Origin of the sequence: Ochrobactrum sp. S1502_03 (genome assembly GCF_044435015.1) — a bacterium.
Classification (GTDB): Bacteria; Pseudomonadota; Alphaproteobacteria; order Rhizobiales; family Rhizobiaceae; genus Brucella; species Brucella chromiisoli.
In genome coordinates, this window is record NZ_JAYEXN010000011.1 from 1 (window position 1) to 99,922 (window position 99,922).

Below are 99,922 nucleotides of genomic sequence, written 5' to 3' on the forward strand. Positions count from 1 at the left end.
TGGGTGCTGGCATCAATGGTTCGATGATGGACCATTCGGCATCCGTTAAATCACTTGCGTAACGTGAATTCCGACGTTCATACTGCCGGCGAGCGGTTTCAGTCCAGGTCATCGTGATCTCCATCGTATGTCAGAAATCCGATTGAATCATAACCCACTGAAATCGCTCAACCCTTTTTGGAACAGGCTCTCAGGCTGCGCTATTGAATCCTGAATTCAATGATGCATTGTCACCCAAACTTGAAACACTGATTGCGCCGTCAGTGACCGGTGAAAGAGAGCCTGTCGCCTCTCAGATAGCCAGAGGCATGAATGATTATTCATGGCGCTACCTGCCAGAAAACCCAACCGCCTATGTCTCGGGACGCGCCAAACCTCGTTTGATTCTATGGGTTTATTTGATCCAGATCCTGATAAAGCGACGCGGAATTGTTGGAGCGGTAAATTTTATCACGCGCCACAGGTGGTTGTTCCGAAAATGGCTTCCTATTCTGGATATAAACGCGTTTTCCGACGACATAATGGTGGCGTCTCGACTTTCGCCATTCCGCTTTGAATGTCTTGAATTTGCAATCGCAGTGCGATGCTATGCACTGGTGCGGTCTATAGCAAATACCCGATTGTATCTTGGCATACAGCGTTTCCCGTTCGTCGCACATGCCTGGGTTGAGCATAACGAAAAACCAATCGGCGACGATCAAAACCTTCGCAATCGCGCCGCTGTCATTTTCCAGATTTAGAGAGACCTTTGTGCGCCCAACACGGTCTCGGCGCTCTCAAGTACGACGCGGAAAGGCGGGTTCCCGCTACGTTTCAAGAACGACATGCGTGAGAACAAGAAGATAGAGCGAGCCTATTGGGCACGATTAAGCGCGGCACGCTCTAAGATGCGCCGAAAGCCGTCTTCAGCAAAACGATTTGATCCGATACGGGATTGCCATGGGGTGCGCTTTGCAATGAAACAACTTCACCGTAAACATTGCGGTCCATGCGGCGCACACGCGCCTGAAGGCGCATTGAGCGTTCGATGAGTTCAATGAAGGCGAACGGCAATTCGTTCCAGCCCGGCGCAATATCACCGGCAGACGGCGTATCAAGACGCACCTTTGCCTTTTCGGCTTCGACCTGTTTGCGGGACATTTCGCCATTGCGCGCGGCACGCTGCAACAAGAGCCACGAAGCCACCTGCATGAGCCGTGTGGTCAGGCGCATCGATTCGGCTGCATAAAGGGTTGCAGCAACGCGCGAAAGACTGCGCGCTTCTTCACGGCCCTCCCCGTCGAGATAGCTCGCGGCTTCCTCAACCATATCCATGCCTTCACTGTAAATCGGCTTAAAGGAATCCGAGAAAACCATGCGCTCGGCGAGGCTGATCATATTACCCGGCATCTGTCCCTGTTCGCTAATCACTGCTCTGCCACCTTACATGAACGCGTTCACGTCCATTTTGTTGCTCGCATACCGCCAAGGTATGCAAATGAATTATTTGAACTGCTGTTCGACCATGGGGAGAGCGAAGACGGAACAGGCAGTTTTCATGAGTCCACGATAAACTGCACCTTCATGCACCGTCGCGCAAGAATATGTTTAACGAAAGGTTAAAAATTTGGGGAGGATTTTCAGGAATGGTAAATGGCTGCGGCTGCAAACTGGCAAAAAGGCATAAAAAAAGAGCCGCAAAGGCGGCTCTCAGGAGTTTAACAGGGAGGCGTCAAACAGAGTGGCTAAACCACTCGGTAAGAATCCAGCCGAACTGGATATGAACTATTTAACGGTATTAAGATTAATGAATGGTTAACATCGTGTGTTTCAGGCCCGACAGACATAAAAGCCGCCCGGAGGCGGCTTTTAAAATCCGTATTTTTAAGCCTGCTGCAATGCGGGCTTGGGGCTTGAAACAACCGGAGCCTTTGCACCCTCGGCAGAAACTGGCTTAAGTGCAGGCTTCTTGCCCCAGCCAATGGTCGGCAGCCATTCAAGATAATAAGCCAAAGCGAACTGCATCACGACACCGGTTGCAATCAGCAACGTGTCATATGGAAAGCCGCCCGGATTAACGAGCTTCATTACCTGTGCAACCATCGCCAAAAGAGTCCCGGCAATAAACACAGGCAGCGAATGCTTGCCCAGAATGGCCAGCGGGTTTTGTGGTGACGTACGCGCAATGCTGTTAAGCGTCGGCACAACCGCGATCAGATAGGCCATCGCCAGCACATGCAAAAGACGGGGCGCCGAAAGGAACGTCTTGTCGAAACCGGTCAGCACCGCAGGCATGCCCATTGAGGCATCAATACCCCAAAGCGGAAGACGAACCCATGCAAGCGACAGCACCAGATAGCCAACAGCAGCTGCAATCAATGCAGGATGTGCCGGAATTTTATCGCCGCGACGCACATACATGACGCCGGCAATACCGATGGCAAACAGAAACTGCCACGATAGTGGATTGAGGAACCAGACACCCGGCGTTGGATAATTCACTGGCGCGACATGATAAAGACCCGACAGCAACCACACCATGCCCGACACACCAAGCATCAGCGACAGGCTGATACGCGCAAGCAGCAGCAGCAGCGGCGTCAGCAGAAGCACGACCGCATACATCGACAAAATGTTGTTATAGCCAAGCTGATGGCCGAGTGTGACAAGGCCAAGAAGCGCCTCGACCGGCTGTTTGACCAGCGGTCCGATATTGATCTGTGTGAGAAGCTCACGATGCTTGAGGAAAATGGCAGCGGAAGCAAAAATACCCACCGTCGCAAGCGTGGTCATAATATGCGCTGTATAAAGAACACAGGCACGGCGCCACATTTTCAGTGTCAGAACCAGACGGTTGCCCGGTGCAAACTTGGAACCATAGGCCAATGCAACGGCCATACCTGAAATCAGAACAAAAGCTTCGGCAGAATCAGAAAAGCCAAGATTCTTATGCGTGAAGTGCTCATAAATCGTACCGGGCACATGATTGATGAAAATGGTAAGCAGAGCCAAAGCACGAAACACATCAATGCGTGTATCGCGGACTTTTGGCACTATTTTCGCCGTTTCATTCGTCATTTCGTCTGCCTGCTGTTTGTTTTCTGTCTGCAATAGCGCAACACTCATTGCCGCCTATATAGCTGTTAATTCGGGCAGAACCCGGTTGGTTCCAATCAACTTTCGTTCCAGTGGATAACATTATGCCAGCACCCGGACAGCGCATGTCGGACAAGGCTGAGTCCGCCTAAAGGGGCTGTTCAACGAACGCCTCTTACTTTATGCCCGAATTCCATCAACATTTTTCGCTAGGTTTGGTTTATGAACGCGCCAACTGCAAAACAAAACAATGAACGCTGCCGCCTTTTGCTGGTTGCACCACCCATGGCCAATGGGGATGCACTGGCGAAACTCCTGACCGCAGCGCTTTCAGGCGGCGATGTGGCAAGTGTGATCCTTGATGGCAGCGATCTTGATGAAGCAACATTTCAGGCATCCGCTGCAAAAGCGGTTCCTGTGATTCAGGCCAAAGCTGCCGCAGCCATCATTCTCAATGATACGCGCATCGCAGGCCGTGTGGGTGCGGACGGCATTCATATTGAAGGCAAGGCGGCGGAACTTGCCGAAGCCATTGAGAAGCACACACCTAAATTCATTATTGGCACTGGCAATCTGCGTGATCGCCATAGCGCCATGGAAATTGGTGAGTTGCAGCCCGATTATGTTTTCTTTGGCAAAATTGGTGCGGATAACAAGCCCGATGCCCATCCCCGCAATCTGTCATTGGCTGAATGGTGGTCGGAGATGGTCGAAATCCCAAGCATCGCCCAGGCAGGCAACACGGTTGAAAGTGTCATCCCCGCATCTAAAACCGGCGCTGATTTTGTTGCCCTTGGCCGTGCTGTCTTTGAGGCGGAAGACCCGGCAGAGGTCGTAGCACATGCCAATCGGCTTCTGGATGAACACGCTCCACGTTTCGATAAATAACGTTCAAGGTTTGCACGCCCCATGAAGAGCAGAATTCTTCTCGCCACGGCTTTGATCTTTGCTGCTTCCACTCCAGCCGTCATGGCTGCAAGCGCTGCAGACAAACCCGCAGGCGCGCAAGCAAAACACGACAGCAAAAGCGACAAACCGGCTGAGAAGCCCAAAATGTTGCCGCAACCGTCAACAACAGCACATTTGCCAGCCATCGATCCACGCCGGTTTGGGGACAAGCCGGTTGATGAAGCATTTGGTGCCTATCAGCGCGGCCTCTATCTGACGGCTTTCAATCTTGCCCTGCCACAAGCTGAGGAAGGCGATCCAGCATCCCAAACCCTGGTTGCCGAAATCTATGCCCGTGGTCTTGGCGTGCCAGCCGATCAGACAAAGGCGGCTGAATGGTATGCGAAAGCCGCCGAAAAAGGCGTCAACGAAGCACAGTTTCGCTATGCAGCCCTGCTTTTACAGGGCAGATATATTCACAAAGATACGGCCAAGGCCACCAAGCTGATGCATGAGGCAGCTGAAGGCGGCAATGCAATGGCACAGTTTAATTACGGCCAGCTTGTCATCATGAAGACGCCCGGACCAAAGGGATTGGATGAAGCTTTCCCGTGGTTTGAAAAAGCTGCAACAGCAAAATTGCCGGATGCTGAGTATGCGCTCAGTCAGATCTACGCCAACGGCACTGACAAAATCGCTCATGACGATAAGAAGGCTCGCGACTATCTGTTGCTTTCGGCGCGCAAAGGCTATGACACAGCGCAATATGATCTTGCGCGCTGGCTTATTGAAGGGCGTGGCGGCGATCGCAATTACGAACAAGGCTTTGGCTGGATGCAGATTGCCGCCCAGCGTGGCACAGTGATGGCGCAGGCATGGCTTGCCCGGCTCTATCGCGATGGTATCGGCACAGATGGCGATCTGGTCAAGGCTGCGGCATGGTACATCGTCGCGCAACGGGCCGGTTATCGCTCACCCGACCTCAACGATATGATGGATGGACTCGCCGACGAACAGCTTAAAGAGGCTGTTCAAACAGCAAACAGTCTGCGCGTGCGGTAAATTCCGGGTAGTTTTTTGGGTGTCTGATCCGCTCATTGACGCCGCAGACTTGCACAAAGCGCCAATTTATGGTCTTGGAGAGCCCGATTATCGTGGTTCGAGTTAAAGATGGACGCAATCCCCGAAAAGATGCGGGAGATTGCCTTTCTGTCGTGATGCGCCGGGCCGCAACAGTTTTCACATTTATTCCCGGATTAAACTCATGAAGATCAATGGTAACGAAATCCGCCCCGGCAACGTCATTGAGCATGATGGCGGCCTGTGGGTTGCGGTCAAGACCAATGCGGTCAAGCCAGGCAAAGGCGGCGCATACAATCAGGTCGAACTGAAAAACCTCATCACCGGCACCAAGCTCAACGAACGTTTCCGTGCAGCAGAAACCGTTGAACGGGTTCGTTTGGAACAGAAGGACTTCTCGTTCCTCTACGAACAGGGCGAAGCGCTGATTTTCATGGATACCGAATCCTACGAGCAGCTCGAACTCCTCAAGGATTTCGTCGGCGACCGCGCAGCCTTCCTTCAGGACGGCATGATGGTTACGGTTGAACTTTACGAAGAAAAGCCAATCGGCATTCGTCTTCCGGAACAGGTAACTTTGGCAATCGTCGAAGCTGACCCGGTCGTCAAAGGCCAGACCGCTGCTTCTTCCTATAAGCCAGCAGTGCTTGAAAACGGTATCCGCATCCTCGTTCCGCCATTCATTGAATCGGGCGAACGCGTGATCGTTGACACCAGCGAACTGACCTATATCAGCCGCGCATAACGTCTTTTTTCAAAATTGAGCGGCGCCGGCACATGCCCGGCGCCGCAGTCCCCCCTTCTCAAGGGGATGTGACAGTTCTTTCTCAGCTTGCTCAGTTTTGAGTGTCAGTGGTCTGATCGCGTCAGATCGACACTCACAGGTTTATTAACGCGCATATGTATCGAAAACCGGCTCACAGGTTTCGTTATGCGCTCTCAAAGGATGATCAGATGGCCCGTTCAGCCCTCCTCAATGTTATGGTTCAAACCGCCATGAAAGCCGGTCGCGGCCTTGCGCGCGATTTCGGTGAAGTGCAAAATCTTCAGGTTTCACTGAAGGGCCCCGGCGACTATGTCAGTCAGGCGGACCGCAAAGCGGAAAAAATCATCTACACCGAACTGAGCCGCGCCCGCCCGGATTTTGGCTTCCTGATGGAAGAATCGGGCGAAGTTCCTTCCAAGGACGGACAGCATCGCTGGCTGGTCGATCCATTGGATGGAACCACCAACTTCCTGCATGGTATTCCGGTTTTTGCAGTCTCTATCGCTCTCGAGCGTCAGGGACAGATTGTTGCTGGCGTCATTTACAACCCAGCGATGGATGAGCTTTATACCGCTGAACGCGGCGGTGGCGCGTTCCTCAATGATCGCCGTCTGCGCGTTGCAGCGCGCACAAAGCTGGTCGATTGCGTGATCGGCACCGGCATCCCGCATCTGGGTCGCCCCGGCCACGGCCATTATCTGGTCGAACTGCGCAACGTCATGGGTGAAACCGCCGGTATCCGCCGTATGGGTGCGGTTGCTCTCGATCTCGCTTATGTCGCCGCAGGCCGTCTCGACGGCTTCTGGGAAGACGGTATGCACCCGTGGGATCTCGGCGCTGGCATGCTGATGATCCGTGAAGCTGGTGGCTTTGTATCCGATAAAAAGGGAGGTCAGGACATTTTCGGCACCAAGACCATCGTTGCAGGCAATGAAAGCATTCAGAAAGCCCTGCTCAAGACGATCAACAAACCAATCTGATCAGACGTTTCTTTCAACAAAGCGCCCCGGCATGATTGCCGGGGTGCTTTGTTTTGCGCATATTTTTTTCACGCCGGACGATTCCGCTTCACCAAATTATGCAGTAGGCTCCCCCACGACAGATTATCCCTGCGGATATCCACGGAGCGAAACGCATGAGCGATTTGAGACTTTCTCGGGAACGACTGGACGACACGCGGGATTATGATCCCTACCGCCTGAGCAGTCCGAGAATTGTCATTCTGTCCATGGTGATCTTTCTGATCATCGTCGCCTTTCTGGCGGCTGTGCTGATACGACAGATACATACATTCTTCATCACCAATCCCGTCCTTAACGGCCTGATTTTCGGCGTTCTGCTCGTTGGCATCCTGCTCGCCTTCGGACAGGTTCTGCGATTGCTGCCTGAAATTCGCTGGGTCAATTCCTTCCGCGACGGGGATCGCGACGGCGCCACGCGCCCACCGGTTCTCCTTGCACCGATGCGCGCATTGATTGGCCGCAGACAATCAATGGCACTCACCACCAACTCCACCCGCTCCATTCTCGAATCGATTGCCACGCGCCTTGATGAAAGCCGCGATATTTCGCGTTATCTCATCGGCCTTCTGGTCTTTCTGGGCCTGCTCGGTACATTCTGGGGGCTGCTTGGGACGGTCGGCTCGATCGGCCAGACTATCCAATCCCTTGATCCAAGCTCAGGCAGCACCACAGATGTTCTTGATTCGCTCAAAGCCGGATTACAGGCACCACTTTCGGGCATGGGAACGGCCTTCTCATCCTCGCTGTTCGGTCTTTCGGGATCACTGATTCTCGGCTTCCTTGATCTTCAGGCTGGCCGCGCCCAGAATCGTTTTTACACCGAGCTTGAAAACTGGCTGTCATCCGTGACCGATCTTGGCTCTGATCTTGGCATCGATGAGCATCTCGGCGGTATTCGCAATCTTGCCGAACGCGTGCAGAATTTGCAGGGTGGCGAGGCTTCCAGCCAGCGCACATCAGCAGCCCTTGCCAATCTTGCCGAAGGTATTCAGGGTCTGGTCAAGAGCATGCGCAGCGAACAGCAGATGATGCGCGACTGGGTTGAAAAACAGGCAGAAGAGCAAAAGGCCATCCGCGAAACGCTTGACCGTCTTAACAAGACGATAAATGCCAAAACCCCAAGCGAACGTTCGGAGTAAGCACCATGGCTCTTGCCCGTAACCGTCGCCCGCAGCGCCATATTGATTACTGGCCCGGTTTTGTTGATGCGCTCACAACATTGCTGCTGGCCATCATGTTCCTGCTGACGGTCTTCGTGCTCGGGCAATTTCTGCTCAGCCGCGATGTTGATAGCAAAGACAGCGCTTTGGCGCGCCTGAACAGCCAGATACAGGAACTCACGCAACTCCTATCGCTTGAAAAAAGCAATTCGCAGGACCTGCAAGACACGATTGCCAATCTGCAAGCCTCGCTCTCGGGGGCGGAAAGCGAACGCTCTCGCCTGCAAGCCCTGCTCAATGAAGGCAGTGGTGCAGGAGCTGCCGCAGAAAAGCGCGCAGGTGAATTAAGCCAGAGTCTCGACGCGGAAAAACAGGTCAGTGCACAGGCACTTTCTCAGGTGGAATTGCTCAACCAGCAGATTTCAGCACTCCGCCGCCAGATCGCAGCGCTTGAAGATGCGTTGAATGCTTCCGAATCGCGTGATCGTGAATCGACAGCCAAGATCGCCGATCTCGGTCGCCGTCTTAATGTGGCGCTTGCGCAGCGCGTACAGGAACTTAACCGCTACCGCTCCGACTTCTTTGGCCGCCTGCGTGCGATCCTGTCCGACAAGGAAAACATCCGCATTGTCGGCGACCGTTTCGTGTTCCAGTCAGAGGTGCTTTTCCCAACAGGCTCGGCTGATCTCAACCCTGCCGGTCTAGAAGAGATGAAAAAGCTTGCGGCCGCCGTCATCACACTCAATCAGGAAATCCCGGATGACATCAACTGGGTTCTGCGCGTGGACGGTCATACCGATAATGTACCCCTGACAGGCACTGGCCGCTTCCGCGACAATTGGGAACTGTCTTCCGCGCGCGCAACGGCAGTGGTCAAATATCTGATCGCCAATGGCGTGCCAGCCAACCGCCTGGTTGCAGCAGGTTTTGGCGAATATCAGCCACTCGACAATTCCGATACCGCCGATGCCCGTGCGAGAAACCGCCGCATCGAGCTTAAGCTTACTGAGAGATAATGAGTTAAAGGGGCTTGAAGCCCCCTTATTCATTTACCGAAGACGCCTGCGCCTGCTTCAAATTGCAGCTTGGCGAGGCGGGCATAAATGCCACCCTTCTCAACCAGCGTCTGATGCGTGCCTTCTTCGACGATCTGGCCCTTGTCAAGCACCAGAATACGGTCAGCTTTGAGAACTGTTGCCAGACGATGCGCCACGACAAGCGTCGTGCGGTTGTCCATGAGACTGTCGAGCGCCTTCTGCACCAGCATTTCGCTTTCTGCATCCAGCGCCGAAGTGGCTTCATCCAGCAACAGAATAGGCGCGGCACGCAGAATCGCACGCGCAATCGCAATGCGCTGACGCTGGCCGCCTGAAAGTGTCACGCCGCGTTCACCGACTTGCGTATCATAACCCTTGTCCAGCGCCATAATGAAGTCATGCGCAAGCGCCGCTTTGGCTGCGGCTTCAATGTCCGCATCGCTCGCACCGGGCTTACCAAAACCAATATTTTCGCGAATGCTGGTGGCAAAGATCGCCACATCCTGTGGCACCACCGCAATGCGTTCGCGCACCTTCGCAGGATCAGCTTGAGGCAAAGCAACACCATCCATCATCACCGAGCCGCTCTGCGGATCGTAATAACGCATCACCAGCGAGAAGATCGTGCTTTTACCAGCCCCGGATGGGCCGACAATCGCAACTGTCTCTCCCGGCTTTACAGCGAAGCTTAAGCCATGAAGCGAAGGCGCATGAGGCCGTGTCGGATAGGAAAAAGACACATTGTCAAAGCTGATTTCGCCACGCGGCGGTTCAGGCAAAGCAACGGGATTTGCAGGAGCAGAAATGCCGGGATTTTCATCAAGAATTTCTGCAAGACGTTCTGTGGCACCTGCGGCCTGCGCAAGCTCGCCCCCCACTTCTGAAAGCGCACCAAAGGCGCTGGCCGCAAACACCGCATAAAGGACGAACTGCCCCAGCGTGCCCGCGCTCATTGTGCCAGACAGCACATCACGCGAACCGAACCAGAGCACAGCAACCACACTGGAGAAAATCAGAAAAATCGCAAAACCTGTGAGAATGGCCCGCGCCTTGATCGAAGAGCGCGCTGCCTGATAGGCCTTCTCGACCGCATTTGCAAAATGCCGAACCACCATATTTTCGTTGGTAAAAGCTTGCAGTGTGCGCATGGCACCGATCTGTTCGCTGGCATAGGCATTGGCATGCGCCAGCATATCCTGCGTCATGCGTGAACGGCGGCGCACCGAACGACCAAAGGCAATCAGTGGAATCACGATCAGCGGAATCGCGGCGATCACAAGTGCGGACAGCTTGGGGCTGGTGACAACCATCATAATCAGCGCACCGACACCCAGAATCACATTGCGCAGCGCCACAGACGCCGTAGCCCCCACAACAGATTTGATCTGTGTGGTATCGACAGAGAGGCGCGAGACGATCTCGCCGGATTGCGAGCGATCAAAGAATTCCGGCGAAAGGCTGGTTACATGAGAGAAGACGGCATTGCGCAAATCCGCAACCACGCGCTCGCCCAGCGATATGACGAAGAAATAGCGCAGACCCGATGCCAGCGCCAGAACCAGCGCCAGCGCGACCAGCATACCGAAGTAATTATTGACGAAGACGGCATTGGCGCCGGTGAAGCCATGATCAATCATGCGACGCACGGCAACGGGAACGGCAAGCGTTGTGGCAGCTGCAAGGACCAGCGAAAAAAGCGCGCCGACCACAAGAGTCTTGTAGCGTGCAAGAAAGGGAATCATCCGCTTTAACGGCTTCAGCGAACGACGTTTACGTTCTCCCCGCGCGTCTAAATCTGGATTCATGCGAATTTGACTGTCTCTGCTGGCCATTCTTGAGATTGCGCCCTTGTTATTGCCGTGCGCCTGATGTATAGGCTCGCCAACCCTTTTGGAAGCCGTTGCTGTTGGTAACGGGTCTTCATATCTGTCATTGGGCGAAAGTGCCGCAGTTTTAAAATTAGAGCTGGGCTTTTGCTCCCAGACTTTCAGGATTGAGAAGATGAAAGCTGATATCCATCCCGACTACCACACCATCAAGGTCGTGATGACCGATGGCACCGAATACATGACCCGTTCTACATGGGGCAAGGAAGGCGATACGATGAACCTCGATATCGATCCATCCACGCATCCAGCATGGACCGGTGGCTCGCAGACCCTGCTTGATCGCGGTGGCCGCGTAACCAAGTTCAAGAATCGTTTCGGCAATCTCGGTATCTAATACCGCCGAATATGAACTGACGAAAAACCTCGCTTAGGCGAGGTTTTTTGTTGTCTGCATTTCAAAGAATGACGCCCGATAAAAAACTCCCGGACAAGCCGGGAGTTTTCATATTCGGAACTGATACCAGAACTTAGGCGCTCAGCTTTTCCATCACTTCGTCGCTGACTTCAAAGTTGCTGTAGACGTTCTGAACGTCATCATCATCTTCGAGCACATTGAGAAGCTTGAGCACCGAGCGTGCCTTTTCCTCATCCAGTTCAGTATTGGTCTGCGGCTTCCAAATCGTTTTGATCGATTCGGCTTCGCCAAGTGCTGCTTCCAGCGCCTTTGACACTTCACCAATGTCTTCAAAAGCGCAGAGGATCACGTGCTCTTCTTCGCCGGACTGAACATCATCGGCACCCGCCTCGATCGCGGCTTCCATAATCGTGTCAGCATCACCAGCTGACGACTTATAGATAATTTCTCCAACGCGATCGAACATGAACGCGGCAGAGCCGGTTTCGCCCAGTGCACCACCCGACTTGGTGAAAGCTGCACGCACATTGGATGCGGTGCGGTTGCGGTTGTCGGTCAGCGCTTCAACGATAACCATGACGCCGCCCGGACCACGGCCCTCGTAGCGCACTTCATCATAGTTTTCGCCGTCATTGCCGGCAGCCTTCTTGATGGCACGCTCGATGTTATCTTTCGGCATCGACTGCGCCTTGGCGTTCTGGATTGCCAGACGCAGGCGCGGGTTCATCAACGGGTCAGGCAGACCCTGCTTGGCCGCAACGGTAATTTCGCGTCCGAGCTTGGAAAACATTTTCGACCGCACGGCATCCTGACGCCCTTTGCGGTGCATGATATTCTTAAACTGTGAATGGCCAGCCATGGCACCCCTGTTCTGTTCATATGATGCGCACGGAGAAAGCGTCACATAAGAATGGGTCTGGCCGTAGGCATATCGGCCACCGCGCTTTCCGTGCTGAATGGCCGCGTTATAAGGAATTGAGCCGCATTCGTCCAGCAAAAGCGCCAAATTACAAAATCCTATGTTGATCGCTCACTTATCGGTCGACGCGCATAATCAAAAAATATTATCTATAAAACCATGAATCAGCACACCAGCGACACGCCCGGCGAAACAATCGCCGCCCGTATCAGCCGCATTCTTGCGGACCGGATTATTGCGGGCGAAATCGAACCCGGCACCAAATTGCGGCAAGACCATATCGCCGAGGAGTTCGAAACAAGCCACGTGCCGGTGCGCGAGGCTTTCAGGCGGCTTGAGGCGCAGGGGCTTGCGGTTTCAGAACCACGCCGGGGCGTGCGCGTTGCATCTTTCAGTATCAGCGAAATCCGCGAAGTTGCAGAAATGCGCGCAGCCCTTGAAGTGCTCGCACTCCACCATGCTGCACCCCACATTACACGCGCCACACTGGATGCGGCCGAACAGGCCACCGTTGAAGGCGACAAATCGCGCGATGTAAAAAGCTGGGAGGCAGCCAATCGACGCTTTCACCGCCTGATTCTTGAACCCTGCAACATGCCGCGGCTGCTCGCCGCCATCGACGATCTTCATGCCGCCAGCGCACGATTTCTGTTCGCCACATGGCGTTCGGAATGGGAAACCCGCACAGATCATGATCACCGTGCGATACTCGACGCGCTGCGTCAAAACGATGTCGATACTGCCGCAGGCATCCTAGCGCGTCATGTTCAATGGATCGGTCATCGCCCGGTAAAAACGGCCTCGGGCAAGACGCGTGATTCCTTTGCAATTGTAGGCTAATCCCCCACAACCAGTTTTCAGTTTTCTGCTTTTCATCCCAAAGTTCGACCAAACTTGGGATTGTTTGGTGTGCGCAAACAGCATTTTATCTATTCAATGAATTTCTTACTTGCCAAGCACGCCACTTATCTGGAATTTAAATAGATCGAATCTCTATTTTATCTATAATTTGAGGACGCCATGACAAGCATCACCCAAACCCGCCCTTCCTTCAGCCCGCTTAACCTTGAATCCCGTTCACCGGCCCTGCGTCTTGCAGCCGTTGTTTTCGGCACGTTTGTACTCGCCATCTCATCGCAGATCGAAGTTCCAATGGTGCCGGTTCCCGTCACACTACAGACACTGGTCGTGCCGTTGATCGGCGCACTCTATGGCTGGCGTCTTGGCCTTGCCACGGTTCTTGCATGGCTCGGCGAAGCCATGATCGGCCTGCCGGTTCTGGCTGGTGGTGCTGGCGGCATCGCACATTTCGCAGGCCCGACAGCTGGCTATCTGGTCTCGTTCCCGATTATGGCAGCCCTGACCGGATATCTTGCGGAACGTGGCTGGAACGGCAAAAACGTCATGCTGGCATTTGTATCATTCGGCACTGCCAACCTGCTTGGCCTTGCACTCGGTGCCATGTGGCTTTCGAGCGTGATAGGCATTGAAAAAGCCGTTGCCTTTGGTGTCACGCCGTTCCTCGTTGGCGCGCTGATCAAGTCGGCACTCGGCGCTGCAATTCTCAAAGCAGTAGCACGATAAACGATCAATGACAGTACGCCTGCGCGGTCATCATCTTCTTTGTATGCTGACCTATATCGGCAAGGGCTACAGCCCGGCTTTCGTGGAAAATTACGATGCGATTGCCGGGCGTTTGTCGAACGGGGAAGACATTGAGATCATCGATGGCCCCGACGACATCTGCCAGCCACTGCTCTGCGAGAGTGATTGCCACTGTTTTCAAGCAAGCGTGGCTGTTCGGGACAGGCTGGCTATAAAAGATATAGCGGAGCTGTTTGGCCGAACGATCTTAGCTGGCGCACAACTCTCACCTGATTCCCTACAGCTTGGCCAGATGCGAGCGGCTTTCGCCGATGGCAGCATTCGCAAAGCCTGTACATCTTGCGAATGGTCAGAGCTTTGCACCCGCATCGCCGTCACCGACGATTATGCGGGCGTTCGGATAAAATTATAAAGACCTACCGCCAGAAGGCAGGGATCGTTTCTTCGAGCCTTGCGCCAATGCGCAAAGGGGCAGCCTTTTCCGCAAGGCCGGTGCGATCAGAAATCTCGATGCCGACCCCGCAAACAGTGGCAGGGCCGCTGGCAGCTTCAAAACGACCCTTGGGCACCTTCGACAAGAAGCGGTTGAGCGGCTCTTCCTTATCCATGCCAAGAGACGAATCATAATCGCCACACATACCGGCATCCGACATATAGGCCGTGCCGTTGCGCAGAATCTGGCAATCGGCAGTCGGCACATGGGTATGCGTTCCCACAACCGCGCTGGCCCGACCATCGACAAAATGGCCAAAGCACTGCTTTTCGCTGGTGGCTTCTGCATGGAAATCAAAAAACACAGCATCCGCCTGCTCGCCAAGCGGGCAAGCTTCGAGGATTTTTTCGGCAGCGATAAACGGATCATCCAGATCCGGGTGCATGAACACGCGACCCATCACATTGGATACCAGCACGCGGGCACCATTTTTGGCGATATAAAGCCCCTCGCCCTTACCAGCCGTTCCTTTCGGAAAATTCGCAGGGCGAAGGAAACGGTCTTCACGCTTGGAGAAATCCAGCGCCTCACGCTGATCCCACACGTGATTGCCGGTCGTCACCACATCCGCGCCCGCGCGGATCGTGTCGTGAAAAATCTCTTCGGTAATACCAAAGCCGCCAGCGGCGTTCTCACCGTTGACGATCACGAAATCCAGCTTCAGATCAGAAATCAAGCCCGGCAGCTTTTCATAAACCGCCGTGCGCCCTGACCGGCCCACCATGTCACCAAGAAAAAGTAATCTCATAAATTCGTCTTTATCAGCCCTGATCGAAGGAGCGCAAGCCAGTCTCTGTCAGTATCTGGTGAAGAGCAATATCATGCGGCTCATTGGGCACATGTGGCACTTGCTGACAATCAAAAGCCATGCCGATCAACAGCGGCTCCAGGCCACGCTCCGCAAAACGCGCCAGCGCGCGGTCATAGTGACCGGCACCATAGCCGAGCCTATGGCCGCGTCTGTCAAAACCGGCAAGCGGCATAAGCATAATGGCAGGATCAACCAGCGGCGCATTTTCATCGGGTCCCATCGTCCCAAAGCCGGTTTGAACCAGCTCTGCATCCGGCAAAAATTCACGAAAAGCGATTGTTTCCTTATCCAGAACCACCGGCAGACACAGGCGAGCCCCCTTATCACGCATGAAAGATAAAAGCGGACGCGGATCGATCTCGGAGCGGATCGGCCAATAGCCGGCAATGATGATGCCCTTGCGTGCGGGAATTGCAGTTTCTGCTTTTTTTGCTGCCGTTAGAGAAGCCTCAAAGCGAAACCGCGGATCAAGCGCATCGCGACGCGAAAGCACCGCTCGCCTCAATTGTTGTTTATCGCCGTATCGCGGCTGTCCGTGATCACTCATCCAATGCCTCCACCAATTGCTGATAGTGGAACCGGAATGCGCTTATCCGTCAAGCCGCTGTTGCTAATCTCTCCGAGCGATCGCGAATGACTTTCAGAACAACCCCATGGAAATCATTCAGAAAGACCTGGCCCCACAGGTCGCAGTAGAAATTAATCGGCGTTGCAATCCGGTAGCGTGTGGTGAGTGTGAGCCGTGTATGACCATTGGGCAGCGCTTCAAGGCGATAATCACCATTGGTAAGCTTGAGATAAGAACTATCCACATTGATATGGGCTTCAACAGCCGCCGGTATCGACTCCAGACCAAAATTGAAATCCCAAGCCAGAAGGCGGTTTTCTTCCCAACGCGTCACAATCTCCTGAAATCGGACGCCACGAGTCCATTCAAGCTGGCGTATAGCACCAACACCCTCCCCCTCCAAACGCGCATCAACAGGCTGCGGAACACCAACAATGCCGTGACTGAATGTCCATGACAGTTCATCCGGGCGGACATGGCGGATTTCAGCTGTCTGCGCCCACACGACATCAGGCGAAGCTGCAATATCGATAATTGTCGTGACCGCTCCCTCATGCGGCTCATAGTGTAGCAATGGTTCAAATGGGTAGAACATCAACGGCAATGCAATCACCAGCATTGTGGAGCGTGGCGTGCGAAAGCGGCGGATGAGCGAAAGCGTCAACCATGATCCAATTGCGGAAAAAACAGCGAAAAATGGGGCCGCCATAATCACGCAAATGCCACCTTCCCGGAAGAAGACCATGCTGATGACGACAAGGCCGCCAATAATCATCCAGCTCATTTTTACATGGCGCCAAAGGGTCTTTTGCGCCCGTGGATCGCTGATACTGGATGCAAGGCTGGCAATCCCCATCGGCAACAGCATGAGTCCGGCGATAAAAGGCATCATGTCAGAAACAGGCGTCAGCCAGATCAGGACATAAAGCAACAGCCCATACACCGCAGCAATCGGAACAGCGATGCTGATACGTTCAGAAAAAGGGGGCAGATCGGGCGAAGAAGAAGTCATCAGAAAACGCACATAACTTTGAAGGATAAGGCGTTTTAAAACATATTTGTCTTCAATAACAAAGCGCTTGGCCCCGAACGGCACAAAAGCGAAAGAAAGTGGCGACCACGACGACCGATGGTAGTGTTTGATCCCGGGAACCTACAACGTAGGTGGGCGCCATATGCGAAAGCCCACGGGCCTTCACAGGGACAGCTCCCTTAGAGATCAATAAGGCCCCGGGGATGCTGTTACACCTGTCGGGAAGCGCAGTACGCCAATGCCATATATAGGCTTAGTCAGGCGGGAGCGCCAGTGGCGTAAGCGCCAGATACAGAAATCTTTTTTAAATCACACCGACCCTGGGCGCGGCGCAATTCGTGATGCCACCTGCTCAAGCCGTGTGGCAACATCTGCGAGCACACCAGTGATGGCAGCATCGTTCTGATCAGCATTGGTCAGAGCCTCGTCGCGCGACCGTCTTAACGCCTCGACCTCGCTTTCAAGGCCCTTGATGCGCTTTTGCGTTTCTGCAAGCTCATCCATGACCATAATGCCAGCCATGACCGTCAAGCGAAGATCGCCAATTTCACCGAACGATGATTTGAGATGCGTGACATATTGGTCAAAACGATCAGCCAGCCCGGAAAGATGCTCTTCCTGACCTTCATCGCAGGCCATGCGATACGCTTTGCCATCGATGGTAACGGTTACAGTCGCCATGCTTGTATCCTTTATCGATCCAGAACGGCGCGAATGGTTTCCATAGCTGTCACAAGACGGCGCGAAACTTCGCGGTTCGCAGCTTCAAGCCGTTCAGCGCGCGCCTCAGACTGATCGAGTTCCTGTGCAAGACGGCTACGGTCAGCGTTCATACGCTGCACCTCTTCCTCAGCTTCGGCGAAATCGCCTTCCTTGTCCAGCCGCAGGTCCACCGCTTGTTCAAGCGTGTTGAGTGCCTTTTCCAGCCTTTCAAGAACCTGCCTGAGGGTCGTATCGGGTGCCATCCATTTCCTTTCCAATGCCAGATCACAGACATCGAATCGCGCCTGCCGGACGGGCATCTTTGGAAAGACTGTAATAATCGACCGCCCGATAAGCAACAAATGAGGGGGCCGAGAGGCCATTCATGCACCGTTATCCGCGCAAAAAAGGCTTTTCAGTGATGAACACCCCATAAATTAGCTGGTATAGCACGATGATCGCAGACTGTTTATTGTCGAAAAGCTATCGTTTTGTTGACTCCACAAATGCAGCTGCTATGTGTCCCAAAGCCTTCTGCAGCGCGAGCATCTCAAGCATTTAATCGGTTTAAAGAGATTAAATCGTTTAGTATAAGGAGTTCGTGCTTCAGTTCCGAGGCATCGCCGCAACCCCGTTAAAACCACTATGGAAAGACGGCCGAGACCATGACGAATTCCGATAAACAAAACCAGTTGGCCAACGCAATCCGCTTCCTGTCGATTGATGCGGTTGAAAAAGCCAATTCCGGCCATCCCGGACTCCCGATGGGTGCAGCCGACATCGCGACGACGCTTTATACGCGTTTCCTGTCACACGACCCGCAGAACCCGCATTGGCCAGATCGCGACCGTTTCGTGCTCTCAGCCGGTCACGGCTCGATGCTTCTTTATTCGCTGCTCTATCTTTCGGGCTACGAAGACATCACCATCGATGAAATCAAGAATTTCCGCCAGCTCGGCGCGCGCACCGCAGGCCACCCTGAATATGGCCATGCCGCTGGTATCGAAACCACGACCGGTCCGCTCGGTCAGGGCATCGCCAATGCTGTTGGCATGGCGCTCTCCGAACGCATTCTCAATGCACAGTTTGGCGACAGCCTTGTTGACCACTACACCTATGTGATTGCTGGCGACGGCTGCCTCATGGAAGGCATCAGCCAGGAAGCCATTGCCCTTGCTGGCCATCTGCAGCTCAACAAGCTCATCGTCTTCTGGGATGACAACAACATCTCCATCGACGGCCCGATCTCGCTTTCTGACAACACTGACCAGCCTGCACGCTTCGCCGCTTCCGGCTGGAACACGCTCGCTGTTGACGGCCACGATCAGGACGCGATTGCCAAAGCCATCGAAATGGCCAAGGTTTCGGAAAAGCCAACCTTCATCGCCTGCAAGACCACCATTGGTTTTGGCTCGCCAAACAAGGCTGGCACCAACAAGGTCCACGGCTCGCCACTCGGCGCAGAAGAAATCGCTGCGACCCGCAAGGCACTCGGCTGGACAGCAGAGCCATTCGTCGTACCTGCAGAAGTTCTCGACGCATGGCGCGTTGCCGGTCTGAACGCTGCCAAGAAGCGTCAGGAATGGGAAAAGCGTCTGGCAAATGTCGATGCTGAAACCCGCGCAGAATTCGAACGTCGTATGCGCGGCGACCTGCCGGCAAACTTCGATGACGCGATCAACGAATACAAAAAGAAGCTTTCCGCTGAAAAGCCGAAGGTTGCGACTCGCAAATCTTCGGAAATGGCTCTTGAAGTCATCAACGGCGTTGTGCCTGAAACGCTGGGCGGCTCTGCCGACCTCACCGGTTCCAACAACACCAAGACCAGTCAGACCAAGGCTGTGACGCCGGAAAACTACGGTGGCCGCTACATCCATTACGGCATTCGTGAACACGGCATGGCTGCTGCCATGAACGGCATCACACTGCATGGCGGTCTGATCCCTTATTCGGGCACCTTCATGTGCTTCTCGGATTATTGCCGTCCGGCAATGCGTCTGTCATCGCTGATGGGCATCCGCGTTGTTTACGTCATGACCCATGATTCGATCGGTCTTGGCGAAGACGGCCCGACGCATCAGCCCGTCGAGCATCTCGCAGCTCTGCGCGCCATTCCAAACCACAATGTCTTCCGTCCGGCAGATGCTGTGGAAGTGGCCGAATGCTGGCAGATTGCACTGCATTCGAAGGGTACACCGTCAACACTGGCTCTGACCCGTCAGAACCTGCCGGTCGTGCGCACTGAACATCGCGAAGAAAACCTCTCCGCATTCGGCGCCTACGAACTCGCTGCTGCAAACGGCGATGCAAAGGTTTCGATCTTCGCAACCGGTTCGGAAGTGGAAATCGCCCTCAAAGCCCGCGACCTTCTCGAAGGCAAAGGCATTGCAACCCGCGTTGTTTCCGTTCCTTGCTTTGAACTGTTCGAAGAACAGAGCGATGCCTACAAGCAGGCCACACTCGGCAATGCGCAGGTCAAGGTCGCAATCGAAGCAGGTCTGGCGCTCGGCTGGGAACGCTTCATCGGCGAAAACGGCGTGTTTATCGGCATGAAGGGCTTCGGCGCTTCGGGCGAAATCAACGATCTCTACAAGCATTTCGGCATCACAGCAGAAGCTGCTGCCGAAGCTGCGGAAAAGAAACTCAACGCCGCCGCATAATTATCAAACGCCGGCGTTAGACACGCCGGCGTTTACATTTCCAGCTGAAGCATTTGCAAAAACCTTCAACTGTTTTATCAAGCCACTGCATAGGCAGAACCCTTTTGGGAGATATAGAGAAAATGGCAGTTCGCGTCGCAATCAACGGTTTTGGCCGCATCGGCCGCAATGTCCTTCGCGCTATCGTCGAGTCGGGCCGCACCGACATTCAGGTCGTTGCAATCAATGACCTCGGCCCAGTAGAAACAAATGCACATCTTTTGCGCTATGACAGCGTTCATGGTCGTTTTCCAAAGGACGTGAAAGTCGCTGGCGACACCATCGACGTCGGCTACGGCCCGATCAAAGTTCACGCTGTCCGCAACCCAGCTGAACTTCCGTGGAAGGAAGAAGGCGTCGATATCGCACTGGAATGCACCGGTATCTTCACCGCACGCGACAAGGCAGCCCTTCACCTTGAAGCTGGCGCAAAGCGCGTCATCGTTTCGGCTCCTGCCGACGGCGCTGACCTGACTGTCGTTTACGGTGTCAACCATGACAAGCTGACGAAGGACCATCAGGTCATTTCCAACGCTTCGTGCACCACCAACTGCCTTGCACCTGTGGCTCAGGTTCTCAACGATGTCATCGGCATCGAAAAGGGCTTCATGACCACGATCCACTCCTATACGGGCGACCAGCCGACGCTGGACACCATGCACAAGGATCTCTACCGCGCTCGCGCAGCGGCCCTTTCCATGATCCCGACTTCAACGGGTGCTGCGAAGGCTGTTGGTCTGGTTCTGCCGGAACTTAAAGGCAAGCTCGATGGCGTTGCAATCCGCGTTCCAACGCCCAACGTTTCGGTTGTCGATCTCACCTTCATCGCCAAGCGCGAAACAACCGTTGAAGAAGTCAACAATGCGATCCGTGAAGCCGCCAATGGCCGTCTCAAGGGCATTCTCGGCTACACCGATGAGAAGCTTGTTTCGCACGACTTCAACCATGATTCGCATTCGTCGGTTTTCCACACCGACCAGACCAAGGTCATGGACGGCACCATGGTGCGCATCCTGTCATGGTATGACAATGAATGGGGCTTCTCAAGCCGCATGAGCGACACCGCAGTCGCCTTCGGCAAGCTGATCTAATGACTGAAAACGCCCCTTCAATCATGAAGGGGCGTTTTCACTTACATTTTCAAAACCGAGAGAAGAAAAATGTCCTTTCGCACCCTCGATGATGCCGACGTCAAATCCAAACGCGTTCTGGTCCGTGTAGATCTTAATGTTCCGATGGCGGACGGCGAGGTCACTGACCTCACCCGTATTGAACGTATTGTTCCAACCATTACGGAACTGTCAAAGAAAGGTGCGAAGGTTATCCTGCTCGCCCATTTCGGCCGCCCCAAAGGCGTTGCTTCTGACGAGAACTCGCTCAACCACGTCGTCAAGCCACTCTCAAAAGTGCTGGGGCACGCCGTGCATTTTGCTGAAGACTGCATTGGTGACAAGGCCAAGGCTGCGGTTGACGCGCTGAAAGACGGCGATGTCCTGCTTCTCGAAAATACCCGCTTCCATAAGGGCGAAGAAAAGAACGACCCGGAATTTGTGAGCGCACTCGCAGCCAATGGCGACATCTATGTCAACGATGCCTTCTCGGCTGCACACCGCGCCCACGCTTCGACCGAAGGTCTTGCACATGTGCTGCCGGCCTATGCTGGACGCGCCATGCAGGCAGAGCTCGAAGCACTTGAAAAAGGCCTCGGCCAGCCAGCGCGCCCAGTTGTGGCAATCGTGGGCGGTGCCAAGGTTTCGACCAAGCTCGACCTGCTTTCAAACCTGATTGAAAAGGTCGATGCCTTGGTGATCGGCGGCGGCATGGCCAACACCTTCCTCGCAGCACAGGGCCACGATGTCGGCAAATCGCTTTGCGAACATGATCTTGCCCACACTGCGCGCGAAATTATGGCCAAGGCTGAAAAGACCAAATGCGCCATCATCCTGCCGGTTGATGCGGTTGTGGGCTGGCACTTTACTGCCAACACGCCAAATCAAACCTATGGTGTGGAAGCGATCCCAAGCGACGGCATGATTCTCGACGCGGGCGCGCTTTCGACGGATCTGATTGCCTCAGCCATTGACGATGCGGCAACGCTCGTCTGGAACGGTCCGCTGGGTGCCTTTGAACTGCATCCGTTCGATGCGGCAACCGTCAAGACCGCCAAGCATGTTGCGGAGCGTACCAAAGCTGGCAAGCTGGTATCGGTCGGCGGCGGTGGCGACACAGTTGCAGCCCTTAATCAAGCAGGCGTTGCCGATGACTTCACCTATATCTCAACCGCTGGCGGCGCTTTCCTTGAATGGATGGAAGGCAAGCCGCTTCCCGGCGTTGATGTTCTCAAGAAGTAAAAATCAGGCCCCGGAAATCCGGGGCCTGATTTTTATGGTTTGGGCGTCAGTTTCAACAACCGACCCGGATGAGCATCTTCGATTACCCAGATCGCGCCGTCAGGCCCAACCGCCACATCACGGATTCGATTTTCCATAGCGAACCGATCGACTTCATGCGGCTGACCATCACTGTCGATAGTCACGCGAATAAGTGCCTGGGACGACAGGCCCGCAATCAGCGCAGAGCCGTTCCAGTCACCAAACATCTTGCCCTTGTAAAACGCCAGTCCACCCGGCGAAATCACCGGCGTCCAGTACAACATCGGCGCCTCAAATTCCGGGCGCGTGCTGTGGCGCGGAATCGGCCTGCCGCTGTAATTGTCGCCATTGGAAACAATCGGCCAACCATAGTTCCGACCCGGTTTAATCAGGTTGAATTCATCACCGCCGCGTGGTCCCATCTCGTGTTCCCACAGCTTGCCATCGGGTGCGAAAGCAAGGCCATAGGGATTGCGATGACCGGTCGTCCAGGTCAGCGCCTTGATGCCATCATCTGATGCATTGGGATTATCCTTTGGCGTTGAACCATCCAGATTCATCCGCAAAATCTTGCCCATTGGCGCATTCTCATCCTGCGCAGTAGCAGGGATCATACGATCCCCAACCGACAGAAACAGATGCTTTTTATCGGGTGAAAAGGCGATTTTACCGCCGGGCTGTCCACCCTTTGCCACCGTCGATTGCTTCCAGATCGTCTTAAGATCTTTGAGTTCCGCTTTGCCTTTGCTCTCGGATAAAACAGCGCGATCAAGCACAAGGCTTCCGCCACCATTTTCCGGCATAACATAGGTAAAATAGATCGCGTTGCTTTTCGTAAAGTCAGGCGCAGGAACCACATCCAGCAAACCATTCTGGCCACTGAAAAGCACCTCGGGAACACCTGAGACTTCTGTCTTCTCACCCTTTTGGGTCACGACAAAAATCTTGCCGCCCTTCTCGGTAAGGATCAGTTTGCCGCCCGGCAGAAATGCAAGCGCCCATGGTGTGTCGAATTCCGCCACGGCTGCACCGTTAAACGGCAGCTCAGTGGTGGCTTCCCTGTCTCCCGCATTGATGCTTTCTGCAAACGCGGTGTGAACTGGAAGGCCTATCATCGATGCGGCCAGAATAAATGGCAGGCTTAGTAGGGCACGTCGCATCTCTCCTCCTTGTACTTCATATCCTTTAGATGGGATTATAGGGAGCTATGTCAAAACCCAATTATGGCTAAAATCACCATGGCGGCGGCATTTTGCCAATAAAAAGTCGTTTCAGATCAAAATTTTAGTTTTCAGTAAAATGAAAACCGACCACCAGTGCCATAACGAACAGGGCAAAGGCTGCAATCTTCCAGAAATCGCTGCGCTTTTTCAGACCCGGCAAGCCAAGTGGCTTGATGATGTGCAGTCCCATCAGGACAAGAAGCAGTACAGGCAGGACCTTGCTCACAAAAACACCTTTCATTCCTTTTCGTGGCAAGCGATCAGCATCCTGCAAGCCGCGTCAATTTATGCCTATTCGTGATACACTTATTCGTCTTAAGTTTCATGGACGAAGCTTTAATCCTCGGCGTAAACTAATAGCCGAAGGAGATGAAAAGCGTTTGGAGGAGACAAAGCCAGATGGCATCGAACCAGAGTGGTCTGTCTAACGCTTTCATCCCGCATGGTATCGCGATGCTTTGATGGATCATCTGGTCCGATAAAGCATGTGCTTCTGGGAGGAACAGCATGACATCAAAATATGCAGAAACCTACGCCGGTTGGCAGAATGACCCTGAGGGCTTCTGGGCTGAAGCAGCCGGAGCTATAGACTGGTTCAAGCCATGGGATCAGGTTCTCGCAAGCGATGAAGGTGTGTATGGCCGCTGGTTCAAGGGTGCGGAGTGCAACACCTGTTACAATGCGCTTGATCGTCATGTCGCCAATGGGCGCGGCGATCAGGTCGCTCTGATTTATGAAAGCCCGATCACCGGTACGGCGCGCAAGCTGACATACCGGGAACTGCTTGAGGAAGTCGAAGCCCTTTCTGCCGTCATGATCGATAACGGCGTAACCAAAGGCGACCGCGTGCTCATTTATATGCCAATGGTCCCGGAAGCTGCGGCGGCAATGCTTGCCTGTGCGCGTATCGGCGCAATACATTCCGTTGTCTTTGGCGGCTTTGCCGCAAACGAGCTTGCCACGCGCATTGATGATGCAAAGCCGGTGATGATCATTGCGGGCTCATGCGGCATCGAGCCCAATCGCGTCGTTCCCTATCAGGACATGCTCGATAAGGCGGTGGAAACAGCACATCATAAGGTCAGCCACTGCATCATTCTGCAGCGCGACCAGCATTGGCACACGCCGCTGGAAGGCCGTGACATTGACTACCGCACAGCGGTTGATGCTGCCCGCGGTCGCCATGTTCCCTGCACGCCTGTGGCGGCAACCGATCCTCTTTATATACTTTACACCTCCGGCACCACGGGTGAGCCCAAAGGCGTCGTGCGCGACAATGGCGGCCATATGGTCGCCCTTGCCTGGTCGCTGAAAAATGTATTCGGCATTGAGCCGGGACAGGTATTCTGGGCCGCTTCCGATGTCGGCTGGGTGGTCGGCCATTCCTATATCGTCTATGCGCCGCTCCTTGCAGGTGCCACCAGCATTCTCTTTGAAGGCAAGCCCATTGGAACGCCAGATGCAGGCACCTATTGGCGCATTATTGCCGAGCATGGCGTGGAGGTGATGTTTACAGCACCGACTGCTTTGCGCGCGATCAAAAAGGAAGATGCAGACGGCAACTTTGTACGCCAATACGACCTTTCCAAATTACGTGCGCTTTATCTGGCTGGCGAACGCGCCGACCCAGACACGATCCATTGGGCCGAAAACCTGCTGGGTTGTCCGGTCATTGACCACTGGTGGCAGACGGAAAGCGGCTGGCCGATGGTTGCCAATCCGCTCGGGCTTGGGTTGCTCGAAACCAAATATGGTTCACCCGCAGTCTGCCTGCCCGGCTATGATATTCAGGTGCTTGATGATGCAGGCCATGAGGTCGAACGTGGCCAGCTTGGCAATATCCTCATCAAATTGCCATTGCCGCCCGGCTGCCTTCCAACTTTATGGAATGCCGATGAGCGCTTCCGCAAAGCCTATCTCCATGAGTTTCCCGGCTATTACAAAACGGCCGACGCGGGTTACATGGATGAAGACGGCTATCTCTACATCATGAGCCGCACCGACGACATTATCAATGTCGCCGGCCACCGTCTGTCGACGGGTGCTATGGAGGAAGTGCTCTCCAGTCATCCAGATGTTGCCGAATGTGCAGTGCTTGGCATTTCCGATGCCGTAAAAGGTCAAGTGCCTTGCGGCTTTATCGTTCTCAAATCCAATATCGACCGCGACCCGCGAGAGGTCGAAAAGGAATGCGTGAGCATGATTCGCGATGCCATTGGTCCGGTGGCGGCTTTCCGGCTTGCTCTGACAGTCAAACGTTTGCCCAAAACCCGTTCCGGCAAGATCTTGCGCTCCACGATTCAGAAAATCGCCGATGGCGAACAGTGGAAAATGCCCGCGACCATCGATGATCCGGCGATTCTCGACGAAATCGGTGCCACTTTGCGTGAGCGGCATATTGGTCTGGCCTTTGCCTGACGTTTGTTATCGCACCGCATGGTCTTGACCGGCGAAAATCGCCGGTCCACTCTCCGGCAAAAATCGGAGAATGATCCATGCAATTAGAAGGCAAAGTGGCAATTGTCACCGGTGCTGGCCGCGGTATTGGCTATGCCATTGCCAAGCGTTTCCTTATGGACGGTGCAAGCGTCGTTTTGTCAGATATTGACGGCGCGGCGGCAACGAAAGCCGTCAAAGACTTGGAACAATATGGCCGCATTCTTTCGATTGCCTGCGATGTCGCCGATAAACTTGATATCCATAATCTGCTGACTTATGCCACGGCCAATCTTGGGGAGATCGATATTCTCGTCAACAATGCTGGCATCGTACATCAGGCAGATTTTCTCGATCTGAAAGAAGACGATTTCGACCGTGTTATGCGCGTCAATCTCAAAGGGGCGTTTCTCTGCTCTCAGGCGGTTGCAAAGCGTATGGTTGCACGCGTGGAAGCGGGTGGCGAGGCTGGCAGCATTATCAATATGTCGTCGATCAACGCGATATTCGGCCTGCCCGACCAGCTTGCTTATTCCGTATCCAAAGGTGGCGTGAACCAGCTGACACGCACGATGGCAATAGCGCTCGCAAAATGGGGCATTCGCGTTAATGCAATCGGCCCCGGGTCCATCGAAACCGATATGCTGTCTGCCGTAAACAGCGATACAGGCGCGCGAAACGCGATACTGGAACGCACGCCTTTGGGAAGAATCGGTCAACCATCTGAAATTGCTGCCATTGCTTCATTTCTCGCGTCGAGCGATTCAAGCTTTGTGACCGGCCAGACAATCTATGCAGATGGAGGCCGCTTACCGCTGAGCTATAAAGCAGCACCGCCCTTCAAGGCGTGATAAAATAATCGCTGATCGCGCATGTCAGAAAGACAGGAGTGAAGATCGCTCCTGACAGACAGTTGTCAGGAGGTCTGTGCCATAATGCATTCTCAAAGATGAGGGATCACCATGGCATTCGCAATCGCACCACTGCTCGCAATTCTCAAGGAATACAGGCGCAAGCAGGACGAACGTCGACGCTTCATACGAACACAGCGCGCGCTCGACAATCTCCCAAGCGACCTGCGCAAGGATATGGGTTGGCCAGACCGTTATCTGGAACAGCGCAAAGCAAAACAATGTAACGGAGAATAAGCCAGGAATGCGCCGCGCAGACCGCCTTTTCCAGATTGTTCAGCACTTGCGTGGTGGCAGACTTGTCACCGCGCGCCAGCTTGCCGAACGGCTGGAAGTTTCCGAACGCACCATCTACCGCGACATTGCCGACCTGCAATCAACAGGCGTTCCCATCGATGGTGAGGCCGGTGTCGGCTATATTCTCAGGCAGGGCTTTGAACTGCCGCCGCTGATGTTTACGCGCGACGAAATCGTGGCACTGGTTGCAGGCGCACGTCTGATCCGTGCATGGGGCGGCGTTTCGATGGCACGTGGCGCAGAGGAAGCGCTGGTAAAGATTGAAGCCGTGCTGCCCAAGGAAGAACGCGCCCGCATTACCAGCACACAAATCCATGCACCGTCTGCATCGATCAGTGTGGATGAACGGCGCATCATTGATGCCGTAGAACGGGCTGTCGATGAAGGGAAGGTTCTCAATATCCGCTATCGCGACCTTGAAGCGCGCGAAAGCGAGCGCGACATTCGTCCGCTTGGCCTTTGGTTCTGGGGCAAGGTCTGGACGGTGATTGGCTGGTGCGAATTGCGCAATGCTTTCCGCACATTTCGAACAGACCGCATCATTGCGGCGGGCAATGCCGGGCGCACATTCCGCTCTGAACGCGGAAAAACACTGGCTGACTTCTACCGACTGATGGAAATGAGTGAATACAACGCGTTTAAGGATTAAAAAAACCCGCCGGACAGGCGGGTTTTTTGTTCAATCGAAGAAATCTTATTCTTCGTCTTCGTCGGTGTTCGAGCCCTTCAGCGAAGACAGCTTTGCGAAAACCTTGTCCGCATCCAGCTCTTCTTCCTCAGGCGCTTCATCACGGTAATCGAAGTTTTCCGTGGCCGATGCCGGCAGCAATGTGCTGTCAGTTTCAGCAGCCGGACGGTTGCGCGCTGCGCGATCAACTTCAAGGTCGAGATCGATCTGCGAGCAAAGGCCGAGCGTCACAGGGTCCATGGCCGTCAGATTGGCAGAATTCCAGTGACTGCGGTTGCGAATCTGTTCGATGGTCGACTTGGTTGTGCCGATCAGGCGGGAAATCTGCGCATCTTTCAATTCCGGATGGTTACGCACCAGCCAGAGAATCGCGTTGGGACGATCCTGACGCTTTGAAAGCGGCGTATAGCGTGGTCCCTTGCGCTTGGCTTCCGGCACACGCACCTTAGGGTCGGAAAGCTTCAGACGATGGTATGGGTCCTTCTCACCCTTGGCAATTTCTTCGCGAGAAATCTGGCCGGTGATAACGGGATCAAGCCCCTTGATGCCCTGCGAAGCTTCACCGTCCGCAATTGCCTTCACCTCAAGCGGATGCAGCTTGCAGAAAGCAGCAATCTGGTCAAAAGACAAAGCCGTATTATCGACGAGCCAGACGGCCGTTGCCTTCGGCATAAGAAGCTGGGTGGCCATTAGATATAATCCTTCTGTTCGTCCGCTCCGGTGGCGCGGGACGTGGGAAAAACCACAAATTCCGGGAAATCATGGCCTATATATATTTTTTTTGGTCATAGAGCAAGAAACTGCTGTTAAGCCATCCCATGTTCTCTTCTTGTGAAAAGAAATCAGGCGACATCCAGCACAATTTTACCAACATGCTGACTGCCTTCCATGCGCTCATGTGCCCGCCACGCTTCTTTAAGCGGAAAAACCATATCCATGACAGGCACAACGCGTCGATCGTCCAGCAGCGGCCAGACTTTCGCTTCCAGTTCACGCGCAATACCTGCTTTGAACGCGACAGAACGCGAGCGCAATGTCGAACCGGTATGGGTCAGACGCTTGGTCATCAGAATCGCGAAATTGGCAGTCGCCTTGGCACCATTCAAAAATGCGATCTGCACAATGCGCCCGTCTTCGGCGGCAGCCTTGTAGTTGCGATCGACATAATCGCCACCCACCATATCGAGAATAACATCGGCACCTTTGCCGCCCGTTATCTCTTTAACCACCGTCACAAAATCCTCTTCACGATAATTGATGGCCCGGTCCGCACCCAATTTTGTGCAGGCTTCGCATTTATCTTTTGAGCCTGCCGTAACGATCACCTGCGCACCAAAGGCCTTTGCAAGCTGGATGGCCGTCGTTCCAATGCCTGATGATCCACCATGGATGAGCAAGGTCTCGCCTTTCTTCAATCCACCGCGCTCAAACACATTATGCCAGACTGTGAAAAAGGTTTCTGGGATTGCCGCAGCTTCTCGATAACCATAGCCGGAAGGCAGCGTTAGGGCGTTGGTTTCATGCACCGTTGCATATTCTGCATAACCGCCACCGGCAAGCAGCGCGACAACCTGATCACCAATGCGATAGCGCTCAACGCCTTCACCCAGAGCCACGACATCACCGGCGATCTCAAGCCCCGGTATATCTGATGCGCCGGGTGGCGGAGCGTAGCTGCCCTGGCGCTGCAAAACATCGGGCCGGTTGACACCAGCCGCACGAATTCGAACCAGAATTTCCCCCGCTTGTGGCTGTGGCACAGCCCGTTCGGTAGGGCGCAACACATGCGCTCCACCCGGTTGCGCAATTTCGATTGCAGTCATCTGGGAAGGCAATTGTGTTGTCATGGTCTGACCCCTGTTCGAATTTCTCATCAAAGAGCACTCCACATAGAGTACGCTTCGCATTTGAGAATAATTCATCATCGATTTTTGAAAATATATATGCGAAGATTCAAGGTGTTAAATCTTTTTTGTCTTTATAGACACGCCATAGACTCCGGAGGAAGGCCATGAGCGGTATCGATGAAGATGCAGGACAACCGCGCAAGAGTGTGGTTCTGAGCGATGAGGAACTGTCTGTGTTATCTCTGAGAGAGATTGATCAGCACATCGCTTTGCTGCAATCCGAAATTGAGCGTCTGAAAGTCGAAAGGCTGAAAAAGGGCGACAGCCGGGCAGCCGCCGAGGCGCTTTTTCGCTGATATGTCGTCTCATAACGATCAAACGAGGCCGCTTTCATGCGGCTTCATAAAATCCCGGGAACGTGATCTTGCGTATTTACATTCAGGTTCTGGCGCTGCTCTGCGGCACAGCCTTTCTTTTAATGGCCTCGGGCCTGCATGGCCTGCTTCTGCCACTGCGCGGCGGACTTGAAGGCTTCTCCGTTACCTCTCTTGGTATGCTCGGCACCACATGGGCGGGTGGCTTTGTTGCAGGCTGCCTTTTCGCCCCGCGCCTCGTGCGCCGTGTCGGCCATGTTCGTGCATTCGGATGTTTTGCAGCCTCCGCGGCCATTATCGCACTTTTATCCGGCATCTATATTGATGCAATTTCGTGGATCATTCTGCGCACCTTCACCGGTTTCTCGATGGCAGGCGCATTCATGGTCATCGAAAGCTGGCTCAATGAACGTGCCACCAATGAATCGCGCGGCAAGATTTTCGGCCTCTATATGATGGTCAACTATGGTGCCACGATGAGTGGCCAGATGATGGTGGCAAATGGCGACATTCGTTCCGATCATCTGTTCATGGTGACCGGCATTCTCTTCTGTCTCGCGCTGATCCCGACCGCCATGTCAACGGCGGTCAGTCCAAAGCCGCTTACGGAAGTTCAGCTTGATCTCAAAGCGCTCTACCGAAACTCCCCCGCGGCTTTCGTTGGCTGTATCCTGATCGGCATTGCCAATGGCGCATGGGGCACGCTTGGCGCAGTTTTCGGTGCAAAATCCGGCATTTCCACAACCGAAATCGCGCTCATGGTCAGCGTCACCATTGCTGCCGGCGCGCTTATGCAAATTCCTGTCGGGCGCATTTCAGACCTCATCGACCGACGCTATGTTCTGGCAGGTGTCGCATCCCTCGCTGCCCTTGTCGGGCTGCTGGCATTCATCATCGCTCCATCCAACGGCACCGTGATCATCATCATGACCGGCTGCTACGGCGCTCTGGCCTACGCGCTCTATCCCGTTGCGGTTGCCCATGCAAATGACCATGCGAGCTCGGAAAGCTTTGTCAAAGTATCGAGTGGCTTGTTGCTGCTTTACGGCTTTGGCACCATGCTGGGGCCTCTGCTGGCTGCTGCCGCGATGGACATCTTCTGGCCGTCCGGGCTTTTTGCCATCACCGCGCTCTCGCATATTTCAATTACGGCCTATGCGCTGTTCCGCTCACGCAAGCGGGCATCGGTACCCAAGGACGAAAAAGAACAGTTCAAAAGCATGCCTTCGGTCAAAAGCGCCACCCCTGAAGCCATGAATTTGGACCCGCGTGCCGAAGTGGAAGGCTGACAATAAAAAAGCAGCGAATATTCGCTGCTTTTTACGATGCTTTTGAACAGGATTGCCTTGTCAAAAAGATCTTCTTAAATGGCGATGCGCGGCGGCTGACACGCAGCCGCCAACATCGTTAGACCAGAAGTATGGCAGTATAAACCCTTTTGATCCTCACCAATTGCGGTCCCTACTGCCGTTCAAACAAACCCAAATTAATGACGGGTTACCTGCGTTTTTAGTTTTTCAATCTGCTCCTTGAGAGCCAGCTTTTTGCGCTTAAGAGAAGTAACATGCAGATCATCAGTTGCCGGTGACGCTAAAGCCTCGGAGATTTCCTCTTCCAAAGCGCCGTGCTTCTGTTCGAGCGTGGCAAGATGGGACTCGATAGCCATCATCATTTCTCCTTTGATTGGTTACTCAAAGGACAGAGCCATGTCGCGTTTTGCCAACAAATGGCTCTATCCGCTCTCACCTGCGCAAACGCCCGGCACACCTCCTGCTATCCGGGCCAGTTACGCAGTCCCGGCTGCCATTCAACAGTTCATACAGCAACCGTTATTCATGACAGAACAGTGACACTGTGGCATGAGTTTGGTCTAAAGTCGAATTTGTTTTGGTAGCATTTTCCAATCACAAAAAATGTGATAAAGGCTTTGCTTGAAACGGGTCTGCCCCAATCTGGTGCGGCCCGTAATATCATTCTGGAACAATATGGGGCAAACCGCATGTCCGATCAGGAACAGGCCGAAATCAGATTGGCCGTCGCACGTCTGAAACAGGAGCACGCGGATTTCGATGCAGCCATAAATGCCATGATGCAGGTGGGTTGCGATCAGCTGCGCATTCAGCGCATGAAAAAGAAAAAACTCGCCATCAAGGATAAGCTGCAGGAAATGGAAGATCAGGTCATTCCTGACATCATCGCCTGATCCTTTGATCACAAAAAGTTTATAGCCGGGATTTGCCCGGCTTTGTTTTTCAATAGAAGCAGGAAAGATCAATGAGTGTGAATGCAGACGTCGCCATCATCATGGGCAGCCAATCCGATTGGGAAACCATGCGTCATGCAGCAGACACATTGGAGGCGCTGGGCATTTCTTTTGACACACGCATCGTTTCCGCACACCGCACGCCGGACCGCCTTGTCGCTTTCGCCAAAGGTGCAAAGGCTGAAGGCTTCAAGGTCGTGATCGCTGGTGCAGGCGGTGCGGCGCATCTTCCTGGCATGGCCGCAGCCATGACCCCTCTCCCGGTTTTTGGCGTTCCAGTACAATCAAAAGCGCTTTCCGGCCAGGATTCGCTCCTGTCCATTGTGCAGATGCCAGCCGGTATTCCGGTCGGCACCTTGGCGATTGGTCGCGCCGGTGCCGTCAATGCAGCGCTCCTCGCAGCAGCCGTGCTGGCTCTTTACGACAACGCGCTTGCGGCCCGTCTTGATGAGTGGCGTGCGGCGCAAACCGAAAGCGTTGCTGAACGCCCATCCAACGAGGTTTGATATGGCACATTCCGCATTAAAAGCCGGATCAACGATCGGCATTATCGGCGGTGGCCAGTTGGGCCGTATGCTGGCCATGGCAGCAGCCCGCCTTGGCTATGAGACAATCATTCTGGAGCCACAGGCAGATTGCCCGGCGGCACAGGTGGCGAACCGCCAGATCATTGCAGCCTATGATGATCCGGCAGCTCTTGCTGAGCTTGCAGCAGCCTCCGACGTCATTACCTATGAATTCGAAAACGTGCCTGTATCCGCAGCCGACAAGCTCGCAGAATCGGCTCTTGTTTTCCCACCTCCGGCAGCGCTTGAGATTTCACAAGATCGCTTCACCGAAAAGCAGTTCCTCAATGAAAGCGGCATCCAAACTGCGCCTTGGCGTCTGGTTGACGATGAAGAATCACTCATTGCCGCACTTGGTGCACTGGGTGAGCGCGGTATTCTGAAAACCCGCCGCCTTGGCTATGATGGCAAAGGTCAGGTTCGTCTGACTTCACTTGATGAGAATGAAGCGCGTGCAGCCCTTGAGGCAATCAAACACGCGCCGGCAATTCTTGAAGGCTTCATCGCTTTTGAACGTGAGGTTTCTGTGATCGCAGCCCGTGATCGCGCCGGCAATGTTTCAATCTTTGACATCGCCGAGAACGTTCATAAGGACGGCATTCTCGCAACCTCGACCGTTCCAGCTTCAATCTCGGCTGAGACAGCCGATGCTGCAAGCCAGGCGGCTTCAAAGCTTCTGCATGCACTTGATTATGTCGGCGTGCTTGGTCTCGAATTCTTCGTGCTCGCGGACGGCACGCTCCTTGCCAATGAATTTGCGCCACGCGTGCACAATTCCGGCCACTGGACGGAAGCCGCTTGTGCCATCTCGCAGTTCGAGCAGCACATTCGTGCGGTGACAAGCCTGCCGCTTGGCGATACGGTGCGCCATTCGGATTGCGTCATGGAGAATCTGATTGGCGATGATATTGAGAAGGTTCCGGCGATTCTGACAGAATCGAATGCCGTGCTGCACCTCTACGGCAAAAAAGAAGCCCGTCCGGGCCGCAAGATGGGTCATGTCACCCGCATAAAGCCCCGTGTAAACTAAACTTCACAGAGGAATCGGGCAGATTCCTCTGTGAACAGCCCCTGCGGCAAGATTTTCCGAGTCCAGCTTCGTGAATCTGCGGCGCAGCAGTTGACATTTGGCTGAAATATTGTGTATTTCGGCCAACCCTTCGGGCAGGAATACTGCCTGTAACCAATTGGCGCCTTGGGCGCCTGTTTTTATGCAGCCCGGCGGCATGTCCTGTCGATGGGCCAACCAAGACCGGTGATTGACATGAAGATCAAGAATTCGCTCAAGGCGCTCAAGGCTCGTCATCGTGACTGCCAGCTCGTTCGCCGCAAGGGCCGCGTTTACATCATCAATAAGACTGCTCCGCGCTTTAAGGCACGTCAGGGCTAATCTTATTGCTGATTTTGCATTTGACGTTCCGCCGCGTATAATGAAAGTTATGCGCATGCGGAACGTTTTTGCATATCTGAACACATCTTCGCTCTCGATAGCAATCGCACTTACCGCAATGTTAAGTGCGTCTTTGGCTTATGCCGAAACAAATCCCTCACCGACAGCACCGATAACGCCGGTGCAAATCGGCACAGACGGCGACCAGAAGCCCGCTCCCAAAGAACAAAATCAAGCCGACCAAACGCCGGAAGAGCGCCTCAACAAGCTGTTTGCCGAACTCAAGCGCACATCCGATGAGACCAAAGCCCGTCGCCTCACTGTTCAAATCAATCAGATCTGGCAGCAATCCGGCAGCGCAACGGTCGATCTTTTGCTGCAGTGGGCGAGCAACGCCATGCTCGAAAAGCGCTATACATCAGCCCTTGATTTCCTGAATGAAGCCATCGCGATCAACCCGGACTATGCAGAAGCATGGAACCGGCGTGCGACGGTCTATTACCTGCGCAATGACTATGCGCATGCGATGTATGACATCAATCGCACACTGGAGCTTGAGCCACGCCATTATGGCGCCTTGACCGGCATGGCCGATATTCTGCGCGCTCGCGGCCTCAAGGAGCAGGCTCTAAAGGCCTATGAGAAGGCGCTTGAGGTTAATCCGATGATGCGTGATGCGCAGAAGAATTTCCTCGATCTGACAGAAGAACTTAGCGACACCCGCACCTGATTCTCTGACAATCGACCAAACAAAAACGCGCTCCGAAAGAAGCGCGTTTTTTCGTATCTATAAGGCTCACCCAAAACTGGGTGGGATTCGGGATTATGGTACGGCGAAAATGGTGAGGTTTGAGACCCGGCGCGCAGCGTACTTAAAGTACGTGAGCACCGGAAACGAAAAACCACGCCATTTGCAGGCCACCGGAAACCGAAGGCCGCCGGTTTAATCTGTCGATTGACCGTCAGCGCCAATATAGGCAATGCGCAGGAGATTGGTTGCGCCTGGCGTTCCAAATGGCACGCCTGCGGTGATGATCAAACGATCACCAGCCTTGCCGAACTCTTCCTTGAAAGCGACCTGACACGCGTGATCAACCATATCTTCCAAATCATGCGCATCTTCGGTCACAACGCAATGCAGACCCCAGACGACCGAAAGACGACGCGCAGTGTCAACCACCGGCGAAAGCGCGATAATCGGGGTACGTGGGCGCTCACGCGCGGCACGAAGACCAGTGGTGCCGGAGGCCGTATAGGTGACGATTGCCGATAGATTCAGCGTTTCAGCAATCTGGCGTGCAGCAAGCGAAATCGCATCTGCACCCGTTGGCTCTGGAATTGCACGCTGTGCGTCCAGAATACCCGGATAAGTCGGCTCACGCTCAACCTTTTCCGCGATACGGTTCATCGTCGCCACAGCTTCAACCGGATACTGACCGGAAGCTGATTCTGCCGAAAGCATGACGGCATCCGCACCTTCAAACACAGCCGTTGCAACGTCTGACACTTCGGCACGGGTTGGCACCGGTGCGGTGATCATCGATTCAAGCATCTGCGTTGCAACCACAACCGGCTTACCGGCGCGGCGGGCTTTGCGGATCATCTGCTTCTGAATGCCCGGCACGCTTTCCAGCGGCATTTCAACGCCCAGATCGCCACGGGCAACCATGATAGCGTCAGAAAGCTCAATAATCTCATCAAGACGGGTCACAGCCTGCGGCTTTTCGATCTTCGACATGAGACTGACTTTGCCGCCAGAGAATTTGCGGGCTTCGATCAAATCTTCAGGGCGCTGAATAAACGACAGGGCAACCCAGTCTATTTCTTCCTTGAGAACGGCCTCAAAATCCTTGTAATCCTTCTCGGTCAGCGCGCCGACACCCAGCGTGGTGTCTGGAAGGCTGACGCCCTTACGGTCGGAAATGCTGGTTCCGGCAACCACTTTACAACGAATAGACTTGCCATCACAGGCTTCGGCTATCAGTTCCAGCTTGCCGTCATCGATGAGAAGACGATGGCCCGGCTCCACCGCTTCCAGAATTTCCGGATGCGGGAGATAGACACGGGTTTCATCACCCGGCTCTTGATTGTCATCGAGCGTGAAGGTCTGACCTGCGACAAGCGTGACCTTTGTGTTCTTGAACTTGCCAACGCGCAGCTTTGGCCCCTGCAAATCCGCCAGAATTCCGATAGGACGGCCAAGTTCTTTTTCGACATTTCGAATACGCTTTACGAGTGTGCGCATCGTGTCATGATCGGCATGACTCATATTGATACGAAAGACGTCTGCACCAGCTTCAAAAAGCTGACGGATAACGGCTTCTTCGCCAGACGCCGGGCCGAGTGTGGCGAGAATCTTGACCTTGCGGTTGCGCTTCATGGGTTATTCGTTCCTGTAACTGTAGAGTTTTCTAACGGTGTTTCATCCGTGAGCTGTACCATCCAGCTCGACTGTTCCCCGGTATCGTATTCCTGGAAGCCGTTGCGCTGAAAACCGCGAGCAAAACAATCCTGAACGCCCGTAATGCGGAATTCCTTTTCCGCAACGCACATATTCACTTTGCCTTCCCAGCGACCGCCGCTTTGAGAGTCCTCAGCGTAAAGATAATAATAGCGTGACGACAAAGGCCCTTCGAGCAACGTCTTGCAGGTTGAACCGTCAATATGCCACCAACCCTCAGTCACCCAGCCGGATTTGGCCCGATAGCCAATCGCAACACCCACAAGGTTTTGAGTTGAGTTACACACTCGAAAATCGGCCCGCGCTTCCAGAGAAGTCATACCCAGAGCACCAACAAGCACACTGGAAAATAAACCCAAAAACAATGGAAGTCGCATTCGCCGAACTCCTTCAGCCCGCAATCGCTTTTGTCTCACGCAAGGATATCCTCTTTCGGTCGCTCTCTTTTCGGCAGTTTCGCCTTTGATGTCAACGCAATCCCGGAGAGAACCAACCAGTTACAGCATTTCCAATCAAACTGCATGCGATTTCAGCACGATTTAAACGATTAGATTCGTAGCTTTGCCGCATTCTGAAAACTGCTTCGCTTTTCAATTAAGAATGATCGTTGCAATCGCGACTTTCTCATGACAGAGCTGAAATGACTTGCGATGTATGACAGAAATCCCATTCAAGAAGCCTCTCCCATGTCATGTGATCCGTCCTTCTCACCCTTCCATCAAGTTGACGGCAATCTCAGCCTCGGTCTTCTTCTGACGGCCGACCACGCCCGCCGCGACTTGCCTGTTGAATATGGTAGTCTCGGCCTCGCAAAAAACGAGTTCGAACGCCACATTGCCTATGATATCGGCGTTGAGGAGCTGACACGTCAATTGGCTGCAAGGCTTGATGCACCAGCGGTCATGGGAGGCTTTTCGCGTCTGCTGATCGATCCCAATCGCGGCGAAGACGATCCCACACTCATCATGCAATTGTCGGATGGCGCGGTGATTTCCGGCAATTACCCAATGTCGCCCGAAGAACGCAAAATCCGCCTTGACCGTTTCTATCGTCCCTATCACGATGCCGTTGCATCCATGAGTGCGCGTGTCGCGACTGAGAGCAGCAAAGCGCCCTTCATCGTTTCGATCCATTCTTTTACGCCCAACTGGCGTGGAAAGGATCGCCCATGGCATATAGGACTTTTATGGGATTCTGACCCGCGGGCAGTGATACCGCTTCTTTCCATGCTGCGTGATGAGCCGGGCCTCATCGTCGGCGACAACGAACCCTATGACGGCGCACTCAAGAACGATGCCATGTATCGCCATGCGACGGCGCGTGGCTATGCGCATGTGCTCATTGAGGTGCGGCAGGATTTGATCGCTGATAAAGCTGGAGCCATTGAATGGGCGGATCGGCTTTCGCCAATGCTGGCGAAAATCAACACAATCCCGGAAATCCATGAAATCCGGCATTTCGGCTCCCGATCTGGACAGATTGATTGAGGCTTTGCCCGTTATCCACAGCCGGAAGGCAATAAAACAGGGTTTTATGGCCCCACAGCCCCTTAATTTCGCCTGCGACTCGCAGGAAAACCATGTCCGACTTTCGGCATGTGTTTTGTTGCTGTAACGAAACACTGTTGCCCCTCATTGATCATCGAGCTGAATTGGAGACCCCCGTGAGCGACGATATTACCAGCGAAGCCCAGACGATTGCCGTTGGCCAGTTGCGCGCTTTCATCGAGCGCATTGAGCGCCTTGAAGAAGAAAAAAAGACCATCGCCGACGATATCAAGGAAGTTTACGCGGAATTGAAGGGTTCGGGGTTTGACAGCAAGGTCGTAAGGACCATTATTCGTCTGCGTAAAAAAGAAGACCATGAACGTCAGGAAGAAGAAGCCATGCTCCAGCTTTATATGGATGCACTTGGCATGGGCTGACACTGAGGGCGCAATGCGCCTGACCCGCTCTTCTTCCTGAAATCGAAGCCCTGCGAATTCTTCGGAATTCGTACATACAGGAAGGGGATAGGGTCCATGGAGTTTAGAAAACTCGGACGTACTGAACTCGAGGTTTCGCCGCTTTGTTTTGGCGGCAATGTATTTGGCTGGACGGTCGATGAAGGAACATCCTTTTCGCTTCTCGACCGTTTTGTCGATGCAGGATTTAATTTTATCGACACGGCGGATGTCTATTCCGCATGGGCGCCGGGCAATGCCGGTGGTGAATCCGAAACCATTATCGGCAACTGGCTGAAATCCCGCGGTCTGCGCCACAAGGTTGTGATCGCCACCAAAGTCGGCTCCGAAATGGGGCCGAATGAAAAAGGCCTTTCACCAAACTATATTCGCAAAGCCGTCGATGCCTCCCTCAAACGACTGCAAACAGACTATATCGATCTCTATCAATCGCATTGGGATGACCCCGAAACGCCGTTTGAAGATGTTCTTGGCACCTATCAGGAGCTGATCAAGGCGGGTAAAGTGCGCGCAATCGGTGCGTCCAACCTGACATCGAAACGCCTGACAGAATCGCTTGATGTTGCAAAGCAGCATGGCCTGCCGCGTTATGAAACCCTGCAGCCGCTTTACAATCTCTATGACCGAGCCGTTTTTGAAGATGGTCTTGAAGCGATCTGCCGCGACAATGATCTGGGCGTGATCAATTATTATTCGCTGGCTTCCGGCTTTCTGACGGGCAAATACCGCTCAAAAGATGATCTTGGTCAAAGTGCGCGCGGTCAAACGGTTGAAAAATACCTGACAGATCGCGGGTCGCGGATTATTGCAGCACTTGATCAGGTAGCCCGTGCCAATGACGCCACACCAGCACAAATCGCCATTGCCTGGCTGATTGCACGCCCCTCCGTCACAGCCCCGATTGCCAGCGCCACGCGCCTCACCCAGCTTAATGAGCTGCTCGATGCCGCACAGATCAAGCTGGATGCTGATGCGATTGCCCTGCTCGACAAAGCGAGCGCTTAGAGAGTTTTCGAGGGATAATAATTATCCCTCGATTTCCTCGCACAACATCTCCAGCTCCAGCCATTCTTCTTCCATGGCTGCGTTTTCGTTGCGCTTCTTTTCAAGAAGATCGGCCGTTTTCGCAAACAGTGTCGGGTCTTTGGCATAAAGATGCGGATCGGCAAGCTTGCCTTCCAGCACACTGATTTCCTTCGCAAGCGCATCCATTTTGCCGGGTAAGGTTTCGAGCGCGAATTTCTGCTTATAGGAAAGCTTACGCTTTTCATCACGCTTGGCCTGCGGCGCTTCACTACCCTTGTTATCAGTGCCAGCGGTCGCCGTTTTGACGTTGCGTCGTGCCAGCGCTTGTTCCTTACGCTGCGCCATCATATCGGCATAGCCACCGGCATATTCGAGCCAGTTGCCATCACCTTCCGGTGCGATTACCGACGTCACCGTGCGATCAAGGAAATCGCGGTCATGGCTGACAAGGATAACGGTCCCCGGAAAACCGGAAACCAGTTCCTGCAACAGATCAAGCGTTTCCATGTCGAGATCGTTGGTCGGCTCGTCGAGGATCAAAAGATTGGCAGGCCGCGCCAGAACGCGCGCCAGCATCAGGCGTGCCCGCTCACCGCCGGACAGTTCGCGGATTGGCGTCCGCGCCTGTTCGGGCTGGAACAGGAAGTCTTTCATATAAGAAACGACATGACGCTGTTCGCCGTTGACCACCAGGTTTTCACCACGCCCATCAGTGAGATAATGCGCGAGCGTATCATCAAGGTTCAGGCTCTCGCGCTTCTGATCAAGCTCAGCCATTTCCAGATTAACGCCAAGACGCAACGTGCCTGAATCGGGTGCGAGTTTGCCGGTCAGCATCGACAAAAGCGTCGTCTTGCCAGCCCCATTGGGTCCGACAAGACCAATACGATCACCGCGCTGCACACGGATCGAGAAATCATGAACGAGAACACGCTCGCCATACGCCTTGTTAAGCTTCTTCGCTTCAATCACCAGCTTGCCCGATTCCTTGGAATCACTGGCCGTCAGAACAGCTGTACCCTGCGCCTTGCGATGATCGCGGAAATCGGCGCGCATGGAATGCAGCTCACCGAGGCGGCGCATATTGCGCTTGCGGCGTGCGGTCACGCCATAGCGCAGCCAATGTTCCTCGCGCGCAATCTGACGCCCAAGCTTGTGATGGTCACGCTCTTCTTCTTCAAGAACCTTGTCCCGCCATTCCTCAAAATGCCCAAAGCCCTGATCGATACGGCGGGTGATGCCGCGATCAAGCCAGACTGTCGAGCGGCTGACATTTTCCAGAAAGCGGCGGTCGTGCGAAATCAGAACAATGGCTGAGCGAATCTGGCGCAGCTCATCTTCGAGCCATTCAATGGTCGTCAGGTCGAGATGGTTGGTCGGCTCGTCAAGCAGCAGCACATCCGGCTGCGGAGCAATCACGCGGGCAAGGGCTGCGCGACGCGCTTCCCCGCCAGAAAGATGATCGGGCTTTTCCTCGCCGGTCAAGCCCAGATGTTCCAGCAGATAGGTCACGCGGTGCGGATCGTCTGTTGGTCCAAGACCTGCTTCCACATAAGCGCGGACATTGGCAAAGCCTTCAAGATCAGGCACCTGCGGTAGATAGCGGATGGTGGCACCCGGATGCTTGTAAATTTCACCGGAGGTTGCTTCGACCATAGAAGCGGCAATTTTAAGCAGGGTGGATTTGCCGGAACCATTGCGTCCGACCAGCGCGATGCGGTCACCGTCACTCACCGAAAGGGCTGCATCTTCCAAAAGCGGCGTGCCGCCAAAGGTAAGCTTGATCTGATCGAGGCGAAGAAGCGGAGGTGCCATGGTTCTCTTTGAAAAATGCCGTTGAAATTTCTGCCCTGCTTGTCGGGGACAAAACGCATTCTGTCAAATGATAAGGCCAAAAAAGCAAACAGGCCGGGTTAACCCGGCCTGCTTTTGAATTCGAAACCGCTAAACGGTCAGCTTAGTTACAAGGTGCTTCGTAAACGCGACCGTAATTGTCGCGGTAACGGCAGTACTGAACACCATTACGGGTCTGTGCTGCACCAAGAAGCGTACCGGCAACGCCACCGATCGCAGCGCCAGCCAGAGCACCACGGCCATTGCCGCCGATAGCACCGCCAGCAAGTGCACCAAGAGCTGCACCACCAACACCATAGCCGGCAGTACGCTGTTCATTCGTCGTGCATGCTGCCGTTGAGAACGCAAGCGCACCGACGATTGCAATCATGGTAAGACGTGACTTCATGAAACAATCTCCTAATAGAGTTACACCAACACCGACTTTGCGTCCCCAATTTCGGCGCAAGGCGGACAATTCCCGCTGAGGCTATTTACAATACGTTTCGCTCGTCAGCGTCAAGCGGTTTCAATTGGTAAGGTTAGCAGCCATAGTAAAGATCAGCCCCCTCATTCAAGTTGGCTACAAGTATCGCAAGTCCTGAACGCACGGAAACGCAAAGAGTTCCACGCACAATATTGGAAACCGTCCATGAAGAACCAAAAGGAAGGGTCACGTTGTCTAACGGCCACTCTGCATTTGTGATTGAAAGTCCTTCGACTTTGCAGAAATTCACGACGCTGAAAGACGTGCCATCGGGAAAATCATAAACATAGTCTCCCCTAACAACCGGCCAGGCTTCCTCGACCCCGCTTGAAAGCAGAATATCCCGCCCCTCTGCGGCCTGCGCCGTTGCCATCGTAAGATGCAGCAAGGTGTGATCCGTGCGCGGGCCACCAAATGCCCCACATAAAATGACCTTCTCAGCGCCGCACGCAAAAGCTTCCGAAAGTGCAAGCTCGCCATCAGTCATATCTTTGGCACGTGGAAAACTCTTCTGCGGAATATGCGCATACTGCTCTTTCAACGCCTCAGAAGCGGAATCAAAGTCCCCCAGCCACAGCTCAGGTTCAACACCCAGCTCCGCTGCATGGCGTATGCCACTGTCGGCGGCAAGAACGCGCGCTCCCGCAATCTGATTTTTCAGACGATCCGTGACAACGAGATCGCCGCCAAGTAAAATGACAAATGTGCTCATAAACCGCTCATAACATGCGGAAATTCTAGCTGAAAGCCCGCATTGCGAACCCTTGCCCTTCCTGAAGCAAACATCTATTGTTGCCGTGCTCTAACGGGGTGCCATTCGTTCTTAGAATGGCTGAGAAGCCGCACACCGGCTAACCCGCTGAACCTGATCCGGTTTGTACCGGCGGAGGGATTAGATGCTGACCGATTTCCCAAGCGGCGCTCAATCTTTTCGAATAAAAGAAAGGAATGCCGTTATGCGGCTTTTATCTCTGCTTACCCTGTCGCTGAGCGCAGCTTTTGCCTTTGCGCCTGTTGCCCACGCCAAAGACAAGCTGACCATCTACACCTATGACAGTTTTGTTTCCGAGTGGGGTCCCGGCCCAAAGGTCAAGGAAAACTTCGAGAAAGAATGCGATTGCGAGCTGGAATGGGTTGCATCGGCTGATGGCGTCGCCCTGCTCAATCGCCTCAAGCTTGAGGGTGGCAATACCAAAGCGGATATTGTTCTCGGCCTCGACACGAACCTGACGACCGAAGCGCGCACCACCGGCTATTTCGCGCCGAGCGGCATTGATCTTTCCAATGTCAAAGTGCCGGGCGATTTCAAGGACGATATTTTCGTGCCTTATGACTACGGCTATTTCGCCGTTGTCTATGATTCCGAGAAGCTGCCCAATCCGCCGAAAAGCCTCAAAGAGCTGGTCGAAGGCGATCCGTCGCAAAAAATCGTCATTCAGGACCCGCGCACATCGACACCGGGCCTTGGCATTCTGCTCTGGATCAAATCGGTCTATGGCGATCAGGCAGCCGAAGCATGGGAAAAGCTGCAGAAGCGCATTCTCACGGTGACGCCGGGCTGGTCGGAAGCCTATGGCCTGTTCACCAAAGGTGAAGCACCAATGGTGCTCTCTTACACCACCTCCCCTGCCTATCACATGATTGCCGAGAAAACCGAGCGCTATAAGGCACTGGCATATCCTGAAGGCAATTACCTTCAGATCGAACTTGCTGCCCAGACAACAACAGGCGCCCAAAACCCGCTCGCACAAAAATTTCTCGCGTTCATGACCGGCCCCGGCTTTCAGGATGTGATTCCCGAAACCAACTGGATGTATCCGGCAGGCAAGACTTCGCAGCCGCTTGCACCGGCTTTCGACACATTGCCGAAGCCTGAAAAGACCCTTCTGATCCCAGCCGACGCGGTTGCAAAGAACCGCAAGGCATGGGTCGATGAATGGCTTGACGCTTCAAGCAAATGATCAAAGCTCCGACCAGAACCAGCGCTGCTCACACCATGCCTGCGATAAAACAACTCGCGGGCATGCTGGCGCTTGGCTTTCTTGCGGTGCTGGTCGGTGGTTCGCTTCTTGCGCTGGCATTAGAAGCCAGCGGCTTTGATACGGATGTCTATTTCGACAATTATCTGCTGCGCGTCGCCCGTTTCACACTCACGCAAGCTGCGGCATCGGCTCTGCTGTCAGTGCTGTTTGCCATTCCGGTAGCGCGGGCGCTTTATGCAGAATCAAACTTTCCGGGTCGAAGCCTGATCCTGCGCCTTTTCGCGCTGCCACTCGCCTTACCTGCCCTTGTGACGGTGCTGGGCATCACCAGCATTTACGGGCGCAACGGCTTTATTGCGCAGCTTTCGCAAGCAAGCAGCTATCCGCTCTCACCCGATATTTACGGCATCACCGGCATTTTGATCGCGCATGTGTTTTTCAATATGCCGCTGGCTGTCAGACTCATTCTCGCGACTTATGACTCAATACCCGCCGATTACTGGAAGCTTTCAGCACAACTTGGCATGGGAAGCCCGTCGCGCTTTCGCCTGATTGAATGGCCCGTCATTCGGCGCAATCTGCCCGGCATGTTCGGTCTGATCTTCATGCTCTGCGTCACAAGCTTCACAACGGTTCTCACCCTTGGCGGCGGCCCACGCGCCACAACGCTGGAAGTTGCAATTTACCAAAGCCTGCATTTCGATTTCGATCCGGCGCGCGCGGTTGCTCTCACCTTCGCACAGCTTGCGCTGACACTTTTCATTTTGCTGGCCCTGCGCATGACCGGACGCCCATCGGAAGAAGGCTTTACGCTTACACGTAACGCGAGACGCTATGCGAAGCCCTCTGTACCAGAACGCTTTTTCAATATCACAGCCATTGCGATTGGCTTCCTCTATGTCGCGCTTCCCGTCATCGGCATCGTCATTTCAGGTCTTGCCGCCGATCTGGTCGGGCTTTTGAGGGAGAAGACCGTCTGGCGAGCAATCAGCACCAGTCTGGCACTTGGATTTTCAGCAGCCCTCCTCTCTGTCATCCTCTCCCTCTCCCTGGTCATCGCACGCGAGGCCACAAAGAGCGTGCGCCTTGCCGGGCTTTTTGACACTGGCGCAAGCCTCGTTCTGGTCATGCCGCCCATCGTTCTGGGTGCGGGCTGGTTCATTTTGCTGCGCCATTTCACAGATCCCTTCCTGATGGCTCCGTTGATGGTGATAACAGTCAATGCTGCGATGGCCATGCCGTTTGCCGTGCGCCTGCTGCGACCTTCATGGGACACAGCGGCTGCGCGCCACAACAGGCTCTGTGCACAGCTTGGCATCACAGGCTTCAACCGGCTGAAACTGATCGACTGGCCATCCATTCAAAAACCCTTCGGAATGGCCTTTGCCTTTGCCATGGCGCTTTCGCTGGGCGATCTCGGCACCATCGCACTTTTCGGCAGCGATGCATTGTTAACGCTGCCTTATCTTCTGTTCCAGCGTATGGGCAGCTACCGCACATTCGACGCAGCAGGCCTTGCATTGATCCTCGGAATCTTATGTCTTGGCCTGATGATGATTGCAGATCGTGCTGCCTCGCGAAAGGAAACGCCGCTTCTATGAATGTCAAAGCCGACATCAGGCTTCGCGATCTATATTTCAGCTATGGCGAAACCAAAATGCATTTCGACGCGACCATACCGGGCGGCGTAATTGCGGCCATTGTCGGCCCCAGCGGCTCGGGAAAGTCCACACTGCTCAATCTGATTGCAGGATTTGAAAAACCAGAAATGGGGCAGATTTTGATCGGCGATCTTGATGTTACCGATCTGCCGCCTGCATCCCGGCCCGTTTCAATGGTCTTTCAGGAGAATAATCTTTTCGCACATCTAAGCGTCGAGCAGAATGTCGGGCTTGGCCGTTCTCCCAATCTGAAGCTGAACCAACAGGATCGGGACGCAATCGCAACTGCATTGGAACGCGTGGGACTTAAAGGCAAAGAGAACCGCAAACCCGAAGCGCTTTCGGGTGGCGAACGTCAGCGGGTGGCTATCGCACGCGCTCTGGTGCGCGCAAGACCGGTATTATTACTGGACGAAGCCTTTGCTTCCCTTGGACCCGCACTACGCCATCAGATGCTTGATCTTGTGCGTGCATTGCATGAAGAAAACAAAATGACGGTGCTGATGGTTACACATACGCCGGAAGACGCACTCTATCTCAATGCTTTGTTGCTGTTTCTCGACAATGGCCGGATTTCCGCACAAGGGCCTGCCCATGAATTACTCTCGCCATCTGGACCCGAAGCTTTGAAGCACTATATCGGTGCACAGACGCCAAAGCTCAAATAGAGTTACGGCAGTGGACATATTTTGTTCGCAATCGGCTTAAAGAACGCTTTGAACACTGATCAGCTTCTTGTAGGCAATTCAGTGAGCGGCTAAATTTATGCCACGACATCGACGTCCATTCATTGCGAGGATAAAATACTGATCCGTCAACAGACCCGTGCCCGGGCCTCCCTGTGCCTTCCAGTCCCCCTGCCAGAACGGACACAGCGCAATTGGCGGAAACCAGCCATTGGTCTTGGCTTGCTGGCGATTGCCTTGATTTCGGGCTGCCAGTCGTTCAATTCGAGCAAGGATCTCGGCCTTCAGCCATCGTCCAATCCGGTCACCGTTGAAAACGTCACGCGCAACGACCGGCTGGCGCAAATCGGCGCGCAGCAGCATCCGCGCATCCTCGCCACTTATGGCGGCGAGTATAAAGACCCGAAGCTGGAGCGCATGGTCGCCAAGATCGTCGGCAATCTCACAACGGTTTCCGACAAGCCGGATCAGACCTATCGCATCACAATCCTCGACAGCCCCAACATCAATGCCTTCGCTTTGCCGGGCGGGTTTCTTTACGTAACACGCGGTTTGCTGGCGCTTGCCAACGACTCATCTGAAGTCGCAGCCGTTATCGCCCATGAAATGGGCCACGTGGTCGCCAATCACGGTATTCTTCGTCAGGAGAAAGAGGCAGAAACAGCAATTGCCGGGCGGGTCGCCACAGAAGTTCTGCACAATGAAAATGCAAGTCGTGAAGCAACCATTCGCGGCAAACTCCGCCTTGCGCAGTTCTCGCGCAATCAGGAACTGCAAGCCGACGCCATCGGCATCAAAATGATCGGTGAAGCGGGGTATGACCCGTTCGCTTCCGCACGCTTCCTGCAATCGATGGAAGCTTACACAGATTTCCGGTCTGTCTCTGGTGCCACCGATGCGAGCCTCGACTTTCTCGCAAGCCACCCTGCAACGCCACAACGCATTCAGCTGGCGCTCGGACACGCGCGCCGCATTGGCGCGCCGGGCGTTGGCACAACGGATCGCGATTCCTTCCTCAACGGCATTGATGGCCTGCTCTATGGCGATTCGCCCAATGAAGGCTATGTGCGCGAACAGACCTTCATCCATCCAAAGCTCGGCGTAACCTTTACCGCGCCGGCCGGCTTCACCATTGACAATTCGGCCAATGCCGTCATGGCCAGTGGACCGGGCGAAGTGGCAATCCGCTTTGACGGCGCATCGCTGCCTGCAGGCTCCAGCCTTACCGATTATATCAAATCGGGCTGGGTGACGGGCCTTGATGAAAGCTCAATCCGCCCCATCACGATCAACGGCCTGCCTGCGGCAACCGCGCGCGCGAGTGCGGATCGCTGGCAATTCGACATTGTGGTGATCGGTGCCAACAACAAGGTCTATCGCTTTCTGACGGCAGCGCCAAAGGGCAGCAATGCACTCATGCCTGCATCGCAAAGCGTGACACAATCCTTCCGCCTGCTTTCGGCAGCCGAGCAACAAGCCATCAAACCTTTGCGCATTCGCGTGGTGACTGTGAAGCCGGGGGATACAATGGCCAGCCTTTCAGCACGCATGCAGGGAACAACCCGCAAGCTTGAACTGTTCCGCCTGCTCAACGCCATGCCTGCGGGCGCAACTGTATCTGTGGGCGATCGCGTCAAAATCATAAGCGAGTAAGTCAATGGAAGTCATGCTTGAATCATTGCTGGCAGGCCAGATCGCCCCACTAGGACCGCGTGCCGCACCGAGCGGGATCGATAAGAAGCCTATATCGGGGCCCGTTCGCTTGCTGCGCGAAGGCCTCGAATGCGACGAGCAAGGCGACAGAAAAGTCCACGGCGGTCCCGAAAAGGCCATTCACCATTATCCGCACGATCATTATGCCCTCTGGCGCGAGGATATTGGCGACCATCCCTGTTTTGATGCGCCCGGCGCTTTTGGAGAGAACATCTCAACCACCGGACTGACCGAGCATAATGTTGCTATCGGCGACCGTTTTCGCTTGGGAACAGCTTTGGTTGAGGTGTCACAGGGCAGGCAGCCCTGCTGGAAACTCAATGCGCGCTTCGATGTACCGGACATGGCAACCCGCGTGCAAAAAACCGGACGCACCGGCTGGTATTATCGGGTTTTGGAAGAAGGTGTTGTCAGCGCTGACGACACGATAACGCGTGTCGAACGCCTTTCCCCAGAATGGACGCTGCACCGGGTTTGGCATCTTCTCTACGTCGATATGCTTAATTATGACGAACTTGCACGGATGGCCAACCTTGCGCACCTTGCCGATGGCTGGAAGCGCTATGCCATCCGCCGTCTGGAAAACCGCAAGGTCGAAGACTGGTCATCGCGCCTTGAAGGCAGCCGCGATTAGCGTATGTCTCCCCAAAGTGGGACCCGGTTTTGGGATAAAGACATCCGTAAAAAGTCTATGCCTGATAGGCTGCCATTTCATGCTGATCAAGCAGCGCCAGCTTAAGCTTTTCCATGGCGCGGCTTTCAATCTGCCGAACACGCTCTTTTGAGATTCCCAATTTTTCGCCGAGTGCTTCAAGTGTCACGCCATCATCGCCCAGACGCCGTTGTCGGATGATGTGCAATTCACGCTCGTTAAGCGCATGAAGCGCGGTGCGCAACCAACCCACACGGCGTTCCATATCAATCGTGCTTTCAACGACCTCATCCTGCAAGGGATGGTCATCGACAAGAAAATCCATACGGGTGGAGGTGCCCGATTCATCATTACCTATTGACGCCGAAAGCGAACTATCAGACCCTGAAAGTCTGCTGTCCATGACTTCGACATCACTCGCTGATACGCCAAGCTGCGTCGAGATCTGGCGGTAAATTTCTGCCTTGCTCATGGTCTCATCTTCCTGCGCAAGCTTCGAACGCAGGCGACGCAGATTGAAGAACAGCGACTTCTGAGCCGAACTCGTCCCACCGCGCACGATAGACCAGTTGCGCAGGATATAATCCTGCATGGACGCCCTTATCCACCATGATGCATAGGTGGAAAAACGAACTTCGCGCTCAGGATCAAAGCGCGCAGCCGCTTCAAGCAATCCAACATAGCCCTCCTGAATCAGATCGCTCATCGGAAGCTTGAACTTACGAAACCGTCCGGCCATCGAAATCACCAGTCGCATATGCGAGGCCGTGATGCGATGAAGTGCTTCCTGATCCTTGTTATCTTTCCAGCGGATGGCGAGGTCGCGTTCTTCTTCTCGTTCAAGATAAGGCGCTGACATCGCATTGCGGATCATCGACTGCGAGGACGCAGCAGGCGCTTGAAGACCGCACGCCGGAATCGGCAAACGAGTTGGCGGAACGATGGAGGAACTGCTCATGGATGACTGCTTCATCTGGCTCTCCTGTTCTGGCTGCGATGTTCCAGAGAAGTCTGAAACCCGAAACGGAAACGATACCAGCCCTAAAAAGGGATTAAGCAAACATTTTTCGTTCGTTCAAAACATCTTTTACAGACCTGCTCTGAGGCCAGATTGCTACGCCACAAAACAAACCCGCTCAGAGCTGGTTTGATAATAACGCAAGAAGAACCCTCCGGTTCCATCCGAAGTGCTATAAATATCTGACATTCTATGAAAATAGAGAGACAAGCCGCTTGGGCAAGTATCCACCCCCCTCTCATCAGTCCGAAAATAAGAATTATTTTTGGAAGACGCGAGGCGCACGGTGCTCTATGCAGAAAAATAAAAAGCCCCACATCAGCGGGGCTCTTTAGAAAAGAATGCAGGCGTTTATTACGCTGCTTCGACTTCATCACCGTCCACTTCACCTTCGGCATCAGCCTTGGTGCGTTTCGGGCTCTTGGCAAGATTTGCTTCGATAAGGCGAACTGCTTCCGTATCGGAAAGCTTGTTCACGGCAGCGATTTCGCGCGCCATGCGATCCAGCGCTGCTTCGTAAAGCTGACGCTCGGAATAGGACTGCTCCGGCTGATTGTCAGCACGATGCAGATCACGAACAACTTCAGAAATCATAATCAGATCGCCGGAATTGATCTTTGCATCATATTCCTGCGCGCGGCGCGACCACATGGTGCGCTTTACGCGTGCACGACCCTGCACGACTTTCAGGGCACGTTCGACATAATCGGTCTCGGACAGCTTGCGCATACCAATGCTGACAGCCTTGGCGACCGGCACCTTGAGGCGCATCTTGTCTTTTTCAAAGTCGATAACAAAAAGCTCAAGCTTATGGCCGGCAACTTCCTGGTCTTCGATCGCTACGATCTGACCAACACCATGAGCCGGGTAAACAATGGACTCGCCGGTCTTAAATCCCTGGCGGGCCGGAGTTTTTTTCTGCTGGGATGTCATACGCTCTAATACTCCCTGTTGTGCCCGGCACTACACGCCGGTTAACACATGATTTCGACCACACCCCCTTGGGAGAGGTGCGGAAGCCATTACGGTCTTGAACTGAAAGCGCTTCCCAGGCACAAATTGATTTACCGGGAAGCTCTGGTGGGGAACGTGTGCTGAAACCGCAATAATCCGTCCCGGTGCCATAAAGCCCAGTAAAAAAATATAGCCCTTTCAGAGATTAACGCATTTGCGCCACGATTTGACGTCCAGTCACCGAAATTATTGGCACAGGTTAACACAATTTTACGCAAGAATCAACAAATGGCCAAAAAAGAGGATTCCGGCCATTTTCGACATGCATAAAATCAGCTTCAACAACTCAGCAATACACGAAACTACGACAGCAAAAGTGCCAATCTGACGGATTGCTCTTGCGCTCAACCAATCCGAAAAAAGCGTCAAGCCTTTCGAACCTGTTTAGAGCGCCATGCACCCTATTGGGCACACAAAGCCGGTCTAATCACCGGAACCCGGCTCAGGCGAAAAGAACTGTTCGAGCTTGCCCGAAACGCCATCCATTTCCTTGGCTTCTGGAAGCTCATCTTTTTTCGCAGTCAGGTTTGGCCATTTCGCTGCATATTCGGCATTCAGCTCAAGCCATTTGTCGAGGCCCGGTTCGGTATCCGGGCTGATGGCTTCCGCCGGACATTCCGGCTCGCAAACGCCGCAATCGATACACTCATCGGGATTGATGACGAGCATATTCTCGCCTTCATAGAAACAGTCGACCGGACAAACCTCGACGCAGTCCGTATATTTGCAGCGAATGCAATTATCGGTCACGACATAAGTCATTGTCCAACTCCTGTTGCCTCTCCCTTGATGAAGAGTAAGCTTATCTATTCAGAACCGGCTGTTTGAACATTCAGATCGGGCACCTGAATGGTTCCGCTCCGTTCACTCCATAGACTATCCCACGGGGTGTTTTGGCGTGTGGCATGCATGCCAGTTCATGTGCTTGCGATTGCCAAGCGTGAGGTAACGATTTTATCGGTCCATGACAAGGGCCGAAACGACGCAATAACAATATGTCACGAACATCGGAAATGACATTCCAATTATGGTGCAAAAGTCGAAAAGAGCTTTTAACGTAAAGCTTTAACGCGCAATTTCTGTCGCACCCGATGGCTATCCTGCGGCATCGCGTCCGGTTTAATTTCCGCGCAGACGATCCGTTTCGCGCCGTTCTTTCTTTGTTGGACGCCCGGCACCGCTCTCACGATGTGGCTGCATCGCTCCAACGCTGTCAGATTGCGGGGCAGGTTTGGGCGTCATGTCCTGATATAGAAGTTGTGCTTCAGGGGCTGTCCCGCGCCTGTGACCGGGTGCAAGCACCTTATAGACGAGAATTTGCCGATCAAGGTTTATGGTCAGAACATCGCCGATCTTCACCGGATAGGCTGCCTGATCAATCTTGTCACGATTGACCCTGACTTTGCCGCCGACGGCGAGTTTCGCCGCCAGCGATCTTGATTTAACCACGCGTGCAAAGAACAGCCACTTGTCAATACGCTGTCTTGCAATCGCCTCAGTCGCCATCTTACTTCTTCAATTGCTCCTTAAGAGCAAGAAGCTTGGCAAAAGGCGAATCAGGATCAACACGCACCGGACGTTCTTGCTCAACGCGCTTGTTGCCCTGATGATTAGCATGATCCCGCTTAGGCTGACGCTGATCGCGGTTGCCACCATCACGCGGTTTGCCCTTGAAGCTTTCGCGTTTGTTCTGGCCACGATCCTGATTTTCACCATCATTATTACGACGGTTCTTGTCAAAACGCTTGCCACCGCCACGGTTTTCACGCGCAGCCGCGGCTTCACCAGCTTCACCACCCTGCTGCGAGCGATTCTGGCGCTGACGATTCTGATCCTGCGTGCGATTACGTCCTTCAAAGCGCCCCTGACGCCAGAGCAGAACAGGCTTGGCCTCTTCTGCTGGCGCGTCGGTTGCTTCTGTTGCGGGCTTTTCCTCCGCTGCGGCCTCAACAGAGGCAACCGGGGCAGGAACCGGCTCGGCTGCCGGAACAACAGGCTTGGCTTCGCTTACGGTGGCAGCAGGTACGGCTGGCTTAAAGACAGTATCTTCGACAACCGCCTCAGCCTGTGCCTGTGCCTTAGCAGCAAAGGCATCAAGCTCGGCAAGCTTTGCGCTCACATCAGCCGCATCAACAGCCTCATGGCGATAACCAAGGCTTTTCAGGATCTCTTCCATATCCTCAACCGTGGCGCCCAGAATAGACATCATGGCAGGGGTAACAATGAAGCGTCCGCCATCATAAGCGCCATCGGGACGTGTGCCCGAACCCGGACGCCAAGCCAGTGCCGGACGAATGAGATCGGCAAGGCGTTCCAGAATATCAATGCGCACGGCACGACGACCGAGCACGCGATACCCACCCAGACGATAGAACATTGGATCGAAAGCCGGATCAACAACCACCGATGTGCGGCCTGCGGCCAGCACATTGACCACATCGCCATAACCGGCGCGTTCGCGGCCATCATTCTTCAATGCCCAAAGCAGCGTGATCAGGCCAGCCGGAGCAGGCTTTAACAGCATGGGCATGAAAACATGATAAGCACCGAAGCGCACGCCCAGACGACGCAGTGCTGCACGCGAATCCTGATCAAGTCCGCGGACTTCCTCAGCAACATCGCGGCGCTGAAGACTGCCAAGGCCTTCAACGATCTGGAAAGCCAGACCGCGTGTCATACCGGTCAGGGCATCGGCAGCGTTAAGATCGGTCAACGGCTTGAGAACCGTTTCGATGTGATGCGCAACAAAACGCTCAATACGGGCCGCAACCTTGTCGCGTGCCGGCCCGGTCAATTGTTCGTCGGCAAAAATGATCGTGCGCGGTTTCAACACATGATCGGCTGCAACCAGCGTTGCGACCGGTGCACCGATCCAGCGCAACACGCCATCCGAACCGAGCGCAAAGTCGCCATTTGGCGCTGCGGAAAACCGCTCGGCACGGCGTTCGAACTCGGCGGCAAGCGCCTTTTGTGCAGCCGTTCTCACAGCCTTCGCGTCCGGCCCCTCGGCCTGAACGTCGGCAGTGAACCGGAATCCTTCTAGTTGCCCAACATTGTGGCCCTCGACAATTACGTCACCGGCCGGGCTGATTTCTGCTTCTAGCATGGCATTCTCTCTCAGGCGCCTCATAAGCACGCTTGTCCTGCGGTCTACAAAGCGTTTCGTCAACCTTTCATGCAGCGCATCGGACAGTCTGTCCTCAATTTCGCGCGTCTTTTCCTGCCAGTGTGTCGGATCGGCAAGCCATCCCGGCCTGTGCGACACAAAAGTCCAGGTACGGATTTGCGCCACGCGATGAGACAGAGTGTCGATTTCCCCCTCTGTATTGTCGGCGCGGCGCACCTGTTCGCTCATATAATCTTCATCAACGCTCCCTCGGCGGACCAGATCCTGATAAATGGTTGCTATGATATCGGCATGTTGTGCCGGCGCAATCTTACGATAATCGGGAAGCGCACAGGTATCCCACAAAAGTTCGATCCGCGCAGGCATCGTTGCAAGCCGCACAATGTCTTCATCTTTCGACAAATTTTCAAGCGCCTGCTGATCAACAGCAGGCAATGCCTTGGTAAGACCTTCAATCGGCGTTGGCGTTTCCAGAGAATGGCGTAAAGCGTTCAGCGATGAAAAATCAAAGCGGCTTGTTCGCCATTGCAACACTTTCACCGGATCGAATGCATGGGCTTCAACCCGCTCCACCAGTTCATCGTCCAGGGGCTGAACCTGCCCGGTGACGCCAAATGTACCATCGCGCAAATGGCGACCCGCACGACCGGCGATCTGGCCAACCTCCGCAGGCGTCAGATCACGAAACTGATAACCGTCAAATTTACGGTTCTGTGCGAAAGCCACATGATCGACATCAAGATTGAGTCCCATGCCGATGGCATCCGTTGCCACCAGAAAATCCACATCACCTGACTGATAAAGCTCGACCTGTGCGTTGCGCGTGCGAGGGCTCAGCGCGCCCATTACAACCGCTGCACCACCACGCTGGCGACGGATCAGCTCGGCAATGGCGTAAACCTCATCCGCCGAAAAGGCGACAATTGCTGAGCGGTTCGGCAGTCGGATAATCTTCTTGGAACCCGCATAAGAAAGCTGAGACAAACGCGGACGCGTCACAACAGTGATGCCCGGCAGAAGCTTTTCCAGAATGGCGCGCATGGTCCCGGCGCCCAAAAGCAGCGTTTCCTGCCGCCCACGCAGATGCAGAATGCGGTCCGTAAAAATATGCCCGCGCTCAAGATCACCGGCAAGCTGCACTTCATCAATCGCCACAAAGGGCATATCCGTGCGGCGCGGCATGGCTTCAACGGTGCACACGGAATAGCGCGAGCCGGGCGGCGTGATTTTTTCCTCGCCGGTGATCAGCGAGACATTGGCAACACCCACGCGCTCAGCCACACGATTGTAAACCTCGCGCGCCAGCAATCGCAGCGGAAGACCAATCATACCACGACCATGCGACAACATCCGTTCGATCGCCAGATGCGTCTTGCCGGTATTGGTCGGCCCCAGCACTGCAGTGACATCGCGGCCACTCACACTCAGCGGCAGATCATGGGCAGGGAGTTGGTTCATGCCAATAATAGAATTCCCGGAACAAAGGCCATACGTTGGACATGCGATAGCACTATATCACTTGAGCCGAAAGCGCTCCTGTTAAGTTTCAATCTGTGTTTTCGGCTCTGTAGTCGTTAATAAATACTCATTTTAACAAATAGAACGACTCTGGAACGAATCGGCGACGAATCGATCACAGGAGCCCATTCACCTTTTGTTCACGACAACATCTAGTGGACTATCTATCGAAAGAACCCAGATGATGAATCACCGGCATTAAGATTTGCGCCGGTGTGGGAACAAACGGCCAATCTTATTAACCTTTGTCCTTCGAGCCGTCCCATAAGGAAAGACTGAAAAGCCGCAGATTCATGAATTATCAATTATTCCTGATAGCTGGTTAAATTTTTACCGCGCAAAAGGCCATTTTCATTAACCTTCGGCTCAAAGCCGGAACGAATCGGCGACGAATCGTTGATTCACAAACTTTCCCTATTTGTTCTCACCACATATAGGGGGATTCGGGCAAAAATACCCATAGAGCGGCACCGTTTTGCCGCTCTATCTTAAGCCGAGCGCGTGTAAACGTTAATTTTTGCGCCTTTTATGGCCGCTCAACACACATGGCGACGCCCATACCGCCACCAATACACAGCGTTGCAAGACCACGTTTCGCATCGCGGCGCTTCATCTCGTAAAGCAGCGTTGTCAGCACTCGTGCACCCGATGCCCCGATGGGATGACCGATAGCAATCGCCCCGCCATTGACGTTGACGATCTCCGGGTTCAGCCCCAGATCACGCACCACAGCGCAGGATTGCGCAGCAAACGCTTCATTGGCTTCAACCAGTTCCAGATCGGCAACCGTCCAGCCTGCCTTTTCAAGCGCTTTGCGGGTTGCTGGTATAGGGCCGGTTCCCATGATCGACGGATCGACCCCGGCTGTTGCCCAGGAAACGATGCGCGCAAGCGGCTCGACACCCCGTTTTTCGGCTTCATCCGCATCCATTAGAACAAGTGCCGCCGCGCCGTCATTGATGCCCGATGCATTGCCAGCCGTGACAGTGCCTTCCTTGTCAAAGGCAGGCTTGAGCTTGCCCAGCGCCTCAATCGTTGTACCGGGACGGATATATTCATCCGCCGACACAATGGTCTCGCCTTTGCGGCTCTTCACGGCAAAGGGCACGATCTCATCATCGAAACGGCCGGCCGTCTGCGCAGCTTCGGCCTTATGCTGGGATGAAAGCGCGAACTGGTCCTGATCGTCGCGGCTAAGCTGCCACTGCTTCGCGATGTTTTCAGCGGTGATTCCCATGGGATAGCCATGGAAGGCATCCGTCAGGCCATCTTTCATCATGGTGTCCACCATTTTGAAATCGCCCATTTTCACGCCAGAACGCAGATGCGCGCAATGGGGTGCCATGGACATGGATTCCTGCCCGCCAGCCACGATAATCTTCGCATCGCCCGCCAGAATTTGCTGCATACCGAGCGCAATCGAACGCAGACCCGAACCACAAAGCTGGTTGATCGAGAAGGCAGTTGTCTCTTTCGGGCATCCGGCTGCCATCGCCGCCTGTCGTGCGGGGTTCTGCCCCTCGCCTGCCGTTAACACCTGTCCAAGAATGACCTCATCCACATCCGCAGCCACCACGCCTGCGCGCTCAAGCGCCGCCTTGATCGCGCTCGCACCCAGTTCGTGTGCGGCCACGTTAGCAAAGGCTCCATTGAAGGCCCCCACCGCAGTACGGGCGGCACTGGCAATAATAACGACTTTTTGGCTATGCGATGCGGTCATTCTTTCCTCCTTTAAAAATTGACCACAGAGAAAAACCAAAACGGCTTCTTTTGCAAGCTCCACCCTTTCTGTTCGTTTCACATCTTTGCTCAAAACGATCAGCAGTTTCTCCAGAACACATGAAAGTTTTTCTTACACGCCATTCGACAGTCGTTAAATTAGACCCACAAAAAATAAAGGAGATATCTATGTCCCAGCTGACTCTCGATAAGGCCAACGCAATCATTGCCGCCGCCTTTGCCAAGGCAGCAGAATTGCATTTAAAGCCCATCGTCGTCTCCGTTCTTGATGCAGGCGGACATCTCAAGGCCTTTCAGCGTCAGGATGGCACTTCGATTCTCCGCTTCGAAATCGCTTCGGGCAAAGCCTTTGGTGCCCTGTCGGTGGGGGCGGGATCACGCTGGCTCCACAATCAGGCGAAAGACCGCCCACATTTCCTTGAGGGGCTGTCAGGCGTGTCAGGCGGGAAAATCATAGCCGTTCCCGGCGGCGTTCTTATCAAAGATGCGCAGAATGAAATTGTCGGCGCTGTCGGCATTTCAGGCGACACATCTGACAATGATGAAGCTGCTGCCGTGGCAGGCATCACGGGCGCAGGTTTTGCGGCGGATGCAGGCTGAGTTCTTTTGCTTGAGATCGCATCCTTCATCGGCTCTCAAGCAAAGTAAGTGATCTTCGGCTCAATTGTCCGAAAATCCCCAAAAGAAAACGCCGCTTCCGGCAACCGGAAACGGCGTTTTTGAAATCCATCTTCAGCTGCAATGCAGCTTAAAGACTATTCCTTAGCTTCGAGGACCTGACGGCCACGATACATACCGCTCTTCAGATCGATATGATGTGGACGACGAAGTTCGCCCGAGTTCTTGTCCTCGACGTAAGTCGGGGCCTTGAGTGCGTCTGCCGAGCGGCGCATGCCGCGCTTCGACGGAGACGTTTTGCGTTTAGGTACTGCCATGGATTCAGCTCCACTGATCGATCAATAAACGTCCGGCACAGCCCCGAGGAGCCTGTCACATCGGACAAAATTCCGGAAAGTCACGTGCCTATACACGCTCTTGTGGCATTTGACCAGCCAGAGTCTTATCTTTTTTCCAAGCGGCGCACTTATTGTACGCAAGTGACGTAAGGCCCTGCTCTGGATGCGCGCCCGGCAATAATGCGTGCGATACGCTGCATGTTGCGCGTGGGTTTCGCTGGATTGCGCAAAGCAGGATTGGGCAACGTTACAGCCAGCAAAGCAGATTGTTGCGCCGTCAAACGTGATGCCGGGCGCTTGAAATAGCGCTGTGCGGCGGCCTCGATTCCATAGATGCCTGGACCCCACTCGGCAATATTGAGATAAATCTCCATAATCCGCCGTTTTGACAGCACGCTATCTGCGACCAGCGCCAAGGGAAACTCTAGTCCTTTGCGAATATAAGATCGACCATTCCACAGGAACAAATTCTTCACAGTCTGCATGGTGATGGTCGATGCGCCACGGCTTGGCCCGCCATCTGTGGCGTCATCCAGAACGAGACTGAGCTGGTGCCAGTCCACGCCACCATGGCTGCAAAATTGCCCGTCTTCGGCCATCATCACGGAATTTATCAAAACGGGTGCCACATCTTCGATACTGACCCATTGCCGATCCACGTCCTCAAACAGAATGTAATCCTTCACCATCAAGGTGGAAACAGGCCGCACGAAAGGAACCGAATAGACGAGGATCAGAAAAAGCGGCAGGATCGCAAGCGCAATCAAAATCTTGAGCATAAGGGCAATTCTGCCACCCCAAACAGGATCAGCCAAGTAATTGCGACCATCTTTGCTCTTGAGAATGATTTTTGCCACTTCCACCGCCCGTTCATTCCGATTTAAGCGACATAAACTATTCCTTAACAATAATGAACCTGATTCCATAATCGATCGCAGCATTTCGAAGGTCGGATTAAGCGTTTTGTGGCTCTTAATCCTCCCTTTGATGACCGCTTGATGAAAAAGCCTGTGCTGATCACTGTGCCCAGTTGACCAAATCAGCGCTTTCGTCCATCCCCTTTAGGCATGGAAAACGTGTCTGTCGATTTTGCTCAATCCCTGAATCTGCGCGCGCTCGAAGTCGAGACAATGCTGGTCGGGCTTCTGGACCTTCGTTTGCGCAGTGGCGAAGTGGCGCGCCCCGAGCGACTGTTAGCCGCCATGCGCCATGGCGTGCTGAATGGCGGCAAACGCCTGCGCCCCTTCCTGGTTATCGAAAGTGCGTCCCTGTTCGGCCAGCATGGCGATGCGGTTCTGCGCGTGGCATCCGCGCTAGAGTGCATTCATTGTTATTCGCTCGTCCACGACGATCTTCCGGCAATGGACAATGACGATATGCGGCGCGGCCAGCCGACCGTGCACAAGGCTTTTGATGAGGCCGCAGCGATTCTCGCAGGTGACAGCCTGCTGACCTATGCTTTTGATATCGTCGCTTCCGACGAAACCAACCTGCCGGCCGGGATACGCATCGAACTGGTCGCAGCGTTAGCGCGCGCGTCAGGCATTGGCGGCATGGCGGGTGGTCAGGCGCTTGATCTGATGGCAGAAAATAGCAAGCCGGATGAGGCAGGCATTATCACATTACAGGCCATGAAAACCGGCGCGCTCATTCGTTTTGCCTGTGAAGCCGGTGCGATTATTGCAGGTGCATCGCGCGAAGACCGTGAACGCATGGCCGAATTTGGCTCAGCCATCGGCCTCGCCTTCCAGCTTGCAGACGATCTTCTCGACGTGACCGCAGACGCAGCCTCCATGGGCAAGGCAACCGGCAAAGATGCGGCGGCAGGCAAAGCCACACTTGTTGCGCTCCATGGCATCGACTGGACACGCAAGCAGCTCTCCGGTCTGGTTGCTCAGGCGGAAAGCCTGCTTGAACCATTTGGTGACGATGCTCTCATTCTCAAACAGGCCGCACGCTTCATCGCAGAACGGCAGAGCTGATCAGCTCGCTTTTCTATTGGCCAGCCCGAAACGGTTTTCGATATAATCGGCAACCATCTTCTGGAAATCAGCAGCAATCTCAGGTCCGCGCAACGTCGTAACCTTCTTGCCATCGACAAAGACCGGTGCGGACGGCGTTTCGCCCGTACCGGGAAGCGAAATGCCAATGTCGGCATGTTTCGATTCGCCCGGGCCATTGACGATGCAGCCCATGACCGCGACCGAAAGCGCTTCCACACCCGGATACTTCTCACGCCAGACAGGCATCGAACGACGAATATCGTCCTGAATGTTCTGCGCCAGTTCCTGAAACACGGTTGACGTCGTGCGACCGCAACCCGGACATGCCGCAACAATCGGAATGAACTGACGAAAGCCCATCGTCTGCAAGAGTTCCTGTGCCACCTGCACTTCACGCGTGCGGTCACCGCCCGGCTCTGGCGTCAGCGAAATGCGGATCGTATCGCCAATACCCTGTTGAAGCAGGATGCCCATGGCAGCCGAAGAAGCGACAACACCCTTGGTTCCCATGCCCGCCTCCGTGAGGCCCAAATGCAGTGCATGATCGGAGCGCTGCGCAAGCATCGTGTAAACGGCGATCAGATCCTGCACCTGACTGACCTTTGCCGACAGAATGATCTTGTCGCGGCTCAAACCGATCTCTTCTGCAAGATTTGCCGAAATCAGCGCCGACTGCACAATGGCTTCGCGCATAACTTCCTGCGCGCTCAATGGTGCACCTTCCGCCTGATTGCGATCCATCAGCGTGGTCAGCAATTCCTGATCGAGCGAACCCCAGTTCACACCGATACGCACAGGCTTGTCATAACGGATCGCCATTTCGACGATATCGGCGAACTGCTTATCTTTCTTGTCCTTGAAACCGACATTGCCCGGATTGATGCGATATTTTGCGAGCGCTTCTGCGCAGGCTGGATGATCGGCAAGCAGCTTATGGCCGATATAATGGAAGTCACCGACCAGCGGCACATTCATGCCAAGGCGTTCAAGGCGCTCACGAATTTTTGGAACAGCAGCAGCCGATTCGTCACGATCAACCGTTATGCGCACAATCTCCGACCCTGCGCGATGCAAAGCTGCAACCTGCGCAACAGTGCCATCAATATCCGCCGTATCGGTATTGGTCATCGACTGCACGACAACAGGTTCGCTGCCGCCAACGATAACACCGCCAACGCTGACACCAACGGAGTGGCGACGGGGAAATGGATGCGAAAAATAGCTGACGGTCTCGGAAGACATTGTGCTCTGTTCTTTTATCCTGCAGCCATTGCAAGGACTGCTTTTTAGTACGGGCCTGCTTTCAGGTGGCGTAGCACGGCGCAATTGTCAACGCCTGACCACCTTGCTTTGTTGTTATATAATCACTTGCAGACGCCTTGTCCCTTTATAATTATAGCACTGCGCGTCAGGAGGAAACGACACATGCCAAATAAGAATGCCCGCAAAACCGCTATCATCACCGGCTCCAATTCCGGCATCGGGCTTGGCATTACTCACGCATTGGCAGGTGCCGGGCACAATGTTGTGATCAATTCCTTCACAGATCGCCAGGAAGACCACGATCTGGCTGCAACAATCGCCAAAGAACATGGCGTAAACGTGATCTATATGAGCGCCGATATGTCAAAGGCGGGTGATTGCCGGACACTGATTGAAAAGAGCGTGGAGGCCTTCGGGAGTGCCGACATCCTCGTCAACAATGCCGGCATCCAGCATGTGGCCCCCGTCGAAGAGTTCCCGACAGAGCAATGGGACCGCATCATTGCGATCAACCTGACCTCGGCATTCCACACATCAGCAGCAGCAATTCCCCATATGAAAAAGTTCGGCTGGGGCCGCATCATCAATATCGCTTCGGCGCATGGACTTGTCGCATCGCCATTCAAATCAGCCTATGTCGCAGCCAAACACGGCATTGTCGGCTTCACAAAAACGCTGGCACTTGAACTTGCGACTGCCAAGATCACTGCCAATTCCATCTGCCCCGGCTATGTGCTGACCCCGCTTGTCGAAGCGCAGATACCCGATCAGATGAAAGCCCATAATATGGATCGGGAAACGGTCATCCGCGAAGTGATGCTCGATAAACAGCCGACGAAGGAGTTCGTCACCACCGCTCAGATCGGCGCGCTTGCGGCCTTCCTTACAACGGACGCCGCAGCACAGATTAACGGCGCCGCCCTGCCAGTCGAAGGCGGCTGGACCGCTGAATGAAATCAGTGCGAACTGTCCGCATATTTTGCCAGCCCTGAGAAGGCAAGCACCACCAGCAACAGCACAGGCAGCGACAGGAACACCACGCTGAAACCGCTATGCTTGGCGACAAAGCCGATCAGCGAAGGTGCAACCAGCATACCGGAATAGCCAAGGGTCGTGGCAATCGACAGGCCCACACTTGGATTGACACCCGGTATGTTGCCACCAATGGAGAAGGCAATCGGTACCATGTTGGAAATGCCGATACCGCAAATGGCAAAACCAAAGATCACCGCATAAGGGTGGCTCGACAGGCCGACAATGACCATGCCGACAATCGCAATCGACGTGCAGAAACGCAGCGTATTAATCGCACCGAAACGGTCACGGACAATATCGCCTGCAAAGCGCATGATCGCCATGGTCATGGAGAAAGCGGCAAAACCAAAACCGGCAACCGTGACTGACGCCCCCAGTTCATCACGCAGATAATATGCACCCCAATCCAGAATTGCGCCTTCCGGGATCATCGAGAACAGAGCGATAATGCCGACCAGCCATGGCAGCGCATTGCGTGGCAGCACCAGCTTTTGCTTTTCGCCGCTTGGGTGATGAAATTTATCCGCAACAATCGAAGGCCATGCGAAGACAAGCAATCCCGCCGCCACAAGGGTTGCAATCAGCGCATGGACCGTTGAACCGACATGGGCGATGAGAAAGCCGCCGGTTGCAGCACCGATCAAACCGCCAAGGCTCCAGAAAGCATGGCAGGACGACATGATGGCGCGGCGCATTTTCTTCTCAACCGCGACCGCATTGGCATTCATCACAACATCCATCGCGCCGATTGTGCCGCCAAAGTAAAGCATGGCAATCACAGCGGTCACGACATTGGGCACAAGCGCGATGATCAGCAGTGTTGGAATGACGCCAATCGCAAACAGCTTCACCACAGCGCCCGATCCGCGATGCGCCGACAATGCGCCAGCCACCGGCATCATCGAAAGAGAGCCAATGCCAAAGACAAGGATCATCAGGCCCATGCCACTGGTATCAAGCCCAAGACGAGCCGCAAATTCGGGAATTTTCGGTGCCCAGCCACCAAAAATATACCCATTCATCAGAAAGAGCAGCGCCACTGCGATGCGCTCTCTGGTCACGATTGGCGCACGCTCATTCAACGCATCGTTTCGTCCGGCAGCCTGTTCCATGATGTCCTCAGTCACGCCCTTCTACAGCGTGTATAACCGTCATGCCCGCAGCCCGATAAGGCGCAAGCACGTCTTCATTTGCATCTTGTTCGACAGCCATAACATTGACCGCCTCAATGGATATGACATCGTGCGCAGCAACAGTGCCAAGCTTGTCGCTGGTGATTGCCAGCACCACCTTGCGGCTACGTCCGGCAATAACCCGCTTGAATTCCGCATCTTCCAGATGCAGCGCTGTGATACCGATCTCTGCCGCTATACCGCAGGCACCAAGCACACAAAGATCAGGCCGCACCAGTTCCGCATCACGCAAAGCGCGCACACCGACCGCCGCACTCACACGGCGATCAATCGGACCGCCAATCATCACCACGTCGATCTTGTCTGACTTGAGGACGATGGCAGCAATGGACGGCGTGTTGGTGACAACCGTAATCACTTCACCCCGATCAGCGAGCAGACGCGCAAGTGCCAAATTGGTTGACGAGGAATCCAGAAACACCGTCATGTTCGGCTCGATCAGAGCGGCCAGCGTGGCAGCAAGGGCCGTCTTGGCTTCCGGTCTTTCTGTATCGCGCTCCGCAAGCGGTGCATAAGACGGCGCCGCCTTTAGCGCACCACCATAAACACGCTTGCAAAGCCCCGCTGCCGCCATTTCGCGAAGGTCACGGCGGATCGTGTCCTCCGAAACCCCAAAAGACTCCGCAAGCTCACTCGCCAATACGCGCCCGGACTGATCAAGCAGTGCGCGAATTTGCGCCTGTCTTTCGTCGAGTAATAGCTCTGTCATCGCTCGTTCCTATCACCGCGCACAAACATGCATAAATCGGTAAAAACGTGCATAACAGATTTTTATGACCGCGCAAGCAAAAGAAAATGCCGCACCCCTTACAGAGCGCGGCATCTCAACATTTACGGAAATGAAGCAGAATTATTCTGCGAAGACGATCAGCAAATCCTTCGCATCGATCTGCTCGCCGGGGCGCACAAGCACTTCGGCAATCGAACCGTCGCGCTCAGCGCGCAGAGCCGTTTCCATCTTCATGGCTTCAATGGAAAGCAGCACATCACCTGCCTTCACATTCTGGCCCTGAGAGACCGCAACCGTTGACACTACACCGGGCATCGGCGCGCCAACATGCTTGTCATTGCCGAGTTCCGCCTTGCGCTTCACACCACCCGATGCACCCTTGGCGCGGTTTGGCACCTTGACGCGGCGCGGCTGACCGTTAAGCTCGAAAAATACAGTGACCATGCCCTTCTCGTCGGTCTCAGACATGGCCTGATTGACGATTACAAGGGTCTTACCCCGTTCGAGATCAACGAAGACTTCTTCTTCCGGCTTCAAGCCGTAGAAATAAACCGGCGTTGGCAGAACACTTGTCGGACCATAGTTTTCCTGCGCCGCCGCATAGTCGGTGAAGACCTTTGGATACATCAGGTAGGAAGCAAATTCCTGATCCGTGATCTCGCGACCAATCGTTTCCTCAATCGACTTGCGTTCGGCATCAAGGTCAGCGGCTGGAAGCAGAGAACCCGGACGCACCGTGAACGGCTTTTCGTCTTTCAGAACTTTCTTCTGGAGCGTTTCAGGCCAACCCGATGGCGGCTGACCAAGATCGCCGCGCATCATCGACACAACGGAGTCCGGGAAGGCAATGTCCTTATCCGGGTTTTCAACATCGGCAACGGTCAGGTCCTGAGAGACCATCATCAGCGCCATATCACCCACCACCTTGGAGGATGGCGTGACTTTGACAATATCACCAAACATCCGGTTCACATCGGCATAGGCCTGTGCCACTTCATGCCAGCGGGTCTCTAAACCCAGCGAACGCGCCTGTTCTTTGAGGTTGGTGAACTGGCCGCCCGGCATTTCGTGAAGATAGACTTCCGAAGCCGGACCCTTAAGGTCGCTTTCAAAGGCCGCGTACTGATTGCGCACGGCTTCCCAATAAAACGAAATGCGGCGGATCGTTTCCGTATCAAGGCCCGGATCGCGTTCCGAACCATGCAGCGCTTCGACAATCGAGCCAAGACATGGCTGCGATGTATTGCCGGAGAAGGCATCCATGGCCGCATCCACCGCATCGACACCGGCATCGACCGCTGCAAGTACCGTTGCTGCCGAAATACCCGACGTATCATGTGTGTGGAAATGGATCGGCAGATCGGTTTCCTCACGCAGCGCCTTGAACAACACGCATGCTGCCGCAGGCTTCAACAGACCCGCCATATCCTTGAGAGCAATGATATGTGCGCCAGCCTTTTCAACCTGCTTGGCGAGATCGACATAATATTTAAGGTCGTATTTGGCGCGTTCCGGATTGAGAATATCGCCCGTATAGCAGATGGCCGCTTCGCAGAGCTTGTTTTCTTCCAGCACCGCATCCATCGATACGCGCATGTTCTCAACCCAGTTGAGACTGTCGAACACGCGGAACAGGTCCATGCCGCCACGTGCTGCTTCGCGCACGAAATATTTGACCACATTGTCCGGATAGGACTTGTAGCCAACGCCGTTGGCACCGCGCAGCAGCATTTGCAGCAGGATATTCGGCGCACCTTCGCGCACCATTGCCAGACGTTCCCACGGATCTTCCGTGAGGAAGCGCATCGACACATCAAAAGTCGCACCGCCCCAGCATTCCAGTGAGAACAGGTTTGGCAGCGCCTGCGCATAGGCATTGGCCACCCGCGCAATGTCATAGGTACGCACGCGTGTTGCCAGCAATGACTGATGACCGTCACGCATGGTCGTGTCAGTCATCAGAACGCGCTTTTCATTGCGCATCCATTCAGCAAACTTCTGAGGCCCAAGCTTGTCGAGCAACTGCTTGGTGCCATCCGCGACCGGTCGATCACCAAACCATGGCACTATAGGCTTTGCAGCATCACGCTGAGGCTCCGCACGGCCCTTGGTTTCCGGGTGCCCGTTGACGGTCACGTCAGCAACATAGGTCAAAAGCTTGGTCGCACGATCCTGACGCTTCATGTGCGTGAACAACTCAGGCGTCGTATCAATAAAGCGCGTCGTATAATCATTCGACTGGAATTTCGGATGATTGATAATCGCTTCCACGAAAGTGAGGTTCGTTGCAACACCACGAATACGGAATTCGCGAAGCGCACGGTCCATACGGCGGATCGCTTCAATCGGGGTTGCGCCTGATGCCGTCACCTTAACCAGTAGCGGATCATAATAACGCGTGATCACCGCGCCCGAATAGGCCGTGCCGCCATCCAATCGAATGCCGAAACCCGATGCCGAGCGATAGGCCTGAATGCGTCCATAATCGGGAACGAAGTTGTGCTCGGGATCTTCGGTGGTAATGCGGCACTGAAGCGCATGACCGTTGAGGCGAATATCCTTCTGTTCGGGAACGCCGGATTGAGGCGTTCCGATCGCGTAACCTTCCAGAATATGAATCTGTGCTTTGACGATGTCGATACCCGTCACTTCTTCCGTGACCGTGTGCTCAACCTGAATACGCGGGTTCACTTCGATGAAGTAAAACGCGCCGGTATCGGCATCCATCAGGAATTCGACCGTGCCTGCACCGATATAATCGGTGGCATGGGCGATTTTGAGACCATAACCCGCCAGTTCCTGACGCTGCGCGTCATTGAGGTAGGGTGCAGGTGCGCGCTCAACCACTTTCTGATTGCGGCGCTGGATCGAGCAATCGCGCTCATAAAGATGGACCGCATTGCCATGCGTATCACCCAGAATCTGCACTTCGACGTGGCGCGCACGCTCAACAAGTTTTTCGAGATAGACTTCATCCTTGCCGAACGCAGCCTTGGCTTCGCGCTTGGCTTCCGTCACTTCGCGATCAAGGTCTTCCTCAGCACGGATTGCCCGCATACCGCGGCCACCACCACCCCATGATGCCTTCAGCATCAGCGGATAACCGATTTCAGCCGCAAGCCTCTTTACTTCTTCAATATTATCCGGCAGCGGATCGGTTGCAGGCACAACCGGAACGCCAATCTCGATTGCGAGATTACGCGCAGCAACCTTGTTGCCAAGACGGCGCATGGTTTCCGGCTTCGGACCAATGAAGATGATACCGTTCTGCGCACAAGCTTCAGCAAATTCAGGACTTTCCGACAAAAGACCATAGCCCGGATGGATTGCATCGGCACCCGAAAGCTTAGCCACACGAATGACTTCATCAATCGACAGATAGCTTTCAATTGGTCCAAGATCACGCGCCAGATGCGGCCCGCGACCGACCTGATAGCTCTCATCCGCTTTAAAGCGATGCAGTGAGAGTTTATCTTCCTCTGCCCATATAGCCACCGTTTTTATGCCAAGTTCATTGGCTGCACGGAACACGCGGATAGCGATTTCGGAACGGTTGGCAACCAGAATTTTACGGATGGACAAGGCAGAACTCCCACACTGCAATGATCGATATGGCTTTGATTAGCCTGCAATGTAAGCAAGCGCAAACAAACTGTGCAACATGAATAGAAAAACAAAATGCCCGGCTAAAAGCCGGGCATTGTGATGAAATTTCAGTCAATTTATGCTAATATATGAGGCAGACTTACTTCTGGAAGTAATTATACTTGCCATCATCACCCTTGCGCCATTCGAACATGACATAAGGCGACAAGTTCGGATCACCCTTGTCATCATAAGACAAATCACCAAGCACCGTCTTGAAAGGACCTTTACCCTTCAATGCGGCAGCCACTTCCTGCGGATCATTGTTTCCAGCGGCATTGGCAGCATCAACCAGCGACTGAACACCTGCGTAAGCGTAGAAAGTGTAAGCCTCAGGCTCAAAGCCCTTGTCACGGAACGCCTTGATGAGATCGGCATTGGCTGCATCATCACGCGGATCTGGGCCAAAAGTGTTCAGAACACCCGCAACCGCATCGCCTGCAATGGACGCCAATTCGTTGGAGACGATGCCGTCACCCGAAATAAACTGAGCCTTCAAGTCCTGATCAGCCATCTGGCGGATGATGAGTGCCGCTTCCGGGTGCATACCACCCCAATAGACAGCAGTGATTCCAGCAGCTTTCATCTTGGAAATCAGTGCCGAGAAATCCTTGTCGCCCTGATTGACACCTTCATAAAGCGTTTCTTCCTTGCCATTGGCATTGAGCGACTTCTTGGTTTCATCAGCCAGACCCTGACCATAAGGCGTCTTGTCGTGCAGAATGGCGACTTTGCCGTCTTTGTAATTGTCAGCAATGTATTTGCCAGCAACGATGCCCTGCTGATCATCCCGGCGGCAGGTGCGGAATGTGTTCCACAAGTCGCGCTCGGTGAAGGTTGGGTTCGTCGTTCCTGGCGCGATCATCAGCACGCCATTTTCGGCATAAATGTCCGATGTCGGAATGCTGACGCCGGAATTGAAATGGCCGATCACAAACTGCACACCGTCACCAACGAATTTATTGGCGACAGAAATCCCTTGACGCGGATCGGCTGCATCATCGCCGTAAACAATCGTGATCTGCTCGCCATTCATGCCACCCTTGGCATTGGCTTCCGCAACAGCAGCTTCAACGCCGCGCTTGATCTGATCGCCATAGGCTGCCTGACCACCGGTTAACGGTGCTCCAACCCCCAGCAGCACATCGGCAAAAGATGCGCCCCCCATTGCCATCAGTGCAGAAAGGCATACGCCGCAGAATAACGACTTCTTCATTTCAACTACTCCCATTTCAAACGTTCTCCGAACAAAATTGCGGAAACGCCAACTCCACCAGAAGAGATTATTCAAGCGGGGCGACACCCATCGCCCCTCCTCCATGGCTCGAACTGCCCACCGTGTTTTACGCCAAACAATATCGTCAGGTTAGGTAAAATGACTTAAGACAGTCTTGTCTACCCATTATATTACCTAAATATGATGTTTTTTTCGCATGACTTAATGCAGCTACAGATTCCATAAAATAAAAATGCCCGACACATGGCCGGGCATTCTTTGGATTTGCGCAATATTACTGTAAAAAATTACTGCTGAACGTAAGTATATTTCCCGTCAGCACCCTTTTCCCACTTATACATAACGTATCCTGGAAGCTTCGGATCACCCTTCTCGTCATAAGACAGATCACCAAGCACTGTAGGGAACGGGCCTTTTTCCTTCAGAGCCTTGGCAACTTCCTGTGGGTCATTGCTGCCGGCAGCCTTTGCTGCCCCCGCAAGCGACTGCACCGCCGCATAGGAGTAGAGGGTATAGGCTTCTGGCTCAAAGCCTGCATCGCGGAACTTCTTAACGAGTTCAGCATTTGCCGGGGCATTGCGCGGATCTGGGCCGAACGTGTTCAGCGTGCCTGCAACGGCATCGCCTGCAATCGAAGCGAGCTCGTTGGAGACGATACCATCGCCTGAAATGAACTGGACCTTCAGACCCTGATCGGCGAGCTGACGGATGATGAGACCGGCTTCGGCATGCAGACCACCCCAATAAAGAACGGTGACACCCTGCTGCTTAAGCTTGGCGATCAGCGCTGAGAAATCTTTCTCACCCACATTCACGCCTTCATAGACGGTTTCTTTGACGCCCAGTTCGTTCAGCTTCTTCTTGGTTTCATCGGCAAGGCCCTGACCATAAGGGGTCTTGTCGTGAATGATAGCAATCTTGCCATCCTTGAAGTTGTCGAAGATGTACTGCCCGGCAACAATGCCCTGCTGATCATCACGGCCGCATGTACGGAACGTGTTCCACAGACCGCGCTCCGTATAGACCGGGTTGGTTGCAGCTGGCGAAATTTCGAGAATGCCGTTTTCAGCATAAACATCAGAAGCCGGGATCGAAACGCCCGAGTTGAAGTGACCGATGACATATTTCACACCGTCAGCAGCAAACTTGTTGGCAACCGAAATACCCTGCTTGGGATCCGACACGTCGTCGCCAAGCGTGATCGTGATCTTTTCGCCATTGAGGCCACCGGCATCATTGATTTCTTTGATTGCAGCCTCGGCACCTTTTTGAATCTGCGCGCCATAAACAGCATTCGGACCAGTCAGCGGTGCGCCAATGCCCAACAGCACATCTGCCCAAGCCGAGCCACTAAAAGCCATCACCGCTGCAAGAGCAACGCCTGAAAAAAGCGATTTCTTCATTACTTGAACTCCCGATTATAGTTACCCCTAAACGATGTTTTTACATCGCCTTATTGTCTTGCTGATCACCCAGCAATATCTACGCTGAATTCTATCCGTTCAACGTGATCTTTTAGGGAAGCTCCGCTGCAAGCGCCTTGTTTTAAACACGTCTCCCAAAATCGGTTCCCACGTTTGGAAGACATAGATTTGCAGCGAAGCTTCGAATTATTTTGCCTTCCAGCTCAAAGGCGAAGCTTTTTCGTAGAGCCAGTTATATTGGCGCACCATCTGCTTGGTTCGGGTAAACCGGAATCCGATCGTCCCAATGATGATCAGCACGATCAGGTCAACCAGATAATAATGCAGCGAAAGCAGCGTGCCCTCAAACAAGGCATAGTGAATGAAGCGAACCGCTGCCGCCAATGGGATAAGATAGAGCAGAAGATGCGGATAAGTCCGCCACGTCTGCGCACAGGCCCGTCCTGTCATCCAGGCAGCCCAACCGCCCAAAAGGCACGTGATGAGAAAAAACAGCCAGAACGACGGTTCTTCGTAGAGAATTCCCTGCATGTTTTCCTCCTTAATGCCTTCCGCCTTCAAGATAGGCTGCACGCACTTCCGGGTCAGCCAAGAGTTCGCGACCAGCGCCGCTCATGGTGATTGATCCATTGACCATCACATAACCGCGATCAGCAAGTTTCAGCGCACCAAAAGCATTCTGCTCGACGAGAAAGACCGTCAACCCCTGCGTGCGGTTGAGTTCCTTGATCGCTTCAAAAATCTGCTTGACGATCAATGGTGCAAGGCCAAGGGAAGGCTCATCGAGAAGCAGAAGTTTCGGACGCGCCATCAGCGCGCGCGCAATTGCCAGCATCTGCTGCTCGCCGCCTGAAAGGGTGCCGCCACGCTGCGTGATGCGTTCCTTGAGACGCGGGAACAAATCAAACATCAGCGCAACATCTTCTTCGAAATATTGCTGATTATCGAGACTTGCCCCCATCTGCAGGTTTTCAAGAACCGTCATACGCGGGAAAATGCGACGACCTTCCGGCGACTGTGCAATACGCAGCTTTGCAATCTCATGCGGCGGCAAAGACGTGATGTCCTTGCCCCCAAAGAGAATACGGCCCGTCCGCGCCCGTGGGGAGCCGAAAATCGTCATCATCAGCGTGGACTTGCCAGCACCATTCGCACCGATGAGTGCAACGATCTCCCCCTCATTGACCGTCAGATCAATACCCTTGAGAGCACAGATATTGCCGTAATAGGTCTCAACCTTCTCAACAGCGAGAAGCGGTTGTTTGGTCTGCATGGTTTCAGCCGTCATTATTCGCTTCCCTTCTTAGGCTTCGCCGGAGCTTGAGGCGCTTTGGCAGCTTTTACGGGTGCGCTCTTGTGACTTGTGGGAACATCGCCAGCTTCAACACGCTTTGAAAACTCGGTTGCTTTGCCTGCGGCAAGCTGGGCCGCCTGTCCAACCCAGTCCTCACGCGCAATGCGCCCATCAAATTCGAGATAGGTTTCAACTTCAACGATGTGGCTTTCAGTCCACGCGGCAATCTGATCAAAATGATAGATACCGTGCTCGTTCAGTTTCTTCTCATTGACTTCACCAATACCCTTGATGAACGTGAGATTATCGGGCCGACCATCGCGAGCAGCAGCCAGTCCGCCTGCAAAACGCACGGGCTCCTCGATCTTTTCTTCCTCGATTGCCTCTTCGGCAAGTTGCGTTGCAATGAAATCAGCCGGATCGCCAGTGCCCGGCTTGTCGGCCACTTCGATCAGATCAGCAATTTCATCATCGTCCACACCGAGATAGGCGGCAATAACGCGCGGATCATTCTTGACGTGTTCCGGCGAACCGTCAGAGATCTTGGTGCCATATTCAAGCACAATAACATGGTCGGAAATTTCCATCACCACCGACATGTCATGCTCAATCAGCAAGATCGACGTGCCCGTTTCCTTGCGAATATCAAGCAGCAGCTTGTTCAGCTCTGCCGATTCACGCGGATTAAGACCAGCCGCAGGCTCATCAAGGCAAAGAATTTCCGGCTCGGTGCACATGGCACGCGCAATTTCCAGACGGCGCTGATCGCCATAAGGCAGATCACCAGCCGGATCATCCGCACGATCAATGAGGCTGATCTTCTCAAGCCAGTAGCGCGCTTTCTCAATCGCTTCCTTCGCAGCCTTCCTGTAGGTCGGAAAACCAAGCAGACCAAGGATCGTATAGCCCGACGAGCGCATCAGCGTGTTGTGCTGTGCAACAAGCAGGTTTTCGAGAACCGTCAAGCCCGAGAACAGACGAATATTCTGGAAGGTACGCGCAACACGCGCATCCTGCGTGATCTTGAAATCAGGCAAGCGCTCTAGAAGGAATTTCTCGCCGGTATTCCGGTTCATTGTGAGCATACCGCCGGTCGGCTTGTAAAACCCGGTAATGCAGTTAAAGACCGTGGTCTTGCCAGCACCATTGGGGCCGATGATCGCCGTGATGTCGCCGCGCTTTACATTAAAGCTCAGATCATTGATCGCGACGAGACCACCAAAGCGCATCGACAGATGCTCAACTGTAAGAATGGTATCTTTCGAACCATTGCCAGCCATAATTTTTGTCTCCGCCATCAGCCGTGCCCTTCCTTGGTAAAGGCACCCGACACCATCTTCTTCTCGTTCAGGAATGCACTTGGTTCGCGGCTTCCAACAAATCCGCGCGGCTTCCAGACCATGACAACCACCATGGCAAGACCGAAGATCAGCATACGATAGAGTTCAGGGGTGAAGTTTGGACCGAAAATGGCTTTCAGGAAGCCCATTTCGCGCAGGATTTCTGTACCACCAATCATCGCAATCGCCGCAATGGCAATCCCGACGAGCGATCCCATGCCCCCCAGAACCACGATAGCCAGAATAACGGCCGATTCGAGGAACACAAAGGATTCAGGACTTACAAACCCCTGACGCGCCGCAAAGAACGAACCGGCAAAACCACCAAACATAGCCCCTGTCGCAAAGGCGGTAAGCTTGGTCGTGGTGGTGTTGATGCCGAGCGAGCGGCAGGCGATTTCATCCTCACGCAGCGCTTCCCATGCACGACCAACCGGCATGCGGCGCAGACGGATCGTCACCAGTGCCGTGATGAGCGCCAAAATGAGAATGATATAGTAAAGGAAGAATTTGTAATGAGCTGCCGAGAAGGTCAGGCCATAATAGGCGGCAAAGCCGTCCTTGCCCGCATTGAACTGCAGACCGAAGAACGTCGCCTTGGCAATGCCCGAAATACCGAAGGTCCCTTTGGTAAGGTCCGTCCAGTTTATCAGCACAAGTCGGATGATTTCACCAAATGCCAGCGTCACAATGGCCAGATAATCGCCGCGCAGGCGCAAAACCGGGAAGCCCAGGATAACACCCCAGGTCGCAGCCAACAGTCCCGCGATTGGCAGAAGAACCCAGAACGACCAACCAAAATAGGCAGACAAAATGGCGTATGAGTAAGCGCCAACTGCATAGAAAGCGACATAGCCGAGATCAAGCAGACCTGCGAGACCAACAACGATGTTAAGCCCCCATGCAAGCATCACATAAATGAGGATCTGCACACCGAAATTATCGACCCATTTCAGCGACCCCTGCCAGCCCACAAGAGCAACGATCAGGATCGGATAGGCAAAGAGGAATGCAACACCAAAATGCGAAAAGTGCCTGCGGAAGAAAGATGGCGCTTCCGCTGCAACCGAAGCGCGGCTGGCCTTTTCAAACTTGCGTGCCTGAAGCCAGGGCTGCAGGAATGCGATAAAGGCAAAACGTCCCACAGCCGCGATTGCAACAAGCGTTGCAAGTGCGCCCCAGCGCTCCGTCAGTACCAGCTCATTGCTGATGTTCTGGTCGGTTTTGAAACCGACAATGAGAACGAAAAGCCCAAACGCCAGAATACCGGCAATGAACCCTTCACGAATGGCCCGGACAAAAAGGGAATCCGGGCGTGAACCTGTTTGTACGGCCATGATTACACCTTTTCGACTTCAGGTCGGCCAAGAATGCCGGACGGCATGAAGATGAGGACGATGGCAAGGATCGAAAACGCGGCAACATCCTTGTAATCGATCGAGAAATATGCGGACCAAAGCGCTTCAATGAGACCGATCAGCAGACCGCCAACCACCGCACCCGGCAACGACCCAATCCCGCCCAGAACCGCCGCGGTGAAAGCCTTGACGCCGGGGATAAACCCGTCAGCAAAGGAAATAACGCCGTAGAAGGAGAGATAAAGCGTACCCGCAACAGCCGCCAGCATGGCACCCATGACAAAGGTCAGTGAGATCACCCGGTCAACATTGATGCCAAGCAACGCTGCCATCTTGCGGTCCTGCTCACACGCACGCTGCGCACGCCCCAGAGAGGTCCGATTGACGATATACCAGAAAATCGTCAACAACACCGCGGTCACCACGATAACCACGATCTGCTTGAGCGAGACAGTCACATCGGTTCCAAAGAGGCTGTATGAGCCGTTCAGCAACTGCGGAACCGGCTTGTTGCGCGGCCCTTGTGTCACCTGAACAAAGTTGGACAATGCAATTGACATACCGATCGCTGTGATCAGCGGCGCCAGTCGAAACGACCCACGCAGAGGCCGGTAAGCCGCCCGCTCAATCGTCCAGCTCCAGAGCCCTGTCAGAACCATTGCAACGACCATCATCAAAAGCAACATGAGCGCTATTGGCAGCGCACCTATGAACGTTGTGATGATCAGAAAAACAATCAGCGCCATGAAAGCGCCGAGCATAAACACATCGCCGTGAGCAAAGTTGATCATGCCGATAATGCCGTAGACCATCGTGTAACCGATGGCGATCAGGCCATAAATCGATCCGAGCGCAAGCCCGTTGATCACTTGCTGGAAGAAATATTCCATCGAGAAGCCACCCATTTAACTCTACCCGGTATTATTGCCGCATCATTATTTCGTGCGGCTTCGTTTTATTCCCGGATAATTACACCTAACGGCTGTATTAAGGATTGCAAGCCCCTTTTGTCTCAGACAAAAGACTAATGACTTACTTCCTCCACAAACTAGTTATGTCCCCTATGAAGTACCCTGTATATATATTTTTCTCCTATTAAGAGGCCAGTATTCCACATTTTTCCCGAGACGTCTCAGACAAAAAATAGGGAGTTTCTCCCTATTTTTGCCTGCCGTACCGGTTTTACGCAACCGTGAATCCGTGTGCGAAGGGATCACGATCATCAATGAAGATCGTATTATAGCCTGTCATGCGTGCCCAACCGGCGATTGAAGGGATGATTCCCTGCTTTCCAGCCACCTCCACAGCACGCTCAACTCGCCCATGAAACAGCGATCCGATAATGGATTCGTGCACGAAATCGTCGCCCGGCTTCAGCTTTCCCTTGGCCGCAAGCTGTGCCATGCGCGCGGAAGTGCCTGTACCGCAAGGGGAACGGTCAATGGCCTTCTCCCCGTAGAAAACGGCATTGCGGGCATGGGCTTCCGGCTGAGTCGGCTTGCCTGTCCACAAAATATGGGTCAGACGATTGATGTCGGGCAATTCAGGGTGCTGGAACTTATATTTCTCATTCAGGCGTTCGCGCAGCACCGGGCTCCACGCAATAAGCTGCAACGCGGAATAATCTTTCATGTCGGTATAATTTTCTTGTGCCTCGACAATCGCATAGAAATTTCCACCATAGGCAACATCGACCTTGATCGGCCCAAGGTCCGGACATTCCACTTCAAGACCTTCTGCATAAAGGAAGGCCGGAACATTGGTCAGACGCACACGGTCGACATATTGTCCGTTTTGCTCATATTCGATTGCAACCAGACCTGCCGGTGTTTCAAGATTGAGCTTACCCGGCGTCTTTGGCGTCACCAGCCCCTGCTCAATCGCCATAGTAACCGTGCCAATCGTGCCATGACCACACATCGGCAGGCAGCCCGATGTTTCAATGAAGAGCACCGCGACATCGCAATCGGCGCGTGTTGGCGGGTAAAGGATTGAGCCGGACATCATGTCGTGGCCGCGCGGCTCAAACATGAGGCCCGTGCGGATCCAATCATACTCGCGCAAGAAATGTGCGCGCTTTTCCATCATGTTGGCACCAACGAGGTTGGGGCCGCCGCCCGCAACCAGACGCACTGGATTGCCGCATGTATGTCCGTCGACGCAGAAAAAGGAATGTCTTGCCATGATGGTCAGTTCCGAAAACGTTGTGGCTTGAAAGGTTCTATATCGATTGCTGGCGCAGTGCCGGTGATCAAATCACATATGATACGTCCTGTCGCCGCCGATTGTGTAAGTCCCAAATGTCCGTGGCCAAAGCCATAGTAAATATTCCCGCCTGCTGATGCGCGGCCGATAACCGGCATAGAATCGGGCATGGACGGACGATAGCCCATCCATTGCCGCCCGCCTTCGGTCTTCAAGCCCGGCAAAAACATCGCAGCTTTTTTGAGCATGGCGGCAGAGCGCGCGTAATTGGGCGGCAGATCAAGGCCACCGAACTCGACGGCCCCACCGACCCGTAGCCCCGTTGCCATCGGGCTGATAACAAAACCATGTCCAGGGAAGGTCAGTTGCCGCTTCACATCGAAGCTACCAACCGGCAATGTCGTATTATAGCCGCGCTCCGTATCGAGCGGCACCAGATCGCCAAAACCTTTTGCGAGGTCTTTCGACCATGCACCGGCCATCAGAACGAGATGCGTGGCATCAATCTGCATCGCATTGTCGAGGCGCACAACCGCGCCCCCATTTTCAGCCTGCGCGCTTGCCACAGAAGCTTTGAGAAAACGCGCACCCTTTGTTTCGGCATAGGCCCAGATCGCCTGACCGAAAAGCTTGGGATCACTGACATTCTTCCAGCCCGGAACAAAGGTGCCTGCGACAAAGCGCGGATCAAGCCCCGGCTGCAACGCTTTCAAGCGCTCGCCGCGCACATGCTCATAGGCAATCCCGGCCTTTGCCTTTGCATCCCAGCCCGCCTGGGACGCAGCAAGCTCGCCTTCGCTTTCATAAAGCTCCAGATTGCCAGCTTCCTGCAAACGGTCCCGCAAGCCTGCCCTATCAATCAATCCCAGCATCTCGCTTTGCGCAAGTTGCATCATATTGCCCTGCGCAACGGTCGTTTTTTCCAGCGCCTGCGCGCTGCTCGCCCGCCAGAAGCGATAAAGCCATGGGATCATTTTTGGAAAATAAGACGCGCGGATCGTGAATGGTCCAAGCGGGTCCATCAACCAACCCGGAACCTTGCCCATAACGCCTTTGGAGGCCATCGGCAGAATATCAGAAAAGGCCAGCGCTGCCGCATTGCCGGAACTCGTTTCCTCGCAAATGCCGCTTCGGTCAATCACCAGAACATCGCGACCAGCCTCGGCCAGCAGGGCAGCCGTTGCCACGCCAACAATGCCGCCACCGATGATGACAATATCATACCGCCGCTTCGAATCAGAGTTCATAAATGCACGGCTCCCAACCAGTATTCATCTAAGCTGACACCTGTGATGCATTTTCATAGCGCTCACATGGATCGTCTAACCATTTTTTGGAATGACTCCATGTCAAAAGCTCGCTATCGATGATCATCGCGCAAGCGTGGCGTTCTGCTTAGTGTGCGATGTCACAGCGTCAATTGTTGATATATCAGAGATATATCTATAGGATTAATTTGTGTCAATTCCCATCGGTACAAGGCTTAGATCTGCATGGAACATGCAAGTGTCAGCGAGAAAAACATGAAAAGCAGCACAGCTCTGATCGACAGCTGGGGTAACGAAAGCCTTGCTGAACAGGCTTATCGCGTGCTGGAACGCCTGATCGTTACACTGGAACTGGAGCCCGGCTCGATCGTTAACGAGCGCACGCTGATTGAAATGACGAATATGGGGCGCACTCCGATCCGTGAAGCCATCCAGCGGCTGGCATGGGAGGGACTGGTTGAAGTTCGGCCACGCTCCGGCATCGCGATTGCACAGATTGATCCGAAAGATTTCGGTAAAGTTCTGGATGCGCGCGAAGGCGTCGAGCGGGTGCTGGCACGTGATGCTGCACGCTTTGGCAGCGCACGCGATTATGAGCGGCTGAAAGCTGCCGCCGATGCGATGCGTCAGGCCGTACCATCAGAAGACGTGTCGCTGTTTCTGGATGCTGACAAGGCATTTGATATCGTGCTGGGCAGCGCCGCCGGCAATCATTATGCTGCGCGTGTTGCAGCGCCGCTGCAAACCCATAGCCGCAGGTTCTGGTTCAGACTGCGGCCTTCAACCGGGATAACCGGCTCTGCCAAGGCCCATGCGGAACTGATCGAAGCGATTATTTCCCGCGAACCTGAACGGGCAAGCGATACGGCCAGCAAACTGATGGAATATTTGCGCACACTCGCGCCTTGAGCGTCGTGCAATCGTACTCGCGCATCCCGAAAAGTGTGAAACGGTTTTCGGACAAAAATGCTGGTTAAAGCAAAGCATGAGAGCGTTGATCTGGTCCAATCAGATCGACACGCGCTCTAATGCGCATTGTTCATCGAATCCGACATCTTGCGCATCACGTTGAGCGCAGTGCTCAACTCTTCATCGCTGACGCCTTCGAGCAAATCGGCGCGCACGTCACCAGCAAGCTTGACCACCTCTTCGGCAAGACGCTTGCCTTGTTCCGTCATCACAATCCGCTTCGCCCGACGATCACCATCGACGGCCCGCCGTTCAACAAAGGCCTGCCGCTCCAGCCCATCAATCAGACGAACCATGGTTGCGTTTTCAATCTCAAGAACCTCTGCCAGTTCCTTCTGATAGAGACCTTCCTGTTCTATCAGCGTCAACAACGTGCGTGCGCGTGCCAGTGTAAGGCCGCGTTCCTTTACGCGAGCATCAAACACAGTACGAAGTCTGCGATTAACCTTGGTCATCGCATCAATCATGTCTGCACTGAGATCCGCTCTGTTCATAACGACTACCTTATATTAGCGAGCTAACAATTATTGATGGGATAAATTGGCAACTCAATATTTTCAAGCGGTCTTTTGATTCTCACGCAAGCGTGATGGACATAAAACATGGTCCAGCCAGCCCCATGTATGGGTCGGTAAAAGTATGTTTCAAATAAAAAAAAGCGGGCCAAAACCCGCTCTTTCAAATTCTGTCTTAATGGGAAGCCGTAGCCTGACCTTTTCAGGCCGGAAGCACCTGCCCCTGAAGCGTCATCAGCTGATGCAGAAAAACTTCTGCCTTCGTGCGATGTTCGTTCGTCGCGGCATCTTCGATATGCTTGCGCGCAAGGTCAATACGCTTCTGAATATCAGCAGAATCGATGTCATCAACATGGATTGCCGATTCGGCCAGAACTGTGCAGCCCTGCGGCGTAATGTCGGCAAAGCCGCCAAAAACCACATAAGAATCAGATTTGCCGTCGCTCTGCTTCACCGAAACGACACCCGGCATGATCGTCGTCATCAGCGGCGAATGTCCTGCAAGAGCCGTCAGGTAGCCTTCGCTGCCCGGAATGACGACTTCCGTCACCTCAGCCGAAAGCAGGAGGCGTTCTGGCGACACGAGTTCGAATTGGAAAGCTTGAGCCATGGTTCTCACTTAAATTTCTGGAGCCTGATCCCGAAAAAATCCGTTTCGGTCAATGATCACACTCAAACAAATGAACAGGCATTTTCGGCGGACCAACAAGCCCGCCGAAAACTCAATTCATTAAGCGGCTTCAGCAGCCAGCTTCTTTGCCTTTTCGATCGCTTCTTCAATCGAGCCAACCATGTAGAAGGCTGGTTCTGGAAGATGATCGTATTCACCGGCGCAAAGACCCTTAAAGCCCTTGATGGTGTCTTCGAGCGCAACGAGCTTACCTGGCGAACCGGTGAACACTTCAGCAACGAAGAACGGCTGCGACAGGAAGCGTTCGATCTTACGAGCGCGCGCAACGGTCAGCTTGTCTTCTTCCGACAGTTCGTCCATGCCGAGGATGGCGATGATGTCCTGAAGAGCCTTGTAACGCTGCAGGATTGCCTGAACCTGACGGGCAACTGCATAATGCTCTTCACCAACGATCATTGGATCGAGCATACGCGACGTTGATTCCAGAGGATCCACAGCCGGGTAAATACCCTTTTCAGCGATCGAACGGTTCAGCGTTGTGGTCGCATCCAGGTGGGCGAACGAGGTTGCTGGTGCAGGGTCGGTCAAGTCGTCGGCAGGAACGTAAATAGCCTGAACCGAGGTAATCGAACCCTTGGTCGTCGTGGTGATGCGTTCCTGCATCTGGCCCATGTCGGTTGCCAGCGTTGGCTGATAACCCACAGCGGATGGAATACGGCCCAGAAGTGCCGAAAGTTCCGAACCAGCCTGCGTGAAGCGGAAGATGTTGTCCACGAAGAACAGAACGTCCTGGCCCTTGTCACGGAAGTTTTCAGCAACCGTCAGACCCGACAGAGCAACGCGTGCACGCGCACCCGGAGGCTCGTTCATCTGACCGTAAACGAGTGCGGCCTTGGAGCCTTCACCGCCACCGAGCTTGTTCACGCCCGATTCGATCATTTCGTGGTAAAGGTCGTTACCTTCACGGGTACGTTCACCAACGCCTGCGAATACCGAGTAACCGCCGTGCGCCTTAGCAACGTTGTTGATCAGTTCCATGATGAGAACGGTCTTGCCAACGCCCGCACCGCCGAACAGACCAATCTTACCACCCTTTGCGTAAGGCGCGAGAAGGTCAACAACCTTGATGCCCGTTACGAGGATTTCAGCTTCGGTCGACTGTTCGATATATGCTGGCGCTTCCTGGTGGATCGCACGACGCGCAGTGGTCTTGATCGGACCGGCTTCGTCAACTGGCTCACCGATAACGTTCATGATGCGGCCGAGCGTTTCTTCGCCAACCGGAACCATGATCGGGTTGCCCGTGTCGCGCACTTCATGACCGCGGACCAGACCTTCGGTCGAGTCCATAGCGATGGTGCGAACAGTGTTTTCGCCCAGATGCTGTGCAACTTCAAGAACCAGACGGCTGCCGAGGTTGTCGGTTTCCAGAGCGTTAAGAATCAGCGGGAGCTGACCGTCTTCGAACTGTACGTCGACAACAGCGCCGATAACCTGAGTGATCTTGCCTACTGCGCCGGCCTTTGCAGCCTTTGGAGCTGCTTCAGACTTGGCAGCGGCTGTCTTTGCCGGAGCCTTCTTGGCTGGAGCTTTTGCCGCTGCTGGCTTCGCTTCGGCCGCGGCGGTAGTTTTCGGGGTCGCTGCTTTTGCCATCGATCCTTTACCTTCCGTTAGCATGATCCCGAAAAGTTGCAGACTTTTCGGGGAATATCATGCGATGAACCTTAACTCTAAAGCGCTTCCGCGCCCGAAATGATTTCGATCAGTTCCTTGGTGATCTGAGCCTGACGCTGACGGTTATACGTGATCGACAACTTGTTGATCATGTCACCGGCATTGCGCGTCGCATTATCCATTGCGCTCATCTTCGCGCCCATTTCGCCCGCCACATTTTCCAGCAGAGCGCGGAAAATCTGGACCGAAATATTGCGTGGGATCAGCGTGCTCAGGATCGCCGCAGGATCAGGTTCGTACTCATAAACCGCACCGCCAGCCGTATCCGCCTGCTCAGCACTTCCAGCCGAAGCCGGAATAATCTGCTGCGCGGTCGGAATCTGTGCGATCACCGACTTGAACTCGGAATAGAACAGCGTGCAGACGTCAAACTCGCCCTTTTCAAACAGCTCGATCACTTTCTGGCCGATCTGATCGGCGTGAACGAAAGCGAGTTGCTTGACTTCGCGCAAATTGACATGGTCGATGATCAGCGAGGCGAATTCACGACGCAGAATATCTGCGCCCTTTTTACCAACAGTGATGATCTTAACCGTCTTGCCTTCAGCGAGGAGCTTACGAGCATGATCGCGCGCCAGACGTGCGATCTGCGAGTTGAAACCGCCGCAAAGGCCGCGTTCTGCAGTCGCGACGACGAGCAGATGCACGTCGTCCTTACCCGTACCCGCCATCAGTGCCGGTGCGTCTTCGCCGCTCACGTTCTGCGCGATATTAGCGAGGACGGCACCCATGCGCTGCGAGTAAGGCCGTGCGGCCTCCGCAGCTTCCTGGGCACGGCGCAGCTTCGCCGCGGCGACCATCTGCATCGCCTTGGTGATTTTCTGCGTCGCCTTGACCGAGGCGATACGGTTTCTCAGATCCTTTAGTGAAGGCATCCGTTCATCCCGTCACAAAATTCAAGCAAAAGACTTGGCGAACGCGTCAACCGCTGCCTTGAGATTTGCTTTGATGTTGTCGGTGAGTGCCTTTTCGTCGCGGATCGCATCGAGAACATCTTTGTGCTCGGTGCGCAGCGAAGAAAGAAGACCTGCTTCAAACTTGCCAACCTGGTCAACGGCAATCTTATCGAGATAGCCATTCACACCAGCGTAAATCACGGCAACCTGTTCTTCCGTCTTGAGCGGGGAGAACTGTGGCTGCTTGAGAAGTTCTGTCAGGCGTGCACCGCGGTTAAGCAAACGCTGTGTCGAAGCATCAAGATCCGAACCGAACTGAGCAAACGCTGCCATTTCACGATACTGGGCGAGTTCACCCTTAATCGAACCGGCAACCTGCTTCATGGCCTTGATCTGAGCGGACGAACCAACGCGCGAAACCGACAGACCGACGTTAACAGCCGGACGGATACCCTGATAGAACAGGTTGGTTTCGAGGAAGATCTGGCCGTCGGTGATCGAGATCACGTTGGTCGGAATAAACGCGGAAACGTCGTTACCCTGCGTTTCGATGACTGGCAGAGCCGTCAGCGAACCAGCGCCGTTTTCGTCGTTGAGCTTTGCAGCGCGTTCAAGAAGACGCGAATGCAGATAGAAAACGTCGCCTGGGTAAGCTTCACGGCCCGGAGGACGACGAAGCAGAAGCGACATCTGACGATAAGCAACGGCCTGCTTGGACAGATCGTCATAGCCGATCAGAGCATGCTGGCCATTGTCACGGAAATATTCACCGATCGCGCAGCCTGCGAATGGTGCAAGGTACTGCATCGGAGCCGGATCGGAAGCGGTAGCCGCGATCACGACAGAATATTCAAGAGCGCCGCGTTCTTCGAGAACCTTAACGAACTGAGCAACAGTCGAACGCTTCTGGCCGATAGCAACGTAAACGCAATAAAGCTTTTCTTTGTCAGGGCCGTTGTCGTGGATTGGCTTCTGGTTCAGGAAGGTATCAAGAATGATTGCGGTCTTGCCGGTCTGACGGTCACCAATGACCAGCTCGCGCTGACCACGACCAACAGGGATCAGAGCATCAACAGCCTTGAGACCGGTCGACATTGGCTCATGAACCGACTTGCGCGGGATGATGCCCGGTGCCTTGACGTCGACGCGGCGACGCTCAGTAGCAACAATTGGGCCCTTGCCGTCGATTGGATTGCCGAGAGCATCGACAACGCGGCCGAGCAGGCCCGGACCGACTGGAACGTCAACGATCGCGCCGGTACGCTTGACGACGTCGCCTTCCTTGATGTCACGGTCGGCACCGAAAATAACCACACCGACATTGTCGGTTTCAAGGTTAAGCGCCATGCCGCGAATACCACCGGGGAATTCGACCATTTCGCCAGCCTGAACATTGTCCAGACCGTAAACGCGGGCGATACCGTCGCCGACGGACAGAACCTGACCGACTTCGGAGACCTCAGCCTCCTTGCCGAAGTTCTTGATTTGCTCTTTCAGGATAGCGGAAATTTCCGCGGCGCGGATGTCCATCAGCCGACCTCTTTCAGTGCAAGCTTGAGAGAAGAAAGTTTAGTGCGAAGGGACGTGTCGATCTGACGCGAACCCATTTTGACGATAAGACCGCCGAGGATCGACGGATCGACGGTGACATTGATCGTCACGTCCTTGCCGGCCACGCCCTTCAGCGTTGCCTTCAATTCGTTCTGCTGAGCTGTGGTCAGCTCATGTGCAGAAATAACATCTGCGGAAACTTCACCGCGATGTTCGGCTGCAATCTCACGGAAAGCGGCGATGATGCCCGGCAGCGTAAACAGGCGACGATTGGACGCCACGACGCGCAGGAAATTGCCGACCAGACCCTTGATGCCAGCCTTGTCAGCAATCGCGCCGATGGCGTGAAGCTGGTCTTCAGCATTGAAGACCGGGCTGGAAATCAGACGCTTCAGGTCTTCGCTTCCGCTCAGAAGCGCCTCGAAACGGCCAAGATCTTTTTCCACAGCAGCAACGGAATTCGCATCGAGCGCGAGCTCAAATAACGATCCGGCGTAGCGCTGTGCGACACCTGAAATGAGCGAAGACGTTTCTGCCACGAACAACCTGCTCTCTACGTTGAAACCATCTTTTTGGGAGTTCAGCAGGACCGATTGGCCCAAGCAGATGATTTTATTGAATGTTTCCGGGGAACCCCTGACGCGCGAGCGCGACAACACCGAAATGTGATTGCCGTCTAGCATAGACGAACCGGACTCGCAACACGCGAATCCCGCAGTTTTGTGTAAGTTTTGCCGCAGTTTTAGCTCAGAAAAGCACGAGGCATGCCCGCTCATACAGCGCAGAGCACTTTAGCGCAGCAATCCGACTTCATCTCACAAGGCCGAAAGCATAGAGCAAGGCCCCAGCAGCCAGCGCAAATTCGATGACAGCGGCAATGATATTATAGAAACTGCCGCCTTTATCCGACATCATCGAAATGAAGCGGCCGAACAGCGCAAATCCCCACACGGCCCCCAGCACAACCCATAAAAATGGCTGTGCAAAAATAAGACAACCAAGCCCTATTCCCAGATAGGGGCCCGCCAGAACCGCACGAATGGAGCTATAGGCTTCCGGGCGCGCATTGATCGGCTGAAGCCTGAGCAGCTTCATCGTGATGCCGGGCGCAAACAGCATAACAATGCCTGCCAAAGCCGTGACGACCGCAGCACTCCATGCGAGCCATTCGCCCGTTGTCGCGGGAAGATAGAATTCCATTGCGTTTCAACCTCTTCGTTTCCAGCCCTATAGCGAAAAACCCAACGGGTTTCCATAGCCCCGGTTTTTACAAAAAGCTTTGCGGATCAATATCCACCTGCACGCGGACAGACCCGCGTTCTTTGGGAGCTGCGGCCAGCAATGCCCGAATAAACCCTTGAATATCCGCCCTTTTTGTCCCGTGAACAAGGATGCGGAACCGATGTCTGCCGCGCACCAGTGCAAGCGGCGCTTCCGCCGGTCCAAGCACCGAAACCTCTTGAGAATGCGGTGCTGCACGACGAAGCGCGCGCGCATGATTTTCGGCATCAGGCCGGTTATCGGCAGAAATAATCAGCGCCGCAAGCCTCCCAAAGGGCGGCAGGGCACTGCGTTCACGCTCTTCGATTTCACGCGCATAAAATGCGTCCGAATCACCGCTGACGATAGCGCGCATCACCGGATGATCAGGCTGATAGGTCTGAAGCAGACCAAGACTTTTGCGACCTGTTCGCCCTGCACGGCCTGTCACCTGATTGAGCAACTGGAAAGTGCGTTCGGCTGCACGCGGATCGCCATTGGCAAGGCCAAGATCGGCATCCACCACGCCCACCAGCGTCATATTGGGGAAATTATGCCCCTTGGCCACGAGCTGCGTGCCGATGACGATATCCGCCTCGCCCTTGGCAATCGCATCCAGTTCTAGCCGAAGACGCTTCACACCACCCGCCATATCCGACGAAAGAACAATGATTCGCGCATCCGGGAAGGTTGCAGCCACTTCCTCGGCAATGCGTTCAACACCCGGTCCACATGCAACCAGATGATCCAGCGTGCCGCATTCCGGGCAGGCTTCCGGAACCGGCTCATGATAGCCGCATTGATGGCACATCAACTGTCCGCGAAAGCGGTGCTCGACCAGCCAGCTTGAACATTGCGGACACTGAAAGCGATGACCGCACACCCGGCAAAGCGTCAGCGGTGCATAGCCGCGCCTGTTGAGAAACAGCAGTGCCTGCTCGCCGCGCTCCACCGTTTTCCCCACAGCCTCAGTCAAGGCTGGCGACAAAAACCGTCCCGGCGGCGGCGGAGAGCGCCGCATATCAATGGTCTTGAGTGTCGGAAGTGCCGCTTCCGCATAGCGGCCATAGAGCTTGATTCGCTTATAGCGCCCCTGATCGGCATTCACCTGACTTTCGATAGAAGGTGTCGCCGATGCCAATATCACCGGAAAGCCGCCAATATGGCCACGCACGACAGCCATATCGCGTGCATTATAGAAAACGCGATCTTCCTGCTTGTAAGCCGGATCGTGCTCTTCATCGACCACAATCAGCCCAAGCTCTTTGAACGGCAAAAACAAAGCCGAGCGCGCACCCGCAACAACACGCACCGTCCCTTCAGCAACCTGCCGCCAGACGCGTTCCCGTGTGCGTGGTGCCAGATCGGAATGCCATTCGGCAGGCTTTGAACCAAACCGATCATGGAACCGGTCGAGAAACTGCTGTGTCAGCGCGATTTCCGGCAGCAGAATCAGCACCTGCCTGCCCATCTCCAACGCTTTTGCCACGGCTTCGAAATAGACTTCCGTCTTGCCCGAACCGGTCACACCATCGAGCAGTGAGACCGAAAAAGCGTTTTCTTCAACCGATTCCGCCAGCATTTCTGCAGCAGCCTGTTGGTCCTCTGACAGAGTGGCCCGCGCATAATCAGGATCAGGTGTCGCAACGACCGCAGGCGGCGGAAGCATCACGTCCTCAAACACGCCCTGCATTTTCAAACCGTCCACAACGCTCAGCGAAACACCGGCTGCATGGGCCAGCCCGGAGCGCGTCCATGCCAAGCCATCGCGTGCCAGTTCCATCACCCGGGCACGGGCATCCGTCATGCGTTCCGGCGCATGACCACAATAGCGAACGCCCGGCACTTTGGGCTCTGGATCAAAGGCTGCGGGCGCACGAAGCACCATACGCGCCACCATTCCGGGCGGCGAAAGCGTATAATCCGCAGCCCAGCGCATGAAGCGCAACATATGCGCATCCACGGGTGGGCAATCGAAAACTTCCGAAATTGCACGCAGCTTTTTGGCATCAACCGCATCGGTCGCGCCATCACAAACAATGCCCGCAACCTCACGCGGCCCCAAAGGCACACGCACGATGGAGCCGGGCTGGACCTGCATTCCTTCCGGCACCATATAAGAATATGGACGCTCAGCGGGCATAGGTACGAGTACAGGCACCACGCTTCGGGTGGGCTGTGCAAAAAGGTTTAAAATATCGTGCGAATCTTTCGACATGATTGCGTGACCTTGGCGCGGCTTTGCGCTAAAGAAAAGCCACCTTGCTGGATTTAAATCAATTTAAATCCCCTAACCCGCGCCCATTATGGAGGAATTCTGTTATGAAGTTTTTCGTCGACACTGCGGACGTCAAGGAAATCCGCGAACTCAATGACCTTGGTCTGGTTGATGGTGTGACCACCAATCCTTCGCTGATCCTCAAATCCGGCCGCGACATCATCGAAGTCACCAAGGAAATCTGCTCTTTCGTCAAGGGTCCGGTTTCGGCTGAAGTTGCTGCGACCGAATATGAGCAGATCATGAAGGAAGCTGCCGTCATTGCCAAAATTGCAGACAATATCTGCATCAAGCTGCCATTGACGCTCGACGGCCTCAAGGCTTGTAAGGCACTGACATCCGATGGTCACAAGACCAACGTAACGCTCTGCTTCTCAGCCAATCAGGCTCTGCTCGCAGCAAAAGCTGGCGCGACCTTCGTATCGCCATTCATCGGTCGTCTTGACGACACCGGCATCAACGGCATGGAACTGATTGCTGAAATCCGTACCATCTTCGACAACTACGATTTCCGCACTGAAATTCTCGCTGCTTCGGTTCGCACCGTAAACCACGTCAAGGAAGCAGCCCTTATCGGCGCCGACGTCGTTACCGCGCCTCCGGCAACGCTCAAGGCACTCGTCAAGCACCCACTGACCGACAAGGGCCTTGAAGCTTTCCTCGCCGACTGGGCGAAGACCGGCCAGAAAATCGCTTAATCAGCACGCTGACTAGAATGTAAAAACGGCGGATCATTGATCCGCCGTTTTTGTTTGTCTCAACAAAAAAGCGGCACAGAATGCGCCGCCTTTTCAAACTCGATCAAGCTGAACACCTCAGAGCTTCGACATCTGCATGGCGATCGCCAGATAAATCTGCTCGGCCAGTTCTTCCGCCGCACGCTTGGTCGCATCGCGTTCAGCACGCAGATTGGCGAATTCCTGACGCGGACGGTCAAACGAGGCGCCGACCGTGCGGGTGCCGGATTTCAGCGGTTTGCCATCCTTATCGAACAAAACGAAATTCGAAGTCGCATTGACCGTACCAGCCGAAGGACGGCCCGTGCGGTCCGTTCGATCACCAACATCGACACTCACGAAAGATGTAACCGATTTGCTTAAGCCCAGACGCAGCTTGTAGTTCGGATTGGCAGGCTCACCAGCACCGCCGGAAAGCAGGAAGATCAGCCGATTACGAACCTGAACACCGTAAATGCTGTTTTCAGGATCGACCGAAATCGATGCGAGCTTCGCGCGCATATCCGGCGTCACACTGCCGCCAATCGTACTGCCTGCACTGCCACCGCCCGAATAGAGCGGCTGCACCGTACAGCCAGCAAGAAGAACTACGGCTCCGATGGCCACAATCGCCACACGGAGATTCTGAAAAGCGGAAATCAAGCGATCAGGCAACGACATTGACGATCCTTTGTGGCACCACGATGATCTTCTTCGGCGAGCCCCCTTCGAGCGCGGCCTTGACAAAATCAAGTTCGAGCACCGCCTGCTGGATTGTAGCTTGATCAGCGTCGCGCGCGATTGTCAAATCCCCACGCTTCTTACCGTTGATCTGAACCGGCATAACGATCTCGTTTTCCACGATCAAAGCGGCATCGAACTGCGGCCAAGGTGCACGGGCAACCAGCGTTTCCCGACCAGCAATCTTGCCACCAAGCTCTATGGCGCACTGTTCGGCCAGATGCGGCATCATTGGGGCGAGCATCATGATCAGCATTTCAGTTGCTTCACGCACTGCCGCCTTCAGCTCATCGTCCGCTTTACCGGCTGCAACCTGCTGCAATGGTGCTGCAAGCGCATTGACCAATTCATAAAGACGGGCAACAGCGCGGTTGAAGGCGAGTTTTTCAATGTCGTCACCGACGGCCTGAACGGCCTTGTGAGCAGCCTTGGATACGGCAATTGCATCACCCTGCGTGCCTGCCTTGGGTGCCACATCCTTCAAGCCGACAGCGGCTTCCGAAACCAGACGCCAGACGCGCTGCACAAAACGATGCGCACCTTCGGCACCCGCTTCCGTCCAGATAACGTCGCGTTCCGGCGGACTGTCGGACAGCATGAACCACCGCGCAGTATCGGCACCATAAGACGAGATAATGTCGTCGGGATCGACCACATTCTTCTTCGACTTCGACATTTTTTCGATCGAACCGATTTCAACCGGAGCACCGCTGTCGAGCATGGTGGCCGTGCGTTTACCGTCTGATTCTTCAATACGAATATCGGCCGGTGCAACCCACTGACCATTGGCCTTGTAGGTTTCATGCACAACCATGCCCTGCGTGAACAGACCCTTGAATGGCTCTTCAATGCCAACATGACCCGCCACTTTCATGGCGCGGGTGAAAAAGCGCGAATAAAGCAGATGCAAAATCGCATGCTCAACACCGCCAATATACTGATCAACCGGCAACCAGTGATCGGCAATTGCGCGGTCGGTCGGCTCATTTTCCCAAGGGGCTGTAAAGCGCGTGTAATACCAGGACGAATCAACAAACGTATCCATCGTGTCGGTCTCACGACGGGCTTCGCCACCGCATTTCGGGCACTTCACATGACGCCATGTTGCATGACGATCGAGCGGATTGCCCGGACGATCGAACTCAACATCATCCGGCAGCTTGACCGGCAAATCGGCGCGCGGCACCGGATTAACGCCACAGCTTTCGCAATGGATCATCGGGATCGGGCAACCCCAGTAACGCTGGCGCGAAATACCCCAATCGCGCAGACGGAACTGAACTTTGCGTTCAGCCTGTGGGCGGCCATCGAACTCGGTCTTTTCCAGACGTTCCGCCACTTCGTTAAACGCTGCTTCCGGCGTCATACCGTCGAGGAAGCGTGAATTCACCATCACGCCATCATCGGTATAAGCCGTGTCGCCGATAACAAAACTCGCCGCATCTTCGCCCTTTGGCAGAACGACAGGCGTCACCTTCAAACCATATTTGTTGGCGAAATCCAGATCGCGCTGATCATGGCCGGGGCAGCCGAAAATCGCACCCGTTCCATAGTCCATCAGCACGAAGTTTGCGACGTAAACCGGCAGTTCCCAATTCTCGTCAAACGGGTGCTTAACCTTGATGCCAGTGTCGAAGCCCTTCTTTTCAGCGGTTTCAAGCGCTGCAACAGAGGTGCCCGTGCGTCGGCATTCATCTGCAAACTCAGCCAGATTGGCATTGGTTTCCGCGAGCTTTTTGGCCAGCGGATGATCGGCAGCAATCGCCACAAAGGATGCACCAAACAGCGTATCCGGGCGGGTGGTGTAAACTTCCACTTCCGAGAAACCGGACGGCGCAGTCTTGCTATCCAGCGCGAAGCGAACCTGCAGGCCTTCCGACTTGCCGATCCAGTTCTTCTGCATGACGCGGACTTTTTCCGGCCACTGGTCAAGCGTATCAAGACCAGCCAGCAGATCTTCGCTGAAATCGGTGATCTTGAAGAACCACTGCGTCAGCTCGCGCTGTTCTACCAGCGCACCGGAACGCCAGCCACGACCATCCACAACCTGCTCATTGGCAAGCACGGTGTTGTCAACCGGATCCCAGTTGACCTTGGACGTCTTGCGCGTCACCAGACCTTTTTCAAACAGATCGATGAACAGCATCTGCTGACGATGGTAATATTCGACATCGCAGGTCGCAAATTCACGGGTCCAGTCGAGCGACAGTCCCATGGATTTGAGCTGACGCTTCATGGTTGCGATATTCTGATAGGTCCATTCCTTCGGATGCACCTTGTTCTGCATCGCCGCATTTTCCGCAGGCATGCCAAACGCGTCCCAGCCCATTGGGTGAAGCACGTTGAACCCCTTGGCGCGCTTATAACGCGCGACCACGTCACCCATCGCATAGTTGCGCACATGGCCCATATGAATGCGCCCCGATGGATAAGGGAACATTTCGAGCACGTAGTACTTCTCGCGGGGATCGCTATTGTCGGTTTCGAAAGTCTGGTTTTCTTCCCAGATTTTCTGCCAATGAGCTTCCGCCACGCGCGGATTATAACGTTCGGCTGCCATGAGCGTATTTACTCGTACGAAGATGATGCAATAAGGAGAGTCGTCATTAATGGCGACCTTCACCACGTATTGGCGAAAGCGTCAAGTTTTTGCGGACGAAAAGCCTGAAAGCGAGAGTTTCATGTCAGATATTGGTGCAAACCTGAACAACGTCAAGGCATCCATTGCGCGCGCCGAGGAGGAAGCCCGTCGTGATAAAGGGTCAGTGACGCTCGTGGCTGTGTCGAAAACATTCGATGCAGATGAAATACGTCCGGCGCTTGATCTCGGTCAGCGGGTCTTCGGTGAAAACCGCGTTCAGGAAGCGCAAGGCAAATGGCCAGCACTTCGCGAAGCCTATTCCGGTATTGAGCTGCACCTGATCGGACCACTGCAATCCAACAAAGCAGCCGATGCAGTCAAGCTGTTCGATGTGATTGAAACCGTCGACCGCGAAAAGATTGCGGCAGCCCTTGCCAGTGAGATTAAAAAACAAGGCAAGAGTCCAAAGCTTTACGTGCAGGTCAATACCGGCCTTGAAGAGCAGAAGGCTGGTATCCCGCCAAAAGAGGCTGTCGCTTTTGTTGAACGCTGCCGCAAGGAACATGGCCTTTCAATCGAAGGCCTGATGTGCATCCCGCCTGCAGATGAAAATCCGGGGCCGCATTTTGCGCTTTTGGAAAAACTTGCGCGTGAAGCTCAGGTCGAAAAGCTCTCCATGGGCATGTCAGGCGATTATGAAACCGCCATCGGCTTCGGTGCGACTTCAGTGCGTGTGGGGTCGGCAATCTTTGGCGGACGCAGCTATTCCCCGCCCGCCTGATTGTTTTTTCAATGAAGCAGCATCTCGCCTTTTAAAGGATGCCAATCCGACGGACCAAGCAAACGGTTATGCGCGTAAACGACCGAATGCAACGGTCCGTCGATCTTTTCCTTCCAGAATTCAATAAAGCCGTGAAGCACTGGAAAGTCTGGCGCCAGATCATAGTCTTGCCAGACATAGAGCTGCAAAAGATGCGGATGATCCGGCATATGATAAAAGATTTTTGCCGTCGTCAGACCGTAACCGGCAAGCTGCAATTCAAAGGCAGACTTTGAAGTAAAAGCGGTTGTCGTCATGGCGATTTCCCCTTTTTTAGGGAGCCGATTATAAATATCCCGTGGCTCCGGCAATATTTAGAATAGCAAAATATAGTTTTTAAATAGTAAAAACAATATGTTAGAAACACATCAAGGTGAGTACTGCCATGTTTTTCAATTTTTTGTGCTGCGTCACTGTGGACCATAGTCGATCCCAATGTCTAATTTACGTTGAGCCAGACAGATTGTAGATGAGTCTGGCGATAGCTTCGCCCTCATGCGGGCTATTGATTTCGGCGGGAGGATCGCTGGACAGTTAAAGCATTTCCAGCAAAAGTGGGAACCGTTTTTGCGTCCGGAAATGCGTAAAGCAAAAATATAGCGCTTCCATAGTTTGTCATCAACGGGAGGCGCTCAAGGAGGAAGATATGTCGGAAAAGCTTTACCCTGTACTGCCGGGGGCAAAGAAGAATACGCTCATCGACAACGAGAAATATCTCGAATGGTACAATGAGAGCGTGACCGACCCGGATGGTTTCTGGGCCAAGCACGGCCGACGGATTGACTGGTTCAAGCCCTTCACCAAAGTCAAGAATACGGATTTCAACGGCGACGTATCGATCAAGTGGTATGAGGATGGCGTCACCAACGTTTCCTACAACTGTATAGACCGCCACCTCAAAAGCCGTGGCGATAAGGTTGCGATCATCTGGGAAGGTGACAATCCGTATATCGACAAGAAAATCACCTATCTTGAACTCTACGAAAATGTCTGCCGTCTCGCCAATGTGCTCAAAAAGCATGGCGTGAAAAAAGGTGACCGTGTCACCATCTATCTGCCGATGATCCCGGAAGCCACCTATGCGATGCTCGCCTGCGCCCGTATTGGTGCGGTGCATTCCGTCGTCTTTGCCGGTTTCTCACCGGAGGCGCTCGCCGGTCGTATCGTCGATTGTGAATCCACGTTCATCATCACGGCAGATGAAGGCGTGCGCGGCGGCAAGCCGGTTCCACTCAAGGAAAACACCGACACCGCCATCGACATTGCCGCCAAGCAATATGTCATGGTCAACAAGGTTCTGACTGTGCGTCGTACCGGCGGCAAGGTCAGCTGGGGACCAGGCCGCGATCTGTGGTATCATCAGGAAGTCGCAAGCGTCGAACCGACCTGCGATCCAGAACCTATGAATGCGGAAGATCCGCTGTTCATCCTCTATACGTCCGGCTCCACCGGCAAGCCAAAGGGTGTCTTGCACACCACCGGCGGCTATCTCGTCTACGCTTCGATGACCCATCAATATGTCTTCGACTATCATGATGGCGATATCTACTGGTGCACAGCGGATGTGGGCTGGGTCACAGGCCATTCCTATATCGTTTATGGGCCGCTTGCGAATGGCGCAACCACGCTGATGTTTGAAGGTGTGCCAAACTTCCCCGATCAGGGACGTTTCTGGGAAGTCATCGACAAGCATCACGTCAACATTTTCTACACCGCACCAACCGCGATCCGTGCGCTGATGGGCGCTGGCGACGAATTCGTCACCCGTTCATCACGTTCAACACTGCGCCTTCTCGGCTCAGTGGGCGAGCCGATCAATCCCGAAGCCTGGGAATGGTATTATAACGTCGTGGGTGACCAGCAATCACCAATCGTTGACACATGGTGGCAGACGGAAACGGGCGGCATCCTCATCACCCCGCTTCCTGGGGCAACCGATCTCAAGCCCGGTTCGGCAACCCGTCCATTCTTTGGCGTCAAGCCGCAGCTTGTGGACAACGAAGGCGCTGTGATTGAAGGCGCAACCGATGGCAATCTCTGCATCATCGATAGCTGGCCGGGCCAGATGCGCACGCTTTATGGTGACCACAAGCGCTTCATCGAGGCTTACTTCTCCACTTATAAGGGCAAGTATTTCACGGGTGATGGCTGCCGCCGCGACGATGACGGCTATTACTGGATCACAGGCCGCGTCGATGACGTACTCAACATTTCCGGCCATCGCCTTGGCACGGCGGAAATCGAATCGGCCCTCGTTTCGCATCACTCGGTTTCGGAAGCTGCCGTTGTCGGCTACCCGCATCCAATCAAAGGACAGGGCATTTATTGCTATGTCACACTGATGAGTGGTGCAGAAACACAAGATGCCGATGCTCTGCGCAAAGAGCTGACGCTACATGTGCGCAAGGAAATCGGTCCGATTGCCACGCCGGACAAGATTCAGTTCTCTCCCGGCCTGCCAAAGACCCGTTCAGGCAAGATCATGCGCCGCATTCTGCGCAAGATCGCCGAAGACGAATTCAGTGCGCTGGGGGATACATCGACCCTTGCCGATCCGGGTGTGGTGAACGATCTGATCGAAAACCGCCAGAACAAGAAGTAAAAAAAAAGAGGCCGGGATTTCCCGGCCTTTTTGCTAACACCATCACCTGAAATTCTGACTTGAGCATTGATAAAAAGTGCAAAGCATCTTTGCGTAGAGCAATACGTAACAACAAACCGATCCGGAACTCGTCTCAGCTTTCCTGCTTATCCATGCGTGACTGAAAGCTGCGAAAAGTCGCCTTTCCGCCATTCTTCGCAGCGTAAAGCGCCGCATCTGCATTGCTGAAAACATCCGATGCAGAATAACCCGATATCGGCGCAATCCCAACGGATGCACCAAGCACTAACGAGCGGCCATTGAAATCGACGGGTTCACACAGACGATCAATAATGGCTTGAGCAAAAGTCTCTGTTGCTTGCTGATCATAAGAACCCGATGTGATGATGGCAAACTCATCTCCACCGATCCTGAAAATACGACTGCCGGGATCATTCAAATCCCGAAGGCGATTGCCCATTTCTCTTATACATTCATCGCCTGCAAGATGGCCAAACCTGTCATTTATGTTTTTAAACCCGTCAAGGTCGATCAACATAAGAAAACCGGGTATCTTGTCATTGCTGGCAGCATCCAGCGTCGAAGACAGCTTTACATGAAACTGGCTTTTATTGGCCAGACCAGACATTTGATCATACTCGGCAAGATATATAATCCGATCAAACAACGCCTTCTGATCTGTGATATCTTGTTTCATCCCGAAAATTCGAACGGGCACATCTCCCTGGCATTCAATCGACGCAGTGATGCGTATCCAGCGTTTGTTACCGCGAAAAGTGGTTATCTCAGCTTCGAATGTAAAACCGCTACGCTGCGCGATTGCGTCTGATCGGCGCTTTTGCAGCTCCGCCCTTGACGCTTCCGTATAACACGCCAGCGTATCAGCGCGTGAAAGCACTGCACCGCGAGGCAACTCGAAAATGTCATAGGCATAGTCGGACCAGGTCAATTCTTCATCCGGCAAAGTGCATTCCCAGATACCGATCTGAGCGACAATGGAAGACTGTCCATAAATTTTTTTGAAATGCGCAAGCGTCTGTGCCTGCGCATTGATGAACTGATCTTTGATTTCCAATTCAAGCCGCAGGCGCTGCAGCTCTTCTTGCAACTGGCTCAGCACGGTTTCATCCTTGGTTGGCACTAAAATATCCACCGTTTCAGCAACAACAACGCTCAACTTATCAAATCCCAGAATCTCTGCTTCTTGCCGTGTTGCTTGCGGAGATTGTCGAGATAAACACTATGCTGAACGACAGAGCCGTAGTCCGCAATATTGCGATCCATAGCACTGCACTCCATCACATGTCGTGCTGCATGTTTGTAGCGGCTGGAGCGGGCATATGTGAGTGTAAAATCAATCATTGCACGAAGTGCAAGCGTCGCAGCAAGCGGATATCTATCCGCCAGCTTTTCTGCCGCTTGCGACAAGAGTTCATAATTATTGCCATCCAGCTCGGAAGCACGCTTTACAACAAGCCTGTCTGCTTCGCTCAAAGCGGGATATTGAAGAAAGAAAAGCAGCGCACGATTGGCATCAGGGTAATCTGCAATAAAAGCAAACGCCTTGTCTTCCGCTTCCATATCATCGAAATCAGGCAGACGTCGCAAAAACTCACGTAAAAGCACATCGTTGAGCGTCTGTTCAAAGCATTGCCAGCGAAATTGCTGCGCGTCTTCGCTGTGTCCAAGCGCTTCCAGAACATCGGCACGCGTCGCCTGCCACTCTGGCAAGACGTCCCTGTGACCGTCGAACTCCGCCTTATCAAGCGCCCTCAGGGCTTCTTCAGCGCGCCCTGCCGCAAGCAGTCTTTGAGCGATTTCAGTCGAAATGCGCGGAATGATATGCGTGTGCGCAGGATATTGCGCAATAAAAAGATCCACATCACCGAGCGCATCTGCAATTTGCTGGAGTACAAACTGAGCGGTCATCGACTTGTCGTCCGCATGAAGCCGGTCTTCGTAAATCGGACCAGTGCTGCTCCATCCAATGATCTGCTTATAGTGCACAGATCGTATAGGCTCCGGCTCAGCAGCCCATGCCTCAACGTCCGTCTGCAGCTGTCTTAAGCCCATATCACCAAGCGCAGGACGCATGGAATCAATCAGTCGATCAAACTGACCATAGCCGTTATCCTGAAGCGCATTGAAAACTTTCTCAACCAGACGATCCTTAGGAATACCGGCCAGCATCGCTATATGACCGGCATCATCACTTGCAGCGTGAAAACGCTCGATGAGCGTGCCGCTGCCATCACCCGAGCGTTCGAAAATCGAATCTGCGAGCGAAAGGAACTGCCATATAAGTTCAAACCCCTCTTCAGGATCATGCGGGGCAATTTTTTCAACGATAGTCCTGCGTTGATTTTCAAGGTCCGCACAAAAGGGCTTAACCTTCTTCCAATCTATCCAGCTCTTTGCGCGCGCAATGCTGCCCAGCCGCTTTCGAACCTCCCGAGCAAGCTCGACGCCGCTTGAATGACCCGCCAGTTCCATCCGAAGCCGGCGCTTGTGATTGGCATTGCCAGTGCTGATCTCTATCAGAAGTGCAGCCAGACGCTCCACACCAAGCGCCTGAAGGTGTTTCGCGTTCAGAGTGGTCTTCGAGGACATCCGTCATCCCATTTTTTGAGCCAAAGAATATAGATCAAGCCCAAAGACATAAGATATTTTAGCAATTGGTTAAATATCGAATAACCGGATAGTGTACCATTTATTTGAACATCGAACCGAACAAACATCGGCTGTTGCGATTTTAATGATTCAACTCCATCCAGAAATGCTCTAGATGGTCTTATGCGTGTTCCATCGTCCGACGATCCTATTTATAACCCGCCATTAGAGCCTTATATATCCATCATTCATCGTGATGAGGACATTCTGGTGCTTGATAAACCAAGCGGGCTGTTATCCGTAGCCGGACGACATCCGGCCTTGTCGGACAGTCTTGCCACACGTGTGCAAAAGCAATTTCCGAATGCTCTCATGATCAACCGTCTGGACAAGGATACGTCGGGACTGGTTTTGATGTCGCTCAATCGCAAAGCACATGCAGCTGTTGCAGCGCAGTTTGAAACCCGCACAACCCAGAAATCTTATATCGCAGAAGTATGGGGGCACGTGGAAGGCGATAGCGGCCTGATCGACTTGCCTCTGGCAATCGACCATGAGAACAAGCCGCGTCATCGCGTAGACCATGAGAACGGCAAACCCGCACAAACGCGCTGGCAAGTTTTAGAGCGCGGCAAACACACAACGCGGCTACAATTGTCTCCGTTAACGGGTCGATCGCACCAGCTGCGTGTTCACATGAAGGCGATAGGACACGTCATCCTTGGCGATGCGTTTTATGCTGAGGGCGCCGCATTGAGCGCATCCGCACGTTTAATGCTTCATGCTGAGCAACTGGCCTTCCGGCATCCGGATGGGCATAACGTAAAATTTTCCATCCCCTGCCCATTCTGAGATCAAGCATGACGCAAAAGGCGGAACCATCAGAGCTCATCATTGATTTTGTAGGCGGCGCAGTCGGCCATAGGTTCCGGTCCGGCGAAGGACGCGATCAGGCGCTTGCAAAAGCGGTAGGCTTCTCGCGCGGCGTCACGCCCGATATTGTGGACGCGACAGCTGGCCTTGGCCGTGATGCCTTTCTGCTTGCATCCCTTGGCGCGACTGTAACGCTGATTGAGCGCTCAAAGAAAATGTATGATTTGCTGAGTGACGCTCTCGCCCGTGCGCATTCCGAGGGCGGCAGATATGCGCAGACAATCGCGCGGATGACATTATTGCATGGCGATTCTTGCCTGCTCTTACCCGAATTGAAGCCGAAAGTGGTGCTGGTCGACCCGATGCATCCCCCACGCGGCAATTCGGCACTGGTCAAAAAAGAAATGCGACAAATCCGGGAGATCGTCGGCACGGACCCCGATTCAGAAAAGCTGATGCAAATCGCATTGGAAGTGGCAGAGAATCGCGTCGTTCTGAAATGGCCTTTAAGAGCCGAACCGATGCCGGGCCTACGCAAACCATCGCATCAGATCTTAGGCAAAAGCACGCGCTATGATGTGTTCGTCAAAACGAAAATCGTTGCACAATGAATAAATGACTGAATCTCTGAATTAAACCGGGTGAACCGCGTGCAGATCTTGACTGTTTAGAGCTTGCGTTTTGGTTGCACAGGGCCCTTAAACGACAAAACCCGCCGCTGATGCGACGGGTTTTTTTGATATTTTGGTTGCGGGGGCAGGATTTGAACCTGCGGCCTTCAGGTTATGAGCCTGACGAGCTACCGGGCTGCTCCACCCCGCGCTATTTTTTGAACTATTCGGGT

The 99,922-nt window shown here is 54.1% G+C and carries 96 protein-coding genes, 1 tRNA gene, 1 other RNA gene and 1 riboswitch; of the genes, 42 read left to right on the plus strand and 56 right to left on the minus strand.

Translation table 11 applies throughout. The features are described from left to right. Window positions 1–112 (minus strand): transposase (locus tag VBH83_RS09540; protein WP_396997446.1); only part of this gene is annotated, 112 nt, incomplete at its 3' end. 91 nt (window positions 113–203) lie between these two features. Between VBH83_RS09540 and VBH83_RS09545 the strand changes: the two genes are divergently transcribed. Next, window positions 204–740, plus strand: coding sequence for a lasso peptide biosynthesis B2 protein (locus VBH83_RS09545; protein ID WP_396997388.1), 537 nt, complete (start codon window positions 204–206; stop codon window positions 738–740). A gap of 142 nt (window positions 741–882) precedes the next feature. On the opposite strand, the gene VBH83_RS09550 is transcribed toward VBH83_RS09545, so the two are convergent. Next, window positions 883–1,389: a DUF1465 family protein gene (locus VBH83_RS09550; RefSeq protein WP_265984954.1), complete on the minus strand. Its 507-nt coding sequence runs from the start codon at window positions 1,387–1,389 to the stop codon at window positions 883–885. A 474-nt stretch (window positions 1,390–1,863) separates the two neighbouring features. Continuing rightward, window positions 1,864–3,057 (minus strand): OpgC family protein, encoded by a 1,194-nt coding sequence (locus VBH83_RS09555; RefSeq protein ID WP_265984808.1) that lies wholly within the window; start codon window positions 3,055–3,057, stop codon window positions 1,864–1,866. A 240-nt stretch (window positions 3,058–3,297) separates the two neighbouring features. On the opposite strand from VBH83_RS09555, the gene VBH83_RS09560 reads away from it, so the two are divergent. The 6 genes from VBH83_RS09560 to VBH83_RS09585 all read left to right on the plus strand — a co-directional run bounded on the left by VBH83_RS09560 (window position 3,298) and on the right by VBH83_RS09585 (window position 9,007). Further along, window positions 3,298–3,963 (plus strand): thiamine phosphate synthase, encoded by a 666-nt coding sequence (locus VBH83_RS09560; protein WP_265984809.1) that lies wholly within the window; start codon window positions 3,298–3,300, stop codon window positions 3,961–3,963. Between the two features lie 21 nt (window positions 3,964–3,984). Then, on the plus strand, window positions 3,985–5,025 hold the full coding sequence (locus VBH83_RS09565) for a tetratricopeptide repeat protein (RefSeq protein ID WP_265984810.1): 1,041 nt from the start codon (window positions 3,985–3,987) through the stop codon (window positions 5,023–5,025). A 202-nt stretch (window positions 5,026–5,227) separates the two neighbouring features. Next, a complete protein-coding gene (gene efp, locus VBH83_RS09570) occupies window positions 5,228–5,788 on the plus strand; it encodes an elongation factor P (protein ID WP_265984811.1) in 561 nt (186 codons plus the stop codon). 209 nt (window positions 5,789–5,997) lie between these two features. Next, window positions 5,998–6,789 (plus strand): inositol monophosphatase family protein, encoded by a 792-nt coding sequence (locus tag VBH83_RS09575; RefSeq protein ID WP_265984812.1) that lies wholly within the window; start codon window positions 5,998–6,000, stop codon window positions 6,787–6,789. A gap of 155 nt (window positions 6,790–6,944) precedes the next feature. Beyond that, the gene (locus VBH83_RS09580) at window positions 6,945–7,970 is read left to right on the plus strand and encodes a flagellar motor protein MotA (RefSeq protein ID WP_265984813.1); all 1,026 of its coding nucleotides are present in this window, start codon (window positions 6,945–6,947) and stop codon (window positions 7,968–7,970) included. Between the two features lie 5 nt (window positions 7,971–7,975). Beyond that, window positions 7,976–9,007 carry a peptidoglycan -binding protein gene (locus VBH83_RS09585; protein ID WP_265984814.1) on the plus strand — a complete coding sequence of 344 codons (1,032 nt, stop codon included), beginning with the start codon at window positions 7,976–7,978 and terminating at the stop codon, window positions 9,005–9,007. Window positions 9,008–9,036: 29 nt separating this feature from the next. On the opposite strand, the gene VBH83_RS09590 is transcribed toward VBH83_RS09585, so the two are convergent. Further along, window positions 9,037–10,860 (minus strand): ABC transporter transmembrane domain-containing protein, encoded by a 1,824-nt coding sequence (locus VBH83_RS09590; protein WP_396997393.1) that lies wholly within the window; start codon window positions 10,858–10,860, stop codon window positions 9,037–9,039. Window positions 10,861–11,029: 169 nt separating this feature from the next. Here VBH83_RS09590 and rpmE point away from each other — a divergent pair, with 169 nt between their 5' ends. Beyond that, on the plus strand, window positions 11,030–11,251 hold the full coding sequence (rpmE, locus tag VBH83_RS09595) for a 50S ribosomal protein L31 (protein ID WP_265984816.1): 222 nt from the start codon (window positions 11,030–11,032) through the stop codon (window positions 11,249–11,251). A 133-nt stretch (window positions 11,252–11,384) separates the two neighbouring features. Here rpmE and VBH83_RS09600 read toward each other — a convergent pair whose 3' ends face one another. Further along, window positions 11,385–12,131 (minus strand): YebC/PmpR family DNA-binding transcriptional regulator, encoded by a 747-nt coding sequence (locus tag VBH83_RS09600; RefSeq protein WP_265984955.1) that lies wholly within the window; start codon window positions 12,129–12,131, stop codon window positions 11,385–11,387. 219 nt (window positions 12,132–12,350) lie between these two features. Between VBH83_RS09600 and VBH83_RS09605 the strand changes: the two genes are divergently transcribed. From VBH83_RS09605 to VBH83_RS09615, 3 genes are all read left to right on the plus strand, one after another. After that, a complete protein-coding gene (locus VBH83_RS09605) occupies window positions 12,351–13,031 on the plus strand; it encodes a GntR family transcriptional regulator (protein WP_265984817.1) in 681 nt (226 codons plus the stop codon). A 180-nt stretch (window positions 13,032–13,211) separates the two neighbouring features. After that, window positions 13,212–13,775 carry a biotin transporter BioY gene (locus VBH83_RS09610; RefSeq protein WP_396997396.1) on the plus strand — a complete coding sequence of 188 codons (564 nt, stop codon included), beginning with the start codon at window positions 13,212–13,214 and terminating at the stop codon, window positions 13,773–13,775. A gap of 7 nt (window positions 13,776–13,782) precedes the next feature. After that, entirely contained in the window at window positions 13,783–14,208 is a 426-nt protein-coding gene (locus VBH83_RS09615) for a DUF1284 domain-containing protein (RefSeq protein WP_265984819.1), read from the plus strand. A 4-nt stretch (window positions 14,209–14,212) separates the two neighbouring features. Here the strand turns inward: VBH83_RS09615 and VBH83_RS09620 are convergent, their stop codons facing one another. The 6 genes from VBH83_RS09620 to VBH83_RS09645 form a co-directional block, all read right to left on the minus strand. Further along, window positions 14,213–15,037 carry a TIGR00282 family metallophosphoesterase gene (locus VBH83_RS09620; protein WP_265984820.1) on the minus strand — a complete coding sequence of 275 codons (825 nt, stop codon included), beginning with the start codon at window positions 15,035–15,037 and terminating at the stop codon, window positions 14,213–14,215. A gap of 13 nt (window positions 15,038–15,050) precedes the next feature. Next, the gene (locus VBH83_RS09625; RefSeq protein ID WP_265984821.1) at window positions 15,051–15,647 is read right to left on the minus strand and encodes a 5-formyltetrahydrofolate cyclo-ligase; all 597 of its coding nucleotides are present in this window, start codon (window positions 15,645–15,647) and stop codon (window positions 15,051–15,053) included. 49 nt (window positions 15,648–15,696) lie between these two features. Continuing rightward, complete coding sequence (locus tag VBH83_RS09630; RefSeq protein WP_265984822.1) at window positions 15,697–16,680, minus strand: SRPBCC family protein; 984 nt, start codon at window positions 16,678–16,680, stop codon at window positions 15,697–15,699. A 99-nt stretch (window positions 16,681–16,779) separates the two neighbouring features. After that, window positions 16,780–16,938, minus strand: a non-coding RNA gene (gene ssrS, locus VBH83_RS09635) — 6S RNA. Between the two features lie 72 nt (window positions 16,939–17,010). Continuing rightward, complete coding sequence (locus tag VBH83_RS09640; protein WP_265984823.1) at window positions 17,011–17,382, minus strand: cell division protein ZapA; 372 nt, start codon at window positions 17,380–17,382, stop codon at window positions 17,011–17,013. 11 nt (window positions 17,383–17,393) lie between these two features. After that, window positions 17,394–17,666 (minus strand): DUF4164 domain-containing protein, encoded by a 273-nt coding sequence (locus tag VBH83_RS09645; protein ID WP_094540354.1) that lies wholly within the window; start codon window positions 17,664–17,666, stop codon window positions 17,394–17,396. A 402-nt stretch (window positions 17,667–18,068) separates the two neighbouring features. Here VBH83_RS09645 and tkt point away from each other — a divergent pair, with 402 nt between their 5' ends. From tkt to VBH83_RS09660, 3 genes are all read left to right on the plus strand, one after another. Then, entirely contained in the window at window positions 18,069–20,063 is a 1,995-nt protein-coding gene (gene tkt / locus VBH83_RS09650; protein ID WP_265984824.1) for a transketolase, read from the plus strand. A gap of 122 nt (window positions 20,064–20,185) precedes the next feature. Beyond that, window positions 20,186–21,193 carry a type I glyceraldehyde-3-phosphate dehydrogenase gene (gap, locus tag VBH83_RS09655; protein WP_265984825.1) on the plus strand — a complete coding sequence of 336 codons (1,008 nt, stop codon included), beginning with the start codon at window positions 20,186–20,188 and terminating at the stop codon, window positions 21,191–21,193. Window positions 21,194–21,262: 69 nt separating this feature from the next. Further along, complete coding sequence (locus VBH83_RS09660; protein ID WP_265984826.1) at window positions 21,263–22,453, plus strand: phosphoglycerate kinase; 1,191 nt, start codon at window positions 21,263–21,265, stop codon at window positions 22,451–22,453. 32 nt (window positions 22,454–22,485) lie between these two features. On the opposite strand, the gene VBH83_RS09665 is transcribed toward VBH83_RS09660, so the two are convergent. Continuing rightward, a complete protein-coding gene (locus VBH83_RS09665; RefSeq protein WP_265984827.1) occupies window positions 22,486–23,634 on the minus strand; it encodes a PQQ-dependent sugar dehydrogenase in 1,149 nt (382 codons plus the stop codon). A gap of 124 nt (window positions 23,635–23,758) precedes the next feature. Beyond that, the gene (locus VBH83_RS09670) at window positions 23,759–23,938 is read right to left on the minus strand and encodes a hypothetical protein (protein WP_265984828.1); all 180 of its coding nucleotides are present in this window, start codon (window positions 23,936–23,938) and stop codon (window positions 23,759–23,761) included. A 266-nt stretch (window positions 23,939–24,204) separates the two neighbouring features. Here VBH83_RS09670 and VBH83_RS09675 point away from each other — a divergent pair, with 266 nt between their 5' ends. The 4 genes from VBH83_RS09675 (at window position 24,205) to VBH83_RS09690 (ending at window position 27,990) form a co-directional block, all read left to right on the plus strand. After that, entirely contained in the window at window positions 24,205–26,115 is a 1,911-nt protein-coding gene (locus VBH83_RS09675; RefSeq protein WP_265984829.1) for a propionyl-CoA synthetase, read from the plus strand. A 77-nt stretch (window positions 26,116–26,192) separates the two neighbouring features. Next, window positions 26,193–26,984 carry an SDR family NAD(P)-dependent oxidoreductase gene (locus VBH83_RS09680; protein WP_265984830.1) on the plus strand — a complete coding sequence of 264 codons (792 nt, stop codon included), beginning with the start codon at window positions 26,193–26,195 and terminating at the stop codon, window positions 26,982–26,984. A 111-nt stretch (window positions 26,985–27,095) separates the two neighbouring features. Continuing rightward, window positions 27,096–27,281 (plus strand): hypothetical protein, encoded by a 186-nt coding sequence (locus VBH83_RS09685; protein WP_265984831.1) that lies wholly within the window; start codon window positions 27,096–27,098, stop codon window positions 27,279–27,281. Window positions 27,282–27,288: 7 nt separating this feature from the next. After that, window positions 27,289–27,990, plus strand: a complete 702-nt coding sequence (locus tag VBH83_RS09690) for a YafY family protein (protein ID WP_265984832.1) — start codon at window positions 27,289–27,291, stop codon at window positions 27,988–27,990. A gap of 45 nt (window positions 27,991–28,035) precedes the next feature. Here the strand turns inward: VBH83_RS09690 and VBH83_RS09695 are convergent, their stop codons facing one another. Next, window positions 28,036–28,719, minus strand: coding sequence for a DUF1013 domain-containing protein (locus VBH83_RS09695; protein WP_265984833.1), 684 nt, complete (start codon window positions 28,717–28,719; stop codon window positions 28,036–28,038). Window positions 28,720–28,871: 152 nt separating this feature from the next. Beyond that, window positions 28,872–29,876 (minus strand): NAD(P)H-quinone oxidoreductase, encoded by a 1,005-nt coding sequence (locus tag VBH83_RS09700; RefSeq protein WP_265984834.1) that lies wholly within the window; start codon window positions 29,874–29,876, stop codon window positions 28,872–28,874. Between the two features lie 164 nt (window positions 29,877–30,040). On the opposite strand from VBH83_RS09700, the gene VBH83_RS09705 reads away from it, so the two are divergent. Both VBH83_RS09705 and VBH83_RS09710 read left to right on the plus strand, forming a co-directional pair. Further along, a complete protein-coding gene (locus VBH83_RS09705; protein WP_265984835.1) occupies window positions 30,041–30,232 on the plus strand; it encodes a DUF1192 domain-containing protein in 192 nt (63 codons plus the stop codon). 68 nt (window positions 30,233–30,300) lie between these two features. After that, complete coding sequence (locus VBH83_RS09710) at window positions 30,301–31,539, plus strand: MFS transporter (RefSeq protein WP_265984836.1); 1,239 nt, start codon at window positions 30,301–30,303, stop codon at window positions 31,537–31,539. Window positions 31,540–31,736: 197 nt separating this feature from the next. On the opposite strand, the gene VBH83_RS09715 is transcribed toward VBH83_RS09710, so the two are convergent. Next, window positions 31,737–31,919 carry a YdcH family protein gene (locus tag VBH83_RS09715; RefSeq protein ID WP_265984956.1) on the minus strand — a complete coding sequence of 61 codons (183 nt, stop codon included), beginning with the start codon at window positions 31,917–31,919 and terminating at the stop codon, window positions 31,737–31,739. A 330-nt stretch (window positions 31,920–32,249) separates the two neighbouring features. Between VBH83_RS09715 and VBH83_RS09720 the strand changes: the two genes are divergently transcribed. From VBH83_RS09720 to VBH83_RS09740, 5 genes are all read left to right on the plus strand, one after another. Next, on the plus strand, window positions 32,250–32,453 hold the full coding sequence (locus VBH83_RS09720) for a YdcH family protein (protein WP_007876691.1): 204 nt from the start codon (window positions 32,250–32,252) through the stop codon (window positions 32,451–32,453). Window positions 32,454–32,530: 77 nt separating this feature from the next. After that, complete coding sequence (gene purE, locus VBH83_RS09725) at window positions 32,531–33,019, plus strand: 5-(carboxyamino)imidazole ribonucleotide mutase (protein ID WP_265984957.1); 489 nt, start codon at window positions 32,531–32,533, stop codon at window positions 33,017–33,019. A gap of 1 nt (window position 33,020) precedes the next feature. Beyond that, entirely contained in the window at window positions 33,021–34,109 is a 1,089-nt protein-coding gene (locus VBH83_RS09730) for a 5-(carboxyamino)imidazole ribonucleotide synthase (protein ID WP_265984837.1), read from the plus strand. A gap of 234 nt (window positions 34,110–34,343) precedes the next feature. Continuing rightward, window positions 34,344–34,469 (plus strand): type B 50S ribosomal protein L36, encoded by a 126-nt coding sequence (gene ykgO / locus VBH83_RS09735; protein ID WP_002967908.1) that lies wholly within the window; start codon window positions 34,344–34,346, stop codon window positions 34,467–34,469. Window positions 34,470–34,506: 37 nt separating this feature from the next. Beyond that, window positions 34,507–35,199 (plus strand): tetratricopeptide repeat protein, encoded by a 693-nt coding sequence (locus VBH83_RS09740; protein ID WP_265984958.1) that lies wholly within the window; start codon window positions 34,507–34,509, stop codon window positions 35,197–35,199. Window positions 35,200–35,412: 213 nt separating this feature from the next. On the opposite strand, the gene pyk is transcribed toward VBH83_RS09740, so the two are convergent. After that, the gene (gene pyk, locus VBH83_RS09745) at window positions 35,413–36,849 is read right to left on the minus strand and encodes a pyruvate kinase (protein ID WP_265984838.1); all 1,437 of its coding nucleotides are present in this window, start codon (window positions 36,847–36,849) and stop codon (window positions 35,413–35,415) included. Beyond that, window positions 36,846–37,307 carry a DUF1036 domain-containing protein gene (locus VBH83_RS09750; RefSeq protein ID WP_265984839.1) on the minus strand — a complete coding sequence of 154 codons (462 nt, stop codon included), beginning with the start codon at window positions 37,305–37,307 and terminating at the stop codon, window positions 36,846–36,848. Before VBH83_RS09750 ends, pyk begins: the two co-directional genes overlap by 4 nt. A gap of 309 nt (window positions 37,308–37,616) precedes the next feature. Between VBH83_RS09750 and VBH83_RS09755 the strand changes: the two genes are divergently transcribed. The 3 genes from VBH83_RS09755 to VBH83_RS09765 all read left to right on the plus strand — a co-directional run bounded on the left by VBH83_RS09755 (window position 37,617) and on the right by VBH83_RS09765 (window position 39,898). Beyond that, window positions 37,617–38,417 (plus strand): N-formylglutamate amidohydrolase, encoded by an 801-nt coding sequence (locus tag VBH83_RS09755; protein ID WP_396997410.1) that lies wholly within the window; start codon window positions 37,617–37,619, stop codon window positions 38,415–38,417. 176 nt (window positions 38,418–38,593) lie between these two features. Beyond that, a complete protein-coding gene (locus VBH83_RS09760; RefSeq protein WP_061348000.1) occupies window positions 38,594–38,854 on the plus strand; it encodes a DUF2312 domain-containing protein in 261 nt (86 codons plus the stop codon). A 96-nt stretch (window positions 38,855–38,950) separates the two neighbouring features. Next, complete coding sequence (locus VBH83_RS09765; protein WP_265984841.1) at window positions 38,951–39,898, plus strand: aldo/keto reductase; 948 nt, start codon at window positions 38,951–38,953, stop codon at window positions 39,896–39,898. Window positions 39,899–39,919: 21 nt separating this feature from the next. Here the strand turns inward: VBH83_RS09765 and VBH83_RS09770 are convergent, their stop codons facing one another. From VBH83_RS09770 to VBH83_RS09780, 3 genes are all read right to left on the minus strand, one after another. Next, window positions 39,920–41,734, minus strand: coding sequence for an ABC-F family ATP-binding cassette domain-containing protein (locus tag VBH83_RS09770; protein ID WP_396997413.1), 1,815 nt, complete (start codon window positions 41,732–41,734; stop codon window positions 39,920–39,922). 142 nt (window positions 41,735–41,876) lie between these two features. Next, window positions 41,877–42,161: a hypothetical protein gene (locus VBH83_RS09775; RefSeq protein ID WP_265984843.1), complete on the minus strand. Its 285-nt coding sequence runs from the start codon at window positions 42,159–42,161 to the stop codon at window positions 41,877–41,879. Between the two features lie 133 nt (window positions 42,162–42,294). Then, a complete protein-coding gene (locus VBH83_RS09780) occupies window positions 42,295–42,951 on the minus strand; it encodes a thiamine diphosphokinase (protein ID WP_265984844.1) in 657 nt (218 codons plus the stop codon). A gap of 84 nt (window positions 42,952–43,035) precedes the next feature. Next, window positions 43,036–43,148: riboswitch (TPP riboswitch) on the plus strand. Window positions 43,149–43,195: 47 nt separating this feature from the next. On the opposite strand from VBH83_RS09780, the gene thiB reads away from it, so the two are divergent. The 5 genes from thiB to VBH83_RS09805 all read left to right on the plus strand — a co-directional run bounded on the left by thiB (window position 43,196) and on the right by VBH83_RS09805 (window position 48,915). Further along, the gene (thiB, locus tag VBH83_RS09785; RefSeq protein WP_396997416.1) at window positions 43,196–44,200 is read left to right on the plus strand and encodes a thiamine ABC transporter substrate binding subunit; all 1,005 of its coding nucleotides are present in this window, start codon (window positions 43,196–43,198) and stop codon (window positions 44,198–44,200) included. Beyond that, window positions 44,197–45,822, plus strand: coding sequence for a thiamine/thiamine pyrophosphate ABC transporter permease (gene thiP / locus VBH83_RS09790; RefSeq protein ID WP_396997418.1), 1,626 nt, complete (start codon window positions 44,197–44,199; stop codon window positions 45,820–45,822). The genes thiB and thiP overlap by 4 nt, the downstream gene beginning before the upstream one ends. Then, window positions 45,819–46,550 carry a thiamine ABC transporter ATP-binding protein gene (gene thiQ, locus VBH83_RS09795; RefSeq protein WP_396997420.1) on the plus strand — a complete coding sequence of 244 codons (732 nt, stop codon included), beginning with the start codon at window positions 45,819–45,821 and terminating at the stop codon, window positions 46,548–46,550. The genes thiP and thiQ overlap by 4 nt, the downstream gene beginning before the upstream one ends. Before the next feature lie 189 nt (window positions 46,551–46,739). Continuing rightward, window positions 46,740–48,221, plus strand: a complete 1,482-nt coding sequence (gene cdlP / locus VBH83_RS09800) for a cell division protease CdlP (RefSeq protein ID WP_396997450.1) — start codon at window positions 46,740–46,742, stop codon at window positions 48,219–48,221. 4 nt (window positions 48,222–48,225) lie between these two features. Beyond that, window positions 48,226–48,915 carry an MOSC domain-containing protein gene (locus tag VBH83_RS09805; RefSeq protein ID WP_265984848.1) on the plus strand — a complete coding sequence of 230 codons (690 nt, stop codon included), beginning with the start codon at window positions 48,226–48,228 and terminating at the stop codon, window positions 48,913–48,915. 55 nt (window positions 48,916–48,970) lie between these two features. On the opposite strand, the gene VBH83_RS09810 is transcribed toward VBH83_RS09805, so the two are convergent. From VBH83_RS09810 to VBH83_RS09835, 6 genes are all read right to left on the minus strand, one after another. Next, window positions 48,971–49,906 (minus strand): RNA polymerase factor sigma-32, encoded by a 936-nt coding sequence (locus tag VBH83_RS09810; RefSeq protein ID WP_265984849.1) that lies wholly within the window; start codon window positions 49,904–49,906, stop codon window positions 48,971–48,973. 399 nt (window positions 49,907–50,305) lie between these two features. Further along, window positions 50,306–50,884 (minus strand): CarD family transcriptional regulator, encoded by a 579-nt coding sequence (locus VBH83_RS09815; RefSeq protein ID WP_265984850.1) that lies wholly within the window; start codon window positions 50,882–50,884, stop codon window positions 50,306–50,308. A gap of 504 nt (window positions 50,885–51,388) precedes the next feature. Continuing rightward, complete coding sequence (gene fdxA / locus VBH83_RS09820; RefSeq protein WP_265984851.1) at window positions 51,389–51,727, minus strand: ferredoxin FdxA; 339 nt, start codon at window positions 51,725–51,727, stop codon at window positions 51,389–51,391. Window positions 51,728–52,084: 357 nt separating this feature from the next. Beyond that, the gene (locus tag VBH83_RS09825; protein ID WP_396997424.1) at window positions 52,085–52,471 is read right to left on the minus strand and encodes an RNA-binding S4 domain-containing protein; all 387 of its coding nucleotides are present in this window, start codon (window positions 52,469–52,471) and stop codon (window positions 52,085–52,087) included. A 1-nt stretch (window position 52,472) separates the two neighbouring features. Then, a complete protein-coding gene (locus VBH83_RS09830) occupies window positions 52,473–55,550 on the minus strand; it encodes a helicase-related protein (RefSeq protein WP_396997426.1) in 3,078 nt (1,025 codons plus the stop codon). A 586-nt stretch (window positions 55,551–56,136) separates the two neighbouring features. Next, on the minus strand, window positions 56,137–57,330 hold the full coding sequence (locus tag VBH83_RS09835) for an acetyl-CoA C-acetyltransferase (protein WP_265984854.1): 1,194 nt from the start codon (window positions 57,328–57,330) through the stop codon (window positions 56,137–56,139). Window positions 57,331–57,518: 188 nt separating this feature from the next. Between VBH83_RS09835 and VBH83_RS09840 the strand changes: the two genes are divergently transcribed. Next, window positions 57,519–57,950, plus strand: a complete 432-nt coding sequence (locus VBH83_RS09840) for a heme-binding protein (protein WP_265984855.1) — start codon at window positions 57,519–57,521, stop codon at window positions 57,948–57,950. 155 nt (window positions 57,951–58,105) lie between these two features. Here the strand turns inward: VBH83_RS09840 and rpmF are convergent, their stop codons facing one another. Both rpmF and mtgA read right to left on the minus strand, forming a co-directional pair. Next, window positions 58,106–58,285, minus strand: a complete 180-nt coding sequence (rpmF, locus tag VBH83_RS09845; protein ID WP_006467787.1) for a 50S ribosomal protein L32 — start codon at window positions 58,283–58,285, stop codon at window positions 58,106–58,108. A gap of 149 nt (window positions 58,286–58,434) precedes the next feature. After that, entirely contained in the window at window positions 58,435–59,163 is a 729-nt protein-coding gene (mtgA, locus tag VBH83_RS09850) for a monofunctional biosynthetic peptidoglycan transglycosylase (protein WP_265984856.1), read from the minus strand. A 210-nt stretch (window positions 59,164–59,373) separates the two neighbouring features. On the opposite strand from mtgA, the gene VBH83_RS09855 reads away from it, so the two are divergent. After that, window positions 59,374–60,288, plus strand: coding sequence for a polyprenyl synthetase family protein (locus VBH83_RS09855; RefSeq protein WP_265984857.1), 915 nt, complete (start codon window positions 59,374–59,376; stop codon window positions 60,286–60,288). Here the strand turns inward: VBH83_RS09855 and ispG are convergent, their stop codons facing one another. After that, entirely contained in the window at window positions 60,289–61,551 is a 1,263-nt protein-coding gene (gene ispG, locus VBH83_RS09860) for a flavodoxin-dependent (E)-4-hydroxy-3-methylbut-2-enyl-diphosphate synthase (protein WP_265984858.1), read from the minus strand. A gap of 183 nt (window positions 61,552–61,734) precedes the next feature. Between ispG and VBH83_RS09865 the strand changes: the two genes are divergently transcribed. Continuing rightward, window positions 61,735–62,526 carry a 3-hydroxybutyrate dehydrogenase gene (locus VBH83_RS09865; RefSeq protein WP_265984859.1) on the plus strand — a complete coding sequence of 264 codons (792 nt, stop codon included), beginning with the start codon at window positions 61,735–61,737 and terminating at the stop codon, window positions 62,524–62,526. Window positions 62,527–62,528: 2 nt separating this feature from the next. Here the strand turns inward: VBH83_RS09865 and VBH83_RS09870 are convergent, their stop codons facing one another. The 12 genes from VBH83_RS09870 to VBH83_RS09925 all read right to left on the minus strand — a co-directional run bounded on the left by VBH83_RS09870 (window position 62,529) and on the right by VBH83_RS09925 (window position 78,280). Next, on the minus strand, window positions 62,529–63,719 hold the full coding sequence (locus tag VBH83_RS09870) for an MFS transporter (protein WP_265984860.1): 1,191 nt from the start codon (window positions 63,717–63,719) through the stop codon (window positions 62,529–62,531). A gap of 7 nt (window positions 63,720–63,726) precedes the next feature. Beyond that, a complete protein-coding gene (locus VBH83_RS09875; protein WP_265984861.1) occupies window positions 63,727–64,509 on the minus strand; it encodes a DeoR/GlpR family DNA-binding transcription regulator in 783 nt (260 codons plus the stop codon). Window positions 64,510–64,650: 141 nt separating this feature from the next. Then, window positions 64,651–68,112 (minus strand): pyruvate carboxylase, encoded by a 3,462-nt coding sequence (gene pyc / locus VBH83_RS09880; protein WP_396997433.1) that lies wholly within the window; start codon window positions 68,110–68,112, stop codon window positions 64,651–64,653. Between the two features lie 163 nt (window positions 68,113–68,275). Beyond that, window positions 68,276–69,391 (minus strand): branched-chain amino acid ABC transporter substrate-binding protein, encoded by a 1,116-nt coding sequence (locus tag VBH83_RS09885; protein WP_265984863.1) that lies wholly within the window; start codon window positions 69,389–69,391, stop codon window positions 68,276–68,278. A gap of 308 nt (window positions 69,392–69,699) precedes the next feature. After that, window positions 69,700–70,815 (minus strand): branched-chain amino acid ABC transporter substrate-binding protein, encoded by a 1,116-nt coding sequence (locus VBH83_RS09890; RefSeq protein ID WP_265984864.1) that lies wholly within the window; start codon window positions 70,813–70,815, stop codon window positions 69,700–69,702. Window positions 70,816–71,022: 207 nt separating this feature from the next. Next, entirely contained in the window at window positions 71,023–71,367 is a 345-nt protein-coding gene (locus VBH83_RS09895; protein ID WP_265984865.1) for a DUF6867 family protein, read from the minus strand. A 10-nt stretch (window positions 71,368–71,377) separates the two neighbouring features. Further along, window positions 71,378–72,124: an ABC transporter ATP-binding protein gene (locus VBH83_RS09900; protein WP_265984866.1), complete on the minus strand. Its 747-nt coding sequence runs from the start codon at window positions 72,122–72,124 to the stop codon at window positions 71,378–71,380. Further along, complete coding sequence (locus tag VBH83_RS09905; RefSeq protein ID WP_265984960.1) at window positions 72,124–73,410, minus strand: ATP-binding cassette domain-containing protein; 1,287 nt, start codon at window positions 73,408–73,410, stop codon at window positions 72,124–72,126. Before VBH83_RS09905 ends, VBH83_RS09900 begins: the two co-directional genes overlap by 1 nt. 17 nt (window positions 73,411–73,427) lie before the next feature. Further along, window positions 73,428–74,807, minus strand: coding sequence for a high-affinity branched-chain amino acid ABC transporter permease LivM (gene livM, locus VBH83_RS09910; RefSeq protein ID WP_265984867.1), 1,380 nt, complete (start codon window positions 74,805–74,807; stop codon window positions 73,428–73,430). A gap of 2 nt (window positions 74,808–74,809) precedes the next feature. Then, a complete protein-coding gene (locus tag VBH83_RS09915; protein WP_265984961.1) occupies window positions 74,810–75,718 on the minus strand; it encodes a branched-chain amino acid ABC transporter permease in 909 nt (302 codons plus the stop codon). Window positions 75,719–76,010: 292 nt separating this feature from the next. Next, entirely contained in the window at window positions 76,011–77,012 is a 1,002-nt protein-coding gene (locus tag VBH83_RS09920; RefSeq protein ID WP_265984868.1) for a 4-hydroxyproline epimerase, read from the minus strand. A 5-nt stretch (window positions 77,013–77,017) separates the two neighbouring features. Continuing rightward, window positions 77,018–78,280, minus strand: coding sequence for an FAD-binding oxidoreductase (locus VBH83_RS09925; protein ID WP_265984869.1), 1,263 nt, complete (start codon window positions 78,278–78,280; stop codon window positions 77,018–77,020). Window positions 78,281–78,526: 246 nt separating this feature from the next. Between VBH83_RS09925 and VBH83_RS09930 the strand changes: the two genes are divergently transcribed. After that, the gene (locus VBH83_RS09930) at window positions 78,527–79,210 is read left to right on the plus strand and encodes a GntR family transcriptional regulator (protein ID WP_396997437.1); all 684 of its coding nucleotides are present in this window, start codon (window positions 78,527–78,529) and stop codon (window positions 79,208–79,210) included. Between the two features lie 116 nt (window positions 79,211–79,326). Here VBH83_RS09930 and VBH83_RS09935 read toward each other — a convergent pair whose 3' ends face one another. From VBH83_RS09935 to VBH83_RS09970, 8 genes are all read right to left on the minus strand, one after another. Continuing rightward, window positions 79,327–79,764: a MarR family winged helix-turn-helix transcriptional regulator gene (locus VBH83_RS09935; protein WP_265984871.1), complete on the minus strand. Its 438-nt coding sequence runs from the start codon at window positions 79,762–79,764 to the stop codon at window positions 79,327–79,329. Window positions 79,765–79,987: 223 nt separating this feature from the next. Continuing rightward, window positions 79,988–80,395, minus strand: a complete 408-nt coding sequence (locus VBH83_RS09940; protein WP_265984872.1) for a F0F1 ATP synthase subunit epsilon — start codon at window positions 80,393–80,395, stop codon at window positions 79,988–79,990. Window positions 80,396–80,515: 120 nt separating this feature from the next. Continuing rightward, window positions 80,516–82,069 (minus strand): F0F1 ATP synthase subunit beta, encoded by a 1,554-nt coding sequence (gene atpD, locus VBH83_RS09945; protein ID WP_265984873.1) that lies wholly within the window; start codon window positions 82,067–82,069, stop codon window positions 80,516–80,518. A gap of 77 nt (window positions 82,070–82,146) precedes the next feature. Continuing rightward, the gene (locus tag VBH83_RS09950; RefSeq protein ID WP_265984874.1) at window positions 82,147–83,025 is read right to left on the minus strand and encodes a F0F1 ATP synthase subunit gamma; all 879 of its coding nucleotides are present in this window, start codon (window positions 83,023–83,025) and stop codon (window positions 82,147–82,149) included. 21 nt (window positions 83,026–83,046) lie between these two features. Then, the gene (atpA, locus tag VBH83_RS09955) at window positions 83,047–84,576 is read right to left on the minus strand and encodes a F0F1 ATP synthase subunit alpha (protein WP_265984875.1); all 1,530 of its coding nucleotides are present in this window, start codon (window positions 84,574–84,576) and stop codon (window positions 83,047–83,049) included. Beyond that, the gene (locus VBH83_RS09960; protein WP_265984876.1) at window positions 84,576–85,136 is read right to left on the minus strand and encodes a F0F1 ATP synthase subunit delta; all 561 of its coding nucleotides are present in this window, start codon (window positions 85,134–85,136) and stop codon (window positions 84,576–84,578) included. Before VBH83_RS09960 ends, atpA begins: the two co-directional genes overlap by 1 nt. A gap of 271 nt (window positions 85,137–85,407) precedes the next feature. Further along, window positions 85,408–85,797: a DUF4345 family protein gene (locus tag VBH83_RS09965; protein ID WP_265984877.1), complete on the minus strand. Its 390-nt coding sequence runs from the start codon at window positions 85,795–85,797 to the stop codon at window positions 85,408–85,410. A gap of 67 nt (window positions 85,798–85,864) precedes the next feature. Beyond that, window positions 85,865–88,075: a primosomal protein N' gene (locus VBH83_RS09970; RefSeq protein WP_265984878.1), complete on the minus strand. Its 2,211-nt coding sequence runs from the start codon at window positions 88,073–88,075 to the stop codon at window positions 85,865–85,867. Between the two features lie 104 nt (window positions 88,076–88,179). Between VBH83_RS09970 and fsa the strand changes: the two genes are divergently transcribed. Then, window positions 88,180–88,833 carry a fructose-6-phosphate aldolase gene (fsa, locus tag VBH83_RS09975; RefSeq protein ID WP_265984879.1) on the plus strand — a complete coding sequence of 218 codons (654 nt, stop codon included), beginning with the start codon at window positions 88,180–88,182 and terminating at the stop codon, window positions 88,831–88,833. 117 nt (window positions 88,834–88,950) lie between these two features. Here fsa and lptE read toward each other — a convergent pair whose 3' ends face one another. Further along, window positions 88,951–89,532, minus strand: coding sequence for an LPS assembly lipoprotein LptE (gene lptE, locus VBH83_RS09980; protein ID WP_265984880.1), 582 nt, complete (start codon window positions 89,530–89,532; stop codon window positions 88,951–88,953). After that, the gene (gene leuS, locus VBH83_RS09985) at window positions 89,519–92,152 is read right to left on the minus strand and encodes a leucine--tRNA ligase (RefSeq protein WP_265984881.1); all 2,634 of its coding nucleotides are present in this window, start codon (window positions 92,150–92,152) and stop codon (window positions 89,519–89,521) included. The genes lptE and leuS overlap by 14 nt, the downstream gene beginning before the upstream one ends. Window positions 92,153–92,273: 121 nt before the next feature. Here leuS and VBH83_RS09990 point away from each other — a divergent pair, with 121 nt between their 5' ends. Next, window positions 92,274–92,954, plus strand: a complete 681-nt coding sequence (locus VBH83_RS09990; protein WP_265984962.1) for a YggS family pyridoxal phosphate-dependent enzyme — start codon at window positions 92,274–92,276, stop codon at window positions 92,952–92,954. Window positions 92,955–92,962: 8 nt separating this feature from the next. On the opposite strand, the gene VBH83_RS09995 is transcribed toward VBH83_RS09990, so the two are convergent. Beyond that, window positions 92,963–93,250: an usg protein gene (locus VBH83_RS09995; protein ID WP_265984882.1), complete on the minus strand. Its 288-nt coding sequence runs from the start codon at window positions 93,248–93,250 to the stop codon at window positions 92,963–92,965. A 389-nt stretch (window positions 93,251–93,639) separates the two neighbouring features. On the opposite strand from VBH83_RS09995, the gene acs reads away from it, so the two are divergent. Next, a complete protein-coding gene (acs, locus tag VBH83_RS10000) occupies window positions 93,640–95,595 on the plus strand; it encodes an acetate--CoA ligase (RefSeq protein ID WP_265984883.1) in 1,956 nt (651 codons plus the stop codon). A gap of 133 nt (window positions 95,596–95,728) precedes the next feature. Here acs and VBH83_RS10005 read toward each other — a convergent pair whose 3' ends face one another. Then, the gene (locus tag VBH83_RS10005; protein ID WP_265984884.1) at window positions 95,729–96,772 is read right to left on the minus strand and encodes a GGDEF domain-containing protein; all 1,044 of its coding nucleotides are present in this window, start codon (window positions 96,770–96,772) and stop codon (window positions 95,729–95,731) included. Beyond that, window positions 96,769–98,205 carry a DUF6880 family protein gene (locus VBH83_RS10010; RefSeq protein WP_265984885.1) on the minus strand — a complete coding sequence of 479 codons (1,437 nt, stop codon included), beginning with the start codon at window positions 98,203–98,205 and terminating at the stop codon, window positions 96,769–96,771. The genes VBH83_RS10005 and VBH83_RS10010 overlap by 4 nt, the downstream gene beginning before the upstream one ends. A 183-nt stretch (window positions 98,206–98,388) precedes the next feature. Between VBH83_RS10010 and VBH83_RS10015 the strand changes: the two genes are divergently transcribed. Then, on the plus strand, window positions 98,389–99,057 hold the full coding sequence (locus tag VBH83_RS10015; RefSeq protein ID WP_396997444.1) for a pseudouridine synthase: 669 nt from the start codon (window positions 98,389–98,391) through the stop codon (window positions 99,055–99,057). Between the two features lie 8 nt (window positions 99,058–99,065). Beyond that, window positions 99,066–99,689: a class I SAM-dependent methyltransferase gene (locus tag VBH83_RS10020; RefSeq protein ID WP_265984887.1), complete on the plus strand. Its 624-nt coding sequence runs from the start codon at window positions 99,066–99,068 to the stop codon at window positions 99,687–99,689. Window positions 99,690–99,823: 134 nt separating this feature from the next. Here VBH83_RS10020 and VBH83_RS10025 read toward each other — a convergent pair. Next, window positions 99,824–99,900 (minus strand) — tRNA-Met (locus VBH83_RS10025). Window positions 99,901–99,922 lie beyond the last annotated feature (22 nt).

What these genes read in the sequence shown, in the direction of transcription:
- VBH83_RS09550 (WP_265984954.1), bottom strand. Translation starts at nt 1,389, where the DNA reads ATGCCGGGTAATATGATCAGCCTCGCCGAGCGCATGGTTTTCTCGGAT.
- VBH83_RS09555 (WP_265984808.1), bottom strand. Translation starts at nt 3,057, where the DNA reads ATGACGAATGAAACGGCGAAAATAGTGCCAAAAGTCCGCGATACACGC.
- VBH83_RS09560 (WP_265984809.1), top strand. Translation starts at nt 3,298, where the DNA reads ATGAACGCGCCAACTGCAAAACAAAACAATGAACGCTGCCGCCTTTTG.
- VBH83_RS09565 (WP_265984810.1), top strand. Translation starts at nt 3,985, where the DNA reads ATGAAGAGCAGAATTCTTCTCGCCACGGCTTTGATCTTTGCTGCTTCC.
- efp (WP_265984811.1), top strand. Translation starts at nt 5,228, where the DNA reads ATGAAGATCAATGGTAACGAAATCCGCCCCGGCAACGTCATTGAGCAT.
- VBH83_RS09575 (WP_265984812.1), top strand. Translation starts at nt 5,998, where the DNA reads ATGGCCCGTTCAGCCCTCCTCAATGTTATGGTTCAAACCGCCATGAAA.
- VBH83_RS09580 (WP_265984813.1), top strand. Translation starts at nt 6,945, where the DNA reads ATGAGCGATTTGAGACTTTCTCGGGAACGACTGGACGACACGCGGGAT.
- VBH83_RS09585 (WP_265984814.1), top strand. Translation starts at nt 7,976, where the DNA reads ATGGCTCTTGCCCGTAACCGTCGCCCGCAGCGCCATATTGATTACTGG.
- VBH83_RS09590 (WP_396997393.1), bottom strand. Translation starts at nt 10,860, where the DNA reads ATGGCCAGCAGAGACAGTCAAATTCGCATGAATCCAGATTTAGACGCG.
- rpmE (WP_265984816.1), top strand. Translation starts at nt 11,030, where the DNA reads ATGAAAGCTGATATCCATCCCGACTACCACACCATCAAGGTCGTGATG.
- VBH83_RS09600 (WP_265984955.1), bottom strand. Translation starts at nt 12,131, where the DNA reads ATGGCTGGCCATTCACAGTTTAAGAATATCATGCACCGCAAAGGGCGT.
- VBH83_RS09605 (WP_265984817.1), top strand. Translation starts at nt 12,351, where the DNA reads ATGAATCAGCACACCAGCGACACGCCCGGCGAAACAATCGCCGCCCGT.
- VBH83_RS09610 (WP_396997396.1), top strand. Translation starts at nt 13,212, where the DNA reads ATGACAAGCATCACCCAAACCCGCCCTTCCTTCAGCCCGCTTAACCTT.
- VBH83_RS09615 (WP_265984819.1), top strand. Translation starts at nt 13,783, where the DNA reads ATGACAGTACGCCTGCGCGGTCATCATCTTCTTTGTATGCTGACCTAT.
- VBH83_RS09620 (WP_265984820.1), bottom strand. Translation starts at nt 15,037, where the DNA reads ATGAGATTACTTTTTCTTGGTGACATGGTGGGCCGGTCAGGGCGCACG.
- VBH83_RS09625 (WP_265984821.1), bottom strand. Translation starts at nt 15,647, where the DNA reads ATGAGTGATCACGGACAGCCGCGATACGGCGATAAACAACAATTGAGG.
- VBH83_RS09630 (WP_265984822.1), bottom strand. Translation starts at nt 16,680, where the DNA reads ATGACTTCTTCTTCGCCCGATCTGCCCCCTTTTTCTGAACGTATCAGC.
- VBH83_RS09640 (WP_265984823.1), bottom strand. Translation starts at nt 17,382, where the DNA reads ATGGCGACTGTAACCGTTACCATCGATGGCAAAGCGTATCGCATGGCC.
- VBH83_RS09645 (WP_094540354.1), bottom strand. Translation starts at nt 17,666, where the DNA reads ATGGCACCCGATACGACCCTCAGGCAGGTTCTTGAAAGGCTGGAAAAG.
- tkt (WP_265984824.1), top strand. Translation starts at nt 18,069, where the DNA reads ATGACGAATTCCGATAAACAAAACCAGTTGGCCAACGCAATCCGCTTC.
- gap (WP_265984825.1), top strand. Translation starts at nt 20,186, where the DNA reads ATGGCAGTTCGCGTCGCAATCAACGGTTTTGGCCGCATCGGCCGCAAT.
- VBH83_RS09660 (WP_265984826.1), top strand. Translation starts at nt 21,263, where the DNA reads ATGTCCTTTCGCACCCTCGATGATGCCGACGTCAAATCCAAACGCGTT.
- VBH83_RS09665 (WP_265984827.1), bottom strand. Translation starts at nt 23,634, where the DNA reads ATGCGACGTGCCCTACTAAGCCTGCCATTTATTCTGGCCGCATCGATG.
- VBH83_RS09670 (WP_265984828.1), bottom strand. Translation starts at nt 23,938, where the DNA reads ATGAAAGGTGTTTTTGTGAGCAAGGTCCTGCCTGTACTGCTTCTTGTC.
- VBH83_RS09675 (WP_265984829.1), top strand. Translation starts at nt 24,205, where the DNA reads ATGACATCAAAATATGCAGAAACCTACGCCGGTTGGCAGAATGACCCT.
- VBH83_RS09680 (WP_265984830.1), top strand. Translation starts at nt 26,193, where the DNA reads ATGCAATTAGAAGGCAAAGTGGCAATTGTCACCGGTGCTGGCCGCGGT.
- VBH83_RS09685 (WP_265984831.1), top strand. Translation starts at nt 27,096, where the DNA reads ATGGCATTCGCAATCGCACCACTGCTCGCAATTCTCAAGGAATACAGG.
- VBH83_RS09690 (WP_265984832.1), top strand. Translation starts at nt 27,289, where the DNA reads ATGCGCCGCGCAGACCGCCTTTTCCAGATTGTTCAGCACTTGCGTGGT.
- VBH83_RS09695 (WP_265984833.1), bottom strand. Translation starts at nt 28,719, where the DNA reads ATGGCCACCCAGCTTCTTATGCCGAAGGCAACGGCCGTCTGGCTCGTC.
- VBH83_RS09700 (WP_265984834.1), bottom strand. Translation starts at nt 29,876, where the DNA reads ATGACAACACAATTGCCTTCCCAGATGACTGCAATCGAAATTGCGCAA.
- VBH83_RS09705 (WP_265984835.1), top strand. Translation starts at nt 30,041, where the DNA reads ATGAGCGGTATCGATGAAGATGCAGGACAACCGCGCAAGAGTGTGGTT.
- VBH83_RS09715 (WP_265984956.1), bottom strand. Translation starts at nt 31,919, where the DNA reads ATGATGGCTATCGAGTCCCATCTTGCCACGCTCGAACAGAAGCACGGC.
- VBH83_RS09720 (WP_007876691.1), top strand. Translation starts at nt 32,250, where the DNA reads ATGTCCGATCAGGAACAGGCCGAAATCAGATTGGCCGTCGCACGTCTG.
- VBH83_RS09730 (WP_265984837.1), top strand. Translation starts at nt 33,021, where the DNA reads ATGGCACATTCCGCATTAAAAGCCGGATCAACGATCGGCATTATCGGC.
- ykgO (WP_002967908.1), top strand. Translation starts at nt 34,344, where the DNA reads ATGAAGATCAAGAATTCGCTCAAGGCGCTCAAGGCTCGTCATCGTGAC.
- pyk (WP_265984838.1), bottom strand. Translation starts at nt 36,849, where the DNA reads ATGAAGCGCAACCGCAAGGTCAAGATTCTCGCCACACTCGGCCCGGCG.
- VBH83_RS09750 (WP_265984839.1), bottom strand. Translation starts at nt 37,307, where the DNA reads ATGCGACTTCCATTGTTTTTGGGTTTATTTTCCAGTGTGCTTGTTGGT.
- VBH83_RS09755 (WP_396997410.1), top strand. Translation starts at nt 37,617, where the DNA reads ATGTCATGTGATCCGTCCTTCTCACCCTTCCATCAAGTTGACGGCAAT.
- VBH83_RS09765 (WP_265984841.1), top strand. Translation starts at nt 38,951, where the DNA reads ATGGAGTTTAGAAAACTCGGACGTACTGAACTCGAGGTTTCGCCGCTT.
- VBH83_RS09770 (WP_396997413.1), bottom strand. Translation starts at nt 41,734, where the DNA reads ATGGCACCTCCGCTTCTTCGCCTCGATCAGATCAAGCTTACCTTTGGC.
- VBH83_RS09775 (WP_265984843.1), bottom strand. Translation starts at nt 42,161, where the DNA reads ATGAAGTCACGTCTTACCATGATTGCAATCGTCGGTGCGCTTGCGTTC.
- VBH83_RS09780 (WP_265984844.1), bottom strand. Translation starts at nt 42,951, where the DNA reads ATGAGCACATTTGTCATTTTACTTGGCGGCGATCTCGTTGTCACGGAT.
- thiB (WP_396997416.1), top strand. Translation starts at nt 43,196, where the DNA reads ATGCGGCTTTTATCTCTGCTTACCCTGTCGCTGAGCGCAGCTTTTGCC.
- thiP (WP_396997418.1), top strand. Translation starts at nt 44,197, where the DNA reads ATGATCAAAGCTCCGACCAGAACCAGCGCTGCTCACACCATGCCTGCG.
- thiQ (WP_396997420.1), top strand. Translation starts at nt 45,819, where the DNA reads ATGAATGTCAAAGCCGACATCAGGCTTCGCGATCTATATTTCAGCTAT.
- VBH83_RS09805 (WP_265984848.1), top strand. Translation starts at nt 48,226, where the DNA reads ATGGAAGTCATGCTTGAATCATTGCTGGCAGGCCAGATCGCCCCACTA.
- VBH83_RS09810 (WP_265984849.1), bottom strand. Translation starts at nt 49,906, where the DNA reads ATGAAGCAGTCATCCATGAGCAGTTCCTCCATCGTTCCGCCAACTCGT.
- VBH83_RS09815 (WP_265984850.1), bottom strand. Translation starts at nt 50,884, where the DNA reads ATGACATCCCAGCAGAAAAAAACTCCGGCCCGCCAGGGATTTAAGACC.
- fdxA (WP_265984851.1), bottom strand. Translation starts at nt 51,727, where the DNA reads ATGACTTATGTCGTGACCGATAATTGCATTCGCTGCAAATATACGGAC.
- VBH83_RS09825 (WP_396997424.1), bottom strand. Translation starts at nt 52,471, where the DNA reads ATGGCGACTGAGGCGATTGCAAGACAGCGTATTGACAAGTGGCTGTTC.
- VBH83_RS09830 (WP_396997426.1), bottom strand. Translation starts at nt 55,550, where the DNA reads ATGAACCAACTCCCTGCCCATGATCTGCCGCTGAGTGTGAGTGGCCGC.
- VBH83_RS09835 (WP_265984854.1), bottom strand. Translation starts at nt 57,330, where the DNA reads ATGACCGCATCGCATAGCCAAAAAGTCGTTATTATTGCCAGTGCCGCC.
- VBH83_RS09840 (WP_265984855.1), top strand. Translation starts at nt 57,519, where the DNA reads ATGTCCCAGCTGACTCTCGATAAGGCCAACGCAATCATTGCCGCCGCC.
- rpmF (WP_006467787.1), bottom strand. Translation starts at nt 58,285, where the DNA reads ATGGCAGTACCTAAACGCAAAACGTCTCCGTCGAAGCGCGGCATGCGC.
- VBH83_RS09855 (WP_265984857.1), top strand. Translation starts at nt 59,374, where the DNA reads ATGGAAAACGTGTCTGTCGATTTTGCTCAATCCCTGAATCTGCGCGCG.
- ispG (WP_265984858.1), bottom strand. Translation starts at nt 61,551, where the DNA reads ATGTCTTCCGAGACCGTCAGCTATTTTTCGCATCCATTTCCCCGTCGC.
- VBH83_RS09865 (WP_265984859.1), top strand. Translation starts at nt 61,735, where the DNA reads ATGCCAAATAAGAATGCCCGCAAAACCGCTATCATCACCGGCTCCAAT.
- VBH83_RS09870 (WP_265984860.1), bottom strand. Translation starts at nt 63,719, where the DNA reads ATGGAACAGGCTGCCGGACGAAACGATGCGTTGAATGAGCGTGCGCCA.
- VBH83_RS09875 (WP_265984861.1), bottom strand. Translation starts at nt 64,509, where the DNA reads ATGACAGAGCTATTACTCGACGAAAGACAGGCGCAAATTCGCGCACTG.
- VBH83_RS09885 (WP_265984863.1), bottom strand. Translation starts at nt 69,391, where the DNA reads ATGAAGAAGTCGTTATTCTGCGGCGTATGCCTTTCTGCACTGATGGCA.
- VBH83_RS09890 (WP_265984864.1), bottom strand. Translation starts at nt 70,815, where the DNA reads ATGAAGAAATCGCTTTTTTCAGGCGTTGCTCTTGCAGCGGTGATGGCT.
- VBH83_RS09895 (WP_265984865.1), bottom strand. Translation starts at nt 71,367, where the DNA reads ATGCAGGGAATTCTCTACGAAGAACCGTCGTTCTGGCTGTTTTTTCTC.
- VBH83_RS09900 (WP_265984866.1), bottom strand. Translation starts at nt 72,124, where the DNA reads ATGACGGCTGAAACCATGCAGACCAAACAACCGCTTCTCGCTGTTGAG.
- VBH83_RS09905 (WP_265984960.1), bottom strand. Translation starts at nt 73,410, where the DNA reads ATGGCTGGCAATGGTTCGAAAGATACCATTCTTACAGTTGAGCATCTG.
- livM (WP_265984867.1), bottom strand. Translation starts at nt 74,807, where the DNA reads ATGGCCGTACAAACAGGTTCACGCCCGGATTCCCTTTTTGTCCGGGCC.
- VBH83_RS09915 (WP_265984961.1), bottom strand. Translation starts at nt 75,718, where the DNA reads ATGGAATATTTCTTCCAGCAAGTGATCAACGGGCTTGCGCTCGGATCG.
- VBH83_RS09920 (WP_265984868.1), bottom strand. Translation starts at nt 77,012, where the DNA reads ATGGCAAGACATTCCTTTTTCTGCGTCGACGGACATACATGCGGCAAT.
- VBH83_RS09925 (WP_265984869.1), bottom strand. Translation starts at nt 78,280, where the DNA reads ATGAACTCTGATTCGAAGCGGCGGTATGATATTGTCATCATCGGTGGC.
- VBH83_RS09930 (WP_396997437.1), top strand. Translation starts at nt 78,527, where the DNA reads ATGGAACATGCAAGTGTCAGCGAGAAAAACATGAAAAGCAGCACAGCT.
- VBH83_RS09935 (WP_265984871.1), bottom strand. Translation starts at nt 79,764, where the DNA reads ATGAACAGAGCGGATCTCAGTGCAGACATGATTGATGCGATGACCAAG.
- VBH83_RS09940 (WP_265984872.1), bottom strand. Translation starts at nt 80,395, where the DNA reads ATGGCTCAAGCTTTCCAATTCGAACTCGTGTCGCCAGAACGCCTCCTG.
- atpD (WP_265984873.1), bottom strand. Translation starts at nt 82,069, where the DNA reads ATGGCAAAAGCAGCGACCCCGAAAACTACCGCCGCGGCCGAAGCGAAG.
- VBH83_RS09950 (WP_265984874.1), bottom strand. Translation starts at nt 83,025, where the DNA reads ATGCCTTCACTAAAGGATCTGAGAAACCGTATCGCCTCGGTCAAGGCG.
- atpA (WP_265984875.1), bottom strand. Translation starts at nt 84,576, where the DNA reads ATGGACATCCGCGCCGCGGAAATTTCCGCTATCCTGAAAGAGCAAATC.
- VBH83_RS09965 (WP_265984877.1), bottom strand. Translation starts at nt 85,797, where the DNA reads ATGGAATTCTATCTTCCCGCGACAACGGGCGAATGGCTCGCATGGAGT.
- VBH83_RS09970 (WP_265984878.1), bottom strand. Translation starts at nt 88,075, where the DNA reads ATGTCGAAAGATTCGCACGATATTTTAAACCTTTTTGCACAGCCCACC.
- fsa (WP_265984879.1), top strand. Translation starts at nt 88,180, where the DNA reads ATGAAGTTTTTCGTCGACACTGCGGACGTCAAGGAAATCCGCGAACTC.
- lptE (WP_265984880.1), bottom strand. Translation starts at nt 89,532, where the DNA reads ATGTCGTTGCCTGATCGCTTGATTTCCGCTTTTCAGAATCTCCGTGTG.
- leuS (WP_265984881.1), bottom strand. Translation starts at nt 92,152, where the DNA reads ATGGCAGCCGAACGTTATAATCCGCGCGTGGCGGAAGCTCATTGGCAG.
- VBH83_RS09990 (WP_265984962.1), top strand. Translation starts at nt 92,274, where the DNA reads ATGTCAGATATTGGTGCAAACCTGAACAACGTCAAGGCATCCATTGCG.
- VBH83_RS09995 (WP_265984882.1), bottom strand. Translation starts at nt 93,250, where the DNA reads ATGACGACAACCGCTTTTACTTCAAAGTCTGCCTTTGAATTGCAGCTT.
- acs (WP_265984883.1), top strand. Translation starts at nt 93,640, where the DNA reads ATGTCGGAAAAGCTTTACCCTGTACTGCCGGGGGCAAAGAAGAATACG.
- VBH83_RS10010 (WP_265984885.1), bottom strand. Translation starts at nt 98,205, where the DNA reads ATGTCCTCGAAGACCACTCTGAACGCGAAACACCTTCAGGCGCTTGGT.
- VBH83_RS10015 (WP_396997444.1), top strand. Translation starts at nt 98,389, where the DNA reads ATGCGTGTTCCATCGTCCGACGATCCTATTTATAACCCGCCATTAGAG.
- VBH83_RS10020 (WP_265984887.1), top strand. Translation starts at nt 99,066, where the DNA reads ATGACGCAAAAGGCGGAACCATCAGAGCTCATCATTGATTTTGTAGGC.